The organism is Cytobacillus sp. ABV4_503, assembly GCF_056158445.1.
In genome coordinates, this window is the sequence record NZ_JBSWTH010000001.1 from 2,703,548 (window position 1) to 2,818,890 (window position 115,343).

The window sequence follows — 115,343 nt, forward strand, 5'->3', positions numbered from 1 at the left end:
AAGTTCATTAATTTTTTTAGTATCTAGAGACTCCGAAACAAGAGGTTCTCTTCTCATATGCGTTTTCTCCTCTTTTCATATAATATCGATTTAAGACTATTCCCAAACATCATCCCAATTTTCAAAAGCTTCGGCGACATCTTTAAAACCCGGGAGGTTTTTATCAATAATTGTCACAATTTCTGCCTCTTTATTTCCTCCGGCAAGATGCCCCCTAATTGCACGCCCGACCATTTGACTATATAAAACTAATGATGTCGTTGGTCGTCCGATTAAAGCAGCACTTGTTTTAGGAGCATCAAACCCTGTAGTTAAGACTCCATAATTGCATAGTATTCTTGCTTGGTCGTCATCAGACTTAAATTCCTCAATGAATTTTTTCCTGTGGAGTTCACTTGACTTTCCAGTTAATGAAACTGCTTGGTGCCCCCTTGATCGTAAAACAAATGAAATTAAGTTAGAACTTTCAACAGAAGGTGCAAACAATATAATTCTTTTATGCCTTGATAATAAGTCTTCAGCAGCATGAATAATTTTTATATTCCTTTGTTCATCCTGACCTAATTTATTTAAAACTTTTAAAGGAATATCAATACCCTCTGTAATATCTTCCAACTCTTCTTCTAACAAACTATTACTGTTATGGATCAGTTGAAAATATGTTGCTTTAGCAAGATATCCTTCATTTATCAAGTAGTCTACCGGATTGACATATCCCTCAACCTGTAAAGTTACTTTTCTTTTATTAAAAAACCTAGCTAGTTCCTTATCTGCTTCTATATCATTCCATGTTCTTCCTGGAGTAGCACTCAACCCTAATAATGCTTTTCCCCCTTGCTTTCCTATATAAAACAATGCATTTAATACTCTACTATAAGTTGGAGCAATAGCTTGATGTGCTTCATCCATAATTACTAATGAACATTTATTTGCTAGTTTACTAATAAAGTCGATACCCTCAATTTTTGATATAGCGCTGACCATCTTAGGCAACCCCGCTACAATGAATCCATCTTTAATACTATTTAAATTTAAAGTTTGGTTTCCCCAAAAACGGTGAATACTTAATTCTCGGTTTCCTAAGTGGCTCCATGCTTTAGCAAATTCATTTGTTGCTTGCTCACACAATTCTTCACTGGCAGCTAGCCAAACCACAACAGTTGGTTCATTAGACCTAAGATGGTCAGCAATAATGTTCATGGCTGTTCTTGTTTTGCCAGCACCTGTCGGCATATGTAAGAGAACTCGATACGGATCATTTTCAAGATGAAGCTTAGCTTTTCTTGCGGCTCTCCGTTGATGAGTAAATAGTTGGTATTTTCCTTCAGCTACAGATTGACTTGGTACTTCTTTTACAGTTTCAATTGGGGGAACATATAGATTGAAAAAACGGAATAGCTTTTCCTCAATTCTGGAGCCTCGTGTAAAAGTCTTTTTCTTTAGTTTTTCGTAAAGTTCACTGGTAGACTCGAATGAAATATTTAATAAGGTTGCTAATAATTCCGCCTCTTTAATTTTAAGCAAATCGAAAATAACAGCCCGATATTTTTTCTCTAATAAAAAGGTTTCTGGACTAAAAGACTCAGAAATTAACTCTCGTAATTCCCTAGTTGATATACTATTGTCATTTAATGTTCTTAGTATTCTCATAGTTTGGTTTCCTAATATCTCTTCGAAAGCCACTTCATCTAAACGGTATAAAATTAAATCAAGTCGAATTATATTATTACCTCCAAAAAAATAAAATTGTTAACAATATTAGCCAATATACATCTATTATAGTTACATTTTACCAGTGCAAATACACACCTTCAACCATTAATATACATTTCTGTAAAACCATCTTAATTAATTTTGTATATCATCTTTAGACCAAGCAAAAAAGCCCTTCAATTAAAGGGCTTTTTCCAACTTTTCAATTTCTTTTTATTCAATATTAGTTATATCCTTCTATTATTTTAACTTTATACGGTTATTAACCTTTTAACGAAAAAACTAACGATTTTTAAAGTATTTAGAATTCGTCAAAGACTAGTTTTTCTTATGTTTAGCAAATAAATAACCTAATTACATAAAACTATTGAAGCTAAGCTTATTAATATAAATACTTAATTTCATAGATTAGAATTTTACATAGGTTGATTAATGAAGAAATAGACTACTTCGATTAATTACTAGGAAGATTTTATTATACTCAGGATGCCCACTAACAATCTCAGCAAATGTACCAGTCCTTTTAATGTATTGTGCTTTAAAATTAAAGCATTCTATGTGCTGGATCTGATCAAACATTTTGTCTGTATGGACTAAATCTTCCTCCCAAAAAAGTTCCTTGCAACCTGCACAGCGTGGTTGTATTTTATTACCATAATTTTTCATATTACCCTCCCATATCTTTATAATAGATACGCTTAAATAGGAGTAAATACCTTCTAATTCACAAAATGTTCATTTTATTTAATTTAGAAAAAAATTACACTTTATAGTAATTCTAAATTCCCCATCCTTCTTTGATTGCGAATAAACCACCACATGACACAATTATATCCTGTCCCTATGGTCAAGAACAATAACAGCAGAGGAAATATTCATCGACTTGCTGAGCCCCAACCAAGTTATCCCTCAACAGTTAAAGTAAGCTTAATAATGCAGTTAAATTTCCTATTTTCTAAGTCTTTGGCCATTTGTAGCTGCAAGCATCTGTACCTATAAGTTTATTATACAATGGACAAATATTGCCTTGGAGCAGGGATTCAAAGACTACCATATTGTTGAAGTGTTTCACCTGATAGCTACGGCACTTTCCGCTAAATAAATGCAGGAAGCTCAAAGAGTCACCGATGAAGTTCCTTCTGTTCTTACGAAAGAGTGATTACATACAAAAAGCCTTTCATCGCATGATGGAAAGGCTTTTTTTCTCTATGTCCAAATATTATGAACCAACAAAACAGCAGATGAAGCTTCTACCTTGTGTGCCCTCTCCTTTTGTACAAAATTGTGCTGCCAAGGGTTAGGTTGATTAAAATTTAAAATAATTAAATTAGTATGAATAATAACACGGAGATCTGTTTAATAAATACGGGTATCCGTATTGTTTGAAAAGTAAATGAATCGATTAATTAGTGTGTGGGACATGTTTCCAGTATGTAAACAATTTATCAGACCTAGGGACAGGCCCCTATGTTATTTTCATCTTCCCGAGCAATGTTGGCCATATCTTTTTCTGCAAGATGCCCCAGGCGTAGCAAAGCATTTAGAGCCTGTCAAGGAGCTCGCAAATAGAAACCCCCTTTTTCATATACTATTTGAAAAAGTGTTAAAAAAATACAATGATATTTATAAACAAAAGCTGCATCCATTGGACACAGCTAAAAAATTTCACATATCTTTTATTTCAGCTCATTACTTTAATAGTATTTGTAGCTTTTTCTCCTTCAAATAAAATATCCTTCATTTTCCACTCAACTTTAATACCTAAAGACTCCAACAGCCCCTCAGCAACCGCCCTCCCAAGCAACGGAGGAACCGCGTTTCCAATTTGCTGATATTGTGAATCCTTAGGTCCAAAGAATCTGTAAGAATCCTGAAACGACTGCAGCCTGGCAGCCTCCCTTATGCTTATAGCTCGATCCTTAGCCGGATGAACCCACATCGATTTTCGTGCATTTAGCACAGTATCTGAAGGCTCATTATATGCAAGTCTTCTGTAGATAGTATTCTGTGTTCTGCTATGATCTGTATAGGTAGTTTTTAACGACTCGTCCAAATCATGAAAGTTTTGTCCTTCTTTTAGAGACTGAAATCTTTTTAAAGCTACCTCACGAGTTTCAGTTCTTACATGATTATAGACTTTATCACTGTTGTTAAGGTATGCATTTAATGGACTGCTAATTAATGGACGATTAGAATCCTTATACATTTCATCTTTTTTTACGTCAACTTCCGGCGAAATGTTCTCTAAGTCACCAATCGCATCATAGATTTTGTTGTACTCGTCTCTGCTTTGAAATAAAGGCTCTGGTGTAACTACCGCCTCGGTTTTCAAACAGTCTTTTCTGATGCCCATCAGAATTAATCTTCGTCTTTCCTGTGCAACACCGTATTGAGCAGCATTGAAAATATACTTGTCTTCATTAAAAACATAGCCTAAGTTAGCCAGCTTTCTTTTTATATAGTTAAACACATTGAACGATTTTATTGTGATTTCAATATCATGCTGTTTCAGCTGGATATCAAATAATTTAACTTTATTATCAATAACTTCTGAAATCTTATAAATGACCTTTTGTGCTTCAATGATATTCTCAAGTTTTTCTTTATATGAGCTATTCTCTTGAACATTTCCGTCCATTAGATTTTTCAATGTTTCGCCTAGATCTGCCCAGTCTAATTGATACAGGCTGTCCCAGTAATCGTGGTGCTGATCAAGCCAATGCTGGTTTACTATCTTTATAAAATATTTCTGGTTTGTTTCTTTCTGTATGAAGTTTAACAAATCTTTGCTTGACTGCTTTTTAGCATGTTTTAGAAGTGTAGTTAATTTGGACATTAAGTCCTTATTTATCATGAATGGTGTTAAGTCTAAACCCTCTGTGTAAGCATTCAGAAGGAAATCTCTTAATTTATCAGAGTAGGAATTGCTTTTTCCGATTTTAATATGTTCTTCTCCAGGTTCGATTCCCAGTTTAACGAGTTCAGCTTCGTCACTCTCATTTAGAAAGAACTTATGTTTCTCCGATTCCATCGTCCTTACATTCTCCATTACAAAAGCTTTCGGACGAATCTCTTCAATTGCACGCAGATATTCTTTTACAAGCTGATTATTCGATGAGATAAGGGTATTCTGCTGACGGTTAGCATTGGAAAATCCCTGGCATGGAGGGCCGCCAATTACCACATCAATATCTCGGAATTCATCAATCTTTTCTCCATCGTCATTTACATACTTAAGTTTCGTAATATCTTTATGTAAAATAACGTCTTCATGGTTCATTTCGTAGGTTTTTCTTGCGTTCTCATTGATTTCGACAGCGACTTTCACTTTGAATTTCCCGGTCTGTTCAAAGCCGCTGCTGAGGCCGCCTGCCCCTGCAAAAAGATCCATTACTTTAAGTTTCTCCATCTTAAAACCTCACTTCTATTAGAAGTAATCTTTCTATCTATATTTTAAACAAGAACATTCGTTCGCTCAATTGTTTTAGTCAACTTTTCAATTATAACATAATTATTTTTGTACGATTAATGTCAAATGGTGTAATGTTCGGCACTCCTGGGTAAGATTCCAATATAAACTCAAAACCGGACGTGATTCCATGCCTGAAAAAATAACAAAAGAACAGCGATCCAAAAACATGAAAGCCATTAAGTCTCAGTCCATGCTGGAAAATGCCATCACCAAGGCTCTCTGGAGGAAAGGCTTTCGGTTCCGTAAAAATGCGAAAATGTTCGGCAAACCGGATATCTCCATAAAGAAATATAAAATCGTCATCTTTATAGACTCCTGTTTTTGGCATTGCTGCCCAATTCACGGGAATATGCCAAAATCCAACCAAGAGTATTGGACAAAAAAACTGGACCGCAATGTCAGCCGGGATCAGGAAGTGAATCAATATTATCTGGAAAACGGTTGGAAAGTGTTGCGCATCTGGGAGCATGAGTTCAAAAAGGATTTTGATGCTGCAGTTGACTCCATCGCGGATTTTATTAAAACCAATGCAGTTTTAAAGGAAAAACACCCTGAATCTTTGTCAGAAGATTAGGGTGTTTTTCAGTTAAATTAAGTTTTTCAGCTCCTGTGAGCAAGTTTCTTTGTATTGAATCCAGCAAGCTTCCTGCTTCGCCCACTGTGTAACATTTCGCTCTCCGGCAGATTCTTTGAGATAGGACAAAGTCTTATCTGCAATGATACGGATAATATCATCCCATTTTTCTGATAGAGATTGTTCTTCCCATACACCAACCAAATCAATTGGCTCGCTGTACAGATAGTGAAGCATTGCCACTGTATAGTAAATGACATTTGCCTTGTAGCCTCTCAGCTTCATTTCATCTACGATTTCTTGTACCCGCTGATTAATGATGGCTCTGGCAATTAATTTCTGATACACGGATAGAGTAATCTTATCCTGGGTGCTGCCGCTCCAGAAGGACTTATTCAGATCCATGAACTTTTTGAACGCTTCCTCTCCACCCTTACTTGAAACATAAGGGTAGCCTTCCCATGACATGAAGTATTTTGCCAGATCTACTTTTGTAAGGACCTTATCTTTCGGATACTGCTTCTTGAAATCGGTCTGCTCTTTGCCTCGCTTGCGGCGGTTGATGTCCACCATATACTGGCCTCTGGCTCGCTCAAAGTACCATTTGCTTTCTGGTCTTCTTCCGTCTTTTGCCGGAATCCAGATATTGCGTGAGAATTTCTCCAGATCAGACATGAATCGTGTATTGGCTAATAGATCAGATTTATTGATCTTATTTTGCGTATTGGCATATTGTGAAATTCGGGAGATCATTTCATCTTCCAGCAGGTGCTGATCCTTTGAAACGAATTCATTAACCTGAAGGATTGTCAGTTTTGCCTGGACGTAGACATCCTTTAGACTGATTCCATCCTTATAAGCCTTGTGGATGGAAGCCGTTGTCTGGCCGCCATTGACAATTTGCCAGCCGCTGAGTCCTTTGATTTTATATTGATTAACCCCATCTTTTACAGGCTCAAAGTCACCTGTACGGGCTACAGTTGAAATGCCGTTGTTATAGGCGACAAACATTTTCCGCTGGAATGGATCTTTTAGCGTATCACGAATGCCTTTGTTGGTTCCGCCCCTTGCCTGAAGGAATGAACGAACATTTCGCTCAACAAGCTTTTGGCCCCATTCGTCATAGGCTTTAGCAAGAAGCTCAGCTGAAATATAGCCTACATAACAGTCAAATTCCTTTACACCGCTAGAAGGGTCAGGAACAAACATCATTTCAAATGATTCACCGTAATCTCTCTCAAAATCAATGTAATCTGTCTCAATAGCCTGCTCAGATGTGATCAGCTGCTGAACACGGTCAATATCCCATACTTGAACATTCACGGTTTCAATGCCAGGAATTGTTATTTCTACCGGCTTATTTGAAGCATAGTACATGTTTGTCACTACAAAAATATTAATCTCGTTTAAGCTATCTATCTCTTCATCAATGACTTTAGCAAGATCATAAGCTTCCAGAGAATGGTCAATTGTTTGAAGAAGGGACTTGGCATTTGTGACAAAACGCTTCGCCCGATTGGCGATTTCTGAAACAGCAGTCATGTTGATAGAAAGCAGATCTTCCTCATTCTGCTCAAAATTATAATCAGCCACAAACAAATCTAATACATGATTTTCGTCATCAAAAGAATAGGCATTTACGGCAATGTTTTTTCCCGTATCCTTATAAGGTGGGATCAGGATTTCCGGATCATCCGGCCTGTCCATAAAGGAAATCATTTTTTCCAGAAATGGAACCTGATAGCTACCTGTTTTTATCGCTTTTTCTTCCAGCTCCTCCATGAAATCGAGGAGAAATTCTTTTCTTTGTCTAGTTTCTATCATCTTTTACCCTTCCACCCTAAACATTTGGTATATGGTTTCTGGATCTTTCTCATATTCGGAACAATGAGTCAGATCAATATTATAACTTACATGGGAAATTCCCTTCGGCAGATGTTCCTTCAAAAGACGGGGGAAATCTTCCCCAGCTTCGTAAACCTCTGTTTTTTCTGTAAAAAACAAGGTATCGCCATATTCTTCTTCTCTAAAACCAAGATCCGTCATCAAATCACTATAAATAAGGGCGATTCGTTCAGATCGTTCAGCAAGCTTGGCCCGGACCTGTCCGGCCAGCTCCTGGAGGCTCATGCCATGTGTCCTGCTTTGTTCAAGAAAGCAGACATATAGATAAATTGAAGAAACGGCTTCACTTAACTTAAGCTGGTTCTCATTTGATATTTTAATGGTTTTGGATATTTTATCAATCACTGTCTTGATTTCAAGCCCGCACCTGGAACCTTTGAAGTCAATCCGCCCCTTGGTCGGCCCTTCCCATTGCTCAATAATGAGAGGGGGCTGGCCTGGGTGCTTGTCCAGCCATTCATTGATAAACCATAATTCCCCAAATAGCCCCCGCTGCTGTTCATCAGAAAGCCGTTTAAATCCGCCGCGCTGAAAGAAAGTCCTCCATCGATCAAGTACTTTATATACAGTCGAAAACAGAGATTCTTCCTTTTCAGCCACTAAATGTTCAGCAAGATTCTGGAGGACAACATCGAAAATTTCCGAGCTTTGTTCATCCTCTTGCCGGATCACAAGGAAGTAATGCTGTTTTAATAGGAAAAGCTTCTCAAAGTATTCCACTTTGACAGACATGCCCCGCCATTTCGGGAGTGCTTTTTCCTGATTATCGTCCCATGCCTCCGTGCCCAGGTCAATATATAGCTGGCGGTGATGATTCGCAGGATCGATTCCTGCAAACATGACAGGGCTCTCGTAAGTCAGGACATTCAGTTTATATACCTCACTATCGTCCTGGCTCTTAAGCTCTTTGATCATTTGTTCAAACTCTATTTTTAGGTTCAACACAGCTACTCTCCTTAAATAAAGTTATTTAGACTGTTTTATTAGTCTGGTAGACATTTGTATCGTCAATTTCAGTCCCGGGAAAAGAGAATGCAATTCCAATAGGAACCATTTTTGACGAAAATCCGGAATCCAGACTGTTAAAGATCGGCACTTCTGGATGAAGAGGATAAATTAGCATTAACCCTTTTTCCTTGTCACGCATTCTGCGTTTCTCTGTACGGTCATTGATTCCTTTAATTTCTTCATAATCAAGATCCATATATTCGTGGTTAGGAGACACAATGGCCCCAATGTCTCTGATTTGATCCTTGCTCTCAGGCGCTTTCACCTTCTTACCAAGTGCCGCTGCCGATTTCAAATGGATCTTCCCTAATTCAACAGGATAATCCGATAGTCCAGAAGCTGCTGAAGGATCCCCTTCTACTACTGCTACTGTCCAATCCGTCAGCTCTCCCTCTTTATTCACACGGTCAATATAATCGGCTATTAAAACAGAATTAACGATATTGCTGTCAGCAGTCTGATATTCTGACAGATATTCTTTAATCATGTCTGAATTCACGCCAGATGCTGCATAAAAGTTGGTTCTTCTGTAAGTTGTCTTTTCTAAAGGAAGCTTATTTACCAGCTTGACAGTGGCATCCATATTTCCTTTAATGACTTCTTCACTTGGATCAAAAAGCCTTGTCTGCTGAAGGGTACCTGCATAAATCACATTAGAAGATACTGCATTTCTCATTTTCAGCGGGCTTGTAAGTTTCATCGTTGGATGGCTCAGCATCTTAACGGCATATTCAGAAGGCGTTTTTTTCATTGCAGCAAGCCGGTCGAATTCCTGGCGCAGCTGAATCATCGCAATGGCCAGATGTTCAAAATTCGAAGCAATCTCATCTGATGTATAGATGCGGCAAAGATCCATATACCCCTTCCTATAACCAAACCAGCGCCCCATCTGCATGAGCGTGTCATACATAAGCGTGTTGCGGAAGTAATAGGTGATGCTTAAGCCTTCCAGTGTAAGGCCGCGGGATAATTTGTCTCCACCTACGGCTATTACATTCAGGCCATCTTCTTTATATTGGTGGTAATCCAAAGCATCCCGGCTGTTACCGTTAATTTCGAAAACCTGAATCGTCTCACAGCATTTTCTCATTTCTTCATATACTTCATCCCAGCTGAATTCCGGGTGGTTTTCATTTGGCCAATCCCTGCTAGTTGGAAGGATATCATTTTCATAAAGCTCCTGCAGCTCTGCAATCACACTGCTTTCAGGATTATACTGAAGCTGTTTTGAGATGGCATCAAAGGTACGCGACACTTCATCTTTCACGCTTGACTGAACGTCCTTGAAGCGTGATGTATGAATGAGCATCGAATTATGCTTCTTTCTTTGCCCTCTCAGATTGCGGATAGCAATCACAAGCAGGAATTCCAGCATCGCTTCACGCATTTGCGGAGGCACTTCTTCGAACTTATCTGCATCAGATTTCTTTTTAATTGTTGTAAATACCTCAAGGTCTTCCTGGCGCAAATGGCGGATCAGACTTGGGCGAGTATCTTCAGCATCCTCTTCCACATTGAAGTATTCTTCTGGTCCGCAATATTCCTTCGGCTTTGGCAGGCCGACAAGGAAATCTTTAGGATATAGGTCATCCCCTTCTTCCTCTGTTCTTCCTTCTTTGCTGATTAGAAGGTTAGCGAAAGGAGTTGCTGTATAGCCAACAAAAGCTTTTCGCTTAAATACCTCAAGGATTTGCCTGATCAGACGATTGATGGTTCTTGGGTCTTCACTTTTATCCGGATTGGAGGTGTCAACGGATGCCTGGTCAGCCTCATCATCAACAATTAAGACAGGGATATCCAGATTATATAAATCACGGTGATTGATTAACTGGTCCCTGAGGGATTCAAGAACCGTTTTGTTTTTCTTTACAACCATCAAGGTCGGCGAATTCAGGTTACTGGTTCCTCTTTGGCTGGACTTGATATCATTTACTTCTGTTGTCCAGGAGGAGATGATATGCTCAGCTGTATTTGCATAAATTTGTGCTACTCCGATTGGATTGCCATCCTTATCTGTCCGGTTCCCGATTACCTCTTCATTCAAGCGGATCTGCGTCTGGGCTCTTAGGTCATTATGTATTCCAGACAGAACTATGATTAGTTTATAGCCAACATCGTAAGCCTTATTGATCAAGCCAGTGAAATTGGCTGTTTTACCAGACTGAACATAACCCAATACAAGGCCGCGCTTATCGAATGGCTCCATGGACTTTGGATTTCCAATCGAAGCCATAATCTGATTGGTTGTTTCATCAATGGCGGTAACTGCCTCAAGCGGCCAATTTTTTGCTTCGGACAGATATCTGCGGTACCTGGTCCAGAAAAAACCGCTTGCTGCCATTTTAGGCTCAAACCAGCTTTTTTCTTTCGAGTTCCTCATGACATAATCCTTGGGAACCTCCAAGCCAATTTTATATTTCATGAACATTTCAAGAGACCATTTTTGGAATTGTGCATCATCAACTGGACCAAACCCAGATGCCAATACTCTCGCTAATTCAAGTGCTTTTTCTGCAGCTTCCTCAGAATTTGCAGAGTGGGCTTTTAACATATAATAGTTATTCGTAAAGGCCTGTTCGAACAGGCTCTTATTATCAATTGCTGACAATCAAATTCGCCTCCGTTGTGATTGCTTTTAAGGTTGCTCGGTTTAGGCCGTCAAAGGCCGGCTGGGTCAAAAGAATGTTAAACAGCTGTTCTTCATTGTCAGCCACATTCAGCTTCAGCATGGAAGAAGCAAATTGGATAACCAGCTCTTTCTGGCTTTCCGGCACCTCCTGCACTTCCTCTTCCGGTACCTTTGGAGAATCTATAATATTGCTTGGCGAGCCAAGCTGAATAAATTTAAGGTACAAGTTTAATAGCTTTGCATTTTCATCATCCAGATTTTTAAGCAGTTCAGAAAGGATCGGATGATTTCGGTTCAAAATAAACTGCGGGCCATCCTCGCTTCCTGACTGTTCCCATGTATTCAGGCTGCCTTTTATGGAAGGATTCCTTGCACCCGGCTGGGTGCGGAAATAGAAAATATCTCTTGAGACTTTACGTGCAATGGAGGAAATGGCCTCCAATCTTCTTTTTGCATCTTCCGGCAGGTTAATGCCTGACTTTTTGATATCCACTTGCCAGTCAGAGTCCGCAGCATTCGGAAGATCAATGCGCACCCTGGCAAGCTGTGAGGCTGCATCCTTCGGGAATAGACCCATCCAGTCTCCGAAGTATAGAAGGCGATTCTCCCGGTATATATATAATCCCTGGTGATCACGCCAGCCTTTATACCCGCCCGCCTTCTTGTATTCCGGCTCTGTTAAATGAGAAGCATGCGGCAAAATAAAGTACTGTACTTTAATTCGGTTTTCATTAATCCTAAGCATCTGCATTTCGCCTTCCATGGTATTTGGATGATACCGCATGAAAGGATCCCATGGCACAATATCCTTTCCGTTAATGAACATCTCCACTTCACTCTTTTCAAGAATAGAATGGAATACAAATTCGAGATGTCTATTAATCCGGGCCACTTTATTATAGAAGCTGGTTTCTTTCAGCTTGCGTTTTCCGCCATAACCCATAAAGCGGTCAAGCTTATCAATGCAGACAATCGTTCCGCTTTCAGATCCAATGTCACCCATTTTAGCTTTTACTTCTTCCGGTATCCTGGTGAAAAGCTGCCATTCATTGCATTCTGATACATGATCCAGGTCCCAGCATCTTTCGTTATAAACTCCATCCTTTTTGGACAGAACACTTAACCGTTTCCCCAGCGAAAAGGATGCTGTCTTTAAACCCATCCCAAATCGTCCGAGTTCATTCGCTCCCCTTTTTGCTCTCGGATCCTTGGACCCAATATTCATGGCTGTCTGAAGCATCTCTTCATCCATGCCCGTGCCATTATCAGAAATTGTAATCATCCCATCACTTTCACCATAGGCGAAATTAATATGTATTTTAACTGCCCTGGCATCCAGGCTATTGTCAACTAAATCAGCAATCGCTGTATTTGCATTATATCCAATCGAACGAAGCGCTTGAATAACAGGCGCCGCAGAAGGTCTCGTCAGTACTGTTTCCATTCGAATAACTCCGTTTCATTACTAGGTTTGTAACAATTATAACAAAAATTTAATATATAAATAGGTAGAGATGGGGATTTACTTATATTTACAGATTAAAAATCCAATCAAACTTTTTATGTTTTCATAATTTATTATAAGCATTTACCGATCAAAAAATCATTAGGGTTCGCAAGACTACTAGTCTTTTTGCCTATTATGTCTTTTAATAATCTGTAACTATCTGTAAAATAGAAATTATTCTAATAACATATAAAAGGATATTGTTCAAATTACATAGTTTTATCAGAAAGGAACTATCAAATGTTTATACCTACTTCATTGACGGATGCACCTGGTTTAAAGGCGGAGCTCGATGTATGGAAAGCTATTACACGTGCTTTTGAGGAGCAATCTGCTATTGCTATCCACCATTATCCAATGTTTTTTTCAAATGGTGCCGGACGGCGAGAGATTGATATATTAATTGTCCACCCACAGCTGGGAGTTTGTGTAATCGAAGTCAAAGGAATTAATATTAATCAGCTTAAGGGAATAGAGGGGCATCAATGGTCCTATAAAGATTTTTATGAAGATCAAAGCAGCCCTTTTGAGCAGGCTGAAAATCAGCTCAATATGCTTTGCAGCTTTTTAGAAGAAAACCCAATTCTTTATCGCCGTTTAAGCAAGCGGGTTTTTGTTGCTCTTCCATACGTATCAGAGAAAGAATGGCAGGAACGAGGTTTTCATAAACAAATCAATTCCCCTTTACCTTTATTTAAAGAAGATTTTACGGATTTAAATCATCTTCTGAAGAAAATGCAATCCTCTTATCTTAAAGAGGTAAAGGGAAATTTGTCTAATTTGGAATTCAAAAAAATTTCACAAGCACTAGGCATTTACAAGCAAGGGGCTAATCAACCTAAATTGAAGTCCCATCTGCCGTTTTCACATACTTATATTTTGCAGACAAGGGATGATTTTGAAACATATAAACAAGATATCACGCAGGCACTGCAGAATGGGACTAAGGTGTACTTACTTATTTTTACTGATATACAACTTTCAGCGATTAAAGATGCCGATCAATACATTGATTCTTTTCAGTTAAATATTTATAAGGGTGTGCTGACTGATAAAACTTCCTTAGACTCTGGATGCTTTATCGATGGAGAAAATATATCTGAATCACTACTAACAGAACTGGCTGCACAATTTCCTTCTTTTAATACCGGCCAGTTCAAAGTCATTCATCAGCCTATCGATTCTCATCAAATGATTACTGCAGGAGCTGGTACAGGTAAGACACATGTCATGATCGACCGTATTTTGTTTTTACTGTTAAACGGCGGTGTTCCCTTAGAGCAAATTATCATGATTACCTTTACAAATGCTTCAACAAACGAAATGAAAAAACGGTTAGAAGAAAAGTTTATTACCCTATTTCATTTAACAAGACAGTCACAATTTTTGATGTTTGCAGAAGAAGTTAAAGACATGCAAATTAGTACAATACATTCATTTGCCCGCGCAATCTTAAAGCAGCTGGCGCATGAAATAGGATATGGTCAAAATGTCCAGCTTCGAAGCTATAAATTTGCGAAGAAATCCATCATTCATGAATTATTGGATCAGTTTTTTTCCGGCCGTTCCGTTGAACCTTTCTTACAAACCAGAATAAAAGACTATGAATTTATCGATCTGGTGTATGCAATGTGGGAAGAGATGGAGAAAAAAGGCTTATCAACTGAGGAAATACAGAACATAGACTGGGGGGCTGTTACTGGAAAAGATGCCACTATTATACACGAAATCTTGCAATTTATTTTCAATCGTTGTGAGGCAATGCTTGATGAATTAAAGTACGCAGAAAATTCGATTACAATGGGAGATTTAATCCGCAAACTAAAACTGTTTACCGGCAGCAGGGATAAATTGAAACAGCTCTCAAAAGACCGTTACATCTTTGTTGATGAGTTCCAGGATAGTGATGCTGTGCAAATAGAACTGTTAGCCAGCCTGCAGAAATTTTTGCAATATAAGCTATTTGTTGTTGGCGATATAAAACAGGCTATTTACAGGTTTCGCGGAGCTGACTATAAGTCGTTCCAGGAACTGGAAGATACGACCAAAGGAATTAAATATGTGAAAACCGAATTACAGTTAAATTATCGGAGTTCCGGTCAGCTTTTAAATAAAATGCATCCTTTATTTAAAAGCTGGAATGATCGTGGATGGCTGAAGTATGAAAAATCAGACCGTTTGCTGAGCAATAAGGAGACAGAATTCCAAAATGATGACTGGAATGTTTCTTTAAATTATGAGGAGGATTTCGAAAAAGCATTAGCATCGCTCCCTTCTAAAAAAGACAAAATTGCCTTTATCGTCCGTACAAATCGTCAGGCTAAGCGAATTAAAGAATTCTGCGAATCTAAAAACATACTGACAACTGAAAATTTGGACGGTACGTTTTTTACCAGTAAACCTGTTCTTGATTTAAAAGCTTTATTGGATGGTCTTTTATACCCTAATGAACCAAAATTTTTAATAAATGCCCTGGAAACGCCATATTTTGGCTATAAAATTCCATATCATCTGCTTGTCCAGTTTAGCGGTAATAAAAAGCGTATCTCATCTTTTATTCATGCAAAAACAAGTGATCAGTTTAAGAAGTATGTGAACTTATTGCGCAATCTGGCACCCATGACAGTCATTCAAAAGATTATCTTTGAAAACCAGTTATTTGCAAGGCTCCCTGAAAATATAAAACAGACAATGCTAAACAGTAATGTTGACAATGGCCCTGCTCAAGAAAACATCAAGCTAAGTGTATTGCGGTATGGGAAAAACTTGCAGCACCTCATGATATTAATTGAGCGCAGCTTTTCTGCTCAGCATCTCACACTTCAAACATTGCGGGATTGGCTGCAGCTTCAAATCAGTACAAATCGCACTGAAAATGAACCTTTGCTTGACCAGGACACGGCTCAAGTTGAAATTACAACTGTCCATCGTTCAAAAGGACTTGAATATCATTCAGTTTTCTTGCCAATAACCAATAGTCCATTCAATGCTGTCGAACAGCAGTACTTTTTAGAAGAATCATCTGAGAACACAAGACAGGCAGGCAAAAGAAAATTCGGCTGGCAAATCAAAGTTAAGGACAAGCCAAAATATGCTGTATATAAGAATAATTACTTTGAAACTTTGAAAACTTATGAAGATCAAGAGCAATTTAAAGAAGAAACTCGACTATTATATGTTGCGCTTACTCGAGCTGAACAGCGTATTTATATCACTATGCCGAAATTACACAAAATCCCGAATGAATCTTGGGCATTTATCTTATCTCAAGGCGGATTGCCAGCAGGATTGGAGGAGTCTAAATGAGCGTAGAAGTCCATACGTATTCACAGCCTAAGGAATGGGCAGATCACCCGCTTTATGAATCCTTTCCGAATGCAATTCACATTTGTGCAGCTGATAATCAGAAAAACGGTATTATAGCCTGTTACGGGGAAGATCTAAAACATGTCTATTCCTTTCGCAAATTTATTAAAGCTTTGTACAGATCATGGTACAGTCCTGAGACAAAATTCCAGCAATATTTGAGCTTATCTAAAATAATTGCAGAATTAAAGGATACTGAGCCTGAACTAAAGCAAGCATTCCGAAAAAATACAATGGATGTTTTAGAGAGCATTCGGTTCTTGATTGAGGCAAATTCATGGCCGCATTTATTAAACGACAGCTGGCTCAAGACAGCAAAAGAACATGTGTTTAAAAGAATATGGGAAAAGTTTACTCAGATAGATGCTGCATCCCAAAAACATTATAAAGATTTACGAAAGCCTATCACAAAAGAAAGGCTTCAAAAAGTCATTAAATCATTAAATAAAGATGCTGAAATTAATATAACAGACGATCTGCACATTGTGCTGCATGGATTCTATTTTGTTACGCCAGAACAGCAGATTATATTTGAAATTATACGTAATCAGGATATTCGGATGACTTTTTTCCATTACTATGATTCGCGATATACGGAGACTTTTGATTTTATAAAGGCTTTTGTAACTGACCGATTTGGCTGGCCCTCTCCCGAAGAATGGATTTATGATAATTCTTTAAGCGCTGCGTCAACAACAGCAGCACATACATTTTTAGAAGCATATGAAAGCAACCAGATCCACCAGCTTAAAACAAAAGAAACAATTATCGGATATCCATCTTTCTTTGACTTTTTACAGGATGTTATTCTTCCCTATTACCCTATTAAAGAAAGCCGGGACCATCCTATTAGTGAAGTTACAGATGATGAAATAAAGATAATTTCGCCGAATGCACAGCAGTTAAATGAACTACTAATGTCATATTATCCTGAATTGAATAGTAAAAAGCGTAATTTTTTGTCTTATCCCATAGGACGTTTTTTAGTTAGCCTTCATCAGATTTATGATAAGGGACAGCTTCTTTTAACAAAGGATATCGTAATGGAGCTGTTTTCATCCGGCTGGCTGTATGATGAGTCAACAAAAGAAAATGCACAAAATTACACTTTTGACCTGGAGCAGCTTTTTCCTTACCTACAAGGTGCAGGTCCTGCATCTGCATGGATAGATAGATTAGAAAAGCTAATTGAACAAGGATTAACGATTGAAGAAGCTTTTCCAATTGCCCAAGAAAATAGAATTGTAAGGAGCATGCGGAGTCCTTTTGCAAAACTCAGCCATTTCGCATTACCTCTGGACCGCATTAAACAGATAAAAATATTTTTAGTAAATATTAAGCAAATGTCAGAGTTATTATTTGAACATTCTGCTTCAGCTAAAATTGACTTGCACTTCGAGCGCTTAAGGGACATTTTGAACAAACATGGAAAAGGAGCCTCTTTAATTGCTAATGAAAATGAAAAAATATTAATTAAAGAGCTTGAAAAGAAGCTGGATCAAATTCATGATAGGTCAGAGTTTTTATATGATGATTTGCAAACAGCCCTGCATTTTTATTTGAGCGGCAAGCTTGACGATAAGGATATAAATTATATCAATGATTTTGTTGAAATTGATGGGGAAATGTTTAAGCCTGATAATCTGCCAATATATATAACCGGACTTGATGAGAATTCCTTGCCGTTCGGTTCACCGAGTGTGCCTTGGCCGCTGCAGGCTGAAACATTTGAACAGATGAGTGAGCATCATATTGCTTTGGAGCTACATACTATCAGGAGCCGTGCCATTAAGTCCATTTCCCGTTATTTATTTTTCATCGCGCTTAATTTACGATCAGAAAATGTCAAACTGTCATGGATTAAAAATATTTTAGATCAGCACGAACTTCAGCCTGCACTTTATATTAAACAGCTAGGAATAATACCAAAAGAATATACACCATCTTCTGCAGAAAATGAAATTACTTATAAGCCATATGATTTTTCATTAGAGAAGGTCAAACAGGAAGAAATGGCTGAAGTCTGGAAAACATTAGGTTTTATAGACTTTCTTGCTGAATATGAATTATGTCCGAAACGATTTTATTACAGCTATATCGCAGATGAGTATCCGTCATTTGCCAGCGATTTTATACATCAGTTTCTTTTCTCTGAGATTATTCGTGCTGCAGGTCAAGGCACCAAGGCTGATTTTGAAACAGTGCTGCAGGAGGTAAGCCCTCTCTTTCCGCAGTGGCTAAATTTTAAAAAGCGTGTTTCAGCAGAGAAATCTTTTCAATATGTACCTAATAGTTTAGGCAAGAAAACGCATGTTATTGAAGATCATTCTTATACCGAAACAAGGAAGAACTTTCAATTCCCTGGATTCACTAAGAAATTTAGGAATGAGTTATTTGATAAAACTGAAGCAGCCTATCCAAAAATAATTGAAGAACTAGTGGATGAAAACCAGTCTTCCCTAACCGCAAAACCAGGCTATGAATGTCGGTTCTGCCCTCACATTGAGTATTGCCGTGAAGCTGTTTATTCTGTGGACTTGCGGAAGGAGGAAAAACAGCTATGAATCTATCTTTCTGGAAGCAAGTAAGTGTGAACTGGCAATCTGTTCAGCAGGATGCAACAGAGGCAAAAATTGATTTGGAGCATTTTAATAGATTAATTCTTAAAGATATTGCCGTTATTAAAGAAGCATCCGCTTCATATGAAACACCATTAGAACTTACGAATGAAGATGAATTTTGGGGTGATTTATAAAAATGAAAAAAAAGATAAACTTTTCTTCACAGCAGGAAGAAATCATAAAATATTCAGGATCTCAGCTATTAATAAGAGGAATTGCCGGGAGCGGAAAAACATTAATTTTGCTTTCGAAAGCACGTGATGTTGCAGAAAAGAACCCAAATGAGACCGTAGCTGTATTTTCCTACGGGAATCCATTGGCTGCTTCTGCCCAGAAGCAGCTAGAGGAATACGATTTGCCAAACTTAACTGTCATAACCTTTCATTCATGGGCGATGAAAAATTATTTTAAAACCTTTAGAAAGAAGTACTATTTGGAGAAATATCCGCAGCAATTAATCAGTAAAGCAATCGATGGCGTAAGGAAGGAATATCCAGACCATCGCTTAGTGAATAACAAAGACCTTACAAGTTTTATAGAAGAAGAAATCAGCTGGATAAAAGGTTCCGATATATGTGAATTTGATAAGTATGACAAGGCTCCGCGGAAAGGCCGAGGCGGTAAGGTCAGGCTTTCTTCTGATGACCGCAAAGTAATGTTTAAAATATTCGAAGCCTATGAAAAAGAACTGGATTACCGGGTTGACTTTGATGATTTTGGCCTTCAAATGTCACGCAACCTTAACAAAATTAAGGATGAATCAAAATTCGATCATGTTTTTATTGATGAAGCACAAGATTTAACTAAAGTTAATTTAATGGTGCTATCCCATATCGCACGCAAGTCATGTATTGTAGGTGCTGATAAGGGACAGAAAATCTATACCACTTCTTTTACATGGGAAAGTGTTGGATTAAATATCAAAGGCGGCCGTACAAAAGTCTTGCGTAATTCTTATCGTTCAACTAAGCAAATCATGGAGCTGGCATATAGCATACAAGAACGGGATGAAATTTCAAAGGATGAAGAATTTACTCGCCCAGACTTGCCAGCTTCACAAGGACCTACACCTAAAATATATTTCACCCAAGGCTCTGAGAGTCAGAATAAAGCATTAGCAGAAGGAATCAGGCTTTTTCAAAAAGAAGATCCTAACGCTGCTATTGGTATTTTAGTTCGCAATAAAGACCATATGAAAAAAATAGCAAAATTCCTGGATAAAGAGCGTATAAAATATCAATATATCAAATCTCCTTCAAAAAAAGATGATCCAGACAAAATTGGAACGCATCTTGAGCCGGGGGTTAAACTGACTACATTACATACTGCCAAAGGATTGGAATTTAAGTATGTTTTAATCACTGATTTAGTCGATCCTCCCACACAAGAACGTCTAGGTGATGACTTTGACTGGGATATGGAACGCCGTCTGCTGTATGTTGGCATGTCAAGGGCTATGCAGTTGCTGCACATATTTACATATGGTGATCGACATACTTTAGTGAACGAACTTAATGAAGATTATTATGATAAGGTTATAATTTAAGCCTTTTAAAACCCTGCGCCTTTTGCGCAGGGTTTTGTAAATTTCGAAATTTCTCATTTCCACACTTCTCCTGTTCCACTCTTTGTAGTATTTTTATACACTAAAATATTTTAACAGCACGAGAACTCCGCATTACAAAAAGGCAAGCAGTACATATCATGCCAATACCCAAATCAGAGAAATAGCTGCCAAATCCCATCCCATGATAAAATACTAAATATATTTTCTAGTAAAGGAATGAATGTCTATTAATCTCCCAGATAAGGTGAAAAACCTGCCCTTAACTCCAGGTGTATATCTGATGAAGGATTCGCAGGGTCAAATTCTGTATGTCGGGAAGGCGAAAAATCTAAAGAATCGGGTTCAGTCTTACTTCCGGAACTCTAAAAATCATTCTCCAAAGATTAAAAAGCTGGTCAAACACTTAAGGGATTTTGACTATATCCTGACAGATACCGAATTCGAGGCTTTTATGCTTGAATGCCAATTAATTCAAAACATTAAGCCGCTCTATAATCGAATGATGAAGAGTCCGCAGTCATTCATTTATATCTCGATCAGCCTTACCGGCAGGCACCGTAAGATTGATATTGCCTATAACCCCAATGAGAATGACGGCAAGATTTATTTTGGCCCTTTTACAAGCCGAAGCAATGTGGAAAGAGCTCTCCGGGGGTTAAAGGAATGCTTTAAGTTGAAGTGCAGCAATCCCATCGGAACGAACTCTGCTTGCCTGAATTATTCCTTAGGCTCATGCATTGGCCGGTGCCTTGGGGGACCTGCGGAACAGCAGTACAATGACATTCTGGACAGGTTTATCGGTTTTCTGAAAGGCACTGACATGAGTATTCTTGAGGACATGAATCAAATGATGTTGAACGCCTCTGAAGCATTTGATTTTGAAGCGGCCTCCGCCTATCGGGATCATATACAGGCAGTACGCTCCCTGTTAAGAAAAGAAAAAGTGATCGAATTCACCGAAGAAAATCATAATATCGTCGCTATCGAAAGATTAACAGATTCAACGATTAAACTTTTACTTATTAAAAGGACGGAGATTCTGTTCAGCCACAACTATGCAGTAGCAGGCAACATAGAGGAAAAAATAAAAACGAACATTTTAGCTTATTTTAAACAAAATGAAGCAAATGCAGCCGGAGACGTTAGCAGACATGAAATCGATGAAGCGCATATTATTTACCGTTATTTAAACAGCGGCAGCTGCTCTTATCTCATCATTCCAGAAAACTGGCTGGACCCTGAGAATCATTCCACCCTGGATCTGACACTAAAGAATTTACTAAGTAACCTTCAACACTTCCAGCCCCCTATTTATCATGAATAAGGGGCTGTTCTTATTTTTCACCTCTCCATCGGTGCCGTTTTGCCATAGAAATCACGCAGAAGTGATGGGCCTGTCCCCACCCACATTAAAGCAAAAAAACTTTAACACAAAAAACCGCACAGTTTTCTCACTGTGCGGATGCTACCCACTTTTTTCATGAAACCGTGTGTTTAAAAGTATGGGGATGACTGTTAAATCCATTGTAGCTACTTCATTTTTATAATTCATTGATCATTTAGAAACCGCCCCAGCCTCAACAAGCAAATCCACAAGATGTACAGCTCTTACACTCTTCTCCAGCCCTTCCCTTTGAATGCCTAATTTCATCTGCAGCAGGCAGCCTGGATTTGAAGTTACAATCATAGATGCATTTGTGTCTTTCGCATTTTTCATTTTACTGTCCAATATCTCCATGGAATCCTCATAGTTAACAATATTGTAGATGCCAGCAGAACCGCAGCACCGTTCTTTGTCATTCATTTCACGGTACCCTTTACTTTTTACTTGCATTAACAAAGATAGTGGCTCATCTTTTACCTTTTGGACATTGATCATATGACAGGATGGCTGAAAGGTTATTGTTCCATTCACTTCCTTTGTAAAGCTCAAACCGTCTAATTCAGATAGCACCTGTGAAATATCTCTTACCTTATTAGAAAAAGCTTGTGCACGGCTTTCCCACTCAATGTCTCCCTTAAATAGTTCACCATATTCCAAAAGAGTCGCACCGCATCCACCAGCATTGTTAACGATATAGTCTGCCTCTTCCTTTTCAAATGTCTCTATATTCCGTTTGGCCAGAACTTTAGCGTTCGTTATTTTTCCGGCATGTGCATGAAGCGCTCCACAGCACGTCTGATTTTCAGGAATAAGTACGTCGGCTCCTGCCTTGGTCAGCAGGTCGATTGTATTCCTGTTCGTCTCATAGAAGATGGCATCCATGACACAGCCGGTAATAAATCCAACAGTAACTCTCCTGGAACCAATGGCTTTGAAGAGGCGGGCCATGTTTTTCCGTTCTGAGGGAGATGGAAGATCCGGGAGAACGGACTCAAATTTCCCCAGGTGAAGCGGAGCAAGGTGAGTTATCCTTGTTCTTTGTGCCATTTTTTGAAGCCCGGACTTTTGATAAAACCATGAAAGATTTCCAATTGTATTCATCCATCTTTTTGATGGAAACATTTGATCAAAAATCAATGATTCACTTATTTTTTGCGCTTTCGATTTTTGCTCTGCAAATTCTAGAACTTCTTTTGCTCCTTCTAAAATCTTCCCATACTGAACACTGGTGGGACAGGCAGTTTCGCAGGCGCGGCATCCCAGGCATTTTTCGATTGGTTCCCTCAGTTCCTCTGCCTTGATCTTGTCTTCTGCCAGCATTTTGACAAGATTTATGCGCCCACGCGGCGAATGCACCTCGCTCTTCATCGTTTCGTATGTCGGGCAAACCGGCAGGCAATATCCGCATTGGACACAATTAAATGTCTCCTTATAATGTAATTTGTCTTTTAGGCCGGCTGCCGTACTCATTCCCTAAGCACCAGCTTTTGTCCTTCTTCAGGAAAGATTTTACCGGGATTTAAGATGTTATTGGGATCCCATATTTGTTTAATTCGTTTCATCATATCCAAGCCGGCTGCACCTAATTCCATTTCCATAAAAGGAGCTTTCAATGTTCCAATTCCGTGTTCACCGGAGAGTGTCCCTCCCAGTTCAACAGCAGCTCTAAAGATTTCCTCAACTGCCTTTTCAACCCGGATCATTTCCTCCGTATCCCTTTTATCACAGATAATATTTGGATGAAGGTTTCCGTCACCCGCATGCCCAAACACGACTAAATGAATATCATATTTCTCCCGGATCTCCTTTAGTTTTTGGAACATATCGGGAATCTTGCTGCGGGGTACTGTTGCATCTTCAGATACTTTCGTTGGTTTTATCTTTACAATAGCCGGGGAAACCAGCTTTCTTGCTCTCCAGTAGCTCTGTGCTTCGTCCTGATTTTCTGCTATTTTCACTTTCACAGATTCAAAGCCTTTAAAAATCACTTCTATTTTTTTCATTTCTTCTTCAATAGCCAGAGGATGGCCATCAAGTTCTATTAAGAGTATGGCTTCTGCATCAACAGGGAGCCCCAGCGGCTGATAGTTCTCCACAGCTATTATGGAAGACTGATCCATTATTTCCATTTTGGCCGGAAGGATTCCGGAAGTTAATATTTTCGAAATCGCTTGTCCTGACTGGACAAGATCATCAAAAACAGCCATCATGGTCTTTGATGCTGGTGGCTTTGGCACTAATTTCAGTGTTGCTTCCGTAATGATGCCAAGCGTGCCTTCCGATCCAACGATCAATTTTGTTAAGTCATACCCAGTTACATTTTTTATTGTCTTTCCGCCTGTTCTAATGATTTCTCCCTCAGGGGTCACCACTTCCAAACCAATAACATAATCCTTCGTTACCCCATATTTCAAGCCCCTTGGCCCGCCGGAGTTTTCCGCTAAATTCCCTCCAATTGTTGATACATGGGCACTGCTTGGATCAGGAGGGTACATGAGTCCAAACTTTTCTGCTTCCTGATTGATGTTCGCTGTCAGTACACCCGGTGATACGACTGCCACCAAATCATCAGGATAAATTTTTAAATCACCATTCCATTGGGACATGTCTAAAACCATTCCCCCCTTAACAGGGAGAGGACCTCCGCTTAAAGAAGTCCCCTGTCCCCTTGGGTATACCGGGATATTAAATGTATTGGCCAATTTCAAAAGTGAAGAAATCTCCTCCTTATTTTTCACTTGGATGACCACTTCAGGAAGATAGCTGCCGAATGAAGCATCATAACTATAACTATATCGATCAGCCAAACTTGTTAAAATTTGGTCTGAAGGTATCATGCTTCTTATTTCCTTCATTAATAATTCCATTCTGATGGCCCCTTTGGTTATCCAATATTGAGCGACACAAACTTCTCTTCCAGATACTCCATCAACCCATACTTGCCCCCTTCCCTTCCTACACCGCTTTCCTTCATTCCTCCAAACGGGGCTTGTGCTGTTGTCGGCATCGCATCATTAATGCCAATAATGCCATATTCGAGAGATTCCATTACCCGGAAGGCGCGATTTAAATCAGAAGTGAAGCAGTAAGATGCAAGTCCGTATTCTGGATGATTTGCCCGTTCGATTGCTTCCTCTTCCGTTTCGAAGGTGAAAATCGGTACCACTGGGCCAAACGTTTCTTCTCTTGCAATCTTCATCGACTCATTTGCATGCTGAATAACAGTAGGCTGATAGAATACACCTTTGGCATTCATATCTGCCTGGGACCCTCCGCAAATAACCACACCGCCTTTTTCTTTGGCATCCTCCACATGCTCAATGACCTTATCAAGGCTCTCTTCATTAATTAATGGCCCAATATCTGTATCATCATCCATGCCATTCCCGATCTGCAGACGATTTACCTTTTTTGCAAACAAGCGGGTAAATTCCTCTGCGGCTTCTTTCTGAACATAAATTCGGTTTGTGCATACACACGTTTGCCCTGCATTCCTGAACTTGCTGGCAACCGCTGCTTCTGCAGCTTTCTCTAAATCAGCATCCTCAAATACGATAAAAGGGGCATGACCGCCTAATTCCATTGAAACTTTTTTGACCGTATTGGACGCGTCCCTCATCAGCTTTTTCCCAACTTCCGTTGAACCTGTGAAAGTCAGTTTTCGCACCTGCTTGCTGTCTAATAACGTTTGGGCAATCTCATTAGAAGGTCCAATAATCAAATTGGCTACTCCTTTTGGGAGACCAGCCTGATGAATGGCTTCAAATATTTTGACTGCCGTTAAGGGTGTAGCTGAAGCTGGTTTTAGGATGACAGGACATCCGGCAGCTAACGCTGGGGCAATTTTGCGGGTAACCATGGCGGCAGGAAAATTCCATGGTGTAATCGCGCCCGTCACTCCAACCGGCTCCTGCAGTACCAGTATGCGCTTATCTCGGCTGGAAGCTGGAATTGTCTCACCATAAATACGCTTGGCCTCCTCTGCATACCAATCCATATAGGAGATCGCCAGTTTGACTTCACCAAGTGATTCTTTCAGGGGTTTACCCATCTCTTTCGTAATGGTTACTGCCAGTTCTTCTTCTCTATCTCTTAGACAATCGGCAATCTTTCTAAGATATTGCGATTTCTCAACTGCGCTTGTTTTCCTCCAGTCTTGAAAGGCAGCGGATGCGGCCTGGATGGCTTCCTCGGTTTCCTCCTTTCCTCCATAAGCGACAGTACCGAATTTTTCTAAAGTAGCAGGATTATACACCGTAATCGATTTATTTTTATATGAAGATTTCCATTCTCCATTAATATACAGCATGACCGTTCTCCTTTTTAGCAAGTTGCTGCAATCCTTCTTTCAGTACAGAAACTGCCTGATCAAGTTCCTTTTTTAATACCGTTACTGGCGGGATAAACCGCAAAACATTCTTCTCAGTACCGCAGGTTAAAAGAATGACTCCGTGTTCTAAAGCATAATTCTTCAGCCAATTTACAGTGGTGGCATCCGGGCGGCCTTTTTCATCCGTGAACTCTATGCCAATCATCAGGCCCAGACCTCTAACATCGCCAATACCGGCAAACTCTGACTGTAAATCATATAATTGCTGTTTCAGATATCCCCCTAAAGTTTGGGCATTATCTATTCCTTCCCTTTTTAAAATTTCTATGGAAGCCAAGGCTGCCGCGCAGGAAACAGGGTTTCCTCCATAAGTGCCTCCATGTGTTCCCGGCTCCCATTTTTCCATAATTTCCTTCTTGGCAATGATGGCACTTAAAGGGAAGCCTGAAGCAATTCCCTTTCCTAATGTAAGAATGTCCGGCTCTACTCCAAAGTGTTCATAGGCAAACATTTTCCCTGTTCTTCCGAAACCGGTCTGAACTTCATCAAAAATAAGCAATATCCCATGCTGATCACATATTTCTCTTATTTGTTTCAAAAATTCTTTCGGGGGTACAATATACCCTCCCTCTCCCTGTACAGGTTCAAGGATTATGGCCGCCACCTGGGATGGAGCAACTTGATACTGAAATACTTCATTAATGCTTTGAATACACCTTTTCGTCTCTTCTTCATAACTTAGCCCGGTTCTAAAAGAATATGGATATTCACAAGCATATACGCTTGGAAGAAGGCCTTCATAATCCTGACGATAAGCTGAGCTTGAGAAAGTAATCGATGTCGCTGCGAGTGTGCGTCCATGGAATCCCCGTTTGAATGATAGGATGGCTGGACGCTTTGTCGCTTTTTTCGCTAATTTGATTGCTCCCTCATTCGCTTCTGCTCCGCTATTTGAAAAGTACACCATTTTCTGTGTTCCGGTTAATTCGTTCAGTTCCTCCGCTAATTGAATATAGGATGGATAGTAGGCCACATTATGGCCAACATGAATCATGGCATCCAGCTGCTGCTTCACTGCTTCAATTACCTCGGGATGGCAGTGTCCAACATTATTTACTCCGACACCGCTGGCAAAATCGAGATATTTCTTTCCGTTCTCGTCTTCCAGGGTTGAGCCGAATGCTTTCGTTACACCTATCTTCGTTGCTCTGTTGGCAGCAGGGGGCAGAACACGGTCGCCTCTTTCTGCTAAACTTTTATTCTCTTCAATCATAATGACTCCTCACTCTCTTCACGATAATCGCGTTTCCATAGCTCGATGTATTCTTCTGCATTTTTTTTCAGGTCTTGTACTTCATTCTCTGTTAGTTCACGCACGATTTTGGCAGGAACTCCAACAGCTAAACTGCCTTTAGGAATCACTTTCCCTGGAGGAACTAACGCACCCGCTCCAACTTGTGCTCCCTTTTCAATGACAGCCCCATCTAAAATAATGGAACCAATGCCAATCAAAGCTCCATCCTCGATCGTACAGGCATGTAAAATGGCTCCATGCCCTACTGTAACCATTTTCCCTATCCTTAAAGGAGCCTCAGGTGTCACATGGCAGATGCAGCCGTCCTGAATATTGCTTCCTTCACCAATTTCGATAAAATTATCATCATCTGCTCTTAAGACTGATTGAGGCCATACACTGACATTTTTGGCTATTCTGACGTCGCCAATCACTTGTGCCGAGCCATGAATCATGGTTTCGGCATGAATGGAAGGAACCCGCCCTTTTAATTGTTCAATCATGCATATCCTACTCCTTAATGAAAATCAGATTAATCTATCACACCTTATTTAGCAGCGAGTCCTAATTCTTTTAAGATCTCTTCCTTATGCTCTCCCAGCACAGGAGCAGCTTTCGCAACCTTTCCAGGAGTCTTTGATAGTTTGACAGGAATCCCTAATGCTTTTATTTTCCCGGCAACAGGGTGCACAACCTCTTCTATCATTCTTCTGGATAGTGTGTGCTGGTCAGTTAAAGATTCGGGATAGGTATTTATGGGGCCAGCAGGAATTCCCGCTTTCTCGAATTTTTCCAGCCAGTAATGTCTCGGATGCAGACTCGTTTTCTCTTCAATTAATCTGACAAATTCAGTTAAGTGCTGAATCCGGGAGGCGTCATCAACAAATCGGTCATCAGATAAGAACTCAGGCCTTCCGATGATCTGGCAGAATACCGGCCAATGATGCGGAGTATCTGCACCAACTGTAAAATAACCATCGCTTGCCCGAAATGCCTGATAAGGAGCAGACAAGCGGTGTCCGCTTCCGGTAGGTGCAGGTGTTTCTCCCGTAAACCAATATTGGGTGCTTTCCCAAACCGATAATGCGAGACCAGTATCATATAAAGAAGTGTCAATATACTGCCCCTCATTGGAATGAACCCTGGAATACAATGCAGATAAGATGCCATAGACAGAAAACAGGCCTGAACCCAAATCTATAATCGGAAGGCCGCATTTAACCGGGTTGCCATTCCGTTCACCTGTCACACTCATAATTCCGGTCATTCCCTGTGCGATTAAGTCATAGCCGCCACGTGATGAATATGGACCATACTGGCCGAATCCAGAAATAGAGCAGTAGATCAGTTTCGGATTAATCTGATTAAGTGTTTCATAGTCAACACCCAGACGCTTCACAACACCAGGGCGGAAATTTTCGATCAATATATCCGCGGTTTCAATTAACTTATAAAACACTTTCTGATCTTCGCCATCTTTTAAATCAAGCGTTATGCTGCGCTTGTTCCGATTTATCGCCATAAACGCACCGCTTTCCCCTTCCTTATAAGGGGACCATCTTCTGGTGCTTTCACCTTTTGGCGGTTCAACCTTTATGACATCAGCTCCCATATCGGCCAGCAGCATTCCGCAATAAGGCCCAGCCATGACCTGGCTTAAGTCAATTACTCTAATGCCTTCCAATGCACTCATTCAAACCATCTCCTTCTATTAAATGGATTCCACTCTCAAAGTCTATTTAAGGCTTTATCTTCAAATAAATAGAGTTCCTGATTGTCCAGAATGAGTTTGCCGTCGATTTCGACCCGAGGGTCCTTTACGACCATATCGTAATGCCCTTTGGCCTTAACAGTACCCCCAATATATGCATTGGTACCTAGAGCAATGTGGATCGTTCCATAAACACCTTCATCACTTAGCATACTGTTTTCCAATTCACATTCAGGATTCATGCCAATGCCAAACTCACCGGCAAAATAAATATTTCCTTCTTCATCATTCTTCTCCATCAATATTTTCCTGAATTGCTCAGCTTCTCTGCCTCCTGTAATCGATACCGCCTTTCCTTCCTTAAACACTACTTCAACAGGAGTCTCAATTAGACCAACCCCTGGAATACTCCCATCTACCACTAAAATTCCTTCAGCGGTTCCTTCAACCGGAGCAATGCTGGATTCGATGCAGTGAGCTGCCGAAACATCCGTACTGTTTGCAAACCCTGTTAGAGCTCTACCTGACCTGCCTTTGATGGAAAATCTTAAATCTGTGCCAAGGGATGTCGTGATATGGACAGATTCACCAGCTGTCAATATGTCTGCCAGTTTCTCGACTTGAGGTTTTAGTGCAGCAAAGTCAGCTTTTAACCCCTTGCTTAATAAAATGTCTTCATGTGCTTCAGGTAAGATTAATACTCTGGCTCCAGCCCTTTGTGCATCATGCCGGGCTTTTGTATGGGCAATGTTATAGGTTGTCGGTGCGATGATCACATCTGCTTCCTTCATAGCCGCTGCGACTGCATCCGGCAATGCATCTCCATGCCCTTTCCTTGGCGGCATTGAGATCGTGATGGGCTCAGCGTCCAGTGAACAGACAACAGAAGCCAGAATTTTTGTGATTCCATCTGTTAAAAAATCTGTTAAGATTACTACTTTTTCCCCACTCTTAACACCTGCCAGAACTTTTACGAGTGCTGCTGCTGCCGGGTACATTAGTGCTTCTTTCATCTTTTAAAACAACTCCCTGATTCATCAATTTTTGTAAAGTTCAAACCTACATCCCTTTAAAAGCTGGCTGCTTCTTGTTAAAGAATGATTCAATCGCATGCTTGTGATCCCAGGTATCCTGGCATTCAATAAATGCATCCAATTCCTGTTTCATTGCTTCCTGCCACTCAAAATCCATGGTTTTCTGAATCGTGTTCTTCGCATGTCGTACTGCGATCGGAGCACGGGAAGCAATCAGCTTTGCCCATTCCATTGCTTCTGTTAATAAATTGTCAGGGGATACCACCCTGGTCGCCAAACCTCTTTGAAATGCCTCTTCAGCTGTTATCGTTCTGCCTGTCAATATCACTTCTTTGGCATAAGCTTCACCCAATAGCCTGACTAGCCGGGTTGGTCCGACAACCAGTCCAACCTTTACCCCTGCTGCACAAAGCTTGGCACGTTCCGACATGATGCGAATATCACAGGCTAAGGCAAGCTCGAACCCTCCGCCAAATGCATAGCCATTAACAGCAGCAATCACTGGCTGGGGCATTTCATTGACAATATCGTAAATCCTGCAATCTTCTTCTAAGAACTGCCGGACAGATTCATGAGTCAGCTCTCCTTCTTCATTTAAATCGGCTCCTGCGCAAAAGGCCCGATCCCCTTCCCCGGTAAGGACAATAACCCGGACATCCGAAGAGGTTTTCAGCTTCTCCATATAGGGAACGAACTCTTCCCGGAATTCTTTTGTCAAGATATTCATTGGCGGATTCTTAATGGTAATGGTGCAAACAAAATCAGATATCTCAGTATGGATTTTTTCCAAACTTTTCATCACCCTTCTATGATTCCTGTTCGAGCTCAGCAGAGATTTTTATTTTTTTGCTGGGTATATCCTCCAGACGGCCATCAATCCCTTTGCTTCTTTGATACTTATCCCATAAAATGACGGCTATTGGGCATAATATCGAGGTAGTAATAGTAGAAATGGAAATTTGTATTGTTGCTAAATTAGCAATTTCCTGAAAACTTTGAGCCTTCTCCACCGTCATCAGACCTGCACCCGCTGCCACTGATGCTGCCGCTGCGATTGCAGCAGGTGTTCCCACTGCGTTCCCTGCAGTTGATGCTTCTGCAACAGGGCCAATCGTACTTTTTTCTCCAAAAAGCCTATAGACCAGGATTCCGGTTAATGCGGTAAAAATGACTGTGGCAAACCCGAGAGCTAAACCTCCCCAAACAGCTTCAGGATTAAAGAAACTCATGAAATTCATCCCTGCGCCAAGGCAGAAAGCAAAGAATGGTACAAGCAGCGTTTCACCCGGCTTTAAAAACTCCCGAATGTCTTCATCCAGATTTCCTAACAGCATTCCTAAAGCAATTGGAAGCAGGACAGCTATGAATGCGATTAAAGGAAAATTAACACCAACCATCCCCAAAGCCAGCATGGTGAAAAAAGGACCGTCATTCAGAGTTAGAACTGAAATGGCACCAACATCTGACCGATTCCCGTATTGCCCTGTCAAAACCGCATACATTCCTTCATTTCCATTGGTCATGGCGGCAATAATAGCCAGGGTAGATAATCCAAGCAGACCGTTCATTGGGTCAAAAAACATTCCAAATAAAATACCGATCGCAATCCCGGTTAAACACTTGCTTCCTGTTAATAGAATTCCTTTCTTTAAGGCCTTTCCGCCTACACGCAAATTCATCTGGCTGCCTGCACAAAATAAGAACAAGCCAATGAGTGTTAACGTTCCTGTTTTAAAGAGTGCTTCTGAGAACCCTCCGATTTTCATAAACTCATAAATTCCTTCTTCAACCGGCGATACCCCTATGCTTTTAAGGAAATTCATTATAAATGGAATGTGAAGCTGATCAATCGTATTAAATAAAGCGCCAAGCAACAGCGGGATGACCATCAGACCTCCGGGCACTTTTTCAATTGTTTGCTTTATCCTCATTTAAATCACCGCCATATCTATTATTTGATATCCTTTTAAATCAAACTCTTTATATCCTGTCTCTTCATCTTTCATTGAATCATTGGATCATTTAGGAGTGTAAATAATAATTTCGTTTTTCAAGGTAATCGAATATACATGAGTTTTTCAAACACCACATATATGAATCCAATCATCCCTATGGATACTAATGTGGCCGTATACCAGCGAACTTCCTTATAATACAGCATGCCAATGAGTAAAAAGATTAAAGTAGAATACAGAAACCCTAGGAAAGGTATTAACAGAAAGATATAAACAACTGTTAAAAGCAGGTATAGTATCCCTCTTTTAACTTCCTGAATGGAGGCAGAAGCTGTTTCCTCTTCCTCCTCTTTTTTCTTTCTGAACGTTTGGGCAAACTGCCAGATTGATAGACCTATCAAACTATAGCCGAGCAGCATGGGAAATGAACGAGATGAATTTAAAAAATGTTCTCCTGGCGGGAAATTATAGCTGCCTATTACAAAAAAGAGTCCAATCGCGAAAACAATTCCCGCCAAAAGATAATCTTTATTTATCCGCATCTTTTCTCCTTTCCATCACTCTTTTGGCCGGCTAATTCCTACATCTTCCGGTGACCGTTTTCCCACACCAATATCCCAAAGCAGCCAGCTTGTTTTTTCCGTGATTTCTTTTGTATATTCTTGACTATCTTCAATATCTGTGAGGACAATTGCCCTTTTCTTTGCAAATTCCTTAAATTCATCGCTGCTAATTGCTTTGTTGTATGCATCCCTTAACTTATTAACAATTTCTTCTGGAGTTCCGCGCTTCACAGCTGGCCCCCACCAGGTTCCTTCCGGTACATATTTTTTCAAATCAGAAACAAAATCAGTGACGGGCGGGATTGATTCAAGGTCATCCACTTCAAACGGTTTATTATCCATAACAGCCAGTGAACGTAAATCCCCTGCCCGAAGCAGATCCACTACCTCGTTAACCCCGCTGATTGAAAAATCTACCTCACCTTTCATGGCAGCCATAGCAGCATTTGAACCAGAATCATACGTAATAATTTCGGCATCTCCACCCACGACACTATTCACTATCTCCAGAGTGAGGTGCCAGGGGTCCCCAATCGCAGCTACACCAACCTTCGCATTTCCATCTTTTAATAGCTGAACCACATCATCAAAGGTTTTCAGGTCAGATTTGTCTTTAACTGTAAAATTGGCAATCCCCATTGAGCCAATTCCAATTTGCTCGAAATCCTTGTATGTTAAATCAGTCATGCCCATTGTTGGAAATACACGGACCAGATCTGTTTGAAATAGGATGGTGTGTCCGTCAGACTCTTGTTGGTTAACATATTCAAGGGCCAATGCACTGGAGGCTCCAGGCATATTTCTCACTGCAATGGATTCCCCTAATTCCTCCTGAAGGATTGGCTGCAGGGTCCGGGCCATTGTGTCAGTACCGCCTCCCTCACCAAAACCAACAATGATTTCTATTGGCTCTGAAGGGTATGCACCTTCTGCTTCCTTGCTGCCAGAAGCCTTTTGATTTGATTGATTACCAGAACAGGCACCTAATATCAGAACCCCTGAAAATAAAGTCAGAAACATCATTTTTAGTTTCATAAGTTTGCCCCCTTAGGCTTTATTTTCCCCCACAAATGTTTTAAGCGTTTTGTCAGGAATGAATTTTGATTTAACAGCAGAAATACAATACAGAACAGCAAGAAAAGACTAATTGGGCGTGTGAAGAATGGCCCGAACGAATAATCCGCACTCACCATGGCTCTTCGGAAATTCTGTTCCGCCATTAAACCAAGGATCAACCCTAACACTAAAGGAGGGGCAGCCAGCCCGACTTTACGCATAAGAAAACCGATGATTCCAAAAAGAAACATAATTCCAATATCAAATGGCCTGTTGTTTACTGCAAATGTCCCTACCACACTAAATACCGTTACAATCAGCAAAACTATACTTCTGGGAACAGATAGGATTTTCTGAAACAAATAAGAAAAAAATAATCCAAACACAAGCATAAACGCAGCAGATATCGTTAAAATGATAAAAAACTGATTTAATATGTCCGGATTTTGTGTCAGTAAAAGCGGACCCGGCTGCAATCCGTGAAGCAAAAGCCCTCCTATAATAACTGCCGTGACTGCATCACCAGGAATACCAAGTATTAACATCGGTATATATGTACCTGGCACACAAGCGTTATTCGCCGTTTCTGCAGCAACGATTCCTTCTGGATTTCCCTTGCCAAAAGTCTCAGGCTTCTTGCTTCTCCGGCGGGCCACATCGTAGGAAACCCAGGCAGCTACATCAGCCCCAACCCCCGGTATCGCTCCTATCGCTGCTCCTATAACAGAAGATCTTCCGCCAGCGGGCAAAAACTTTACTAACATCTTCCACGGTGGAATTATTGATTGGAATTTCTCCGCTTTTAAAGGCTTCTTCAGCTGCATAATAGAGTCGATTACCTCAGCTATTCCGAATACTCCGATTAAAACTGCAATTAGACTAAAACCATCCATGAGTGCACTTTCTCCAAAAGTAAAACGCTGGGCGCCAGTGATCTTATCCATGCCTACAGTGGCAAGCGCTAATCCTAAGACCCCGGAAATAAGACCTTTCGACAATGATGCAGCCGTTAGATTTGCACTGAGAATAATTCCAAACATAGCAAGCAGAAAATACTCCCATGATCCGAAATTCATACTTAGATCCAGCAGGAGCGGCGCCCCTATCAGAAATAAAACAGCTGCCAGAATCGTACCTAAAAAGGATTGGAAGGTTGCAAGTCCTCTTGCCAGGCCTCCTTCCCCCCGCTGGGCCATTGGATAGCCATCCATAGCAGTTGCAGCTGAGGCAGGCGTACCCGGGATATTTAAGAAGATGGCTGGCGTGGACCCTCCATAGGTTCCTCCTATATGAACCGAAACAATTAAAACCATTGCTTCAATCCATTCCATCCCCCAGGTAAATGAAATTAGCAAGGATACTCCCATGGTAGTGGTGAGACCCGGAAGTGCCCCTACTGCCATTCCGGCAACTGTGCCAAAAAGAAACAAAAGCATGATTTTAACTGTAAAGAAACTGGCCAGTGATTCGCCGATTAGACTTAATTCTCCCAAATAAACCTCCTCCCCCTACTCTATATAGAGTTCTCCGTCTTTCATTAGGATTTTCCCATCCACTTTAATCGTCGGTTTTCGGATCACTAAGTCACAATGCCCCGGGGCTCTGATACTGCTTCCAAATGTAATTCCGTTTCCAATTCCAATATGCATTGTTCCGAACTCTGCCTCGTCTTCCAGCTGGCCTCCTCTGCCAATTTTCGCCTTTGGGTTCATGCCAATTCCCATTTCCACTGCGCAATATACATTGGGATGATTATAACTTTCCAGCGTTTGCTTAAGCATTTCAGCATCTTCTTTACCTTCAATGGAAATGATTTTTCCTTCTTTAAAGACGACTTTAACCGGCTCTTCACAGGCTCTGCCCGGCACAATGGCCCCATCAATGTACATGACTCCTTCTGTCGTTCCTTCTATTGGTGCCACTGCTGTTTCAATGCAAGGAGGGGGTGAGATACTTCCAGGTTCATGGCAAATTCCAGTTTGAGGAACGGCATGGCGTCCTGATATGGACATGGAAAGCTCTGTACCTAAATGGGTTGTGATGCTCAATCTTTCTCCTTCTGCGAGAATGGCGGATACTTTATCGATTATTTTCTTTTGTGCAAAATAATCGATATCCAGCGAACCATCTAAGAAAACCTCTTCATTTGCATCCGGCATAAATATTAATCTTGCTCCTGCATTACTTGCTTCTTTTCTGGCACTTGAATGATTAATAGAAAAAGTTGTCGGAGCAACGATCGCATCAGCTGCTTTCATTGCTTCTGCAATGATTCTTGGCGGTTCATCGCCATGCCTTGTGGTGGGATTCATGATTGTCATCACAACTTCTGCTCCCATCCCTTTACCAACAAGTGCGAATACCTCTCCAATTTCTGTCGTATTTGTATCCGTTAGAATCAATAGGTTTTCTCCAGGCTTTACATTTAAACATGTCTGCAATAAAGTCTGAACGGACTTTATCATGAACATTTTATTTATGATTTTCATTGCACTCCCCCTCGTTTTCTTACTACAACTAGTTAGAATGCAAGTACCGTGCCAAGTTGTGAATTTTCTATATTTTCCTTTAACCCCCCTGTATATAAGGGATTTACAGGACAACTTCTATATTATTGAAAACACCATCATGATCCATTGTTCGCAAATTGCAAAAAAAACATAGGAGATCTGTCCAAATTATAAAGAAAAGACAAATCTGCTATGTTTTTAACGTAATCGCAATTTGCGAACTATAATTGCAATTTGCGATTAAGCTCGTATTTATTAATTTTCCTGTATAGGGTTGCTACATTTATACCAAGTTCATCTGCTGCGTGTTTTTTTCCATTCAATGTATCACCATATCTCTTTAATGCATCCATTATCATTCTTTCTTCCATTTCTGCCAGAGTAATATTTTCTTTATCACCATTCAGGTGATTTTGTTCACGGATTCTTGGAGGCAGGTTTTCTACTCTAATCCAGTGGTCAGTTGCCATATTTATGGCATATTCCACAGCATTTTGAAGTTCACGTATATTACCGGGCCAGTTGTACGAACATAGCCTATTCTCCGCATCTGGAGTGAAACCTCTCACTTTCTTTCCAGTAATTTTGTCATAGTGCTGTACAAAATGCTGAAGCAGGAAGAGAATATCCCCATCTCTTTCCCTCAATGGGGGAATATGAAGCGGAATGACGCTTAGCCTAAAAAATAAATCCTGCCGAAATTCTCCGTCAGCTACCATTTTTTCTAAGTTTTTATGGGTTGCTGCAACGACTCTGATATCAATATCTATTGAATTATTCGAACCAATCCGTTCAATTTTTCTTTCTTCTAACACTCTTAACAGCTTCACTTGCAAATGCAATGGCATATCACCTATTTCATCCAGAAAAATAGTGCCTCCTTGTGCCATTTCAAATTTTCCCGGCTTTCCGCTTTTCCTTGCACCCGTAAACGCACCCTCGCTATATCCAAACAATTCACTTTCCAGTAAATGTTCTGGAATGGCTGCACAATTAATGGCCCGAAATGGTTTATTTACTCTTTTGCTCTCTTGGTGCAGTGCTCTGGCAAAAAGCTCCTTCCCCGTTCCGCTCTCCCCTAAAAAGATGACTGTAGAATCTGTTGCCGCAACTTTTTTGGCTGCAGCCTTTGTCTGCAATATAGCAGGGCTTTTTCCCACAATAATATCGAATGTGGAATCATCTACCTCTGATGTTATAGAATACGCAAACTTTTGAACTTCAGCTAAATCTTTTAGAGTTATCGCACATCCAATAATTTGGCTGTTATGGATCAGAGGGTTAGCACTGATAATGACTTGAATCATTTTTCCATTTACAACAAGAGAACATTCTTCATCAGAGTATCCTTGTCCAGTTGAAAAAACTTTTGTAATCGGAAGGTTTTGAATAACTTCTGAAATATTCAAAGTTAAAACATTGTGCTTTTTTATATTTAGTATTTTTTCTGCCGAACGATTCATCTCTAAAATGTACCCTTTCTGATCAACAGCGATGATTCCCTCGTACATGGATTGAATCGTCACTTGCAGCATTTGTGAGGTGGATAAATATTTCTTTAAAAGCGATGTTCCATTTATTTTGCTGCTGATCAAATCCGCCATTTTCCCGAGGTAATTTGATAAAATACGATGCTTCTCTTTAAATTCATTTTTTTGTTTTTCAGAGAATGCCGTTAAACTGATAACCCCGACAATTTCACCCTCATGTGTTAATGGATATGAAACATCTGATTTTTCAGGGCAATTTTGATGAAGGATACAGCTTTTACATACGTCATGAAAACCTGGCTCAAAGTTGTAAACAGGCTGATTTGTTTTTAAGACCTCTGCGATGATATGCCCTCGAACCGGCTCACCCACAACTGCATGCGTACCCCCGCCTGTGGCCGTAACAACAACTTTATTTTTATCATAAATAATCACTTCTAAAGACAAAACAGATTTAATGGCTTCTGCCACTAAGTTCACTTCTTCTTGAATTTCAAAAAGGATTGAATTACCCATTTATATCCTCCTCGCAGATTAGTTCCTCCTATTGAGCAGGAAAGTTTATAAAATTGCAGATACTATATATCATTCGATTCGAAATGTGAAAAACCTCTGGAAAATTCTGAATATTCATTAAGTCTTAGTGTTTTTTTAATATCTCTTTGGAAAGAAATATATCGATAAAATAGTTAAGAAATGGATAAGACACCCTACAAAATTGTATTAAGAAAAAGCACCTGATACATGCTTACAAGTCTTACACAATATACAAAAAAACAGCCCCCAATCAGGGCTGTTCTCCTATTAAAGAATAATAACCGTCGCTATAGAACGCTCCGGAAGAACCAGCATCATACTATCCCCACCAAGGGATAGAGACACTTCTTCTATGCTATCATTCTCATTCATCATAACCGCCACCGTTTCACCATTAATATTTTCAAAGGCGGTGGCCAATATGCGGTTATTCGATGCCTGGGTGCTAATTCGACTGGCTCCTGGCTAAATGAACTTGCTGAAATGCCCAAGATAATAGTAGGAGCTATTGTAGTGAACCTCATCCTTCTTCGTATCCACAATTACTGGCGCATCGCAATAATTCCCCACATGATTCGGTCCGCCTTCTTCATTCAGGACGAGATTCCAGTCGATCCATGCTTCAAGGTGATTGTTCAAGTCGCCGATGATGTTACGGCCATACCGCTCTCCCGTATGCCATTCGCCTACTTGAGAGCCGCCTTCGATGCACCCTTCTGTGAAAATTAAGTGCTTGTCAGGGAATGTATCTTGAACCCTGGAGAGATTCTCAAATTCCTCAGACACATACCAATGGACTCCCTTTCCCCACACATATTTAGCAGCCTCTGGATCGGACAGGACGGCTTGGGCGCTTTCGAAAATGACATCATGGTTATGATCCCAGATGATAATCTTCACATCCCCATGGTCATTTTTCTCGAGGTATGGACCAAGATGGTTTTTGATGAAATCCCGCTCTTCTTCACCTGTATAAAGACAGGAGTCCCAGACCTGCCTGGCTTCCGGTTCGTTCTGAATGGTGATTCCCCAAATGGGTACCCCTTTCTCTTCCATCGCCGCTATGTATTTCGAATAATACCGTCCCTCTGTGATTCAAGATTACTATTTATTAAACTCAAGCCCTCGTTAATAAGTACATTCTTCTACAAAGAGAACAATTATATGTCGTTCGAATACGCAGTATCGTTGTACTGCGTAGCAACCCACTTCATAATTTGGTCACTAACTTAATCCACTTATAACCATCCAGCATTTATAACAGAATTTTTAGTAAGTATAATTAGATATAAGAGTCTACTTTTTGGGCTGATCAAGTGCTTGGTAAGCTACCTGATACTTTCCTCCATCCGCAACTTCTGAATGGTACAAGGCCTTGAGGGCATTGTTTTTCTCAAGACCATGCTCAGCTTTCAGTTCTTTAAAGCGTGTATGGAGTTCTTTGTTTTCCTTAATTAGTTGTTGCATTTGCGATTTTAAATACTTCAAAATATTTAGCTCCTTTCTGAATCTCTGAGTTTAGCTTAAATTTTTACGTGAAATAACCTGTTTAAAAAGATCCCTAAATTGCTCCCGGTCTTCTGCTGTAAAAGGCTTTGGTCCCTTCGTTCGCTGTCCGCTTTTTCTAGCCATTGCACTTAAATAACGTGTTTGTAATAATTGGTCAATATTTTCATTTGTATATCTAAATCCTTTATGGTGGAGGACGATAATTCCTTTTGCTAAACCTAGTGACGCAAGACCATAATCTTGCGTCACGATAATATCTCCTTTTTCCACTAACTTCACAATCCGATAATCTGCAGCATCTGCTCCAGAATCAACATAAATGGTTTTCACTCCTGATGGCTGTTCTGCATTAGAAAAATGAGAAAAGCTTGTAACAAGGATAACCGGAATTTCAAAACCCCTTGCTTCTGCAATAATAATATCTTTCACCGGACAAGCATCTGCATCCACATAAATTTTCATCTTTCCCTCCTGTTAAGAAGTTCGACTTACTATTTAACTTAATCTTTTTCAATTAAAGAGACTGGTGACTTTTGTTTAAAAATAATCAAGAGTTCTTCCTTTTGCTGTATTTTTCTATCCTCATATTATACTTTATAGAATTTTGTTGGCAAATGGTCGTTCAATGGCCTACAAAATAGGTAGCTAAATCATCTGCTTATATTAAATCTCTAGGATACCTTAGAACTAAATACTTGATTAGAAAGTCACACATTTTATAGGTGTAAAAGAAAAAGGATAAATGAACAGGATGATCACCTGTATACATCTATCCTTTTTATACAACAAAAGACATCATTTACCACAATAACAATATTGTTTATTCAATTTGCAGATATGGGAGACCACCTAGTATTATGGGAAAAAACCAAATACCTGTATAATTAAACAAGTATAGGTGAACTGAAAACATAACACTTTAATTTTTGTTATATAAATATCTATGTTTTGTATAAGTCATTTTCCTAGCTGAAGGCACATTTTTTACCAAACTATCTTTTGCTTTTTTAGCTTACTCAACTTGTATTCACTAGCACCCCTACTTTACTAGCTGTTTAAAGTGTGAATTACCAGATCTACTAAAAAGGAATTTATTTTTTTACTATAAAGAAAAGAGGGGCCTGTCTGCTTTTAAACAGCCGGGATCAGGCCCTTACTCTTAGGAATAACCCATAATTAAAAACACCCTGCAAAAGGGTGTTTTTAACGTTTATTGTCTTAAGGGTCCCCGAAAAAATAGAAATCCAATCTGCAACTTATTTAAATAGCCGGGGTCATGCCCTTCCATTCAATCAATGAATAATAACCCTCGCAATAGAATGCTCCTGAAGAACCAGCATCATACTTTTACCCCTAAGGGATATAGATACTTCTTCTTCTCTGTCATTCCCATTCATCAAAACCGCCACCGTTTCACCATTGATATTCCCAAAGGCGGTGGCCAATAGGCGGTTATTCGTTGCCTGGCTGCCAATTCGCCTGGCTCCAGGCTTAATGAACTTGCTGAAATGCCCAATATAATAGTAGGAGCTGTTATAGTGAACCTCATCCTTCTTCGTATCCACAATCACTGGCGCATCACAATAATTCCACACATGGTTCGGTCCGCCTTCTTCATTCAGCACGAGATTCCAGTCAATCCATGCTTCAAGGTGATTGTTCACCGCTTTCCCGGTATGCCATTCTCCTGCCTGACGGCCGCCGGTTGCAATTGACTAACTAAGTTTTCAAATTCATGCCTTCACAAGCAGTACATATTCATGCCAAAACCTAAGTCAGAGAAATAGCTGCCAAATCCCATCCCATGATAAAATACTAAATATATACTCTAGTAAAGGAATGAATGTCCATTAATCTCCCAGACAAGGTGAAAAACCTGCCCTTAACTCCAGGCTTATATCTGATGAAGGATTCGCAGGGTCAAATTCTGTATGTGGGGAAGGCGAAGAATCTTAAGAATCGGGTTCAGTCTTATTTCCGGAACTCTACACAGCATTCTCCCAAGATTAAAAAGCTGGTCAAACACTTAAGGGATTTTGACTATATCCTGACAGATACCGAATTCGAGGCTTTTATGCTTGAATGCCAATTAATTAAAAGCATTAAGCCGCTATATAATCGAATGATGAAGAGTCCGCAGTCATTCATTTATATCTCGATCAGCCTCATCGGCAAACACCGTAAGATTGATATTGCCTATAATCCCATTGAGAATGACGGCAAGGTTTATTTTGGCCCTTTTACAAGCCGAAGCAATGTGGAAAGAGCTCTCCGGGGCTTAAAAGAATGCTTTAAATTAAACTGCAGCAATCCCAATGGAAAGAACTCTGCCTGCCTGAATTATTCCTTAGGCTCATGCCTTGGCCGGTGTCTTGGGGGGCCTGCGGAACAGCAGTACAATTACATTCTGGACAGGTTTATCGGTTTTCTGAAATGCACGGACATGAGTATTCTGGAGGACATGAATCAAATGATGTTGAACGCCTCTGAAACATTTGATTTTGAAGCGGCCTCCGCTTATCGGGATCATATACAAGCAGTAAGCTCCCTGTTAAGAAAAGAAAGAGTGATCGAATTCACCGAAGAAAATCATAATATCGTCGCGATCGAAAGATTAACAGATTCTACGATTAAACTTTTCCTTATTAAAAGGACGGATATTCTGTTCAGTCACAACTATGCTGCATCAGGCAACATTGAGGAAAAAATAAAAACGAACATTTTAGCTTATTTTAAAAATGATGAATCAAATGCGGCCGGAGACGTTAGCAGAAATGAAATCGATGCAGCGCATATTATTTACCGCTATTTACATAGCGGCAGCTGCTCTTATATCATCATTCCAGAAAACTGGCTGGAACATGAGAATCATTCCACCCTGGATCTGCCAATAAAGAATTTACTAAATAACCCTCAACACTTACAGCCCCCTATTTATAATGAATAAGGGGCTGTTCTTATTGCGCTTCTATTCATGTAAGATAAAGCTGTGACAGGCATTCCGTGCAAAGGAGCCTAATCAGCAGCTAAAAAACCGCTGATTAGGCTCCTCATTCGTACTTTTTCAGTTCACATACTCATTAGCAAATGCCTCATCCACCCTAAACAATACAGTAAAAGGGACCGACTCATTAAAATAATAAGCAGTCTCCCCCCTGTTTTGAGTTACATCAATAATCTCAGGTATATCTATTGAACTTAAAGCTCCTTGCAGTCTTTCAATAGATTTGATAAAGGTGTTCTTTTTCACCTCTCCATCGGTGCCTGTTCTGCCATAGAAATCACGCATGCTGATTCTCGTGCATGGATTATCCTTGCTGGAGGACAGCAGGAAGTGTCTGATCATGTTTGCCTGGGTTGGAGTGATAATGACTTCCTCTCCATTAAATAAGAGAATATTTTCACGGTCATTAAAGTACAGGACCAGTTCATTTTGTTCACTATTTTCATAGTGATCTTCACATGCTTCCTTTGAACATGTTTCGGTATTATTTTTTGTGATTTTGTAGAACGCTTGGTTCTGTAAGTATTTTTCATTCGATGACAATGTTTCAAATAATGGTGACAGCTCTGGACTCGGCAGCTGCTCCACCGGCAAATATGGGAGATTTCCCATCGTTTCATAGGTCTGGCTGGCAACGTATAAAGCGCTGTTGGCGAGATACATATGGGCGTGGAATTCCTGCTGCTGATTAAGGGCGTAGCTTGGATCACCCACCAGATATTTATCCAGTGACTGCTGAAAATAGCGGACAGCCGAACCGTACTTTCCATGCTTATAAGCCAAGAAGCCCAAACGATAGTATGCAATTGGGAGCTTTTTCTCCAGATTGATGGCCTTGATCAGTGACTCTACAGCATCACCGTCATCCTTGAAGTGATTCATTTTTATGTAGGGACCGAATTTAATAAGATGGGATATTAAAACATTTTTAGTATGCTGAAGGGAATGGTCATAATGTGGTCCATTATTTCTCGCTAAACTTTTAAGCTTTTTATACATTGTTTCATAGACGATCACCAGCTGCATGTAAAAGCCATAATCGCTTTTTTCTCCGTTTTCGTGAAGATCCTGTTCAAGCAGCTCCAGCTCGTCCAGGGTTAAGTCTTTTATCTTTAAAGTCCTCATCCCTACACCTCATTTCTTTTAAAAGGTATCAATATTGACTCCAACTTCTATTATGTATGAAGAACACTTACAACTATATAGGATTCACCTCTCCGTTTCGCGCGAATATTGTCGAATGAAATATGAATTTTTTGTAGCAAATCTTATCCCTTAAATGCTCGCTAAACTATTTTTAAATCACCAAAATTTACTTGAACTTGAAAAAAGCGAACAAATGTTTTATACTTTACCTAAAATATCCAAAGAACGGAGGAAACGATTGATGTACGTAACCATTTCAGACTTTATTAATGAATGGAATCGAGAGGCAATGCTGACGCAAAAGGTTTTGGACGGATTAACAGATGACTCTTTACAGCAGCAGGTTTACCCGGAAGGACGCACCTTAGGGAGAATTGCCTGGCATTTAACAGCAAGTATTCCAGATTATTTAGCTCATTTCGGGTTAAAAATAGAAAAGGCTGTAAATGAAGAAAATGTCCCCGCTTCGGCAAAAGTAATTGCGGATACATTTAAAAAGCTGAGTGAGGAAGCAGCTCTGGCCATTAATCAGCAATGGACAGATGACTCATTGAGCCAAACACAGATTGCTTTTGGAAGAGAAGAAACCAATGCTCAAATTTTGATGGGATTAATCAAACACATTGTGCATCATCGTGGGCAATTAACCATTCTCATCCGCCAGGCAGGATTAAAGCCTTTTGGGGTGTATGGTCCGCCAAAAGAAGATTGGGTTAATTTAGGTGTCACGAATCCGCCGCTATAAAGAGGAAAACGCTCGGAGATTGCCGGGCGTTTTTCTTAGTTTCTAGATAAAAGGCTACCCTAACCAGCCCTCTCTATTTCCCTTTTCTCCTTCTCCTTCCTCCCCTTTTTTCAAATGACCTTATTAATAAATTCTGTTAAACCAGAAGAAAATCTAAGCAGCGCCAATATATATAAGAACCCGAGGGTAATTGTCCATCTTTCAAAATGGTATAAGATCTTTAGGGCAGCGCCATCAATAGGACAAAAAAAAGAGCCTAGCCTCTACAGTACGCTAATACTTTAACGAACCGAAGGACAGGCCCACATGTTTATAAAAAGATTAAACTTAAAGCTATTTCCTTCAAATGCGGCTGGTCTGCCCATAAGATGAAGTAATTGTAAGTTTCACCTTGGATTGTAATGGGAGTTGGATACCTTACAATTAAAGCTGATTGATTCAGCATTTCTGCTGGCTGGTCGGCAGAGGGGAAAATGCAGCAGGCTTCCTGGTTTTGAATTCGAGCCTTCAAGATGCTTGGCATGGATCCATAGGGCCTTAATGGATGGAAAGCTTCTCCATGGCACACCTCATCTAAGTTTTCACCTGCTGAAATCGCTGATATTTGAAAAAAGCCGTCAGCACCTTCGTATCTTTCCTCGTTCACTTTCCGCCAGTTTGACGGATATTGGAAACGAACCTTGTAGGCAGTGTTCGTATATGTGTTCTTTTGGGTGCCATCCAATATGGCAGTTGGAGACCATTGAAGTGACTGAATGTTAACTCCTGCAATTAGCCGTATCGGGACGGGGTGATGGAGGTCGATAGCCCACATTTCACTTGCAAATTCCTGTTCCTTGCATCCACTAAGATAGGCTATTTTTGTTCCGTCTGTTGACCACGTGACAGGCGATGCAAAACAATTGGAAATAGCCCAAATTCGATCCTCTTCTCCTCGCCTCCCCACCGTTCGAACTTGTGAAAAATACCCGCGATCTTCAAAGGCGGTAGCGCTATAGGCAATTTTCAAAGAATCAGGTGACCATGTCGGATAATAATTTTTTGCAAGAGGCCCGCCTTTTACTTCAACCACATTGCCTGTTGAAAGCTCGATGGTGTGAATGATGGAGATGCTGACACCTGGTGTTGTATAAAGAACAAAGCTTCCGTCGGGTGATAGCTGGGCATTATTAAGCCGCCCTCCTGTGTTACGTGTAATTTGCTGTTTCCCAGTTCCGTCGGTTTGAATTCGGTAAAGCTGACTAATTCCTGATGCATCCGGTGCCTGGAATAACAGTTCCCTGCCATTCGGAAACCATTGAACATCTGTTGAGTCAGGTTGTTGAATGCTTTGCGCTTGATGAGACAGAACGTTGTACATGATAATGCGACCTTGCTTCGTATAAGCAATTTGGCTGCTGTCAGGCGACCAATCCAATTTGAATTCAGCACCTTCTTCCATCTGGTCGATTTGAGCGATCGAACCAGATGCCACATCCACAACATATATAATTCTGTTCTTTCCAATAAACGCAATTCTCCTGCTATTAGGTGACCATTCTGGACTTGAAAAAGAGTCACCCAATCCACTGGTGAGCTGCGCGTTCTCTCCTGTCCGGGGATTATATAACCAAATATCATATTGCCCTCCCCGATCAGCAGTATAGGCAATCAGGCCTTGGCCACCAGGAGGGGCGTATGGAATCCTTAACTTCATTCCGGGAAATAGCTGCGAGGATGGAAGCTGGTTTACAATCCGAATAAGCTCAAAATTTGGCTCCCCATTCGTAATGACATTAAAACGCATTGCAAGCCGATAAAGTGTATCCCCTGGCTGGACGATATAATATGGAACACCTGGAGGAACCTTTAATAATTGACCGGCCTGAATGACATAGGGTGGCTGAAGCTGATTCGCCTCTATGATAACTGAAGGCGGAACTTTGTAAAATTGTGAAATTCGATACACTGAATCTCCTTGCCTAACACGCACAGCATCAACCCCAGGTGGAACGGACAGCTGCTGTCCTATATAAATCGTGTAAGGGGACTTCAAATTATTTGCCGCAATAAGGGAATCGGCCGGGATTTCCCATCTCCTGGAAATCCCGTACAGCGTATCACCTGAACGTACTGTATAAAAAATTTGCATGATCTTCACTTCCCAAAGAATAAATTTCCATTGAGGAATTAAATGCGCACACACTATCTGCCCATATTCTATTCAATCGAAAGTGCGAGGTTCAGTACAAATGAAGAAGAATTAGATAAAAAAGAAATTTAATTCCTATATACATAGCTCTATTACAAATCTGTATAGCATGATTCGATTCAAGAAAAGCTTGAAGGAATCATTATTAGCGAAAAAAATTGTGGTAAAAAGATAAAAAACCTTCAAATGGGAAGGCCTCTTACTAAGAAGCCCTCTCCTCTTCGTCATCGCAAGCTCTGAAAGATAATGTCTCAAGAATTCGATGGATTCGATGAACCCCGATCATGTAAAGGCTCCATCCTGGATTTCGAACCCTCCGATCATCATTAAGAGGGCATCCCCTGTAACTTCATTTGAGAAAACAATATGCATTCCATATTTCGATGTAAATCGAATTATTTAGCTCTTATAATAGAAATGAAGCAAAAAGAAACTTAATCCAAATGAAGAATAGGAGCTTAATTTTATGAATAGCAAAGAACAATCATTTAAGGCAGAAACCTTTCACCGCTTACACCAGCAAGCATCAACCTTTGTTTTGCCAAACGCATGGGATGTAATCAGTGCAAAAATGTTTGAAGAATGCGGCTTTAAAGCAATTGGAACAACAAGTGCAGGCATTGCTGCTTCTTTGGGGTATTTGGATGGGCAAAGTATACCGCTTAGCAAAATGGTTGAAACGATTGAAAACATCGCCAAATCAGTAAATGTTCCTGTGAGTGCAGACATTGAGGCAGGTTATGGACGGACAGTTGAAGAGGTTTTAGAGACAGTAAAAGCAGTAACTGCTGCTGGAGCTATCGGGATAAATCTGGAGGACGGTACAGGTGACCCTAACCGGCCTATTTTTGAAATTTCATCACAAGTGGAAAAAATAGCAGCGATCAAAGAATTTTCGGAATCCAGAAATATGACCTTATTTATCAATGCACGAACAGATCTATATTGGTTAAATATTGGAGATTCCTCAATTCGTTTACAGGAAGCTGTAAAGCGGGCAAAATCGTATCAGGATGCAGGGGCAGATTGCATTTTCATTCCTGGCTTAACTAATAGGAAGATTATTAAGAAGATTAGAGAGGAAATTTCTTGTCCGATCAACTTATTGGTTGACCCAGAGATGCCTTCTTTATCGGAGTTATCTGAGATCGGAATTGAAAGGCTTAGCTGTGGATCCGGCCCATTTAGAGCGACCTTAACCTATTTACGGTCTATCGGTGAAGAGATTGTAAACAACCAGACCTTTCATCAAATGACAAATGGCGATGTTCTTTCTTATAGGAGGTTAACTGAATTCATACAATAAATTAATGATGAATCGTTAGAAAACATCGATTAAATTTTTGAGTAAAGTTGCCCAGTTAGAATCTTCTTTATTATGGATGGAAGGGAAATTCTAGTTAAGAGTTCCCCTTTCATCAAAAATGCACAACTTTGCAGTAATTAATGATACATAATTACCCTACAGTCGCGCCGCTTAATAATGAATACTGGAATAACAATAATGAAAAAGTAAAGAAAGGTTTATTAATGAAAAGTCATGTATCATAACTAAATAGAATGTCTTCACAACCTGGCATTCCTAAATTTATTTTGATTTTCCTGTATTAATCAGATCTACTTTCACTTTAACCTTAACATCTAAATTTGAGTAAATTTCATCCCATTTCATCTTGTTCCATCTTTCATACGACATACTATTACGTACAAGCGTTCCTATTCCAATAGGATCTGTCTGATATTCCTGTAATTTGATTAACAACTTTTTTGAATTGGTTACTAAATATTGTTCAACCTGTTTTTCCAATTGTCTTTGATGCTTTTCTTCGCTTAAATCCATTGTACCTGTGTATTCAAGGACGCTTCCTTTTAAATCCAGGATAATTTCGACTGACATATTTCCTGTATTCACTTTATTATCAATTTCAGAATTGATACTGCTTAAAAAAAGCTGAAAATTTTCACCTGACTCTTCTTTATTAATACTTATCATTAATTTGCCATCTTTGATGTCTTCACTTAATAAATTTAGGATCTGTGTTTCACTTAAATTTAGGAATGTAACATATTGATCTCCTTTAAAAGTACCCAATCCTTTAAATTCAATGTTCTCGCCTTCAGATGAAAAAACCGGTAAAACCGGATCGATACCGTCGTCGTAATAATCTCTTAAAAAACGATATTTATTCGTATTTAACACTTTATTTTGATTGCCTAATTTCTCGATGAACGTATAAAGATATTCAGCATTATCTTTAATAGAGGGTATCTTTTTTTTAAGAAGATCTTCTCCTTTTCCCTCCACGATAGCAAATTTTACTCTAGCTCCGAATTCTGGATCCCTTTCAAACGTCTCAACAACATTCATAAGTCCTTTTTTGGAGAGTTCCTCCCCAAAAAGAATCGTATTCTGCCCTCTAACTAACTTTAAATTTGTTAAATTTTGAAGTTTGATGAAGGTGTCATGTGTTGATTTTCCATTAGCAGTTAGAGTCTGAATATCAAACGTTCCTTCTTTAGTAACAGTGGGAAATAGGACAGTTGTTTTTATTGGATTTTCTTTACTTTCAGACATATCGAAAGCAACAGATTGAATAATTCCTAAATCTTCAATAATATTACTTGTTCCACAACCTGTTAAGAACAAAATACATATCGCGATCAATACAGTAATTTTATTTTGCATGATCTGTCTCCCTATTAAAACGGTTTATAAGGATTTGAATAAAAAGGATGCATAGCACAAAGCTGGGTAATGCCCAAGCTATACCAATCGCAAAATTACTCAGCCACATTAACCACTTTTCGACATCCACCACGGAATCTGGGGCCAATGCAAGGATAAACCCACTTGCTAGTATTATGAATATCCAAAAATCAGGCTTAATACTTTTAATAATATTTCCAAAAATTTGCTGAGCTCCCCAGTAATAGATTACAATTGTTGATAATACCTTGAAAGCAAAAACGCAAAAGCAGAGATTTTCGGCTCGTGTAAGGAAAGGAACTTCTGTATATTCAAACAAAGTCATAACTGGGTATTTATCATTTAAAATTTGATCAAAGCTAAAAAAGCCATAGCTTAAAAAGAGAATAATTAAATAGATTGCCGTGGATATAAAATTTCCAATAAAAAGAGCTTTTGTCCATTTTTTTTCAACCATCGGGAAAAAAAGAATGGAAACTTCAATACCCAAAAAAGCTGAATAAAGATGAAGGGCACCCTTGAAATAATCCGTTTCTCCTTTAAAAAAGAAAGTAGTAAAACGTGCAAATTCAAATTCTGGAAAAAGATAAAAAACTAAAAAAATCATCAGCTCCACGAAGAAGAATAAAACTACAGTTGCTTTAGCTATCTTGTAGATTCCACCTCTTAATAATTGAAAACTAATAATAGTAAATAAAATGATTAAAAGTGAGTCAGGAAAAGCTGGAAGAAACATCAATTTGAATATGAAGATATATTCACTCATAATCATGCTTGCTATTCCAATCCAAACACAAATGATAAACAAATAAACGGGCACCATTACCCATTTGGGAACCGAAGCCTCAATGATTTCAAAAATTGATCTGCCTTTACCAAGTTTATAAATGAGTGCAATCATCATAAGATTAATATTAACGAGGACGAAAATGAAAATAATACTTAACCAGCCATTTGTTCCGAAGTATTCGGCAGTTATTTGAGGTAAACTATACAAGACGAGACCATTTTGAATCATCATGATTAGTATAGATAGTTGAAATGGATGGAGTCGTTCCTTCATATTATCACCTTTAATTCCTCTCTTTTTCACTATCGTTTTGAGTCAAAGATTGTGCAAGTTGCCCCTTCTTTATTTTGTAAAAAGGCCCTCTCACAATACTATCCATCCAATCTTTGAAAAAGGTAGGAGAAATCGGCATAAAATAAGGTGAAGATAAATTTGTTAACCCGGTTAAGTGGACGATTAATATTCCGAAGGCGAAAAAAATCCCAATATTACCCAAAAGACCTGCCACTAAAATAAATAGGAACCGAACGATTCTAATGGAAGCACTCATAATATAACTCGGGACTATGAATGAAGCAATGGCGGATACAGCTACAACTATTATTAAGATATTACTTGTAATTCCAGCTTCAACAGCTGCTTGTCCAATTACAATACCTCCTACAATTCCAATTGTTTGACCAATTTTGGTAGGCAGTCTCGCACCCGCCTCCCTTAGCAGTTCAATGACAATTTCTAAAAATATAGCTTCAACGATAGGCGGAAAAGGTACTCTACTTCTAGACTGCATAATGCTTTGAAGCAGGGATTGTGGAATCATTTCGTAATGATATGTACTTATAGAAACATAAAAAGCTGTGAGTATTAATGTTATAAATAAAGCCAGGTATCGAAGAATCCTAACCCCTGTTCCGATAATCCAACGCTGATTATAGTCATCTGGTGACTCAAAAAAATCAAAGAAACTGGAAGGAGTACAAAAAATGTTTGGACTATCATTGACAAGTCCGATTATCTTTCCAGCGTATAGTTTTGTCACAGCTATATCTGGCCTTTCAGTTGTATAAAATTGTGGAAATGGTGAAAGTTGATGATCATCAATTATTTGAATCAAAATATTGGAGTCCGTTAGGGAATCAACCTTAACTGATTGAATCCTTTCTTTTAGATGATTCACAAATTCCATTTTTGCAATACCCTCAATATAGACCAAAAGAACTTTTGTTTTTGAAATTTTCCCAACAGATAACTCAATCATTTTTAATCGAGAACTTCTAACTCTTCTTCTAATCAACGAAACGTTCGTATTTAATGCCTCATTAAATGAATCATGAGGCCCATTTATTACTGTTTCAGTTTCAGATTGTGAAATGGAACGTTTCTCGACTCCAGATACATTTATTAAATAAGTATTCTCTCCAGCGAACATAGCCACATTGCCATCTAATATTCCATTTATCACATCTTCTAGATTACTTTCTCGTTTAAACAGTGATTGTTGAAAAGATTTTTCTAAATTATTGAATGACATTTCTCTTAAGGGTGAAAGGATTTCCCACTCTAATGTGTTGGAATCTACTAATGAGTTTAAATAAATAATGTGAATTTCATCCTGATGAAATGAACGATGAACAAGGTCAAAACAATTCCCTAATTCTTTAAGTGTTTTTTCATATGTTGCTTCTGAAATTGTTTTTTCATTTTTGACAATTGATCGAAAACGCCTCATTCATGTTCCCTCCTTTTACCCCATATTTCTTCTATTGTTTACCATTAATTTTTTTAATATGTATGGAGACATTTTTACAAACTTTATTGACTAATTCATTTTTCAAGAATTTGAATCATCTAAAACTGGGACCTACACCACATAAAGTTCGGCCGAATCCTGATTCCACTAGATTTTCGTTTCTGCTTTGTCCTTCTTTGATGATGGAAACCTATAAATGATTCGTTCACCACCTGAACGATAACATTAAATTCTTCCTATTCGAACAACGAGACTTTTTTATAAAAAAATGCAGCCCTTACTATTACAGGGCTGCATTTTTTTACTTGTTTAATTGGGATAGCCCTTCACAGGGAGACTTTATATGCAAATAAGAAGAAATACTGTTATGTGAATAATCAAGAATTTTAAATGACAAACTAAAAAAAAGAAATGGGATCTTTAGGGGGTATAACATGAACGTAAATGAATTAGGTTTCCTATGGTATTTACAATCAAGTTCAAACATGATCAATTTATTATTAAAATATCTAAGTAAAACTGCTGAAGATACTGATGTAAGAAATATTTTAAATGAAATATACGAAATCTCTACATATCAAGAACAAGAATCTGGTCAATTATTGTCTAAGGAGGGATATAAAGATACACCTTTCTTCAAGGACGATGATCTATACAGTTCAACAACAAAGCTATTTTCTGACCAATTAATTCTAGAAATTTTAAAACATATAGCGAGTAACGGATTGCGAGCGCTTACTGTTCAATATGTTGAGTTAACAGATTATAAAGTAAAAGAATTTTATCAAAAACTGCTCAATAATGTCATTCAAATAGATTTTTCTTTATTAAAGTTACTTAAAGATAAAGATCTTTTACAAAATAATTCCTTCTCTTACAAAAAGGCAGATGAAAGAGATGGGAAACTATTCAAAGTTGCATCAACTCAGCAACGTCCTCTTAATGCAGTAGAACTGGCAAATATGTTCAGTTCAGTTCAATGTAACAATGTTGGAGTTGCTCTTTGCACCGGTTTTTCTGAAGTTGCAGAGGATATGGACACAAAGAAATTTATACTAGAAGGAAAGAAGTTAGCATTTCATCAATCAGCCTCATTATCCGATATCTATAGAGAAAATGGAATTCCAACTACAACTGGCCTAGAGGCTCACGTTAATAAAGTAAAGGAATCCCCTTTTTCGGATAAATTAATGGCAAATTTAATAATGTTCTTAAATCCAGTCAGTATAATCAACCTGCAAACTGCAATTGTATCCAGTTATAAAAAAGATCATATAGATTCTTTAAAGGAACTAATCAGGATGATTGAAAACTACTCAGAGAAAGGGCTGAAGTTATTAATAAGGAAAAATTGGTTTAATGAACCACCTGTTTCTAATTGGTCACATAAATAGAGATCGCGCCAGGTGTTAAACAAGAAATGATTACTTCTCGGCACATACTTTAGAGATGGTAACAATCAAAAAATGGTATCAATTATATGTTCTTTTAGCAGAGCAAAAAATATCTAAATACCACGAGTCCATGTTTTCTAAAAAGGATCTTGTATTAAAAAAAGGTGCCTGCCCCTTTACACAGCTGGGGTCAGCACCTCTTTTTAAAATTGATAATCTTTTCCTTATATTGTATTACCTATAAATATATGACATGTCATCATTACAGAGCTTAACAATAAGTGCTTCCTTCTTTAAAAGTATTCAATGTTTTTTTTCCTTATTATCTTCATTAAAATAACACCCACACTGACACCTGGTATTACACACAATATTGGAAGCCAAATTGGCCCTAATAATACCCCAAAAAGCTTAAAGGTAGAGGAATATATACACCCCACCGTAACAAAGTAAGCTGAAGACACAAACGGAAGAAAAGAATAACTGTTTTTCCCTCCTCCTGCATCTTTAAAAGAATCCCACATCGCAAAGAAATACAAACAAGGATAAAACATCAGCCACAAATAATCGGTTTCTGCTATTGCCTTCTCAATATCTCCATGAAAACTTGAAATAATGACCCCATTGAAATTCGCTTGTACATTGATAAGGAACTCTAAAAATACAATAACCAATCCCTTTATCAGTTTTCCATTTAAAAATTGCCCAAAACCGGGAAGTGCAATACTCCATAATAGCCTTTCTATAGATGTCGCCATTCTATTCAAGCCCCTTACCATGTTTCTTATAGGTGTTCTCTTCCTGTAATCCCCTTTTAAAGAGCAGCAAACTAATTGCCATCTCCTGAAGATATCAATTAATATTACTCAGCATCACACTTATTATTATGTAAGCACTCTTCTCAAACTAAACTCCTTTTAATAGCAGAAAAAAAGCTGCCGAATCGGCAGCTGGGATTTTAATGCACTCTTGATTAGGTTGGAAGAGCTTAGGGTTTTATCATGTCCGAATATGTGCGATTATATCTGACGGAATACAGCAGCACATATATAACAATAAATGCAGCAAACAGGTTCAGAACGATCAGCGAATGGTTCAAACTGTAAAATTGGGTAAGCGCTCCGACTCCAATTACTGGAACAATAAATCCAGAATATGCGCACAAGTAAAATGCAGAAATGACTCGTGCCCGCTCTTTGGGCTCCGGTAACTGTCCGGCAAGTCGCAAGGCAATTTGAAAAGTCCATCCGCCCCCGATAGACTGGATGAAAATGCCTGCCCAGAGCAGCGGCAAACTTGATGTTAAACCAGAAGAAACAATAACCCATGACCCAATCGCAAGAAGCAGGATGCCGAATCTCATACGTGTAATGGGGTGACTTGGCCAAGGAATGAACTGAGCCAAAGCTGCACCACTGAGAAGCACGAAAATGATTAATCCTGAAACAGCAAGGTTGGACGTATGAATGACATTCTTTACGAAATTAGGAATAAGAGCAAACGCGATTCCTTGAATTGTAAAAACTGTGAAGATAGGCAATCCGGCCATTGAGATAAATGGAGAACGAATATTGTCTGGCACTCCAAGCGATATCTTTGTTTTTTCACGTTTTTGTTCACTGGAAACAGCATCTTTAGGAATAGATTCCAGCACAATTAGTGAGATGATAAGCAGGACGAGCAAAATCCAAAATGGCAAATGGAGTGGCTGGAAATGTATATATTGCAGGATCAAACCCGCGATAGCTGGTCCCAGCCCGAAACCAATGAGAATCGTAACACCTGATAATTTGAGAGCTGCACCTATTTGGCTGGGAAGAGTTTGCTTCATTAGAAAAGCAGCAGCTGTACCTGTAAAGGCTCCGTATGCGATTCCTTCCAATGATCTGGCAACATAGAGCATCCAGGAATGATTGCCAGCCATGAAGAATAAGGTAGATGCGATGGATATCCATATACTGAAGCGAACAACCCTTTTTAATCCCCACGTGCTGCCTTTTTCTCCCGCAATAAACAAAACAGGCAATAGGAATGCAGCATATATGGCAAACAAGATCGTGATTTGCAGACTGTTCAGCCGGTAAGCCTCACTATATAAAGGGAATAACGGGGTAATAAAGGTAGCACCGCATGACATCAAAAGAGATACCAATAGCATTCTTTTCACTGCTGAAATCCCCACTTTCTATAATAAATTTTTCAAAATAAAATTAAAAATTACTTACTGGAAGGTAAGTTGTATTTTTTTAAATCCAGTAAAAGCTTATACCTTATATTTTCTTAACGATATTGAAGTATTCTTCCAATGTGCATTTCTTTTCATAAATTGCTTTGGCAGCCTCAGAACCTACATAGCGGAAATGCCAGGGTTCATATTGGTATCCAGTGATGGTTTCCTTTCCTTTGGGAAATCGGAGAATAAAGCCGTAGCGGTGTGCATTTTCAGCCAGCCACTTTCCTTCGTTTGTTTCTCCAAATTTCTCTGATAGTTCCAAATTGGCGCTTCTGCTTGAGATATCCATCGATAGACCTGTCTGATGTTCACTGCTTCCTGGAATCGCAACAGCTTGGACAGCTTTTTCTTTCCCAACTCTGTTAACCTCTGCTTCAAAAACATGAGATTGCCGCGCATAAGAGCGATAGCCAGAAACCGCAAACAACTCTACTTCTTCATTTAATGCTCCTGCAAAAAGATTTTCCAGAGCTTTGGCAGCATCCTGGCGCATATAGCTTCTTTCCAAATCTAATTTTCCAAATGAAAAGGCAACCTCAGGAATCACCAATTGCTCCGGTTCATAGCCATATGGCAGGCTGAATTGTTTATTCACAAGGACCAGTACATTCCCGGGATTCTGAATGACATTACGGCCATTGACCACTTTTACTTCATTGAAATAGGAAGCTTCCAATGAAAGGGGATCCATTTCGGCAGACATTTCGTTTTTGCTTTCGGTGCCTTCGTTCTGTGAAGCATCTTCTTTACCATCTTCATTTCCGTGAGGAGCAGCTTCTTTCTCCGAATGGCCCTCCAAACTTTTCTCCTCATTCAGAAAAGGAATTTTGTCCTTTAGCGGCTTAACTTTATCCATATATGGATCGAGCTGGCTGCAGCCAGAGAGAAGGAAGCATAGTGTTCCCGCAAAAAATAGGATCTTTATCAATTACTGTCACCCCCTCTATCAACGATTAAACGAACCTAAGAAACGAAGTATATTATTTACTTACTAGAAGGTAAGTATTTCTCTTTAAAAAAACCGTTTCTACGGTTTTTTTAAGAATCGATTTAACTGAGTTAGTACTTCGGCTAATACATCATCACCCAGAACCCGTCTGTATAATAAAGCTCCTTTAACACTTGATAATATCGTTACCGCTACTTGATGGACATCTTCAGAGCTATTTATGATATTTGCCGTTTGTGCCTCCGCTACTAATTCTTTCATTACATTGAGTTCCAGTCTGCTGACTTCCTCAATCTTTTCTTGTACAGCAGATGGCAAAGATTCATAATCCGTCTGCAGCGAAGAAATAGGACAGATTTCAGTACACTCGAATCTTTGAGCTTGCTGCTGAATGAGCCGCTTCATTTTCTCTTCAGCAGAAGCCGGCGAATTTTTAATTAACATTAAAGATTCCTGCAGTTTCAATAAAATACGTTCTGTAACTGCGACTCCTAAATCCTCCTTCTTCTCAAAGTGATAGTGAATACTTGCTTTGGTCACTCCAAGCTGTTTAGAAATGTCATCATAGCTGAAGGCTACATACCCTTTTTGCTGTATCAATTTAATGGCTAAGTCTACAATTTGTTTTTTTCTGTTTTCCATATCCCGATAGTAACTTACTAATAGGTAAGTGTCAAGATGAGGGATCCGAAGTCAAGAACCCCGTAAAACGTAATTACTTTGATAGGTTTAATATACTTCCATTAACACTGGCGGGGTGTCCCTCATTTTTTCACTTATCATTCGAAGACGGTCACAAATACTCCATCCATATTGTTGCCTGAAATCTCATAATAGCTATCGTCCGGTACGTTAATCGTCCTGGTTTGAGGTATCGGGTAATAAGTAATCGTGTATGTTTCCCCATTCATATTCACAGAGATTTGTTTTTCTTCCTTTAGATAATCTAAGTATTCCTCTAAAGCAAAATTTTTTTCCTTCATAATCGCACTATGCGGCAGGCCAACATAGCGGATATGCCAGGGTTCATATTGAATTCCTGTTACGTCTGTCTTGTCCTTTGGATAGCGCAGGATGAACCCGTGTTTCCAGGCATTTTCTTCGATCCACTTTCCTTCAGGTGCATCGGCCATTTTCATTTGAGTAGATCCTACATCAAGCGATAAACCCAAATTATGCTCGCTATAGCCAGCCGGCAAGGCATAATCAGAACCCATCTCCTGATAAAGCACACTTTGTTCTTCTAAGCCTCGAAAGCCGCTGGTTATAGAGAAATTTCGAACTCCTTCCATTTCTGCTGCAGCTATCATCTCTGAAAATTCACGTGCAACGTCCTCAGACAGATATATTTCGCTGTTTAACAAGCCATATCCCCTTGTATGTTCACTTTGCTCAGATAGATTGATGACATCTGATTTAATACTCTCCGGGTGAACCGGATATTTATTATTAACCAAAAGCAAATTTCCCTGATAGATTTGTTCTTCTGTTATCTCTTTTTGGCTATGTTCAGAGGTCCTTCTATCCTCTATGTCACTTTCATATTGATCATCATTTTGTATTTTTACTTTTGGTTCAAAGAAAGAGTCCACATTTACGAATGTTAACCCCAGGCAAACTAATAGTAAAAAACCCCACTTCTTCATTTTTCAGCTTCCTCCTTATTCTTCCTTGCTTAAAGAATAGGAAAAACTATTTAAAAAAAGAGCAGGGTAAATTTTAAATTTTTCTTAAAACCTGTACTAACAGCTAATCTTCAGTCATTCGTTCACTTTCCTTTGGCAGACGAACTTCAAAAATGGTCCTGATGACATTGCTCTCAACCGTAATGGTTCCATTATGCTGCTCCACAATATTCTTCGCTATGAACAGGCCAAGACCGGTGCTGTCTTCCTGATGCGTTCGTGCTTTGTCACCGGTATAGAACATATCAAAGAGATGCGGGAGTTCCTCCGGAGGAACGCTGTCTCCATAATTCACAACCTGAACGACCGCTTCATCCCCATCAATCTTGCCGTTAATATCGACATACTGGCCTTCATTTCCATAACGGATGGCATTCGTTAGTAGATTTTCAAACACACGTGCTATCAATTCACCATCACCCAAAATGGGCAAATGGGGTGTGCTATCCATACGGGCAGCCAAATGATTCTTTTTGAATGCAGGATACAGTTCTTCCTTTAATTGATTAAGCAGGTCCGTTAAATTTAGGCTCTTTCTTTCAACTGGAAGCATGCCATAATTCATTCTGGTTATTTCGAATAATTCATCAATCAGCCTTTCTAAACGCTGAGATTTCGTAAAGGCAATGGTCAAAAAATGCCGGACTTGTTCTTCAGTCAAGCTCTCATCCTTAAGGATCAAATCCAAATATCCTAAAACAGAGGTAAGCGGGGTCCGCAAATCATGAGCCAGATTTACGACCAATTGATCCTTGCTGCTTTCCGAAAAATCTCCTCTTTCTACAGCTTGTTTCAATTTTTCACTTGCCAGATTAATATCATGGGCAATATCCCGAAATTCATCATTTGACTCTATCTGAACTTGATGTGAAAAGTCTCCCCGGGAGAGATGATGGATTCCGGTTGAAATCTCGTTAAAATAGCTGGAATATCGCTTCGTGAGTAAATAAAAGAACATGAACGAAAGCGGGATAAACAGCAGTAAAAAGACGTTAATGTCGCCAAATTGCTTCATAATTTTCCGATAATATTCCAGCCGGTCACCAAACTGGGCATTCGCATGATAATAGAATTGGAGTGATTTAAAGACTATAAACGTTATAAGTCCAGAAAAAATCATACTCAAACCAAATAAAAGCACCATTTTTGAACGAAAGCTGCGCACCATTTTACCCATTGAAGGAATACCCGACTCCCCACACGGTCTTTATCCATTTGTGGTTCTGCCTGCCTTCTTCCAGTTTTTTCCGCAGTGTCCGAATATGTACCATGACTGTATTGCCGCTTTCAAAGTAGGCTTCTCCCCACACCTGCTGAAAAATGTTTTCCACACTATACACCTTTTTTGGATGACTCGCGAGTAAATACAAAATATCAAACTCTTTCGGCGTAAGCTCAATGCTTTCACCATATAGGGTCACTGTGCGCTGATCAGGAGTAATCACTAACCCGCCATATTCCAGCCAGGTTTTATGACCTGCTTTCGGCTGATTCAGCTGTATAAAACGCCGGAGCTGAGCATTTACACGGGCAACCAATTCGATCGGAGTGAATGGTTTTGTCATATAATCATCTGCTCCAATGACCAGTCCCTGTACTTTATCAAAATCAGAGGTTTTAGCACTCAAAAAGATGATGGGCATGTTATGCTGCTCGCGAATGCGGCGGGTTACTTCATATCCATCCATTTTCGGCATCATAATATCCAAAATCAGCAAATCAATCGGTTGAGTCCCGACAACACGGACAGCCTCTTGTCCATCTGAAACTTTAATAACATGATACCCTTCTTTTTCTAAATGGATGGCAATCAGATCAGCAATGTCCTCCTCATCATCCGCAATTAAGATCGAAATATCTCTCATCTTCCCACTCCTAAATAAAAATGATCATACAGTTATATATCAAGTCCTTTTCATTTTCTATTATTTCCGTTTCTTTTTCAAAGATATGGCCACATTGTGCAAATAAACATACAGCCATAATAAAAATGTTAAAGTGCATACAATTTTTGATAGTAATAATAATAAGTAGTAACACATGTTAGGAGTACATTTGTTTATGAAAATGGAAAACAGCAATCTGAATCCTGCAGAAAATCAAACACCTGCCGAAATAGTGAATAGAGCCAAAAAATCATCTGATTTTAAAGAAATTCAAAAAAGTCTTTCCGGAGTCCAGATAGTCATTTTATACTTCTCTTCACTGATCGATCACAAGACGATGGAGCATGTATTTCTTCCATATATTAATGAGTGCGAAAAAAAGACTGACCAGGCTTTTGATATGAATCAATTTAAAAACAGCCTGCCGCTTGAAGAGGTTATCAGAACAAAGGAAGCAAAAGAAATCGAAGAGAAAATTCACCAGGGATATGTACTAATTAAATTTGAGAATACCTCTGAAGATTGTCTATTAGTGAATGTAAGCAATTTATCTAAAGGGATAAGAGAGTCTAACGAAACTGAGAATGAATTTAATGTTATCGGTCCAAAATTAGGGTTTGTTGAGAGCCTTGATACGAATATTCTTTTACTTCGAACTAAGGTAAAATCTCCTTTATTAACTACTGAAGAGATTGTGCTGGGCACACTGTCAAAAACAAGAGTAATGATTGTTTATTTAGATGGCATTACAAATGAACAGCATATAAAATTTGTAAAGAAAAGGCTCTCTGAGATCGATTTTGATATTATTTGGGATACATCTGCGTTAATCCAGCTAATTAAGGAAAATTCTTATACTCCTTTTCCGCTTTACTTTTCTTCTGAGAGGCTGGATCGAATTTCTTATTCACTCACTTCCGGCCAGGTCGTTATCTTTAGTGATGGTTCACCATACGCAGTATCCGGACCTACTACCATTTTCGATTTTTTTCTCTCATCTGAAGATTATTATTATAACTGGATTATCGGGTCTTTCTTCCGTTTTACTCGAATACTTGCGATCATCTTTTCAATCTTTTCTTCCGCCATTTATGTTGCGGTTGTGACGTTTCATTATGAGGTGGTTCCCGCGGATTTACTGGGTCCGCTAATAGAGTCCAGAGCTAACGTTCCATTTCCGCCGCTGCTGGAAGTTCTTTTTTTAGAATTGACCATTGAATTATTAAGAGAGGCAGGAGCCCGATTGCCTACTAAAGTAGGACAGACATTGGGCATTGTTGGCGGTATTGTCATTGGACAGGCAGCTGTAATGGCAGCACTGACAAGTAATATTTTATTAATCATTGTCGCTCTATCAGCCTTAGCTTCATTCACAACACCAACTATCGTGATGTCCAACACCATTAGATTATTAAGATTTCCCTTTATCATCATGTCATCATTCCTGGGCGGGCTGGGTATCATGGTAGGCTTTGTTGTGCTGCTTTGTCATTTGTTTAAATTAAAATCATTTGATACTCCTTATATGGTTCCTTTGCACCCGTTTCGCATCAATAGTCTTGCGGATAGTATCATAAGGCCCCCTTATACCAAATTAAACAAAAGGCCGGATTATTTGAGACCTAAAGATAAAATTAAATATTCACCAAAAGAGCGTAACAAAAAGAAGGAAGATATTAATGATGAATAACACATTAGTTAAAATGGGTATTGTTGTTCTAACTCTTATTCTGGCTGGATGTGTACCTCACAATATTATTAATGAAGTCTCTCTGATGCATAATGTAGGATATGACAAAGAAGAGGAGATGCTAAAGGCAAGTGTTGTTTATCCAAATTATGCCGAGAGTGATAATCCTGCTTTAATCACAGCTGCTGCTAAAAATCCATCCAGCCTGCAGGAAGAACTTAGCCATAAATCTCAATTTCCATTTGAAATAGGTCAAGTAAGGGTAATGATATTTGGGGATCAACTAAGCAGAGACGGTTTAGCTTCCATATTAGACCCCATCTGTAAGGATCCAAAAATTGGCATAGTAAGAATTGCCATTACAGATGGAACTCCAGATTTAATACTAAATAAAACACTTAATGAGAGTCCGCTATTCTTAATGAATTTGATTGATAAAAGTATTGAAAATGAAGGAATTCCTGAATCTAACTCCCATGTAATGTATGACCAGTTTTTTGGCAGTGGAATTGATATGTCCTTTCCAAATCTTACAGTTGATTCTAAAGGGCAAATTCAAGTCGATGGTATGGGGATTTTTAGAGGTGAAAAATTGGCACTTAGGATTTCCGAAAAAGAAACCTTCTTATTAAAATTAATGACGGATAAAAACAAAATGGGAGTATACAGTTTTGACCTCAACATGCATGGACACAAAGCAAATATTGGGGTCAGAATAAACTATGGAAAACACAAGGTGAAATTCATAAAGGAGAACCTCAGGGAACAAGTTAGAGTTAGCCTAAATTTAGATGTAGAACTTGATGCTTTGCCTGAATGGATCAATTTAGAAGATGAAAAGGATCTTAAATTATTTAAAACCGCCTTACAGAAATCAATTTCAAACGATGCTGAATTACTTCTAAAGGATTTTCAAACAAATGGTGTAGATCCTTTAGGTATAGGAAGAGTGTATAAAGCAAATCACAGAAATTATTCTGAAAAGAGTTTTTACGATCGGATATATCCTAATATGACATATGAGGTAAATACCAAAATTGCAGTTAGGCAAACTGGGGTGGGAAATTAGTGAACGTAAAAGTAGAAAAACAATTTCAAGTTTCGGCTTTTTTCACATTTTTTCTCATTCACTCTTCACAAACCGGAGTTGGCATCCTAAATTTTCAAAGCCAGGTTATTAAACATGCTGAGCAGGACGCCTGGATTTCTTTAATTATAACCTGGGCTGCAACCCATATCATACTCTATATTATTTTTAAGCTATTAGGCGGGGGAACTAATGATTTAGTAGCTGTTCATCAGTATTGCTTTGGAAAAGCGATTGGCAGCATAATGTCTGTCATGGCATTGGTTTATTTCTGGCTGGCTTCTTTGACAGTCCTCCGTGCTTATATTGAGGTCATCCAAATATGGGTGTATCCTTCAATAAAAACATGGCAGCTATGTTTCGTTTTCGGACTCACATTTTATTATATTATCTCAAGCGGCTTCCGCAGTCTAACCGGCTTTAGCTTCTGGGGAGTTATTTTGCCTTCTTTTCTGTTCTTTTTAATCTATTTTCCATTGAAGCACACGAATTATATTTATCTGCTCCCCGCCTTCAGTCATTCCCTCAGTGAGCTATTTTTATCTTCTAAAGGGTATGCCCTGCTTTTTCTTGGTTTCGAGTGGATCCTGATGTATTATCCCTTCCTTAGGAGTTCAAATAACAGAGATATTTCAAAATGGGCGTATCTTGGCAATATATATACTCTCATTGTGTACCTAATTATAACGTTAATATCTTTCTTATACTTTAATCAAGAGGTATTACAGCATTTACCTTGGCCCACTCTTATGATGGTTAAGATCGTTAAATTCTCTTTCCTGGAAAGATTTGAATATGTATTCATCTTTATTTGGCTGTTAGTGATCATATCCCCTATATGTATTTCTTTGTGGGCATGTACAAGAATCGCAAAAAGAACTTTCTCAATTCCTCCTAAAACGACTTTGCTATTCTTACTTATTGCAGAGATGATTGTTTCTGTATACCTTCAGGAATTTAAGAGCATTGATTATCTTGTCAATTTTACTTCTAATGCGGGAATTGGTTTTGTATATGTGTATCTGCCGCTCCTTCTTATTATAAAATGGATTAAGAATTATTTTATGAAAAATAGGTTAAACAAAATCTAATTCCTAATGCAAAAAAGAGTGCCTATCTTGTTAAAAGATAGGCACTCTTTGGGTGATCCCGGAAGCTGATTAACCAACAACGTTGGAGATTACTTCGATATTACCTTGAGTTGCTTTGGCATAAGGACAAACCTTATGAGCTTCCGCAACGACTTCTTCTGCCACGCTTCTTTCAACGCCATTTACAGTGATATCCATTGTAATGGCCAGCACATATCCTTCGTTCGCATCCTTGCCAAGCGTAACTTGTGAAGCAATATTTATACCGTCTGTTTTAATGTTCCTTTTCCTCAGGACAGTGCCCATCGCTCCCTGGAAGCATGCGGCAAACCCTGCAGCGAACAGCTGCTCCGGATTGGTTCCAGCTCCGTCCCCGCCTAATTCCTTTGGATATCTCAAGTCTACATTCAGATTGTTATCGTCAGATACCGCTTTCCCATCTCTTCCGCCTTGAACATTTACAGTAGCCGTGTATAATTTCTTTTCTATTTTCATCATTCTTAAAACTCCCCTTTTTATAATGGATTAGTTTTTTTTTGCTTCAATATTTCCACAAGTAGCTTTTGCATTAAGGGCGAACTTTATGAGCCCTGCAATGACTTTTTCTGCAACGCTAGTCTTTGCCCTTCTCTTTCGTCTTGAAGGATCACTGTTCCTTTACTTACTAGAAGGTAAGTTACCCTTAAAAAAGACAATCATTAAAGACAAGGAACTGTGAAGATATTATTTTTCAGTTGCAACATTCCCCATTGCAATTGAAATTCTATTCCAGCTGTTGATTTGATTGATGAGTAAAACAAGGTCAATATATTGTTTCTCATCATAATGTTCACGTACTCGCTGATAAAGCTCATCTGGCACTCGTTTCTCCGGGATTAAAGTTATGTGCTCAGTTAATTCAAGAGCTGCTTTTTCTGCTTCGGTGTAAAATGTGCACTCTCTCCATGCACTGATGCAATATAAACGCTGTTCCGTTTCTCCCATTTTTCTCGCATCAGCTGTATGCATGTTAATGCAATAGGCACAGCCATTTATTTGTGAAGCCCGAATTTTTATAAGTTCACGAAGTTTACGGTCTAAACCTGTTGTTTTCGTATACTTCTCCATTTCCATCATTATTTTCATTGCCTCTGGTGCTAAATTGTAATAATCAATTCGTTGTTCCAATATCAATTCCTCCTTATAAGCTGATTCAACAAATAATTGAACCGCATTTTGAAATTTCAATTGTGGATAGCATCAATCAGCGATTGATATTATCTATAATAAATTGTACACTTTATTATGTCAAACAACTTTTCATGTTAATTGATTCCAACTGACCCTGTTTGACAAAGAACTTAAAAATTCTTAAGATAAATGAATCTCATTTATGAAGAGGTGTTCGTAATGCAATATAGTATTGGGGTTGAATATGCACTTCACTGCCTTGTATATTTAATTGATAATGAAGAGGATTCTTCCATTGGCATAAAGGAACTCTCCACTTTCCAAGGGATTTCCGAAACATATCTTTCAAAGATTTTCAGTAAATTATCAAAAAAAGGTATAGTCAGTTCAGTTCCTGGAGTTAAGGGCGGTTATAAACTCGCTAAATCTCCAGAAGAAATATCTTTTTGGGATGTAATTGAAGCAGTTGAAGGTCCCAAGCCGATTTTTCAATGCAAAAACATTAAAGATAATGGTTACTTGTATAGAGAAAATATCTGCTCTTCGGCTCCCTCCTCTTGCACCATCAATTTAGTTATGCTCTCAGCCGAAGAAAAAATGCGTGATTTTTTGCGCAGTAAAACAATTTCATGGCTAAATGAAGAGCTTGATCGTGTCTTGCCAAATCAAGTACGTGAAAATACCCGGAAATATTTTTCCAAGAACAGCCTATAATACCAACCTCTCCTGAAATTCCTTGATTTTGAAGCTTGTGAGGTGCAAAACGCTAGTTCTCAAGTGAATTCACAACTAATATCACAATAAATTATCATACAAAAACGCAAGCCAAATACCGGGCTTGCGTTTTTTACATTTAATTTCAGTTTTTGTTCGTATTATGAAACAACCTCAAATTTCAAGGTGTTCCGCTTTACTATGATATATTCACCTGTTGATTTATTCATTACCTGGGACACTTCTTTTGTATGTGTTATCTCAAACCAATCATTTTGTATATCCACCAATAATTTTATTTCAACATCACTTTCTCCATATTTTAAACCACTATAATATAATTTTGTCATCGTTATGATTCCTTTCTTAATGATTAATATATGTCTTTGTTTTCTATATTTTATACTATGTTTACTTCTTTTTGGAAAATTATCTTGTTTTTGCTTTTTTGAATCACAATGCGCTAATTACAACCAATTCACACCCTCAATTAATCGATTCTAGTGATTTTCCCAATCCTGTCACACTCCAGTGCAAACCAGATGGTCTTCCCATCGCTGCTTGAAATCCCATGCGGTTCAGCATTTGGAGTTTCAATCGGATACTCCTCAATCATCCCGTTGTCTGTAATTCTTCCAATCTTATTTGCTCCCCACTCCGTGAACCATAAATCGTTTCCTGCCCCTGCTGTGATGGCATGCGGGCGGGCGTTCGCAGTTGGAATTTCAAATTCTGTGATATCTCCAGAAGGGCTGATTCGGCCTATTTTATTGCCGATAATCTCCACAAACCAAAGTGCACCATCGTTTCCTTTCGTAATTCCAACCGGCCCAGAAGCAGGTGTTGGAACTTTAAACTCTGTCACTTCTCCATTTTCCGTAATTCTTCCGATGGCATTATTTTGGTTTTCTGTGAACCATAGGGCATCATCAGATCCCAGCGTTATAAATGATGGATACGAACCTTGAACAGGAAGATTGTATTCGTGGATAGAATCATCATCCTTAATCCGTCCAATACGGTTTCCATTCATTTCGGTAAACCAGATATCTCCATTCCGCCCTTCAGTAATCCCATAGGGTGCTGAATCAGGATTGGGCAAGGGATATTCTTGAATAGTACCTTCCTTCGTCATTCTCCCAATGCTGTTGGCTGCATTCTCGGTAAACCAGACTTCACCTTTTGATGACACCATTACACACATGACTTTTGCGTTCGCTGTCGGCAGCGGGTACTCGGTCATTTCCCCATCCAATCCGATGCAGCTTATTTTATTGGCTTTATGCTGCGTAAACCAGACCTCTCCCTTGTCTGAAACAGCGATTCCATATGGGCCTGTATCTTTACTGGCAAGATTTATTTCCTGTAATTTAAATTCCATACTGTTCCCTCCGAACACCAAAATTTCACCCAAACAAAAAGCCTCCTATCTCGACTTTCCGAGACAGGAGGCATGCAGCACATAAATAGACTTAAATAGGCTTTTCGATTAATTCAGCCTTTTTTCAAGTCAAAAAGCACACCACATTAATCCTATCTCAGAAAACAATCGATAAATAAGCCCATTCCAACACATTTCAGAACTGAACCTGAGGCTATAATATCGATTTTCTCTAAAGCCAGGATTATAGGATCATGTGCTTTTCTTCACCCTTTCGACTATTGGATGTATTAACTGTAAGATATTTAAAGACTGAAGTCAATTGATGCTTGGTCAATAATGGAATTTCTTTGCCATAGAAAGTCGAATAGGACAGAATATTAGGAAATATCCCAGCTGCCTTCTTTTGAGGCACAATTTAATTATATAATAGGTTTCGTACTATATAGAAAGGTTGAGACATCATGAAAAAGGTTCTTTCAAATTACAAATTAACCATCTTCCTGCTTCTCTCCATCCTGATCGGCGGAATAGCCGGAGTGGTTTTTGGCCCGAAGACAGCGGTTGTGAAGCCGTTTGGGGATTTATTCTTAAATTTATTGTTTATGATCATTGTGCCGCTCGTCTTTTTTAGCATCGCTTCGAGCCTTGCGAATATGGGCGGAATGAAAAGGCTTGGGAAAATCATGGCCGGAATTTTCACCGTCTTTTTCATTACGGCTGTTATTTCCGCTATCCTGGGCTTCATAGGGATTTCCATGGTGGATCCGCTGAAAAACACGGATATCTCTGCCATTAAAAGCATTATGACGGAGTCGGCCATCGATCCTGAGGCAGAAGAAGTCACTTTCCTGGGGCAGCTGGTCCAGGCGTTCACAGTGCCTGATTTCCAGATGCTGTTCTCGAAAAATAACATGCTTCAGCTGATTGTGTTCTCGATTTTATTCGGACTGGCAACTGCGATGTCAGGGGAAAAAGGCAAGCCGATTGCGAATCTTCTTTCTTCTGGTTCCGCTGTCATGATGAAGATTGTTGGATTTGTGATGTACTATGCGCCAATTGGCCTTGGCTGTTATTTTGCGACCATCATAGGTGAACTTGGCCCGCAGATTCTTGGCGGATATGCACGTGTGTTTGTCCTTTATCTTGTCTTAACGCTTATTTACTTCTTTGGTTTCTTTACGCTGTATGCCTTTGCGGCTGGCGGTAAGGATGGCGTCAGGGTGTTCTGGAAAAATGCCATCACACCTTCTGTCAGTGCGATTGCCACATGCTCGAGTGCAGCATGTATTCCAATTAACCTTGCGGCTGTCAGAAAAATGGGTGTTCCGCAGGATATTGCCGAGACGATGATCCCTCTTGGGGCGAACACGCATAAAGATGGCTCTGTTCTTGGCGGAGTGTTTAAGATTGTTTTCCTGTTCAGCTTGTTTGGAAAAGACATGTCGAGCATGACAAGTATTCTGACCATACTGTCTGTTTCCTTCCTGGTTAGAGCTGTTATGGGGGCAATTCCAGGCGGCGGGATGATTGGGGAGATGCTGATTCTAAGCGTGTTTGGCTTCCCGCCTGAAGTGCTGCCGATTATCGCGGTTATCTCAACAATCATTGATGCACCGGCAACCCTTTTGAATTCAGCAGGCAACACGGTTTCGGCCATGATGGTCAGCCGGATTGTTGAAGGCAAGAATTGGCTGAAGGAATCCTTACTGGCGAAACAGGCCTAAAGAAATGACGTGTGGAATATCCACACGTCATTTTTTCTTGTTATATCCCTTATCTCCATAAGGCTCCAGCTCTTCCAGCCACTTTTCCTCCAGCTTTTCCAGAGCTTCCTTCTCGTTGAAATACGGATCATTTTTCTTTTTCAGCTTCTCCACAATGTTTATTTCAAATGCCTCTTTCCCGTACTGATTCCACTCGTCCTGCAGCTCCCGATTTGGCATGTAGCCGTTTGTTTCGAGTGAAAATCTTACTCCATTTAAGCTTTTTAAATTATTTGTGCTGCCAATGAAGAGTTTATTGTTCACGTTATTCTTTATTTGATAAACCCCTGCTTCAATAGGCGTTTCTTTAAACTGCTGCTTTAATTCTCTTTTGCGTTCCATGGTAATCCCCCGTTATTCTAATTTTTAAGCCAATACTCGCTTCCATCCAGCTTTCGGTCTAAAAAGCCATAGTCAATTAAATATCTCCTGATCAGAGCATAATCCTCATAAAAGTCCTTCAATGCCTGATTTAACTCTTTCTCTCCATATGTGTGCTCAGGCTGAAGCTGGCTGGCAATCTCCCTCAGCACGATCAGCCTTTGCTTCTCCTTTGTCGGAAACTTGACGAGAGGTTTATCAGTGCCTTCAGGGAAGTATTTTTTGAGAATCTTATCCTGTTCTTCTTCTGTAATGTTGTAGCGGTCATCCACCATTGTCGCTGTTTTATGAACAGGCAGGAACGCTGGTGCATACTCATCCTTTTCCTTCAGCAATTCCATGATTGCCAGGAAGGTCTTCGCCTGCCGTTCCTTTTCCTTTAAAGCAAAACGGTGATGGCGAATGGTCGAGGTACTCCCCATGTCCAGTTCTTTCTGAATGTCCTTATCGCTCTTTCCCTGATAAAAAAGCTGCAGAAGGCCTTTTTGATGATCGGTAAGCCCTGTAAGCTTCTTATCCATGGACAGCAAATAATCAAACACCGAGCTATGCGCAGTTTCGATATGGATGCGCATATACCGTTCTGCTTCGTAAAACCGATCTTTATATGGATAAACAATGCCTTTTTCAATCTTTTCCCCGCATAAGAGGCATGTAAATGAATCCTTTTCTACGATATAGCCCTGCTTTAGCTCCTCAAGAGAAGCGTCCCAGAATAGATTTGATAATTCCATTAGCCAAAACACATCCTAATCCTTTAAAAAATAAACAAATTATCACTTTGTTTGATTTATATTAAACATAATAAAATAAAGTTTGAATTTAGTCAAACACAAAACAAACATACCTTTAATATGTTTGTTTATTTTCAAACGATTTAAAAAAAAGGTTTGTGCATACAGTGATAACAAACTCAGACAAATAAAAAAAGACCTCCGGTTAAGAAGGTCTGGAATTTTACGAATCTGCTCATTTGCTCCAGGGATTTTAACTTCATCTTTTTTCAAAGTCCCTGTAATGTATGATCTCAGAAAGAATCTTACATCCATTTGCTTTCTCAAACTCCGTTCTGGCTTCATCCTTATTGTCATACTCAAACATTTTGACTTTGTCATGTAAAAAAAGTGTTAGAATCCACAAATCTTATACCTCCCTGGTTATAAAGATGCTTGAAGATTGAGCACAATCCGCAGAACCCTCTATAGTTTATGGGAATGAAGTTTTATGGGAGTGAGAGGATTGTGTTCATTTTAAAAACAGATTAAAAGCAACCGTAATCAGCCAGCCTAACGCAAAAGTAAGGGAAATATATGTACCGACATAAAGTAAAACCTCCGTCATGATTCCTCCCCCAATGATTTTGACTTGATTTTCTTTTTAGACGGGTGTATTCTCGCTGCTAAGGATTGTCAAATCGTATTAAACCTGAACGTGCTTAGCCGTTTTCATCTCCCTCCTTCTTAAAATAATGTCATTATATCAAGTGATTTTTAAAAATATGTCGAACAATTGGTTCTTCACCGATTTGTAAATAGAGTGTTAACTTCCTTTAATAAATCTCATTTTTGTATTCTAACTGACAAATAGTTGTCTATTTTTTCCGATGACAATAAGAACGGATTAATTGATTAACGAAACAGAAAAAAGCCTATTTCCACATAGGCTTTTTGATCATTGTTTCTTGCCATTCATCCATCCGTGAAAAGCAGAGATCAATCCAATAAATAAACTGTATCCCACAAAGGTATAAAGATGATGCCAGTTTTCTGCATGGACAAACAGTCCTATATCCTCTGCCATTCTTTCCAGGGCTGCCATTGCTAAACTGATGGACAAAACAACCATCCCTTTTAGCCAGCCATTCAGGTTTTTCATGATTTTTAATAAAGGAATCATGAAGATCGGAAGGACTGCCAGGGTGAACAGAATATTGATTGAAAAGATGGCTGCGAATGGCCGGATCGGGAAGTAGTACATTCCCTTCCCGATAAAATAAAGATCTAAGTATGTGCCTAATAACGAAGCCAATAGCATGGCCGGCATATAGCTTCTAATTCCAGACGGCTTTTTTGGCAAGGGCTGCGAGCTCGAGCCTTTCAAGTGTTTTACAGTATGCATGCTGGATCTCCCCATTGATCATATCGTCTAACTCCAGAAAATACTCTAATACGTGAGAATCTCTAAACCAATCCCCTGATTCGGCTTCAGGCTGGATCACATTTTTCCAGGCCGTTTCAAGGCCTGGGCTATAAATCCTTCTTCCCCCCGGCCGCAGCTGGCATGATTTTAATTGAAACTGATATTGCTCGCCTGGCAGTCCTTCGTGGATATCATTGAAAATATGCGGCCAATAATCCTTCCTTGAACCGGTATGGGGGTGAGCATAAGCCCATTGTTCTGTTAGGGCAAGCTCTTCTTTGTCCTTAAACAGGACATCATACAGCTTTTTTCCTAATAGGATCCGTTCATGAAGCGATTCAAAATGATTCAATGTCTGGCCCTTCATATGGGTAATGCCATTCTTTTCATAAGGAAAAAGGATGTGATTCAAGGACAGCAGCTCCTGCAGCTTAAATTCAAGCTTTTGAAAAACCTCTTGTTTATATAGCGGATTTTGAATCACCCTTTTTTCTAAGTAGCTTTGTTCATTTATGACAAGGGCAATGGTGATAAGGTAAGGGTCGGGCTTCTTCCAAAAACAGCTCCAGACCGTTTCCATGAAGACGGAAATATTAAGGAACGGAAACAGGAAAAATAATGGCTTATTTCTTTTCAGGCTCTCCCGGTAAATCAAAAATTGCGGATAAGCATCCTGAAAAATGAGCCAATTCCCTCTTTCCAGAAAGGAAAAGAAGGAATGTTTTTCACTCTCCGGCATTAATAGGGACAGAATCTCTCCTTTTAAATCAGTCATATTCCAGCCGCCATTACGGGAAACCATATGTCCTAAAAACGCCCAGTGGATTTCCGGATGCTGCCGGTAGAAATCAAGATAGGCTTTTGTCCTGGTGACATTATTTAGATTCCAGCCCATTGTCTCCCGTTTAATATAACCGAGGATCCCCTTCTCCTCATCTGAAAGATGGATCGATTTTTGAGTTCCTGTCCTTTTCTTTAATTCTTCCTTTAACCAGCCCATCGGGGACTTCCTTTGTTTCTTTTGAAAAAAGATGAGCATCCCCTCCTCCATGAATTCTCTTTCAGCCATATGAATATGTATCTAAAGGATCCAATTTACTTGAGAGGAATGTGCATGAAATGACTGATACGATTTCCGGCATTAACGATCTCATCACCCTATTAAGAAAAGGCCAGTCTCCTGATGGTTCCTGGAATTATCCATTTGAAACCGGCATTTCAACAGATGCTTATATGATCATTTTATTAAGGACACTGGAGATACATGATGAAAAATTAATACAGGGGCTGGCAGCGAGGATCATAGGCAAGCAAGAGGAAAATGGCGCCTGGAAGATTTTCGAGGATGAAAAGGATGGAAATGCCACCTCCACTCTGGAGGCTTATTACGGGCTTCTTTATTCCGGCTATGTTCAGAAGGAAGATCCCAGGATGAAAGCTGCCAGGAAATTTATACGGGAGCATGGCGGAATGGAAAGCGTAAATGTTTTTACAAAAATTATGCTTTCCACTACGGGACAATATCCATGGCCAGAATCCTTTCCGGTTCCCGTTGAGATTATGCTGCTCCCATTATCCTTTCCTTTAAACTTTTATCAATTTTCCGTGTACGGGCGTGTGAATTTAGCTCCGATTTTGATTCTGGCAGAAACAAAGTTCAGCATCAAAACGAAAAGCAGCCCTGACCTTTCAGATCTGCTATTAACAAGGTCAGGAGCAGTTTCATGGGAAATCCAGCCAGAATACCGGTCATTATTATCATTCATCAAAGAAGGAGTTGAAGATCTTTTAGGACTGTCTGAACAGTTTCACTCATTGGCTATGGACCGGGCCAAAAAATATATGCTCGAGCGGATTGAACCGGATGGAACATTCTATAGTTATTTCAGCTCAACTTTTTTAATGATTTTTGCGCTCCTGTCTCTTGGCTATGCCAAGGATCATCCAATTATAAAGAAGGCGGTCGCAGGACTAAAATCGCTCAGGACTGATATCGACGGTCTTCCCCATATGCAATATGCTAACGCCAGCGTCTGGAATACTTCGCTTATAAATACCACTCTCCAATTAGCCGGCCTTTCGCCAAAGGATCCTGCTGTAAAGAGAGCAAACACCTATCTGCTGAAGCGGCAGCATGATCAGTTTGGGGATTGGGTCATTCATAATCCGATTGCTTTGCCGGGCGGATGGGGCTTTTCCGACGTAAACACCCGCAATCCCGATATTGACGATACAACTGCTTCGTTAAGAGCGATCGCCAGAAGTGTGGAGGATGATTCAGTCAATCAGGAAGCCTGGGATCGGGGCATTCAGTGGCTATTATCCATGCAGAATGAGGATGGCGGCTGGCCATCTTTTGAGAGGAACACCGAGAATCCATGGCTCGGCTTCCTGACAATTGAAAAGGGTGAATATATGTTTGGAGACCCTTCCTCTGCTGACCTGACAGGGAGGACTTTGGAGTTTTTGGGGAACTATACAAATCTGCCAGCTGCTGACCCCATATATAAAAACGCGGTTAACTGGCTGTTGGACCATCAGGAAGAAGATGGCTCCTGGTATGGCAGATGGGGCATTTGCTATATTTATGGCACGTGGTCAGCCGTAACCGGGCTTTGCGCGGCAGGGCTTTCAAAAGACCATCCTGCTATCCGAAAGGCCGCTGATTGGCTGAAGGAAATTCAAAACCAGGATGGCGGCTGGGGGGAATCCTGTTTGAGCGACAGCGAAAAATCATATGTTCCTTTGAATGCGAGTACCTTAACAGACACGGCATGGGCACTGGATGCCTTAATTGCAGCCGAGGACCAGCCGACAGAAGCAATTCAAAAAGGAATTCATTACCTGATCCATTCAATCAATAAAGAGGATTGGACGACAGCCTATCCAAAAGGGCAGGCTATGGCAGGAAGCTTTTACATCCATTATCATAGCTATCGGTACATTTTCCCCCTTATGGCTTTGGCTCATTATCATAGGAAGTATGGTCAATGATAAGAGGTTGCAATTCCTGTGAAATCTGAATAACTTCATTTAAAACCTTCCTACAAATAAAAAACACTATCCTTTCCATGGTATTACAGAAAGAATAGCGTTTTTTGGTTAATGGGGTAATGATTTGTACACCGCTTGAAGGGCATGTTATAGGACACTCTTTAGAAATTGAATTTTTCCACCAGTTATTACTGGGCTTTCTGCAGGGGAACCGACTTGGCTTGTCCTTTTGCTTCTTTTCTCTCCCTGGACAATGATTTATAGAGCGATATGCTAATAATGCCCAATATGATCGTAAAAGGAAGAGCGGAGACCAAGGAAGCAGTTTGCAGCCCTTTTAATCCGCTGCTGGCAATTAACACGGCAGTAATCCCGGCCATTAATACTCCCCAGATCACTTTTACCATGTTGGATGGATTCAAATCCCCATCTGATGTCATCATGCCCAGAACGAAGACCGCTGAATCCGCCGAAGTTACAAGGAAAATGACGATTAGGACCAGCATGATCACTGATAACAATGTGTATAATGGAAACTCCTTTAACAGAACGAAAATGGCAGTTGTCACATCTTGCGAAACAGCTTCGGATATGGCGGTACCCTGGAATAAATCCATGTATAATCCCGTTCCTCCGAAAATGGCCATCCATACAAACCCAATAGCTGGAGGGACAACCATTACACCTATTACAAATTCCCTTATCGTTCTCCCCTTTGAAATCCGGGCAACAAAAGAACCGACGAAAGGAGACCAGGCAATCACCCATGCCCAATAAAAAACTGTCCAATCCTGAACCCACGTTTCACCTGTGTATGGGGTCAAATAGAAGCTCATTTCCATAAAATGCTGGATATAATCGCCGATGGCAAGGACGAAGCTTTCAAATATGAATACGGTGGGGCCCCTGAACAGGAAAAACACCATTAAAGCAAGGACCAGGATCATGTTGGTATTACTCAAAATCTTAATCCCTTTATCAATACCGGTTGTAGCTGAAACAAGATAAAGGGCAAGCATGATGCCAACAATGCCGATTTGCACCCAAGGGTTGTTTGGAACTGAGAAGACATAGTTCAAGCCGCCATTAATTTGCAGGACACCCATTCCCATCGAGGTGGCAATTCCCGTTACCGTTGCAATGACAGCCAGTATATTAACTGCTGACTTCAGCCTTTTTCTTTTTTCGGGGTGATTTGCGCTTAATACTTCGCCTACAAGAACCCTCCTTTTATGACGGTATTGATAATAAGCAAGAGCCAGTCCGACAATGGCAAAGACTGACCATTGATGAATGCCCCAGTTAAAAAAGGAATATCGCATGGCTACCCGTGCAGCTTCTGCTGAATGCGGCTCTACTCCAGGAAGCGGTGGAGAAGAAAAGTGAGACAGCGGTTCTGCTACACCCCAGAAGACAATTCCTACCCCGAAACCTGCGCTGAACAGCATACTGATCCAGGCAAATAAGGAATATTCGGCTTTTTCTCCATCCCGGCCGAGTTTTATGTTTCCATATTTACTAAAAGCAAGGTATAAACAGAAGAAAACAAAAAGAGCTACACTGAGTAAATAAAGCCATCCAAATGATTTACTTGTAAAGTTAAAAACAATAGAGGCATTTTTAGCAAGACTATCAGGTGAAAAGGCTCCCCAAATGGTAAATAGTCCAACGATTATGGCTGAGATTTTAAAGACTGGATTGTTATATGAAGCGCGGTCCCGGTTTTTCTTCAAAATAAAATCCTCCTTATTAAATCTTTCTTTTATATGGCTCTATCAAAGCATTGATTTAGCACCTGTGTGCCTGATGGAAGTTTGATAGGTTTTTTTAATATAAAGCCTGTCTGCATTTCATAGGTATATGAATGTTGTTGAATGACATAAATTATGACTTCAGCTATCTAAAAGGAAAGGAAGACCCTCCGGAGCAGCCGGATTGTTCTTCCTCATACGATATTCAGGCAGCTTGATGGCTGTCTGGCAGTATTAAATTAAAAATTTCTAATAGTTCGATAATTTAAAGCAGACTACTTTCGGTTCTGTCATCTCCTGAATGGAGAATTTGATTCCTTCCCTGCCTAACCCTGAATTTTTCACACCGCCAAATGGCATCGCATCAATGCGGTAGTCACTGCTGTCATTGATCATTATTCCGCCTACATCCATTTTGGCAATGGCCTTATGTGCTTTTTCGATATCCCTGGTAAATATTCCGGCCTGCAAGCCATAATTTATGTCATTCGATTTACTGATTGCTTCATCAAGACAAGATACTTGGTGCAAAAGTACAACCGGACCAAAAATTTCTTCTTTCGCAATGGTGCAATCTTCCGGAACATTTTCGAGAACAGTAGGAGAGTAAAAAGACCCATTCCTTTTCCCGCCTGTTAATACGGCTGCTCCTTTTTGTTTCGCTTCATTAACCATGTTTTCAACCCGGACAGCCTCTTTTTCCGTAATAAGCGGCCCCATATCCGTCAGTTCTGATTGCTTATCCCCTACGCAGTATTGATTTGTCCTGGCAACGAATGCCTGTTGAAATGCCTCATAAACGGAATTCTGGATGTACACTCTTTGGACACCGAGGCAATTTTGCCCTGCTGCCCAAAATGCCCCGGAAACTGTTGATTCAACAGCCTCTTCTAAATCAGCATCCTCCAGCACAATGACAGGAGAATTGGACCCCAGCTCCATACTTATCTTTTTCAATCCCGCTTTCCGGGTAATTTGTTCCCCGGCGTCCAGGCCTCCAGTAAAAGTAATCATTCGCACAGCAGGATGGGTAACAAGAACATCCCCAATTTCGCTTCCATAACCAGTGATGACCGATAACACTTTAGGCGGCAATCCGGCCTTTTCAAAGGCTTCAGCGATTAAAAGGGCGCTGAGTGGTGTCACAGTAGCGGGCTTTACGATAATGGCATTCCCGGAAGCAATGGCAGGACCCACTTTATGCGCTACCAGATTTAATGGATCGTTAAAAGGTGTAATGGCTCCTATAATACCAATCGGGAAACGGCGGTAGTATCCCAGGCGGTTTTCACTCCCGGGCATTTGGTCAAACGGAATGGTTTCTCCATGAATTCTTCTTGCTTCTTCTGCACTGATCCGGAAGGTCTGAATGGCTCTTTCCACTTCCTTTGAAGCTTCCCGAATGGTTTTGCTTCCTTCCCTTGCAATCGTTCTGGCGTATTTTTCTTTTCTGGCTTCAATGTAGTCTGCAGCCCGATTAATAATCGCCATTCGCTGATGAACAGGCAGGGAAGCGGCAATCTTCGCTCCCTTTTTCGCTTCTTCAATACAATTCAGCATATCTTCCTTCGAAGCTGCCGGTACAGTATCAATGATGCTGTTATCCTGCGGATCACGAACTTCAATTAATCTTTCGCCTGTCGTCCATTCGCCTGCGAGAAACATATTTTGTCCGGTTAATTGAGTGGTCATGCTTATTACCGCCTTTCCGTTTTAGATTGAAACAAGCTGCCTTTGTCGATGAATGGAGATTAAGTCAATCAGGAGGGAGAATCCGGTTTCTATTTTCCCAGCTCCTGCTCCGCTTAAAGTGACTGTGCCCAATAAATCGCATTGATACGTAATGGCATTGACAGCTCCTCCAATGGAAGCTAAAGGATCTGTATCATCCAGCTTCTCAGGAGCGATCGAGGCAATCACCTTACCGTTTTCTTTTTTGGCTTTTGCAATGAGCTTCCAGGTCTTCCCTTCTGCCTTCGCCTTTTCAATATCGTTCAGCGTGATGCCTGTAATGCCCTGGCATTCCACTTCCTCGACTGATAAAGGAGCATTCATGACATGGTTGGAAAGAATGACAATCTTATATCTGGCATCATAGCCCTCTACATCACTTACAGGATCTGCCTCCGCATAGCCGAGCTCCTGGGCCTCTTTTAATGCCGCTTCATACGAAACGCCCTCCTCCTCCATTTTGGTCAGGATGTAGTTGGTTGTTCCGTTCAATATGCCGCGTATTTCCGTAATCTCATTCCCGGCCAGAGTAGCTGCCGGCATTCGTAATGCTGGTGTGCCACTCATAACTGTGCCCTCAAATCCCCATTGGACATTATGTTTTTGTGCCAGCCGGGACAGCTCCTGGTACGCAAGAGCAACAGGACCTTTATTGGTCATCACCACATTTTTTCCTTTTTCAAAAGCAGCTTTGCAATGATCTATGGCAGGCTGCCCGGTTTTGACATCTGTATAGGAAACCTCTACAACCGTATCTGCATTGGTTTCCCGGATTGTTCGGATGCTGTCCCATTCCCTGATCAGCCCCGGTGTTTCCGGATAATTTTCCAAACTCCCGGTTTCCTGCACTACTTGCAAAACGGTATCGATATCCAGGCCGCCCGGATGGTAGATCGACCCTTTCATCAAATCGGAAATAGCCACAATTTCAGCTTCAAATCCTTCGTTCTGTTTCAGGGACTGCTTTTTATCACGGAGAATCTCCGCCAAGCCCTGGCCAACAACCCCAAATCCTATAAACGCCAACTTATGTGCCAAGCATCTCCACCTCCAAATTCTTGTCTCTTTGTACCTGCGGTCTCTTTTTTAAATACGTGCCCGCTGTTTGTGCCAAAATGGCTGTTCCGATCGGCAAACAGGCTTCATCCAAATCAAAAATTGGGGTATGAAGATCGCGCTGCTCTCCCTCTCTTGGTGCACAACCTAGGAAAAACATCGATCCCGGTATTTTTTCAGTCACATAGCCAAAATCTTCCCCGCCAAGTCCAAATGGGCGCCTTGTAATTCCCATGCCTGGATATGTCTGTTTAATGGCGTCCGTTATCCATTCATTGACGGCAGGATGATTTTTCAAAGCCGGCTCCCCTCTTTGGATGCTCAGAGAAAAAGTTCCCCCCAGATGCCCCACAATAGAAAGCGCTTTCTTTATTTCAGATGCCAATAACTCACGGATTTCCGGTGTATAGCTCCGAATAGTGCCCTGAATAACTGCCTCAGTCGGAATGATGTTGCTTGCTGTACCTGCATGGATTTTGCCTATGCTGATTACAGCAGCATCCAGCGCTGAGACTCTCCTTGCCGTAATTCCATACAGTGCCTGCATAACCGGCCCAAGCATCCATATAGGGTCTGTGCCAAGCTCCGGGTAAGCTCCATGGCCGCCGGAGCCATGAATTTTCACTTCAAATACATCTACATTAGCCATGCTGTAGCCATCGCTGATTTGAACTTCCCCGACGGGTAGCCACGGGCAGACATGAAGGGCAAGGGCCGCGTCAGCCTGGTCATAAGCCCCTGCTCCGATCATGTAAGGCGACCCGGAAAGTCCATTTTCGTCAGTACTCTCCTCTGCCGGCTGGAAAATGAACTTAACCGTTCCTTTCAATTCGCCCTTTTTAAATTGGTCAGAAAGAATGGAAGCTGCTCCGAGTAGAATGGAGGTGTGTGCATCATGGCCGCACGCATGCATCACACCCTCCGTATTGGACGAATAGCCTGTTCTATTTTCCTCCATAATCGGCAAGGCATCCATATCAGCCCTCAGGGCAATGACTGGTCCATCACCCGAGGTCAAAGTGCCGACCACTCCTGTTTCAAGACCAACTCCTGTTTCTACTTCGATTCCGCCTATTTCCTTTAGCACCTCCGCAACAAAGCGGGAGGTCCCGAACTCTTGAAAGCTGAGTTCGGGATGCTGATGAAGATGACGGCGCCATTCTACGAGACGTCCAGCCAGATTATTCGCTTGCTTAACGATAGGATGATGTTCTGACATCCTCTCTCACCTCGATCGGAACTAGTAATCTACTTTACTTGCAAAACACTTTCTGCATGGCTGAATGCCTGCTCAAAGTCTGCAATGATATCCTCAATTTCTTCAATACCGCAGGAGACGCGGATTAATCCTTCCGGAATGCCGACAGCAGCCCGCTCCTCAGGAGTACATTCCACATGGCTGGTTGTTCGGGCCGGCCCTACTGTTGTTTCAACAGCGCCTAAGTTGGCAGCGCGGTTGGCGAATTGCAATTTTGGCAGCAGGTCACGGACAGTATCGACTCCGCCTTTAACAGCAAAGCTGAGCATCCCGCCAAAATCCTTCATTTGCTTTTTGGCAATATGATGGTTTGGATGTGTTTCCAACCCTGGATAATAAACCGATTCCACCATATCTTTTGTCTGCAGGTATTTGGCAAGCGCCATCGCATTTTTACATTGCTGGCGGACACGAAGGTGAAGCGTTTTCATTCCGCGGATCATCAGGTAAGCTGCCATCGGATCCATTGTGGCACCGTTGATTTCACGATAATGATAGATTTTTTCTACTAAATCATGCGGACCGCATACGACTCCGCCAAGTGCATCGGCATGACCGCCGAGGAATTTTGTAGCACTGTGGATAACCAGATCCACACCAAGTTTAATAGGGTTCTGATTCATTGGCGTTGCAAACGTATTATCTACAATCACGATTGCACCGGCTTCGTGTCCTGCTTTTGCCATGCGTTCGATATCAGTGATCTTAACGGTTGGATTCGTCGGTGTTTCAAGGTAAAGAATTTTACACCCTTTGGCCACTTCCGCCTCGATCTGCTCATGATTACCCGTTTCACAAAGAACTACATCGATTTGCTGGCGCGGCAGGAATTCCGTGAAAATCTTATTTGTTCCGCCATAAGTGTCCTTCATGGATACAATGCGGTCTCCCGGCACCAGGAACGTCGATAATGTATTGCTGATGGCAGCCATGCCTGTCGAGAAGCTTGTTGCTGACTCGGCGCCTTCGAGGATTTTTACTTTATCCTCAAATGACTGTACCGTTGGATTTGTATTTCTTCCGTAAATATGGCCTTTTTTCTTTCCAATCGCTACATCATACCATTCATCCATATCATCATAGCCATATGCCACACTGAGTACGACCGGCACCTGGGTAGCTCCATGAACCAAATATTCCTTTTCCCCAGCCCACACTGCTTTTGTACCTGCCTGAACATTTTCTTTTACCATACGATCACTCCTTCTCAGTTTTTTAATGCCATTTTTTTGTTCTCAACAATCAATCCGATTTCCCGCTTGACCAATTCAGTGTATGCAAACAGGGCGATGACAGTATCCTGGACTCCTGTACCAGTTAAATCACAAACCGTAATCTCTTCGTCATTTACCCGCCCGCTCAGCTTTCCGGATGTTAATTGACCCAGTTCAATAACATGCGATTCATTCGTTAATATTCCTTTGTCAAGTGCGTGATGCAATTCTCCAAGCCTGGCACACTGTGCTTTTGTATCGCAGATAAGCTTATCCGCCCGGCCAAGGACTTCTGCTTCAAGCTCCTGCTTATGCTCAGCATCTGATCCCATTGCCGTGATATGAAGTCCGGGATGAAGCCATTCCGCTTTGATCACCGGTTCTTTTGCCGGAGTCGTCGTAATGACCGTATCACTATTACGGACTAAGGCTTCGGCATTCTCAGCCACTTGGACCTCAATCCCCAATTCGGCGGACATATCCACGGCATACTTTCTCGAACGATCCTCTGACCTGGAATAGACCAGGATTCTTTTAAAATCCCGTACGAGTTTTAGTGCCCTTACCTGGTACCTCGCTTGGCTTCCTGCTCCTATTACGCCTACTGTTTCAATGTTTTTACGGGAGAGATAGTTTGCAGCAATCGCTCCCGCCGCGGCTGTCCGTACCTCGGTCAAATAGCCGTTATCCAGCAGTATTGCCTGCGGGATGCCTGTTTGAGTGCTGATCAAGAGCATAAGTCCATTTCCGCTTGGAAGTCCCAGCTTATAATTATTGAAAAATCCGGAAGATACTTTGATTGCAAACATGTCTTCCCCTTTTACATAAGCGGTTTTGACATCCACTTCCCCATTTTGGTCGTGCAGGTCCACACGCATAATCGGCGGCATGACGGCTTCATCTACTGCAAGTTTCGTAAATCCTGCTTCCACAATAGCAATCGCTTCATTATTCAGCTGCACATACTGTTTAAGTTCCTGTTCTGTAAAAATTAGCATCCTTCCGCTTCACCTCCTAAATTTTTGAAAGTGATGCTTCTTTTATATATAAGTGCCTTGGGAGTTCTGCAAATGTTTCGCATCCATTTTCGGTTACCCTGAATGATTCACTTGCTTCGAAACCGTATTGATCAAGCCAGATACCCGGGATCAAATGGAATGTCATATTGGGCTGAAGGATGGTTTTATCTCCATTGCGGATGCTCGCTGTATGCTCACCCCAATCTGGAGGATAGTTCAGACCCATGGAATATCCAAGACGCGATTCCTTTATAATTCCGCTTTTTTCAATCGATTTTTTCCATGCTTCCTCAATTTCTTCGCAAGCAATCCCTGGCTTAATCATATCCAGACAAGCGTTCAAGCCTTCGACAACCACTTCCGAAAGTGCTTTGATTTCTTCGGAGGGCTGGCCGATATGAACGGTTCTGGCAAGTGGGGAATGGTAGCGCTTATAGCATCCGGCCAACTCCAGGATCACAAGCTCGCCTGAATTATAACGCCGGTCCGTCCAGGTTAAGTGCGGTGTGGAAGTTCTTTCTCCAGATGGGAGAAGAGGCATGATTGCCGGGTAATCCCCTCCGAATTCATCCGTGCCTGTTATTTGTGTATGAAAGATTTTCGCTGCCACATCACATTCCCGTACACCTTCATTCACCAGCTCAATTCCTGCTGCCATTGTTTTCTCCACAATTTTGGCTGCTCTCTTCATATACTCGATCTCTGTATCGGACTTTATAATGCGGACCCAGTTGACCAGCAGGGATGCATCCCGGAAACTAGCATTTGGAAGACCTTTTTTCAGCTGCTCATAGCATTTTGCAGTGAAATAATAGTTATCCATCTCAACACCAATGAAACGATTTTGCTGTCCGATTTGCTTTAAGATTTCTGCCACAAAATCCATTGGATGTTTGGTTTCAGATTGTACATAATCGTCAGGATAGGGAATGATATTTTCATGATAAAGCCATGTCGTTACCTTGGCTCCATTTGCATCCTGCCCCCTGCCAATCCAGATCGGCTGTTCCTCATCAATAATGATGACAAGCATTTGATGCACGTAGAAGGACCATCCGTCGTAACCGGATAAATAATTCATATTAGCGGGATCGGTAATAAGCAATACTTCAATCCCTTCTGCTGCCATTTTTTCTTTTGTTTTCAAGATTCTCTTTTTATACTCTGCTGTTCCAAATGACATGGTGGCGCTCCCTCCTACCAAACCGGTATATAATTTTCGGGTATTTAGTTTGTAGGTTCATTATAGTGTCAGGGTAAGAAATCTATCATCTGCAAAATTGTATGAAAATTCAAATTTTATTTTAGTCAAATTAGCGAAAAATTGAGAATTATATAGCTTTAAAGTCTTAATAAGAAATTTTCCTTAAATAGATTGATGGTCAAAAATGGATGCTGATTTAGCATTGTATTTGATTGGAGCGGATGGTTCGTGACTCTCCTGTCCAAGGGGTCCAACAGCTGCAGAGAGCCTGTGAAGGGCAGGGCCGAGGTTTGTGAAGTTTAAATGAAAAAAAACTGCGGAAAAATCCATAAAGGATTTTTGCCACAGTTCTCTTTTTTTCAATAAAATTAATCTTGACCTGCCATAACGGCATGTTCTCCTATTTTCCAAATCTTTATGCTCAGATCCAAAAGAAATAAATCATCCGGATCAATAAGGGATAAACCAGTCAAAGCTTCAATCTTCCTTAGCCGGTACAGCAGGGACTGCCGGTGAAGATTTAGCGATCTCGCTGTCTGACTTACATTTCCATGAAATTGATTATAGGCGATGAAAGTGCCGATCAAATCCATGTGCCGCTGCTCGTCATATTGTACAAGAGGCTCAATAGTTGACATAATGATTTCTTCCATCTCTTTATTGCCGGCCAAATTTAACAGCACTCTGTCCACTCTGGTTTGCTCATACATCATCCGCTGCCCGGGACCCTTTTTCCGCCGCCCGATGCTTAAAGCAGTGCCTGCATGACGGAAGCTTTCCCCAAATCCTAAAATTCCTTCAAACGCATTGCCGATGCCCCAGGATATGACAACTTCAGGAAGCAGATTTCCCAGGCGCCGTTCTACAAGATCAAGGAAATTTGTAGCGTTTTCATTTCCCTTTACCCCAGGAGTTTCCAGGAAGATGACAAGCTGTTCACCCTGATAGGTCATCAGCATGTCCTTTTTAAGAGACTGGGCGGCATAGTAGATTTCTTCTTCGATATATTGAATCATGCTTTCAAGCCAATGTTCATAGGAATCATAGTCCTGCTTGCGCTTTTGGAATAATAATTTCATATTTTCCGGATACCCGACAATACACACATATGGGAGTTTAAGATTATATCCCAGCAATTTTGCCCTTGTATCGGCTTGTTCAAGTGATAGGAATTCGCCCTTAGAAAGCTCATGGACAAAATCGCTGCGAAGGCGCATTTTTGTCTCTTCAATGGCATTTCTCCTTGAAAGCCAAAGAGCAATCGTAGTTGCAGCATGCTCTAACACGTTAACCCGAAAAAGTGTGAGAAAGGATTCGATTGATTCGGAACTAGGAACCAATACAAAAATATAGCCTTGTGGATTGTCGGCTACCTGGAGCACCGGAATTTGAAAAACGATCCGGTTTTCTATCTTTATCATTTGGAACTTTTGAAACATAGGGTCTCCTTTTAATAGAGTGTTTTCTGCCCTTGATGGAAGAATTCCTTGCAGGACATATGTTTTCCACTCCTTTATAAAGGATTGTGTGTGGATGCTTTTTTCCTGATGAGTGCCGGATCGGTCTGTAATGACGATCGGGTACCCAATATGCTTTTCAACGAATTTTGAGATTTCCTTCAGATCGGTGTCTTTTAGAATGAGCTTAAGAAGTTCCTGCTGAACCTTTTCTGATTTTTTACGCTCTTTATATTCGATGTCATTAATTTCTTTCATGACCGATTCGATAATACTGGAAAAACGGATTTCCCATGGAATCTCAATAATAATAAAATTATTCTTTTTGGCCAGTTCAATGACCTCAGTGGGAATATCAAAAATGTATCTTCCCAAAGCGACCATCAGAGCGGAAGCGTCGGAATCGATCACATCCTGAACAAACCTTTTGAAAGTTTCAGCATCCTCCCCGCAGCCAATCCCCGTCGTCAATACCGCTTCATTTTTTCGGACAAAGTTCTCCACTGGCATTTCGATGGCTGAAATCCATTGGATTTTCCTTTTTTCAGCATATTCCTTTCCGGTAACAATCTTGGCACTATTGAGAATCTTGTATTCCAGTACATCTTTAACTGTTAATCTCATGTTGGCTCCCCTCTGAACACCTTAAGATTAATAATATAGAAGACTTTTATTATAGGAAACCATATTCAGATAGCAACGTCCACTATTAATTTTACGCTTTTCCAGTTTATATTTTAGCAATATAACAATTTCAGTATATTTCCATATTAAAGGGAACGGATGGTGTACTATAGACAAAGCTTTAATCAAGCTTTCTTAAATGCGGAAGCCCTAACTAAGGAGAACTTCAGTGGCACTTATATTTATAGTCATCTTTCGATCACTCCTTCACCTGAATAAATCTAATACAATCAATTTCGGCAGTTATATCATTCATTCTCTTCATTACTGATAGCATAATCTTGAAGTATCCGATGAATGACAGAAAGATCCACATTTTGTCCGCTGATGATTACAGCAACGTCCCCCTCCTGCCGGGGAATTTTCCCGCCTAAAACCGCTGCAACTCCAGTAGCTGCTGCTCCCTCCATAATCATTCTGTGCTTATCTATCATAAAAGCCATGGTGTATGCAATCTCTTCTTCAGGAATCAGATAAGCGTTATCCATGTATCCTTGAACCATACGGAAGGTGTAGCTGTTATCCAGACCGATTCCGCCAAGCAAGCTGTCTGCAAGAGTCTCACTCTCTTCAAGCAATACCGGTTTCCCTTCTTTTAAACTCTCATACATTACAGCGGATTTTTCCATACAAACACCTGAAACCCTTATCCCTCTGTCATTTGATTTTAATGCGAGCCCAATCCCTGAAAGAAGCCCGCCGCCTGAAAGGGGGACAATCACATCTGTTACATTAGGAAGTTCCTCCAAAATTTCCAAACCAATCGTTCCCTGTCCGGCAATCACATGGGGATCATCGAACGGCTGGATCACAGTCAGCCCTTCCATCCTCTCCAACTCATAGCATCGTTCCCCGGCGGCATCCTGGCTGTCACCGCAGATTTCTATTTTGGCTCCCAGCCTTTTTAATGAATCGACCTTAGCTTTTGGGACACGGTTTGATAAGCATACAACTGCCTCAATTCCAAGCTTTTTTGCCACATACGCAACAGCCATACCATGGTTCCCTGTTGAATATGTAGCGATTCCCCGTTCTCTCGCTTCGGGACTTAAACTCAAAATTTTATTCGCTGCCCCTCTGACTTTAAAGGCGCCAATTTCATGAACATTCTCCAGTTTCAAAAAAACCCTCCGGCCCATTTTTTCAGACAGGATAGCCGATTGAATCAATGGTGTCTTATATACCAGGGAAGAAATTCGTTTCTTTGCTTCCCAAATATCGCGGATGGAAATATCTATTCTTTCCTTTACAGTTCTTGAATGCATCATGTTCCCCTCCTTAAAAGAGTTTCCTTGATCTAATAGTAGTTCGATATTTCAGAAAATTCAATTGTCCAAAGTGCCAATAAAAAGTGGGATTTTTTCATACAAAGTTTATAATACGATTGGAAATTATTTTATGGCCCTAAAGAAAACGATAACCCTCTTTTTTGCTCCTCATTGCTTCTCCTATACTCCCAAAGCCTGGTTTATCTCTGTAAGGTCCATCCTGGCCATATCCTGAGATTCTTATTAATATCAATCCTGGATTTATTTGGCATAAATCTTCATATCCCAGGCCCCATTTTTCTAATGTCCCTGGCCTGAAATTCTCTACGACGATGTCACATGACCTCACTAATTCCTTATAATTCCCTGGCCCTCTTCAGATTTTAAATTGATTGTGATGGACTTTTTATTGCGTGACTGAACCTTCCACCAAAGTGAGCTTCCTTTATAGATGTGTCTCCATTCTCTAATGGGATCTCCCCTTCCCGGCGGTTCAACTTTTATGACCTCTGCACCGAACTCAGCAAGCATTCTCGTTGTGAATGGTCCGGCTATTAACTGACCCATCTCTAACACCTTCAAACCTGATAACGGCTTTTCAAATTTCATTCTTTAACCTCCTTGTACCTGTTACACTTATTGCTTGCAAAAATTGTGCCAATTTAAAATAGCCAGGATAAATGACGATTTTTAAACTTGATCGCCTGATGGTATTTCAAATTTGAAATATTTTAGTTTCGATTTTGAACTGCCATGAATTTGAAGATGATTGCCAACTGGACTTGGAAAGGTCCAGAAATTGCCTAAATGATAACCTCGTAGAGGTCTGCAATTCTCTCTGTTATTGCATAATTTCCCACAAAAAATCAAAAAAGGATTCGGAATGAGACTTTTCCGAACCCTTTTGGTCTTTTTAAACTGAAGCGACAAATATGGTCGCTTCTTTTTTTACTACACATGCTTCAAATAGCTTTCTTTCATTTGAATTAAAGTATCATCGGCAGGCTGGCTCCAGATTTGATCATTGAAAATTTCCACCTCAATGGGCCCTGAGTAGCCTACTCTCTCTACAGCTTTACGGATGCGGCTGATTTCAATGACACCGTCGCCCATCATGCCCCGTCCCTTTAGCATATCAGGTGTAGGAACCAGCCAATCGGAAACATGGAAGCCCAGAATTCGCCCTTTGGCCCGGCTGATCTGGTTATATAAGTCCGGATCCCACCATACATGAAAGACATCGACAACGACCCCTACCTGTTCAGGCCGGTATGCTTCCGCAAGAGTGTTAGCCAGGTCCATTGAAACGACCACCGACCGTTCTGCCGCGTACATAGGGTGCAGCGGCTCGATTCCTAATTTCACCCCATGCGATTCCGCGAAAGGAACCAGCTGGGCGATTCCTTCCTCGACCATTTGCCGGGCAGATACAATGTCACGGTCAGGAGACGGCCCGCAGACCAGAACGAGAACATCCGTCCCCAGCTCAGCCGCTTCTTCCACCGCTCTTTTATTATCGTCTATTCTTTTTTGCCGTTCAGCTGCAGACCCAGCCGGGAACATGCCGCCTCGGCATAAACTGGAAACCTTTAATCCGGCATCCTTTATGAGCCGCTTGCTTGAGCTTAAGCCTAATTCCGCTACCTTATGTCTCCAGGGGGCGATCCAGGGAACTTCCGCCCGGGCACATCCCTCGATCGCTTCTTTTAAATTCCATTGCTCTGTTGTAATTTGATTCAGACTAAGACGCTCATAGTTTTCCACTTGAATATTCCTCCTGACGAATCCCGGCTAAATTCAATACCAGCTTCATTCTTTCAGCAGCAAGCTCAGGGTCCGACAGCAGTCCGGCCTGGTCTGCCAATACAAACAGTTCAGACAGATGCACGATGGACCTGGCACTCTCAGCCCCGCCAATCATGCGGAAATGGGATTGGTGCCCGTTCAGATAGGCCATGAAGACGATACCGGTTTTATAGGAATAAGTTGGCGCCTGGAAAATATGGCGTGACAGCGGAACTGTTTTTTCCAATAATGCATGATAGGATTCATAGTCATGTTCATCCAGAGCATGCAGGGCTGCAGCTGCCGCTGGTGCGATGGCGTCAAAAATCCCCAGCAGTGCATGGCTGTATCCGTGTTCATCCCCTTTAATCAATTCAGGATAATTGAAATCATCGCCGGTATACATTTTTACACCTGGAGGAAGAAGCCTGCGCATTTCAATTTCACGGGAAGCATCAAGAAGAGAGATTTTAATTCCGTCAACCTTGTCTTTGTTATCCCAAATGACATTCAGACAGACTTCCATTGCATCATCCAGATTCTTGTAGCCCCAGTACCCTTTTAAGGATGGATCGAACATATCGCCAAGCCAGTGCAGGATAACCGGCTTTGAGACCTGTCTTAAAATATTGGCATAAATCCTCTCATAATCCTCAGGGCCTTGAGCACAATCTGCCAGGGCCCTGCTTGCCATCAGGATGATTTGCGAGTTGTGCTGTTCCACAAATTCGCATTGCTCCTCATAGGCAGCCTGAACATCCGCTAAGGTGACGGATGGGCCGGGGAGCAGCTGATCTGTCCCGGCTCCGCATGCTATCCTGCCGCCTTCCGCTTTTGCCTCCGCCGCCGACCGGCGAATGAGCTCCTTTGCGTGCTCCCAATTAAGACCCATTCCGCGCTGGGCCGTATCCATTGCCTCTGCCACCGAGAGACCCATAGACCATAGATGTCTTCGATAAGCTAAAGTGTTTTCCCAGTCGATCTTTGCCTTTAAAACGGGATCGGAATCTGCAAGAGGATCACAAACCACATGTGCAGCTGAAAAGGCGATCCTGCTTTTGAAAGGGCCTTCCGGCAGGATGAAAGCTTTATGATTTCCAGCATGGTATTCATATGTCTTGCCGGTTTTATCTGGCAGAGTTAACCGTTTCACCATTCTTTCTCACCTCCAGGCTTAATTCAGGTACATCAATCCAGCGCCGCTCCTCCCACGATTTAAGCCCTAATTCAGCCAGCTGAGTCCCTTTGGCACCCTCGAGCAAATCCCATGGAAACGATTCGTCGGCTGCAATATGCTTCAAAAATAGCTCCCACTGGACCTTGAAGCCATTATCAAATACCTGGTTATCCGGGACTGTTTGCCATTGTTCTGTAAATGTAAAAGGATTCTCAATGTCAGGATTCCAAACAGGCTTCGGTGTATTGATGCGATGCTGAATCTTGCAATCTCTTAAACCAGCTACAGCGCTTCCGTGTGTACCATCTACTTGAATCGTTAATAAATCTTCCCGGTTAACCCGGACAGTCCAGGATGAATTTACCTGTGCAACAATGCCGCCTTCGAGTTCAAATGTTGCATATGCAGCATCATCGGCCGTGCACATGTACGTTTTTCCATTTTCATCGACCCGTTTTGGAATATGGGTTTTACCCAGGCAGGAAACAGACTCTACATTGCCAAATAGGTTGTCGAGGACATATCGCCAATGGGCGAACATATCAACAATAATCCCGCCGCCATCTTCCTTGCGGTAATTCCAGGATGGCCTCTGTCCAGCCTGCCAGTCCCCTTCAAATACCCAATAGCCAAATTCCATCTGAACGGATAGGATTTTGCCGAAGAACCCTGAATCTATCAGTCTCTTTAATTTTAATAGTCCCGGCAGGAATAATTTATCCTGCACAACCCCATTTTTCACGCCAGCTCCGTACGCCAGCTTTGCCAGTTCAATAGATTCTTCCAAGCTTGTGGCAGTAGGTTTTTCGCAGTAAATGTGCTTGCCGGCTTTTATGGCTTTCCGAATCGCATCTGCCCTGCGGACGGTTGTTTGAGAATCAAAATAGATCACATTTTGCGGATCAGCCAGGCACTCATCAAGGTCTGTGCTCCATCGGCTTATATTGTGCTTTTCAGCAAGCGTTTGCAGTTTATCCTGGTTTCGTCCTACTAAAATCGGATCCGGCATAATGACATCACCATTGGCAAGCTCCACCCCGCCTTGCTCTCGGATTGCCACGATAGATCTCACTAGATGCTGATTTGTTCCCATCCTTCCGGTCACACCGTTCATGATAATCCCAATATTTTTAACTGCCATAATTCTCTTCCTCCTTTTTGACTTTAGAGCCAAATAATTTGTTGTTTAGCTTACTTTTATTCTAAAAATTTCTGAAAGGATTATCTCATCCATATCGGAAGGCTTTTTGCAATATCGGAGATAAGAGGGGAAATCTATTAGACTTAGCTCTGTTAAATTTGCCTGTTGATTTCCGTTGCAGGTAGTCGCTTTCCGCGGGCGGTCCGGGAGCCTCCGCGGAGCTTTCGCACCTTCCACTCCAATCAACAGGGTGCTAAAAACTTTTTTAGATCTTTCAAAAAAAATACCGTCACTTCTCAGTTGAAGGACGGTAATTAATGAGATCATTGGTAAACAAAATCTGCTAAATAAAGAGACAGCTGTGGCACATACGTAATAACCATTAACGCTGCTATCAGCACAAATATAAACGGCATGGTACCCCGAGTTACTCCAGCCAGCGACATTTTGCTGATGCCTGATGCCACAAAAAGATTCAATCCGAAAGGAGGAGTCAGCATTCCGATTGCCAGATTGATAATCATGATCACGCCGAAATGAATCGGATCAATTCCCATTTCAAGCACTACCGGCAAAAACAGCGGGACGAGGATCAGCACTGCTGCGCTCGAATCCATGAACATCCCCACGATCAGCAGGATGATGTTAACCAGAATTAAGAAAACAACGGGATTTGATGCATACTCTATTAATGTTCCTGCGACGGTAGACGGGATCTGTTCATATGTTAAATACCAGCTGAACACCTTCGAAGCAGAAATGACAAGCATAATCATGGCAGATGTCACAATCGATCTTTTAGTTACGGCAAATAATTCCTTAATAGTCAGTTCCTTATAGATGAAAAAGCCAACGATCATACTGTATACAATCGCAACCGCCGCGGCTTCGGTAGGCGTAAATACACCAAAGTAAATGCCGCCAAGGACGATCACTGGCATCAAAATTCCCCAGATGGCAGAAACCGTTGATTTCCATAATTCTTTTCCGGTCGGTCTTGGATCTGGCTTATGTCCCTGTTTCTTGGCAATAACATAGCCAACAGTCATAAGAATCAGTCCGATGAAGATTCCCGGAATGATTCCGGCAATAAACAATTTGCCGATTGAAACTTCAGCAACAGAGCCATAGACTAAAAACGTTATACTGGGAGGAATAATGATGCCGAGCGAGCCGGATGCACACATTAATCCAACCGAGAATCTTTCCGAAAAGCGTGCTTCCTTTAATGATGGAATCATAATGCCCCCAATCGCAGCAACCGTTGCAGGGCTTGAACCCGAAAGGGCAGCAAAAAACATGGATGATAGCACCCCTGCAATTGGCAGGCCCCCGGTTGTCCAGCCGACCCATTTCTTCGTAAAATCAATCAATCTCTTGGACGTTCCCCCTGCCAGCATTAAATCCCCTGCAAAGACAAAGAAAGGAATGGCCATCAGTGAAAAGGAATCTACTCCTGAAAACATTGTTCTCGCTAATGTATCCATCGGAACATTGCTTTGAAAAATAACAATAATCGTACTTAACGCAATGGATATAGCAATTGGAACCCCCAATAATAAAAGAAGCACAAAGATAATTAATAGCATCATAGTTTTGAAGCCTCCTCTTTTGGAGGAATAATAGTTTGATTTACTGAACGTAAACTTTTCACATCCTGAACTAAAAGCTGCAGAAAGCGAATCATCATCAGGCTTGCCCCAACAGGGAGAGCGAGATATGGGATATACATCGGCATTCCGGTGGACGGAGTCACACTGCCGAATTCAATAACACTTGAAACAATCCCGCTGCCTGACCAAATTAAAAAGATACAAAAAACGATGGAAATCAGATTGGATATCATTGAAAAGATTTTTTTCCACTTATCAGGCAAATACGTAACAAGGGCGTCCATAGTGGCATGCGCTTTTTCTCTGACGGCAATACTGCTCCCTATAAACACAAACCACACTATTAAGTATCTTGCCACCTCCTCTGACCAGGACAGCGAATAATTGAAAACATATCTGAGCACTACTTGAACGAACACAAGCAAGGAAGTAAAGATTAGGGAAATCACTCCCACATATTCTTCAAAATAGTTCAAGATATGATTGATTTTCTGCATATAATTCCCTCCTTCTTATGAAAAGCGCAAGCGCCTTGCCCACCCCCGACACCTCGAGGGGGTAGGCGCTGGAGCTAGACAGTAATCGACGTTCAAAGTTTTATACTTTCTTATTTTGTTAAAAAGAGACGGCTATAAGCCGTCCTTGATTGTATTTTTAAACATGCTATTGCGCTTCTTTTATGGCATCCAGTAATTCCTGTCCGCCTTCCACTTTCTTAAAGTCTTCATATACTTCACTTGTAGCCTCAATAAATAACTCTTTTTCTGATTCTGTCAGTTCGGTAATTTCAATCCCTGATTCCTTTAATTTTTTCATATAGGCTTCTTCATCCGCAGCAGATTGTTCCCATTGCCAATCCGTTACCTCAGCCGACACTTCATCTACAGCTTTCTGAAGATCTGCCGGAAGCTTCTGATAGAATTGCTCGCTAATTAATAATGGATAAGCCATATATCCATGACTGCTTAACGTTAAATAATCCTGGACTTCATAAAATTTCTTGCTGACAATATTGCTTAAAGGATTTTCCTGCCCATCAACCGTTTTGGTTTGGAGAGCTGTATATAATTCTGCAAAATCAATGGAAACCCCGCCGGCACCCATCGCCTGGAACTGCGAAATTAACAGCGGGCTCTGGGAAACACGCATCTTCAGGCCGTCTAGATCCTCCGGCTGTTGAATGGCTTGTTTGGAGTTCGTTAGATGCTTGAATCCGCCGTCCCAATATCCTAATGCACGAAGCCCCTGTTTCTCCAGGTGCTGGTTGAAAATTTCACCCACTTTCCCATTTACAGCACTTTTAACATGGTCACGATCTTTAAATAAATAAGGCAGGTCAAACACTTCAAATTGTTTAACAAAGGCAGGCAGAACGCCGGTAAAAGGAGCGTTCATCTGAATGGTTCCAGACTGCATTTGTTCCGTGATTTCCCGATCCGCTCCCAATTGGGAATCAGGAAACACCTCCACTTTGATTTGACCATCGGTACGTTCCTCCAATAGCTCTTTGAACTTTTCCGCAGCCTTCCCCTTAGCTGTTGAAGCGCTTACAACATGTGCAAATTTTATAACATAGTCCCCATTTTCCTCAGCCTTTCCGGTTCCCTCTGTTGCTGCACTATTCCCGCAGCCAGCTGTAACCATAGCAATCATCAAAATGCAAATCGAAAATAATCCCCATTTTCTTTTCATGTCCCTTTGGCCCTCCTATATAAAATATTTTTCTCTCTTGTTTACTATTTTGAATTTTCTTTCAACTATTGTCTTATGAGATTGAGAGAAAAATTCTTAATTTTGGAGATAGGCAATTAGGAAACGGTATCTGAAACATCTGAAGGTGGCTGAGAGGACAAGCGGAATTTATTCGGTGAAATCCCCACCAAATTTCTGAAAGTACGATAAAAGGTTGATAATGTTTCATATCCAACCTCAAAACAAATGGACACGATATCCTGATCAGATTGAAGCAGCAATTCCTTTGCATGTTTAATCCTTACTTTCTGAAGATATTGCAAGGGGGTGTCATTAAATTTCCTTTTAAAAATATCATTCATGTATCTTGTTGAGATTCCGAATACAGCAGACAGACTTTCTGCCGTGATATTATTGAAATAATGCCTTTCTATGTATTCCTTCATTTGTATGGAGCGAATATCATTCGCATCCTGAACAGAAGAATAATTCTGCTGGCGCAGCAAATGAATGATAATTTCAATAAGATATACAGGCATGGACAATTTTCCAAAAAGGTCTCCATTTTTTTGTTCATATAGCATTTTTCTAATTAATGGCCGAATTTCACTTGCTGTATATAAATCGAGTTCGAAATGCCGGGAGTTTTTCTCCATTAAGGCAAGCAGCTCTTTTTGCAGGTTTATTTCCATCGAAGGTAATGAAAATGCCAGAACCAATACCGTCATTTTTGTGGTCGCTTTTATGGAGTGAACACAATTGGGAGTAATCAGCACTACTTTGTCTTTGGAAAAGTTATAGGCCTTGCCGTCAAGGGTAATATCACCTTCCCCTTCAAGAGCATAGAGAATTTGAAAATGATCATGATAATGCTCAGAAACAAACTTGCCTCTGAGGTGCTTGCTTTCATACAAATTAATTCCTGTTTCCGGAAAATCGAATTTTCTGTAAAGCTTTTTGTCCATGAGGTCCTCCTTATAAAACGAGATATTTGTGATGATATTTAATATTCTCTATATTCAAAGGTTACCCTTTAATAAATTTCGGCGAAGGAAAATGATATAAACCAGAATTTTTTTTGTATTATTAATTATTTTTCATTTATTCGAAACACAATGAAGGCTCAAACCAGAAAAATGAACTTCATAATAGCAATGCTTAAACCTTGACCGGGATTAATTTAGACCAAATTCCTACTTCTAGTCCTTTGTAATTAAAACGACCTCCATTTATATATGAGAAGGTCGTTTTTTGATAAAATTTAATTTCCTGTTTGGGATATTTGGCTGACAATTTGGTTCAAAGCTTCGTTTATTGGTGTAGCAGGGCGACCTAATAATTTTTCTAAATCGTTACTGTCTATCTCTAATCCTCCATCTCGAATACCTTTTTGCATGTTTACGAGCATAGGAAGATAGGCTTCTGGTACCCCTGCACCTTTCATAATGTCGGCATAAGCAGCATCATCGACTTGTTGTACAGGTACTTCTTTCCCTAAAACCTCGCCTAGAGCAGAAGAAAATTCCTCTTGAGTCATTAGCTTACCGGAAAGTTCGTAAACCGTATTCACGTGCCCTTCTCCGATTAATACATTCGCTGCTGCCTCCGCTAAATCTTGTCGAAGTACCCAGCCTACTTTACCTTCACCAGCAGATGTAATCCAAGCTGCTCCTGCCATCGCGCCTTTTATGCTGTTAATTTCATTTTCAAAATACCAATTGTTCCGTAAAAATGAGTATGGGATGCCTGTTTTCAAAATAGCTTCTTCTCTAGCTCGATGAGGTGGGGCGAGGAAAAATTGGCTTTCACTAGCATTTGTTACACTTGTATAAGCAATAAACTTCACTTGAGCACGCTGAGCTGCAGATACAGCATTCTTATGCTGTATCATGATAGTTTCATGATCCCCGAACGTAGATATAATTAATAGCCGATCAATTCCTGAAAAAGCAGAATCTAATGTTTCTGGCTTATCAAAGTCACCGTATCGAACATCTACTCCACGGGCTCGCAACCCTCCTGCTTTTTCTGGATTTCGAACACTTACAGCCAACTTACTCGCTGGTATAGTTTTTAATAATGCTTCTACAACCTTTAATCCTAATTGTCCTGTCGCACCTGTAACTAATATTTTCATTTCTTTCCCTCCATTTAAAATTTTCATATTTAATCATTAAGCTTAAGAATATACTATAGGTACAGTCACAATAATAAAAGTAGGCATTTTTTTATAACATAGTCACAAAAATAGTACTATTACGAGAAAGAGGGAAAACAATAAATGGCTCGATTTAATTTCCAAGGAGAAAAGCCTCCTGAAGAACTAGAGGTAGTGTGTCCTTTGACACTTACGCAAAATGTAATTGCTGGAAGATGGAAAATCATCATTTTATGGCATCTAAGCCAGCGAACAATTAGATTTAACGAACTTCAAAGGTTGTTACCTGGCATTTCAAAAGGAATTTTGACAAGACAACTGAGAGAATTAGAAGAGGATGGAATAGTTCACAGAGAAGTGTATAAAGAAGTTCCTCCTAAAGTGGAATACTCGCTAACAGACCAAGGGAAAAGATTTATCACAGTACTGGATGCGATGAAAGAATGGGGTAAAGAATTTATGAAGAAAAAAATAGAGGAACACAACTACTCCACGCAAATAGAAAAATAATAGGGCATTTAAAAAGCCTCAATAACAAAATGCCAACGAAAAAAGCAGGTTCTAATCGCAGGAATTTTTTATTTTTCATTTATTTATATCAAATACCTAGTTCGTAACTCCATCCAGCATTTGACTTAAACTTAAACTAAACTGCACCGTTAATTGAATTCAACAAAAAAGCATTAATCCTTCATGGATCAACGCTCATAATAATGTCATATCTTAGCTTTATCTGTTCTGTGAAACTTGATAATTATTCTTTCCGTTCAGTTTTGCTTGATACATAGCTCCATCAGCATATTTCAGCAAATTCCTGACATCCATATTGAAATCATCGCAAAAGGCAATTCCGATACTGGGAGTAATTGAGATAACAATATTCTGCACCGACATTTTATTAGATAGAGTATCGATGATCTGTTGGGCAACATGTTTTGCATCGTCGATTGTAGTTTCCGGAAGTAGAATTGTGAATTCATCACCTGCAAGCCTCGCCACAGTATCCTTATTTTCTGTACAAGCCGTAAGCCTACTGGCGACTTCTTTTAACAATATGTCTCCTAAGTCATGACCAAAGTTATCATTTATTTGCTTAAACCCATCTAAATCAAGATACATTACTGCGACTAGCCCTTTATTGTAATCAGCTGATTCAATTGCATGATTAAGCCGTTCTTCAAACAATCTCCGATTTGGCAATTGGGTAAGAAAGTCATAATGAGCCATTTGTTTCAATAATCTCTCTGAGGTTTTACGATCGGTTATATCTTGTATTTGAGAAATAAGGAATAATGGCTTGTTTCCTTCCCGCACAATGGATACAGATAATAACACCCAGACGATCTTCCCACTTTTGTGGACATACCTTTTTTCCATCTCAAAAGAGTCTCTTTTTCCTTCAACTAATTCTTGTGTGTAAGATAAATCTGTATATAAGTCCTTGGGATAAGTTAAGGTTTGAAAGTTCGTGGTAAGAAGCTCACCCTCTGTATAACCAGTAATGTTAGTTAAAGCATGATTCACCTTAATCCATTTTCCCTCTAATGAGACTAAGGCCATCCCAATCGGAGCAAAAAAAAAGGCCTGATTAAATAAATCTATATTTTTAAACATATTTATATCCTTTTTATGTAAAGTTGAAATACATTCTCAATTTTTTCATTTTATCTCATACTAAACTTGCAAGCAATAAAATTCAACTAGCTTAACAGTCTGAAAAGGAGTAAAAGAGAAGAGAGCTGCAAAAACAGCACAGAGAATTACACACCATTTTATACAAAACTGCCCATTCAGCACAATAAGAAAAGCCGCCTAAGCTGGCAGCAGGATAAAAAATCAGTTATGAGAGTCTTTGTTTAATAGTGAATTAATTAATATCTAGATGCAGTATATCTCTAAAACTTAATCAAATAAAGATTGTCTTGGTTCAGCCATTCCAAATTGTGCCCATTCTTCCTTTGAAGGACCGTAGATCCCTGGAACTCTAAGTCCTGCCTGTCTCATTAGAATAGTCATTTGTCCCCGGTGATGAGTTTGGTGTTGGTTTAGAAATAATAAAAGACTTCCCTTTGTCATTTTAATACCAAAGAAATCAATTTGTTCCAACAGGATCTGATCAGTCCATTGAGTTTTCAAAGCCTCAACAAACACATGTGAAGATTTAATATAGCTTTCAGCAATGAAATTAGCAGAAGATGGAACAGACCAGTCTTCACTAGGAGCGTCAAATCTTAAACCTGCCTGTGAACTAATCACTTTGATAGATGTGACAGTATGCCACGCAATACGTCCTAAAGGCCATTGATTTGGAGTGACTTCTTGCTTTAATGATTCATCCGTAAGATTTTTAAGAATCCTGCTTGTAGCTCCAGCCTCAAATTCCCAGGATGTATAAAAATCGCTTAAGCTATGATACATCTTCAAACACCTCTCAAATATATTCTTATTTTAAAATTCTCCCTTTTAATAAGATTACCTCCTCCTTTTTTCTCTAAGGATTAATCCCAGAAATTTGGAATTCCAACAAAAATCATTAATTGTAAAACTCCATATGTGTTTTTTCCTTTTTATAATAATCTAGTCTGTCTTGTAAAGTACCTGTATGAAATTCAAACTTATGCCCATCTGGATCAGTAAAATAAATAGACTTTTTATCTCTTTCGTCTCTTGGACGACCTGACAGGATGTTTACCTTCAATTCTTTTAGCTTACGGTACATATTATCAAAATCCGCTTCTTCTATTGAGAAAGCTATATGTGTATATGATTGGCAAATTTCAGTACGGGGAATATCCTTTTCTTCATTTAGGGCAAGCCATATACCATTTATATCAAAATAGGCAGTACTTCTTCCCTTAACTAACAACTTTGCTCCAAACACATTTTTATAAAACTCAATAGAAGCTTCTAAATTGGAAACTGAAAATAAAAAATGATTAATGCCTTTTATTGTCACCAAATCACCCCAAACTAAGTTTGTTTATATAGTCATAATACAAAAGTCATATTGAAGTATTCTGCCCCGTTTAATCAATAGTGACTTTAACAAAAAAGCAGTCCTGTGTTACTCAACTTATATGAATGTCTGTTCCATAATGGGCTAATTGTAGTTTCTTTGCCACAGATTGAGATGCTAAGTTGTCCTTAGAAGTACTATATAGCGCAATTCTTCCTAGTATTTGTACTTCTGCAGCCCAGGCCTTTGCAACATCTGCACCGTATGCTCTTCCACGGTAGTCTTCATGTGTAAATACACTTGCTTCGTCGGCTTTTGAAGTCTGCCTTGCACTACAGCAAATTGAAACTGGTATATTGTCTTCAATTATTACAAAACAGGGTTGCTTGTAATCAAAATCTTCATATGTATATGGAAAATGAGGCTTTAAAATTTCTTTGTTTTCATGTGTTACTTTAATTGCTCTTGAATAAGTTCTGTCCCTTACATCAGGGAATACATACGCCGGCCCAATCCATACAGTATTTAAAAGATGGTCAATGCTTAATGCCTTTATAATTTTTTCTAGATGATCATCAGAGTTAGCTCGTATAACTTGCTCTAACTTCTCTGCAATACTCTTATCCAGAGAGTTTGAATACCTTACAATACTCCCCATTCTAGTGGCACCAACGAAAATTTTTGGCGCTGCACTGTAAGGTAGTTCATTCACAACTGTCACTCGATTTTCACTATCATGTCTAAATAACACATTCACATGATGCTCCATCAATTCTAAATCAGTTATCATACTATTCCTCCGCCATCATCTTTCTGTCTTATATTCAAGATAACAGAGTCATTTCCTGCCGGTTAATTTAATCCTGCCTCTATAGCACAAAAAATCCTTCTCAGCTCGAATCTGTTCTTGAACATAAACACCAGTTAGCTCAATAAGATGTCTTGCTTTATTTCTTTAAGCATGAATTCAATGAATTCATAAAAAATTTGGGAAACAAGCTCACTACTAACTGCTCTTCCGTTATATTCATTTAGACAATGTTCAACCAACTGCAGATATTTATGAGGCAGATTAGTTAATCCCCATTCCCCGCCTTCTCGCTTTGAAGATATCTTACCTTCTTTAATAAAAAAAGAACTCGGCAGAGATTTAAGGTTAGGTACATAGGAGTCAGGTACGCAGGTGGATTGCTTATAATCTCCTCTGCAGCTCCCTCCACGTCATGCAGAATTGAGGCAAGGTAATATTGACTATCGATCGGTTCATAAAGTTCACTTAATGGTTTTCCATACAGTGTTATTCCTCTCTCATAGGCAACAACGATTTGTGAAGCTAAATCTTCATCTTCAAATCCCCCGCAAAGATAATTCTCATTTGTGCGATATTTCTCCCTGTGATAATCGGAGTAATGAAACTCAAAAGGAGTTGGATAAACAAACTTTTTTAGGAAAGTTTCTAAGATAATAGTAAACTCTATTCCGCGCTCATTAGACATTTCATCATGTAAGGATAAAGCTAATTTTGCGATCCTGGAATTATTTACTGGTTTTAGCTTTTCTTTTACGACGACTAAGAAATCGATATCACTTTTATCGGGGTTAAAACAACCCATTGCCAGAGATCCATGTAAATAAATCCCTAACAAATTATCCCTAAGTTCTTCTTTAAAAAGATTAGTTATTTTGTCTAAGAAAAGCTTAGTATCCAAATCGACCCACTCCCCATATTCTTCCATCAGCACTCTAAGTATAGATCAACTGAAAACTTGGTCAAGGTAAAACTTAAATAAAATTAAATCAACTTATGCTCTTTAGCTGAATAAGAAAAAAAGCTGGATCCTAATGGATCTTCAACTTTTGCACCCTATAGTTAAGTACAATGTTTCACAAGCTTAATTAGGTATAAAAAAAGGCTGTCGGAACAGCCTTCCCTTGTCAAATCTTTATTAACGATTTTTAAAAATAGATTTTACAATATTTTTTTACAGTTTGATTGAATTTTCCAATCCTCATTATGGATGGCCGCTACTCAAGGCAATTCTTTTACTGCGGGCAGAATCATCTTCTAATCTAGCTAATCAAATTTCCCCTCAGCCACGGTCGGGCCCGGTAGAAGCCAATCGGGATTTGGATCAGACTGGTTTTTCCCTGTGTATCCATTCTGTATATATCATCACACAATTTCACATCAAACCCGAGAAGCGGATGTCCGCCCATCCCAAGAGCTGTCGCTGCTAAAAGCAGCCGCTGCACGAGCATGCCCGCTTCCATTTGCTGGATGCGATAGCCTCTGTACCCAAGTGTAGTTCTATAGAAATCTTTATCCCCTGCCACATGAAAGCAGAGCGGGACTTGGTACAGATTCACATTGCCAGCAGGCATTCCGTATTGAAGCGCAAGCCGATGGTCTCCGGGATTAAGCTCCCTTAGTGAATGAGCATCGCGGTCGTAATAGTAAGCCCCATCCGGAATCCCTTCGACATTATTCAAACACACATATAGAGTTACACGTGACGCGCGCTTTTCTAGTGCCCTATCTAAATCGTTTCTATACAAATAGGATTCTGTCGCCTCCTGAAGCAGTGCAGCAAGCAGCTCCTGGCTTACCTTACCTGAAACGAAATCCATGTCCGGTGAAAAGCGCTCCCGGCAGACTGCCGCCAAATCATACGATATCCTTTTTACAGGGGGAAGAGTCAAATGCCTGCCTTCACAATTGCTTTCTTGGGTGTTGATTTGACGAAACGATTTAGCTGATTCCTGCATGGATGCTTTATTGATGCTGGTTAACATCGGAAATTCTTTCACTTTGATGGATCTGAGGCAGTAATTATTCTCAATCGATGTTACTTCCTGGCACAAATCAGAGGCAGTGGCCATTCCGTCCCTGCTGCTTCTGTTCGCAAACCAGCTGGTCGGTTCAACTGACAGCGGGATAACGGCATATACGCTCTCCACCTGATCAGACAGTCCAAGGAGATGGTTAAGAGCACGATCAAGAAATTGAAAGTAAACTCCCGCTGCAAAACCAAACCTCTTTGTAACCTCCAATAACTGTCCAATCACTACACCTGCATCCAAGCCCTGCAGACGATATGCAAAGTTATTGTATTTAAAGTAATTTTTCCAGAACATGGTCGTCACAAACACAGTCCCAAAACAAGATGACAAATCACAGCGATTGCCAAGAGCATGGGCAATATAGGAATCGAAATTACCCTTGCGCAGCAGCACCAGGCGGTGGTGCAGCACATCATAGTGGTAGATCCCCTCCGGCAAATCATCCAATTTCAGAAACATGTATAATTCGTTAGGATACAGCGCTCCGCCAGAAGGTACAGACCGCCGAAGCGACTGCATTAACCCATCCGCCTCTTCATTGGAACCCATTGGAAAGACAGATTGGCTAAACTGATTAAGGCCGAATGTATACCAAAGAAAATGACCGATTCTCCTAAGGTCAGGATTTGCCGGTGCCGCGCATTCTTCAAGAGAAAGGGGAACCTCCAGCGACAGGGGAACAACTGGCAAGCCCCGGTATAGCTTATAGGCAAGCGGTGCATCGTCCCAATCCACTTCCCAATCCGGCGGGCTTATCTGGTCAATATCAAAATGTAAATTGTGCAGAAATGTATCTGGATTCATCTTATTTACCTCCCGGTCAGGCTTATGGAAATGGGTGGGGATGTGGATTAAGCTGATCAAGAGTAAGCGGCTCTTTTACATATCCGAGATTCATTGGAACCTTTAACACCCTTTCCAGCCCTGTTACACGTGTCAGGTGGTGTCCAAATGTCATGGGCAGCATACCGGGTATCAGAACCTTGACACAATGCAATCCACTCCGTTTTATTTCCGGTGTCGTCTGATCCACCACTATTGCATCCAGATTTTGCCGGTGCAATGCCTGAAGAAGGTCCTGCAGATCATCTGTAAGATCTGCATGTCTCCTATCCCGCTTGAACTCCTCTGAAAACGTTCGGAGCGGACGATTTTCATCCAGCAAAAACTTTAGGCGCTCCTCTGCTTCCGGTAAACCGTAAAGCATCCCATGGTCATCCATTTTGCCGACGAGGGAAGAATTTTGCAGCATTTGCTGTAAATCCGTCTTGTTCTCTTCAAACTTATCGTCCAGTGTCCCCATCATTCCAGCTAACTCATGAACCGCGCTTTTTACCGCCCGTACCGGGTCGGGATGGGCTCCGGCCGCGCAAATGATATTCAAGCCTTTTTTCTTCCTGTTTTTCGCCATCGCCCAAATACTCGGAATTCCATGCTCCATTGTTGCGTTATACAGATGCAGATCATATCCCGCCACTGTTCTCACCCGATCAATCATCAGATGCAATTCCTGGTCATTGGAGGAATAAGGATCAAGACGCGGAAGGGCCAGCTGTCCGTACCAGGCCATCAGGAATGAATCACGCTCCACCACTTCTAAAATACCGTAGAAGATCGCTTCTTCCAGGCTGCCGCCCAGTGCGCATCCGTTGGATGTTTCATAGACAAATCCATTCCCGCACCCTAGGCTGTAATAAGCAAGCAGCTCAGGAACCAAAATCGGGCGCTCCTGCAAAAACGAATAACCCCATACCCAATTCATCGGAATATCAGGATCAAATTTTTTAAATGGAAAGTGCGGCCGTGCATACTGTTCATCTGCATGCACACCTACTTTTAAAGGATTAAGAGCCTGATCTTCCAGGTTACGGAAACTGTCATAGACTGCTGTCCTCTTTCCACGGGGCGATATGCCGCAGGAACGTTCAAGCCCCTCCAAAATGGCTGTCAGCTCGCTCACTTTATAGGAATGAGTGCGGCCAGCCACACCTTCGTCCCCTCTAAACATCGGAAGGTTTACGACTACATCCGCAAAAGGCGGTGTGAAATCATACATTTTGCCATTTAATAAACCTGTCTTCGGATCCAGGTAATTTCTGACGAGCGTTTGATCTAAATCTTCCAATGAGCGGCAGCGGTAACTGTCTGCGCTTATTTTCGGACTTGGCTTGATGGTAATTCTTGCAGCTGCCTGTGAATCTTCAGGCAGGGAGCTGCACACTTGGCACAATGAATCCGGCAGAATGAGGTGGCAAGAGGTTTTAAATGTTTTCAGGCTGACCAAATAAATCCGCCTTTCCAGGTCCGCCAAGCTGTCCTCCAGGACCCTTTGCACCTCTGCCGCAAGCAGGTAGGACATCTGTAAAAGTCCCGAGCGCGATGACCATGCGTCACGATTTAATCCGCTGCTCTCTTCGAATCTTTGCTGCAGTTCCCACATCTCTTCCCGGTCACGCCCGGCCAGAAGTTTTCGAGTGTCCGCACACTGTGAGCATCCCGGCGCGGACGGGTGAACGAATGGGCCAATCACACCCTCTCCAAATGATACAAAACCTCTCAGCCAGGGAATACCTGATGATCGTGACACTTCTTCCGCCTTTTTATGAGCTGAAGGCATCCAGGTATCGTTCACCACCAGAATCAAATCAGTCCCATCCGGCAGTTCAGGCTCGAAATTCACATGATGAACTACCTTATATTCGGCGGGCAGTTCTTTGCATATGCTGTCCGCCAGCAGTCCTTCTCCCACAACTACCACGATAGCGCTCACTGAGATTCCTCCTCTCGTATGAACACCCCATAAACCCCTGCCAGACTCTCTTTCAAGAATGGTTCGAACGAAAATTCACAGACTAAGAGCCGCTTGCTGTTCTCTTCCAGCACCTGTCTGGCAGACAGCAAGATCTGGGATTGTTCCTTCTCATCACAAGGAGGAATGACTAGACATTGAGGCTCATTTTCTTCCAGAAGCACAGATGATGCCTCCACTGCAGTTCCCTTATGTCTGCCCATTTGGTTTTGCACCTGTATAATCGCATGCTGCAGCGCTTTCCTCAAAGCTAATGTCATATTAAAGCCAACACTGCCAAACCAGCGATCGTTCGTACCTACCCAGACCACAGGGAAGCCGGACACTTCCTCACCCAGGCAGATTTTCGGTGTTCCCTGCAGCGTTGTCAATGCATCCAAATAGAACCTGCAGCGTTCATCATCTACTGCACTCAATCGCAGCGGAGCAACTGTTTTCTGAATCGCTTGACGCATAGCCAGTTCCTTTTCCAAACACCTATCCAGCCCGCGTAAAACACCCTCTGCAAATGTTTCCCCTGCTCCAATTCCAGCTGGATCAGAAAAATCTACAATATTTTCCTTTATTTCAATATTTGGAGGCAGCTCAAGCCGGCCGGCCATCCGCGACACATACGCTTCAATCCCGGTCAAACCCGCTTCCCGGCGTGCCTCCGTATGGCTCAATTCGGTGCAGACAATGTTCGGCAGCAGATCCGCCGGTCCCTTGGACAACGGATCGACTGCCTGAACCTCGCATTGCGCTAATGGAAGCTGCTTTAAATCCCCTTCCTCCCATGTATGAAAAATCCCAGATTCTTTGGAAGTCAATTGGCTGAAAAAAAGAAACAAGCTGTCAGGATTATTTCTTCCGGAACTCTGACCGATCCTCTGATCAACATCTTGAATCCATTCCACAGCTGCATTTCCGGTCAGGATCGGATGAGGCAGGCAGGAATGCCAATTTCCTTCAAGCGTCTCCAGATTCAGCAGGAAAAACTGATTTCTCTGTTCAGCACTGATTAATCCAGTAACCTCTTTAAACAGTTCAAACACGATCAAATTAGCCAGCATAGCTCCTGCCGTGGAGGAGCTGGTGTGCAATTGCTTGTCTTCGCAAAACGCGGATTGATGTACGCGATGCCAGGCAGACTCCCAGCACCCATCTGATTCCGGATGCACGATGGGACCTGCCATACCTGCCTGTTTGTGGATAATAGCAGGAATAAATATCTTCTTCTCTTTCCTGCAAGCGGCATGTATAACCTGCAGCTCCTCAACATTCCCTGCTTCTGACACATATAAAATGGAATCATACGGCTGAATCAATTCTGCCCAGGTATGATCTTCCTCACTCTCGCGGGCTGCCTCCTCTGCAGTAACTTCGGGGTCTGTTTGCCGGGCATGTGCGACTATCTCCTTCAGCCGCTGTGTATTAGTCGATTCAGGGTCCGTTATGAACATATGAACCTTAGGCAATCCCGACTCAATCAGCGAAGAAACCAGCGAAACGAAAAAAGGCCCGGATCCTGCTGCCAGCACTTTAGCCTGCCGGTAGGCCTGGAAGCGATATGCACCCGAATCACCAAAGCTTTCCAGCAATTCAATCTGGGAAGAATACTTTTTAAGAACATGCTCTTCCAACTGATGAGGATGGTCCCCGCTTACGTCCCGTACAAAGCCGTTACGGTACAGCACTTCTGCAATTTCAAACACCCGATTCCTATGCGGGCCCGGCAAGCCGGCTGTCAATTCCCCCAGCGAATACTCGCCATTAAACATTGGCATCAGCTTTTGAACCCACTGATCGATCATGCTGCCTTCCATGCGGAAGGAGCTTGCATTATTCCGAAAATACACACCTTTGGCTGGATCAGGGATAAAAAACGTGTCCCTTTTTACCTTCAGCCGCACAGAAGGGGTCAAATTTTTCATTTCGCTCCTCCTTACCCGTAAACTATGCCTATTTATGAAACATACCTTCTCCATCATTCTATGTATTGGGATTTGTCTCATATGTCTGAGACTCAGATGAAAAGCCCCTCCATACTGAGGGGCTTCCCTTTTCTTATAAAACTGAAAATACCAAACAGGCTAGCGTCCGCCGCAACGGCCACCGCAGCGCCCGCCACAGCGGCCTCCGCATCTAAAACAGTTAGAGCACCGGAAACAATTAAAGCAGTTAAAGCAGCTGAAGCAGAAAAAGAAAAAACAGCTAAAGCAGCCGCCAAACCCGCCGCATTGCCGAGCCTGATCCATATAGTATTGGTTCTGATCCCACGGAACGGCCTCGTTCGCATGGAAATCACCAACATTCAGCATTTGAAGTTCGTTTTGGAAATCATTCATGATCATACCTCCGAATTTTTTAATATAATGTGCCAGCAACATGAAGGGGCATAATGAAGAACATCAGAAATCAATCATGATCCTGTCTGTTCTTCGGATACTCTCTTCATCAAAATATGTGTCAGGATGGGGGATTGTTACTGAATCAAACACCCATATTCAGCGGGTTTCATTTATTAAAGCAAAAAAGGATGTACCTGCTAATAGCTGGCAGTACCCTTCACCACAGGAGTAGACGTATCATGAATAGCGGTCAAATTTCAGGAATTTACCCCTCTTCCCTGGCAATACTAATTTAGTAACGGCATTTTCATTGGAGGGCATAAACTTGAATAACACCTGGCTATCGCTCATACCATTTCTAATCGTAATCGGAATGTCCATCTGGCTGAAGAACATCCTGCCGGGTTTGGTAGTGGGCATACTTGTTGGCTCCATTATAGTAACGGCAGACTTGCTGTCGGGGACTGAACAGTCGGTGGCTTATATTGTAACGACCCTATCCGATGAAACGAATATCAAGATAGTCGGATTTTTATATCTGTTCGGCGGGCTTGTCGGGATGATGAATATTGCGGGTGGCATTAAGGGGTTTTCCGAATGGGCCGGGAGGCGGATCCGGTCAGAACGCGGTCTTCTTTTGTTCATCTGGATCACCCTCCCCTTCACCTTCATGATGCCGATGTTTCGAATTATGATGATTGGGCCTATAATAAAATCCTTAATCAAAAAGATGAACCTGTCCAAGCAAAAAGTGGGCATGACTTTGGATATTTCAACCGAATCAGTCATCGTGCTGCTTCCGGTTGCAACGGCATTTGTAGGCTTCATGGTGTCCCTGGTTGAAGGCGGCATCAGCGGGCTGAACCTGGATATGTCGGCATATGAAATTTTTTTATTAAGTATTTTGTTTAACTTTTACGCGATCATTATGCTGCTGATTGGTATTTTTCAGACATTCTGGCCGCGAAGAAAAAAGCAAGGGCAGGAACAAGCCCATACAGATCTGGAAGAAGAAGAGCATGAATTCCACCGGATGGGAATTAAGAAGGAATTATCGCTTGTCAAAGCCCAGCCATGGCATTTGATTTTCCCGGTCTTTTTATTGCTTGCCTTTTCTTTGTTCCTGTTATGGCAGGATGGCATGGCACAGGGCGCAAATACAATATTTGAGGCTTTTTCCATGGCAGATGCTACATTTGTGATGCTGCTGGCTGTTTTTATTACCCTCGTTTTAACCTTTGTTTTCTACATAATTAGACGGGAGAAGATGAACGAAATTCTTTATCATTTTTATGACGGAGGCAATCAGATGATGGAGGCGATCAGCCTGCTCATTCTGATTTGGGCGCTGACACTGGCGGCGGAGGATCTTGGGTTCTCCGACTTTATCGGGCATTCACTTGGAAGCTTTCTGCCAGCCTTCCTGACTCCAGCAGCCATCTTCGTGCTCGGATCAGTGGTCGGCTACTTTATTGGAAGCTCGTGGGGAACCTGGGGATTATTCATGCCGCTTGGAATTACCCTGGCGGTATCGACTGGTGCCTCCATTCCGCTTACTGTTGGAGCCGTATTTGCAAGCGGGGCATTCGGAGCGTTAACCTCACCGCTTGGAGATACGACCATTACCACTGCTTCGATTCTCGATATGGATTTAGTTGATTATGCCCGGTACAAATTGAAGGTTTCAGCGATTGGCGGTGTGATTGCAGCCGGGCTATTCATTGCTGGCGGGTTGTTCGTCCAATAGTATATCTAATATATCAAAAGGCTCCTGCTGTTATAGCAGGAGCCTTTCTAGCCATGGGAAAGCAACTGTATTTAGTCCATCTATTATTCATTAAATGCAAATTAGTTTTTTCATAAATTCCCATTTATAAATTCTTTATTAAAAATCTTCCCTAGCTTATCCTCCACACATTGAATCATTTCACCCGAATGTATCAAATCTCTAATTCCTTCGAGAAAAGGATATAAATATTGGTCTTCTTCCATTTTAGGGATAAAGCAAGCAAGCTTGTCCAAAACAGCTTGGCTTGCAGATCCTGGTGAAGGATAATTGTCAGTTAACTGGTGAGCAGTGTAAATAGATAACAACTCGATTGCTAACACATATTCCAGTTTTGAGGCAACCTCTCGTGCCTTTTTTGCTGCATTGTAGCCCATCGCAACATAATCTTCTTGATCAGCGCATGTAGGAATGCTGTCTGCTGTTGCAGGATGGGAAAGTATTTTCATATCATTTAAAAGACCAGCTTGGCTATATTGCGGAATCATTAGACCAGAATTTAACCCTGCATTTTTAATTAGAAAATTGGGTAACTCGGAATGCTTTTCATTAATGAGTCTGCTATTACGCCTTTCTGACATCTTGGCAAGGGCAGCTGCCGCGATACAGGCAGAATCCAGTTCAATGCCAACATAGGAAGAATCACAATTGCAGCCTGAGATTGTACCCCCTTCTTCACTATCTGGCCATAAAATTGGATTGTCACTGCATCCATTCATCTCTATTTCAATTGTTGTATGTGCATCATTAAGGGTTTTTTTTGCCGCTCCGTGCAGCTGTGGAATAGCCCTTAGGGATAAGGGGTCCTGTAAACGGTAATTTTCAAAAGCTTTAGCCATATGTGAGTCTGAAAGTATCTTACGTATGTTGGAAGCTGTTTCTTGCTGTTCTTTGTGCGGTCGTACAGAAATCAGCCGTTCATCAAAAGCTCGGACTGTTCCTTTTAAAACTTCAAGAGACATGCCTCCAATTATATCAGCGGTCTCCGCTGCCTTTAACATATCGTACAATGCCAGTGCTCCCATGCCAGTTGGACTGGTTGTACCGCTCGTAAGTGCCAGCCCTTCTTTTGCTGAAAGGGTTATTGGTTCAATCCCAGCCAGGTGCAGCGCTTTTTTCGCCGACATCAGCTCCCCGCCAAAATAAGCCTGTCCTTCCCCTATTAAAACAAGGGCGATATGAGCCTCTGGACTTAAATATCCCACCGATCCTTCTTTTGGAGAAAATGGAGTCAAGTTTAAATTTAAGAATTGTCGGTACATCTCCAAAGTTTCAAGACGAACACCAGAATAACCCTGGCCAAGATTTTGCAGAACCATTAGCATTATCGCTCTTACGACTTCTTTTGGAAGTGGTTCACCAACAGAGGCTGCGTGAGATAATAAAATGTTTCTCTGCAGCTGTGCAGTTTCTTCAGGAGAGATTATTTGAGTATAGAGTGCTCCAAAACCGGTATTAACACCATACATGATTTCCCCCTGCTCGATCTGCTTTTCTAACAGACGCCGAGATTTATCCACCTTCACCTGATAAACTGCAGAAAATTCAACATCAGCCTTAAACCGGGCGACCGCTACAACCTCTCCCAGTGTCAGTCTATTGCCTAAGACAACCTTTCTTATATCTTTAGCATGCATTCTCCATCCCCCCATTTCTATGCGATCTATCTTTCAACTTTATCAATAAAAAACATCTTTATCGCGGACGCGACTTGAAGTACAAATATAAAGAGGACTGTTGAACCTCCAAGGGCTGCTAAATATTTTACTCCGTCAACCCCTTGTGCTCCACCAGCATATGCCACCATGATAAATGCTATCGCAGCAATCGAAAGTGCCCAAAGAAGCTTTTTCCACTTAGCAGGTTCCTCGTCATGACGTATATTCTCGGTACATAACGATGCAATGGTCCGAACCATGGAATCGGCAGCAGTTGCAAAAGAAAGAATTAGGGTTATCATGATAACAGGAATTAATATACTGCCTAGAGGCAAATTAGCTAAGAAAGCCCATAGTCCAGCAACTGCTCCGCTTTCTGTTATTGTCCCAACCAGATCCACCACGTCATTTTGCTGCCAGAATAATGCCGTTCCTCCCCAGATTCCAAACCAGATGATGCTAAATACAGAGGGTAAAATCCAATTGATCAGCATGAACTCTCGAATGGTTCTTCCATGCGAGATAATAGCCAGAAAAATTCCCATTAATGGTGCATATGCTATCCAGATGGCCCAGTCATACAAAGTCCACCACATGACAAGCGCTTCCCCGCCCATGTCTATAGGATCCAGTCCCCAAGACCAGAAATTCTGAAGCCAATATCCCATCCCTGCAGTAGAAGTGCGCAGTATATATAGAGTGGGACCAACAATTATGATAGTAATTAAGATAACATAAAAGATTTTTGCATTTACATCAGATAAGATACGAATCCCTTTATCTAAACCTTTCAAAGCAGAAAGTGTAAATGTACCAGTTATTAGGAAGGTTAATACCAGCCAAACAACAGGTCCCTGCTGAATTCCATAAGTTGTCTCAATTCCTGAGCCAACAAGAGCCAACCCTGCACCAAGTGAAGATGCTAGACCTAATGCAATGGCTAGTACCGACAAAGTATCAATGATGCTCGTCCAAATACCCTTTGTCACCTTGTCTCCGAATAAGGGAATTAACGTGGCTGTAACCGAGAGAGATTTTTTACGATTAAAGTACATGTACGCTACAACGAGGCCACTTAAGGAATACATGGCATAAGGTATAAAGCTCCAATTATAGAAGCTTCGCCCCATTGCAAAAATTGCTGCTTCTGTGGTTCCTGGGGTGATTCCGGTTTGCTCCATTTCTCCATAAATATTCCCAAAATAGATAATGGGTTCATTGACCCCATATGTGATAACACCTGTTGCAATCCCCCCTGTTAATGCCATCGCAAACCAAACAGGGAATGAAAACTTTGGCTTTGCATCATCTCCCCCCAGCCGCACTTTCCCAAGCTTTGTGAACGTGACCAGTGCAACAATGACCAAAGCTACTATAGAAATAATTTGATAAAGCCAGCCTAATCCTCGTAATGAACCTAAAAAACCATTCATTGAAATGTCAGTCAGCATTTTGTTGTTTACGATCCCCAGAATAGCCCCTCCGCCTACAATCAGGAACGCTGGCCAGAAAACACCTTTACGTGTTTTCCTTTCTGTCTCAACCATTATCTCTGGACTGCTTGGCTTACCCGTTTCTAAAGACATGACAATTCCCCCTTTTACAAATTAAATACAAATAAAAATACATTAAAGGGTTCGGCCCCTTTTTACAATCCTGAAGTAAGTAAGATTTGATTTTCTCTTAACAGCCCTGCCGAATTTACTTAATTTACCGTGCTCCCTGCGCAACTGTTCTTTTAAAAAAGCTTCATACCTAGTAAGATAATTACACTTTGTTACTAAAACGGTGTACTCACCAACTTCCTGCTAATTTACTGAAAATTATAAATTATACAACGTTTGATAAAAATGCACCTTCGTTTTGAACATCAATACATTTATTTGATATTTAATTGTGTCTATCATGGAAATCTATAATTATTTTAGTTTTCTATATTTTTTTTAGATGAACCAGAGAAATTATATGTACTATTTAATTAATCGATATTCTCTCGGTGTAAAGTAAGTAGTTTCTTTAAACAGGCGTGCAAAATAATTGGGGTTATGGAAACCAACTTTATACGATATTTCTTTAATTGAAAATTCCGTAGAAGTTAAAAGTCGTTTTGCCTCTTGAATTCTTACATTAGTTAAGATCTGCCGGAAAGGCGTGCCGTGCTTTTTCATTAATAAGTGGCTATAATATGAAGGGTTCCTGCCGACTTCTTCAGCAACTATCTCCAATGATAAATCTGGGTTACTATAATTTAATTCAATAAACCTGATTCCTTTTTCTATTACATCATTTTTAGAAACTGCTTCTGCCTGAAGAGCACAATCAATTATTTGATAGATAAATAAAAGCATTTCCTGTACGATTCGAAATAAAACGCTATTGTTTAATATTTCAGAGTATATTTTCATATAATCACTTTCCAATTGTTGTTTGTCGAGCTTATAGGTCTTCATAAAACGCCTAATCTGGGCTAAAATACTAGTCAATCTTGTACGAAGGTTTTCTGGATTTGGAAAAGGTGTATGAATATGTGAAAATTCATCATGCATCCATTCTTTTATTTTTGGCTTATCAAAACTGTTCATCATATTTATCCACTCACGTTGTTCATTTGGAGTCAAAAAGGGATCAACTTCACACCAGGTTTCATATCCATTTTTCGGAAAGATGACCTGTCTATAACCAATAAAAAAAGTCACTTTCAACAAGCTTCTTGCCCTTAAATATTTTTCATGAACGGAACCGCTTTCAATACCTCCAGGGATGATGACTGCTGCTAACGGCTCAAAATTCAACTCTTCCCAATCTCTTAAAATTTTCCAAGCCTCTTCTTTCAGTCCCCCGTTAGTGCCTCTGAAAACACAGACAACAGCGTCCATTAAAGGCATAATCACCGGGGGCTCCATAAATGAGTAAAAGCTTATGAATGCATTTAATTCTAATACACCTTGATTCTCTGTTTGCAGAAGCATAAGGGATGCATCAGATTCCGAGAGTTCATCCTGTAAGAATAAAGTACGATAAGAATACTGATTATTTTTTAAGACTGATGATGCAATATCGGCTGGCTCACGATGTACATCGTGAGAAATGGCCATTTGAAGGCAGCGTTTAATTTTAATCGGGTCAAGTGGCTTTACAAGCAGATCAACGCTTTGCCATTCAAGAGCTTGTTTAGCTCTTTCAAAAGTTGCTTCTGCCGAAACTGAAATCACCTTATTGCAGAATCTTTTGACAATTCTTGTCATAGAGGCCCAATTTTCATTCGGAATCATATCAATCTCAATATATAAAATATCAGGCGCTTCTTTTTCTAACAATGTCATCGTTTCCTTCATCGTGCTAGCTGTAACTACTTGATGTATTGGGAGTGAGTATGCTGAAATAAGCCATTCAATTGCTATTCTTTCATGCTGGTCCCTTTCAGAAATTAATAACTTCATAATCGCTGCACCTGCCAATCCTAATTTGAAAAATGTTAAACTACTAAGTTGTAAAACTTTTTTATTTAGTATAAAGGAAATTTTAATAAATAAACTATTTTTCGATAATTACAACCAAACGAATCCTATGACAATATTTCTTACTATAATTCTCTTATTGACTTGGCAATATATGATCTAATGGTTTTGGTTAGGCTAACTAGCTGCAGGATTTAATTTTTTCAGCTTGTACGCCACATAAGGAGTATTAAGACAAGATTCTAATTTTAGCCCTTTTACTAATAATGACACATGGTGATTCCTTAATCTGAATATACTGCAATGAATCCTATTGCAAAGGGGCGGAGAGATGACTTGGAAGAAAAAGCCGGAATTAACGAATGATCAAATGCTGAATGTGGTTCATCACGGCCTACAAAAGACACGGACGCCAAAGCATATCGTCATAGTTGGTTCAGGTATGGCTGGTCTGGTGGCAGGTTCTTTATTAAAGGAATCCGGGCATAAGATTACCATTCTGGAAGCAAATGACAGAATTGGCGGACGTGTTTATACCATGCGCTCCCCTTTCAGCAAAGGATTATACTTTAACGCAGGCCCAATGAGGATACCTCATATCCATTCTCTGACCTTATCCTATATAGAAAAATTCAAACTCCCTATAAATGTATTTATTAACCGCACTCC

The 115,343-nt window shown here is 40.6% G+C and carries 95 protein-coding genes and 2 pseudogenes (2 of these 97 running past the window's edge); 20 read left to right on the top strand and 77 right to left on the bottom strand.

The annotated features are described in order from the left end of the window. From ACXAD1_RS13550 to ACXAD1_RS13560, 3 genes are all read right to left on the bottom strand, one after another. On the bottom strand, positions 1–57 hold the 5' portion of the coding sequence (locus ACXAD1_RS13550; protein WP_474910309.1) for an ATP-binding protein. Its footprint begins 1,830 nt before the window's first position; only the first 57 of its 1,887 coding nucleotides appear in the window; it begins with the start codon at positions 55–57; its stop codon lies beyond the left edge, outside the window. A gap of 39 nt (positions 58–96) precedes the next feature. Then, on the bottom strand, positions 97–1,650 hold the full coding sequence (locus tag ACXAD1_RS13555) for a DEAD/DEAH box helicase (RefSeq protein WP_474910310.1): 1,554 nt from the start codon (positions 1,648–1,650) through the stop codon (positions 97–99). A gap of 1,744 nt (positions 1,651–3,394) precedes the next feature. After that, the gene (locus tag ACXAD1_RS13560) at positions 3,395–5,122 is read right to left on the bottom strand and encodes a DNA cytosine methyltransferase (protein ID WP_474910311.1); all 1,728 of its coding nucleotides are present in this window, start codon (positions 5,120–5,122) and stop codon (positions 3,395–3,397) included. Positions 5,123–5,312: 190 nt separating this feature from the next. On the opposite strand from ACXAD1_RS13560, the gene ACXAD1_RS13565 reads away from it, so the two are divergent. Further along, positions 5,313–5,759: a very short patch repair endonuclease gene (locus ACXAD1_RS13565; protein ID WP_474910312.1), complete on the top strand. Its 447-nt coding sequence runs from the start codon at positions 5,313–5,315 to the stop codon at positions 5,757–5,759. Positions 5,760–5,771: 12 nt separating this feature from the next. Here ACXAD1_RS13565 and ACXAD1_RS13570 read toward each other — a convergent pair whose 3' ends face one another. From ACXAD1_RS13570 to ACXAD1_RS13585, 4 genes are read right to left on the bottom strand one after another with little or no spacing between them, the layout of a single operon-like run. Next, positions 5,772–7,583, bottom strand: a complete 1,812-nt coding sequence (locus ACXAD1_RS13570; protein ID WP_474910313.1) for an AIPR family protein — start codon at positions 7,581–7,583, stop codon at positions 5,772–5,774. 3 nt (positions 7,584–7,586) lie between these two features. Continuing rightward, complete coding sequence (locus ACXAD1_RS13575; RefSeq protein WP_474910314.1) at positions 7,587–8,609, bottom strand: PD-(D/E)XK motif protein; 1,023 nt, start codon at positions 8,607–8,609, stop codon at positions 7,587–7,589. Positions 8,610–8,634: 25 nt separating this feature from the next. Next, the gene (locus tag ACXAD1_RS13580; protein ID WP_474910315.1) at positions 8,635–11,280 is read right to left on the bottom strand and encodes a Z1 domain-containing protein; all 2,646 of its coding nucleotides are present in this window, start codon (positions 11,278–11,280) and stop codon (positions 8,635–8,637) included. Beyond that, on the bottom strand, positions 11,267–12,745 hold the full coding sequence (locus tag ACXAD1_RS13585) for an ATP-binding protein (RefSeq protein WP_474910316.1): 1,479 nt from the start codon (positions 12,743–12,745) through the stop codon (positions 11,267–11,269). The genes ACXAD1_RS13580 and ACXAD1_RS13585 overlap by 14 nt, the downstream gene beginning before the upstream one ends. 303 nt (positions 12,746–13,048) lie before the next feature. Here ACXAD1_RS13585 and ACXAD1_RS13590 point away from each other — a divergent pair, with 303 nt between their 5' ends. The 5 genes from ACXAD1_RS13590 (at position 13,049) to ACXAD1_RS13610 (ending at position 21,686) form a co-directional block, all read left to right on the top strand. Next, positions 13,049–16,114 (top strand): UvrD-helicase domain-containing protein, encoded by a 3,066-nt coding sequence (locus ACXAD1_RS13590; protein WP_474910317.1) that lies wholly within the window; start codon positions 13,049–13,051, stop codon positions 16,112–16,114. Further along, positions 16,111–18,738 carry a PD-(D/E)XK nuclease family protein gene (locus ACXAD1_RS13595; RefSeq protein WP_474910318.1) on the top strand — a complete coding sequence of 876 codons (2,628 nt, stop codon included), beginning with the start codon at positions 16,111–16,113 and terminating at the stop codon, positions 18,736–18,738. The genes ACXAD1_RS13590 and ACXAD1_RS13595 overlap by 4 nt, the downstream gene beginning before the upstream one ends. Further along, positions 18,735–18,929, top strand: a complete 195-nt coding sequence (locus ACXAD1_RS13600) for a hypothetical protein (RefSeq protein WP_474910319.1) — start codon at positions 18,735–18,737, stop codon at positions 18,927–18,929. The genes ACXAD1_RS13595 and ACXAD1_RS13600 overlap by 4 nt, the downstream gene beginning before the upstream one ends. Before the next feature lie 2 nt (positions 18,930–18,931). Beyond that, positions 18,932–20,341, top strand: a complete 1,410-nt coding sequence (locus ACXAD1_RS13605; RefSeq protein ID WP_474910320.1) for a 3'-5' exonuclease — start codon at positions 18,932–18,934, stop codon at positions 20,339–20,341. A 301-nt stretch (positions 20,342–20,642) separates the two neighbouring features. Continuing rightward, entirely contained in the window at positions 20,643–21,686 is a 1,044-nt protein-coding gene (locus tag ACXAD1_RS13610; protein WP_474910321.1) for a GIY-YIG nuclease family protein, read from the top strand. Positions 21,687–21,917: 231 nt separating this feature from the next. On the opposite strand, the gene ACXAD1_RS13615 is transcribed toward ACXAD1_RS13610, so the two are convergent. From ACXAD1_RS13615 to ACXAD1_RS13705, 19 genes are all read right to left on the bottom strand, one after another. Then, positions 21,918–23,216: a (Fe-S)-binding protein gene (locus tag ACXAD1_RS13615; RefSeq protein WP_474910322.1), complete on the bottom strand. Its 1,299-nt coding sequence runs from the start codon at positions 23,214–23,216 to the stop codon at positions 21,918–21,920. After that, positions 23,213–24,613, bottom strand: a complete 1,401-nt coding sequence (locus tag ACXAD1_RS13620; protein WP_474910323.1) for an FAD-binding oxidoreductase — start codon at positions 24,611–24,613, stop codon at positions 23,213–23,215. The genes ACXAD1_RS13615 and ACXAD1_RS13620 overlap by 4 nt, the downstream gene beginning before the upstream one ends. 17 nt (positions 24,614–24,630) lie before the next feature. Further along, entirely contained in the window at positions 24,631–26,052 is a 1,422-nt protein-coding gene (locus ACXAD1_RS13625) for an NAD-dependent succinate-semialdehyde dehydrogenase (protein ID WP_474911312.1), read from the bottom strand. Further along, on the bottom strand, positions 26,042–27,349 hold the full coding sequence (locus ACXAD1_RS13630; protein WP_474910324.1) for an aspartate aminotransferase family protein: 1,308 nt from the start codon (positions 27,347–27,349) through the stop codon (positions 26,042–26,044). The genes ACXAD1_RS13625 and ACXAD1_RS13630 overlap by 11 nt, the downstream gene beginning before the upstream one ends. After that, positions 27,346–27,873, bottom strand: a complete 528-nt coding sequence (locus ACXAD1_RS13635; protein WP_474910325.1) for a gamma carbonic anhydrase family protein — start codon at positions 27,871–27,873, stop codon at positions 27,346–27,348. Before ACXAD1_RS13635 ends, ACXAD1_RS13630 begins: the two co-directional genes overlap by 4 nt. Positions 27,874–27,917: 44 nt before the next feature. Beyond that, on the bottom strand, positions 27,918–29,063 hold the full coding sequence (locus ACXAD1_RS13640; RefSeq protein ID WP_474910326.1) for a CaiB/BaiF CoA transferase family protein: 1,146 nt from the start codon (positions 29,061–29,063) through the stop codon (positions 27,918–27,920). 35 nt (positions 29,064–29,098) lie between these two features. Further along, positions 29,099–30,094: an aminopeptidase gene (locus tag ACXAD1_RS13645; protein ID WP_474910327.1), complete on the bottom strand. Its 996-nt coding sequence runs from the start codon at positions 30,092–30,094 to the stop codon at positions 29,099–29,101. 46 nt (positions 30,095–30,140) lie between these two features. Continuing rightward, positions 30,141–30,905, bottom strand: a complete 765-nt coding sequence (locus ACXAD1_RS13650) for an enoyl-CoA hydratase/isomerase family protein (protein ID WP_474910328.1) — start codon at positions 30,903–30,905, stop codon at positions 30,141–30,143. Positions 30,906–30,921: 16 nt separating this feature from the next. Then, on the bottom strand, positions 30,922–32,046 hold the full coding sequence (locus ACXAD1_RS13655) for a 2-keto-3-deoxygluconate permease (protein WP_474910329.1): 1,125 nt from the start codon (positions 32,044–32,046) through the stop codon (positions 30,922–30,924). 119 nt (positions 32,047–32,165) lie between these two features. Beyond that, a complete protein-coding gene (locus ACXAD1_RS13660; protein ID WP_474910330.1) occupies positions 32,166–32,612 on the bottom strand; it encodes a tripartite tricarboxylate transporter TctB family protein in 447 nt (148 codons plus the stop codon). 15 nt (positions 32,613–32,627) lie between these two features. After that, entirely contained in the window at positions 32,628–33,668 is a 1,041-nt protein-coding gene (locus tag ACXAD1_RS13665; protein ID WP_474910331.1) for a tripartite tricarboxylate transporter substrate binding protein, read from the bottom strand. Beyond that, positions 33,665–35,182, bottom strand: a complete 1,518-nt coding sequence (locus ACXAD1_RS13670) for a tripartite tricarboxylate transporter permease (RefSeq protein ID WP_474910332.1) — start codon at positions 35,180–35,182, stop codon at positions 33,665–33,667. Before ACXAD1_RS13670 ends, ACXAD1_RS13665 begins: the two co-directional genes overlap by 4 nt. Before the next feature lie 15 nt (positions 35,183–35,197). Continuing rightward, the gene (locus ACXAD1_RS13675; RefSeq protein ID WP_474910333.1) at positions 35,198–36,178 is read right to left on the bottom strand and encodes an aminopeptidase; all 981 of its coding nucleotides are present in this window, start codon (positions 36,176–36,178) and stop codon (positions 35,198–35,200) included. Positions 36,179–36,420: 242 nt separating this feature from the next. After that, positions 36,421–38,205, bottom strand: coding sequence for a sigma-54 interaction domain-containing protein (locus tag ACXAD1_RS13680; protein ID WP_474910334.1), 1,785 nt, complete (start codon positions 38,203–38,205; stop codon positions 36,421–36,423). Positions 38,206–38,493: 288 nt separating this feature from the next. Then, a complete protein-coding gene (locus ACXAD1_RS13685; protein WP_474910335.1) occupies positions 38,494–38,646 on the bottom strand; it encodes a glycoside hydrolase family 30 beta sandwich domain-containing protein in 153 nt (50 codons plus the stop codon). 45 nt (positions 38,647–38,691) lie between these two features. Then, positions 38,692–39,282, bottom strand: a complete 591-nt coding sequence (locus ACXAD1_RS13690; protein WP_474910336.1) for a glycoside hydrolase family 30 protein — start codon at positions 39,280–39,282, stop codon at positions 38,692–38,694. Between the two features lie 240 nt (positions 39,283–39,522). Further along, complete coding sequence (locus tag ACXAD1_RS13695) at positions 39,523–39,714, bottom strand: hypothetical protein (protein ID WP_048008527.1); 192 nt, start codon at positions 39,712–39,714, stop codon at positions 39,523–39,525. A gap of 30 nt (positions 39,715–39,744) precedes the next feature. Then, positions 39,745–40,197 carry a YaiI/YqxD family protein gene (locus tag ACXAD1_RS13700; RefSeq protein ID WP_474910337.1) on the bottom strand — a complete coding sequence of 151 codons (453 nt, stop codon included), beginning with the start codon at positions 40,195–40,197 and terminating at the stop codon, positions 39,745–39,747. A gap of 830 nt (positions 40,198–41,027) precedes the next feature. Continuing rightward, positions 41,028–41,399 carry a glycoside hydrolase family 30 beta sandwich domain-containing protein gene (locus ACXAD1_RS13705; protein WP_474910338.1) on the bottom strand — a complete coding sequence of 124 codons (372 nt, stop codon included), beginning with the start codon at positions 41,397–41,399 and terminating at the stop codon, positions 41,028–41,030. Between the two features lie 239 nt (positions 41,400–41,638). Here ACXAD1_RS13705 and ACXAD1_RS13710 point away from each other — a divergent pair, with 239 nt between their 5' ends. Beyond that, positions 41,639–42,682, top strand: a complete 1,044-nt coding sequence (locus ACXAD1_RS13710) for a GIY-YIG nuclease family protein (protein WP_474910339.1) — start codon at positions 41,639–41,641, stop codon at positions 42,680–42,682. Positions 42,683–42,799: 117 nt separating this feature from the next. Here the strand turns inward: ACXAD1_RS13710 and ACXAD1_RS13715 are convergent, their stop codons facing one another. Then, positions 42,800–43,864, bottom strand: coding sequence for a tetratricopeptide repeat protein (locus ACXAD1_RS13715; RefSeq protein WP_474910340.1), 1,065 nt, complete (start codon positions 43,862–43,864; stop codon positions 42,800–42,802). A 262-nt stretch (positions 43,865–44,126) separates the two neighbouring features. Between ACXAD1_RS13715 and ACXAD1_RS13720 the strand changes: the two genes are divergently transcribed. Further along, on the top strand, positions 44,127–44,630 hold the full coding sequence (locus tag ACXAD1_RS13720; RefSeq protein WP_474910341.1) for a DinB family protein: 504 nt from the start codon (positions 44,127–44,129) through the stop codon (positions 44,628–44,630). A 310-nt stretch (positions 44,631–44,940) separates the two neighbouring features. Here the strand turns inward: ACXAD1_RS13720 and ACXAD1_RS13725 are convergent, their stop codons facing one another. Continuing rightward, on the bottom strand, positions 44,941–46,761 hold the full coding sequence (locus tag ACXAD1_RS13725; protein WP_474910342.1) for a LysM peptidoglycan-binding domain-containing protein: 1,821 nt from the start codon (positions 46,759–46,761) through the stop codon (positions 44,941–44,943). Positions 46,762–47,287: 526 nt separating this feature from the next. Between ACXAD1_RS13725 and ACXAD1_RS13730 the strand changes: the two genes are divergently transcribed. Beyond that, positions 47,288–48,127, top strand: coding sequence for an isocitrate lyase/PEP mutase family protein (locus ACXAD1_RS13730; RefSeq protein WP_474910343.1), 840 nt, complete (start codon positions 47,288–47,290; stop codon positions 48,125–48,127). A gap of 282 nt (positions 48,128–48,409) precedes the next feature. On the opposite strand, the gene ACXAD1_RS13735 is transcribed toward ACXAD1_RS13730, so the two are convergent. The 3 genes from ACXAD1_RS13735 to ACXAD1_RS13745 are packed head-to-tail and all read right to left on the bottom strand — an operon-like array spanning position 48,410 to position 52,047. Further along, a complete protein-coding gene (locus ACXAD1_RS13735; protein ID WP_474910344.1) occupies positions 48,410–49,507 on the bottom strand; it encodes a Ger(x)C family spore germination protein in 1,098 nt (365 codons plus the stop codon). Beyond that, entirely contained in the window at positions 49,497–50,591 is a 1,095-nt protein-coding gene (locus ACXAD1_RS13740) for a GerAB/ArcD/ProY family transporter (protein WP_474910345.1), read from the bottom strand. The genes ACXAD1_RS13735 and ACXAD1_RS13740 overlap by 11 nt, the downstream gene beginning before the upstream one ends. A 10-nt stretch (positions 50,592–50,601) precedes the next feature. Then, complete coding sequence (locus ACXAD1_RS13745) at positions 50,602–52,047, bottom strand: spore germination protein (RefSeq protein ID WP_474910346.1); 1,446 nt, start codon at positions 52,045–52,047, stop codon at positions 50,602–50,604. A 455-nt stretch (positions 52,048–52,502) separates the two neighbouring features. On the opposite strand from ACXAD1_RS13745, the gene ACXAD1_RS13750 reads away from it, so the two are divergent. Beyond that, positions 52,503–53,462, top strand: a complete 960-nt coding sequence (locus tag ACXAD1_RS13750) for a DUF3231 family protein (RefSeq protein WP_474910347.1) — start codon at positions 52,503–52,505, stop codon at positions 53,460–53,462. Between the two features lie 293 nt (positions 53,463–53,755). Here the strand turns inward: ACXAD1_RS13750 and ACXAD1_RS13755 are convergent, their stop codons facing one another. The 7 genes from ACXAD1_RS13755 to vanR all read right to left on the bottom strand — a co-directional run bounded on the left by ACXAD1_RS13755 (position 53,756) and on the right by vanR (position 60,194). After that, positions 53,756–54,220: a hypothetical protein gene (locus tag ACXAD1_RS13755; protein WP_206844818.1), complete on the bottom strand. Its 465-nt coding sequence runs from the start codon at positions 54,218–54,220 to the stop codon at positions 53,756–53,758. A gap of 230 nt (positions 54,221–54,450) precedes the next feature. Next, the gene (locus ACXAD1_RS13760; RefSeq protein ID WP_206844903.1) at positions 54,451–55,620 is read right to left on the bottom strand and encodes an MFS transporter; all 1,170 of its coding nucleotides are present in this window, start codon (positions 55,618–55,620) and stop codon (positions 54,451–54,453) included. A gap of 112 nt (positions 55,621–55,732) precedes the next feature. Continuing rightward, positions 55,733–56,620 carry a M15 family metallopeptidase gene (locus ACXAD1_RS13765; protein ID WP_474911313.1) on the bottom strand — a complete coding sequence of 296 codons (888 nt, stop codon included), beginning with the start codon at positions 56,618–56,620 and terminating at the stop codon, positions 55,733–55,735. A 102-nt stretch (positions 56,621–56,722) separates the two neighbouring features. Further along, entirely contained in the window at positions 56,723–57,286 is a 564-nt protein-coding gene (locus ACXAD1_RS13770) for a TetR/AcrR family transcriptional regulator (protein ID WP_370224634.1), read from the bottom strand. Positions 57,287–57,423: 137 nt separating this feature from the next. Next, on the bottom strand, positions 57,424–58,290 hold the full coding sequence (vanY, locus tag ACXAD1_RS13775) for a VanY-A/VanY-F/VanY-M family D-Ala-D-Ala carboxypeptidase (RefSeq protein ID WP_474910348.1): 867 nt from the start codon (positions 58,288–58,290) through the stop codon (positions 57,424–57,426). A 103-nt stretch (positions 58,291–58,393) separates the two neighbouring features. Then, a complete protein-coding gene (locus ACXAD1_RS13780; RefSeq protein WP_474910349.1) occupies positions 58,394–59,506 on the bottom strand; it encodes a sensor histidine kinase in 1,113 nt (370 codons plus the stop codon). Further along, positions 59,499–60,194 (bottom strand): vancomycin resistance response regulator transcription factor, VanR-F/VanR-M family, encoded by a 696-nt coding sequence (gene vanR, locus ACXAD1_RS13785; protein WP_474910350.1) that lies wholly within the window; start codon positions 60,192–60,194, stop codon positions 59,499–59,501. Before vanR ends, ACXAD1_RS13780 begins: the two co-directional genes overlap by 8 nt. Before the next feature lie 196 nt (positions 60,195–60,390). On the opposite strand from vanR, the gene ACXAD1_RS13790 reads away from it, so the two are divergent. The 3 genes from ACXAD1_RS13790 to ACXAD1_RS13800 are packed head-to-tail and all read left to right on the top strand — an operon-like array spanning position 60,391 to position 64,083. Next, positions 60,391–61,905: a spore germination protein gene (locus ACXAD1_RS13790; RefSeq protein ID WP_474910351.1), complete on the top strand. Its 1,515-nt coding sequence runs from the start codon at positions 60,391–60,393 to the stop codon at positions 61,903–61,905. Beyond that, complete coding sequence (locus ACXAD1_RS13795) at positions 61,895–62,974, top strand: Ger(x)C family spore germination protein (protein WP_474910352.1); 1,080 nt, start codon at positions 61,895–61,897, stop codon at positions 62,972–62,974. Before ACXAD1_RS13790 ends, ACXAD1_RS13795 begins: the two co-directional genes overlap by 11 nt. After that, positions 62,974–64,083 carry a GerAB/ArcD/ProY family transporter gene (locus ACXAD1_RS13800; protein ID WP_474910353.1) on the top strand — a complete coding sequence of 370 codons (1,110 nt, stop codon included), beginning with the start codon at positions 62,974–62,976 and terminating at the stop codon, positions 64,081–64,083. The genes ACXAD1_RS13795 and ACXAD1_RS13800 overlap by 1 nt, the downstream gene beginning before the upstream one ends. Before the next feature lie 69 nt (positions 64,084–64,152). On the opposite strand, the gene ACXAD1_RS13805 is transcribed toward ACXAD1_RS13800, so the two are convergent. Together ACXAD1_RS13805 and ACXAD1_RS13810 are read right to left on the bottom strand one after the other, a co-directional pair. After that, entirely contained in the window at positions 64,153–64,581 is a 429-nt protein-coding gene (locus tag ACXAD1_RS13805; protein WP_474910354.1) for an organic hydroperoxide resistance protein, read from the bottom strand. 225 nt (positions 64,582–64,806) lie between these two features. Then, entirely contained in the window at positions 64,807–65,250 is a 444-nt protein-coding gene (locus ACXAD1_RS13810; RefSeq protein ID WP_206844797.1) for a carboxymuconolactone decarboxylase family protein, read from the bottom strand. Between the two features lie 222 nt (positions 65,251–65,472). Between ACXAD1_RS13810 and ACXAD1_RS13815 the strand changes: the two genes are divergently transcribed. Next, on the top strand, positions 65,473–65,967 hold the full coding sequence (locus ACXAD1_RS13815) for an RrF2 family transcriptional regulator (RefSeq protein ID WP_474910355.1): 495 nt from the start codon (positions 65,473–65,475) through the stop codon (positions 65,965–65,967). Positions 65,968–66,128: 161 nt separating this feature from the next. On the opposite strand, the gene ACXAD1_RS13820 is transcribed toward ACXAD1_RS13815, so the two are convergent. Then, positions 66,129–66,317 carry a hypothetical protein gene (locus ACXAD1_RS13820; protein WP_251267063.1) on the bottom strand — a complete coding sequence of 63 codons (189 nt, stop codon included), beginning with the start codon at positions 66,315–66,317 and terminating at the stop codon, positions 66,129–66,131. A 140-nt stretch (positions 66,318–66,457) separates the two neighbouring features. Further along, positions 66,458–67,348 carry a Vgb family protein gene (locus ACXAD1_RS13825; protein WP_474910356.1) on the bottom strand — a complete coding sequence of 297 codons (891 nt, stop codon included), beginning with the start codon at positions 67,346–67,348 and terminating at the stop codon, positions 66,458–66,460. 464 nt (positions 67,349–67,812) lie between these two features. Here ACXAD1_RS13825 and ACXAD1_RS13830 point away from each other — a divergent pair, with 464 nt between their 5' ends. Then, positions 67,813–69,075: a dicarboxylate/amino acid:cation symporter gene (locus ACXAD1_RS13830; RefSeq protein ID WP_474910357.1), complete on the top strand. Its 1,263-nt coding sequence runs from the start codon at positions 67,813–67,815 to the stop codon at positions 69,073–69,075. A 27-nt stretch (positions 69,076–69,102) separates the two neighbouring features. Here the strand turns inward: ACXAD1_RS13830 and ACXAD1_RS13835 are convergent, their stop codons facing one another. The 5 genes from ACXAD1_RS13835 to ACXAD1_RS13855 all read right to left on the bottom strand — a co-directional run bounded on the left by ACXAD1_RS13835 (position 69,103) and on the right by ACXAD1_RS13855 (position 72,634). Continuing rightward, positions 69,103–69,456 (bottom strand): GIY-YIG nuclease family protein, encoded by a 354-nt coding sequence (locus tag ACXAD1_RS13835; RefSeq protein WP_474910358.1) that lies wholly within the window; start codon positions 69,454–69,456, stop codon positions 69,103–69,105. A gap of 17 nt (positions 69,457–69,473) precedes the next feature. After that, positions 69,474–70,229, bottom strand: a complete 756-nt coding sequence (locus ACXAD1_RS13840) for a DUF2087 domain-containing protein (protein WP_474910359.1) — start codon at positions 70,227–70,229, stop codon at positions 69,474–69,476. Between the two features lie 259 nt (positions 70,230–70,488). Then, positions 70,489–70,635: a hypothetical protein gene (locus ACXAD1_RS13845; protein ID WP_474910360.1), complete on the bottom strand. Its 147-nt coding sequence runs from the start codon at positions 70,633–70,635 to the stop codon at positions 70,489–70,491. Between the two features lie 531 nt (positions 70,636–71,166). Then, a complete protein-coding gene (locus ACXAD1_RS13850; protein WP_474910361.1) occupies positions 71,167–71,613 on the bottom strand; it encodes a CBO0543 family protein in 447 nt (148 codons plus the stop codon). Next, positions 71,546–72,634: a DUF2515 family protein gene (locus tag ACXAD1_RS13855; RefSeq protein WP_474910362.1), complete on the bottom strand. Its 1,089-nt coding sequence runs from the start codon at positions 72,632–72,634 to the stop codon at positions 71,546–71,548. Before ACXAD1_RS13855 ends, ACXAD1_RS13850 begins: the two co-directional genes overlap by 68 nt. Before the next feature lie 119 nt (positions 72,635–72,753). On the opposite strand from ACXAD1_RS13855, the gene ACXAD1_RS13860 reads away from it, so the two are divergent. Continuing rightward, complete coding sequence (locus ACXAD1_RS13860) at positions 72,754–74,628, top strand: terpene cyclase/mutase family protein (protein ID WP_474910363.1); 1,875 nt, start codon at positions 72,754–72,756, stop codon at positions 74,626–74,628. Positions 74,629–74,816: 188 nt separating this feature from the next. Here ACXAD1_RS13860 and ACXAD1_RS13865 read toward each other — a convergent pair whose 3' ends face one another. The 18 genes and pseudogenes from ACXAD1_RS13865 to ACXAD1_RS13950 form a co-directional block, all read right to left on the bottom strand. Beyond that, positions 74,817–76,361: a BCCT family transporter gene (locus tag ACXAD1_RS13865; RefSeq protein WP_474910364.1), complete on the bottom strand. Its 1,545-nt coding sequence runs from the start codon at positions 76,359–76,361 to the stop codon at positions 74,817–74,819. A gap of 267 nt (positions 76,362–76,628) precedes the next feature. After that, positions 76,629–78,071, bottom strand: a complete 1,443-nt coding sequence (locus ACXAD1_RS13870; protein ID WP_474910365.1) for an aldehyde dehydrogenase family protein — start codon at positions 78,069–78,071, stop codon at positions 76,629–76,631. A 21-nt stretch (positions 78,072–78,092) separates the two neighbouring features. After that, entirely contained in the window at positions 78,093–79,148 is a 1,056-nt protein-coding gene (locus ACXAD1_RS13875; protein ID WP_474910366.1) for a homoserine dehydrogenase, read from the bottom strand. Then, positions 79,138–80,385, bottom strand: a complete 1,248-nt coding sequence (locus ACXAD1_RS13880; protein ID WP_474910367.1) for a M20 metallopeptidase family protein — start codon at positions 80,383–80,385, stop codon at positions 79,138–79,140. Before ACXAD1_RS13880 ends, ACXAD1_RS13875 begins: the two co-directional genes overlap by 11 nt. 29 nt (positions 80,386–80,414) lie before the next feature. After that, positions 80,415–81,617 (bottom strand): cystathionine gamma-synthase family protein, encoded by a 1,203-nt coding sequence (locus tag ACXAD1_RS13885; RefSeq protein WP_159863011.1) that lies wholly within the window; start codon positions 81,615–81,617, stop codon positions 80,415–80,417. A 14-nt stretch (positions 81,618–81,631) separates the two neighbouring features. After that, positions 81,632–82,636, bottom strand: a complete 1,005-nt coding sequence (locus ACXAD1_RS13890; RefSeq protein ID WP_474910368.1) for a cyclodeaminase — start codon at positions 82,634–82,636, stop codon at positions 81,632–81,634. A 16-nt stretch (positions 82,637–82,652) separates the two neighbouring features. Continuing rightward, positions 82,653–83,840, bottom strand: coding sequence for a M24 family metallopeptidase (locus tag ACXAD1_RS13895; protein WP_206844773.1), 1,188 nt, complete (start codon positions 83,838–83,840; stop codon positions 82,653–82,655). A 389-nt stretch (positions 83,841–84,229) separates the two neighbouring features. After that, positions 84,230–85,942 (bottom strand): PucR family transcriptional regulator, encoded by a 1,713-nt coding sequence (locus ACXAD1_RS13900; RefSeq protein WP_370223954.1) that lies wholly within the window; start codon positions 85,940–85,942, stop codon positions 84,230–84,232. Positions 85,943–86,250: 308 nt separating this feature from the next. Next, positions 86,251–87,270 (bottom strand): hydroxyectoine utilization dehydratase EutB, encoded by a 1,020-nt coding sequence (gene eutB / locus ACXAD1_RS13905; RefSeq protein WP_370223956.1) that lies wholly within the window; start codon positions 87,268–87,270, stop codon positions 86,251–86,253. Positions 87,271–87,439: 169 nt separating this feature from the next. Then, positions 87,440–87,879: pseudogene (locus ACXAD1_RS13910) on the bottom strand (CaiB/BaiF CoA transferase family protein); the annotation flags it as partial. A gap of 342 nt (positions 87,880–88,221) precedes the next feature. After that, entirely contained in the window at positions 88,222–89,034 is an 813-nt protein-coding gene (locus tag ACXAD1_RS13915; RefSeq protein ID WP_474910369.1) for a sugar phosphate isomerase/epimerase family protein, read from the bottom strand. Beyond that, a complete protein-coding gene (locus ACXAD1_RS13920) occupies positions 89,021–90,211 on the bottom strand; it encodes a dihydrodipicolinate synthase family protein (RefSeq protein ID WP_206844765.1) in 1,191 nt (396 codons plus the stop codon). The genes ACXAD1_RS13915 and ACXAD1_RS13920 overlap by 14 nt, the downstream gene beginning before the upstream one ends. After that, positions 90,183–91,373, bottom strand: coding sequence for a Gfo/Idh/MocA family protein (locus tag ACXAD1_RS13925; RefSeq protein ID WP_474910370.1), 1,191 nt, complete (start codon positions 91,371–91,373; stop codon positions 90,183–90,185). The genes ACXAD1_RS13920 and ACXAD1_RS13925 overlap by 29 nt, the downstream gene beginning before the upstream one ends. 323 nt (positions 91,374–91,696) lie before the next feature. Next, the gene (locus ACXAD1_RS13930; protein WP_206844763.1) at positions 91,697–92,965 is read right to left on the bottom strand and encodes a TRAP transporter large permease; all 1,269 of its coding nucleotides are present in this window, start codon (positions 92,963–92,965) and stop codon (positions 91,697–91,699) included. Continuing rightward, positions 92,962–93,483 carry a TRAP transporter small permease gene (locus tag ACXAD1_RS13935; RefSeq protein WP_474910371.1) on the bottom strand — a complete coding sequence of 174 codons (522 nt, stop codon included), beginning with the start codon at positions 93,481–93,483 and terminating at the stop codon, positions 92,962–92,964. The genes ACXAD1_RS13930 and ACXAD1_RS13935 overlap by 4 nt, the downstream gene beginning before the upstream one ends. A 166-nt stretch (positions 93,484–93,649) precedes the next feature. Beyond that, positions 93,650–94,678 (bottom strand): TRAP transporter substrate-binding protein, encoded by a 1,029-nt coding sequence (locus ACXAD1_RS13940; RefSeq protein ID WP_474910372.1) that lies wholly within the window; start codon positions 94,676–94,678, stop codon positions 93,650–93,652. A gap of 116 nt (positions 94,679–94,794) precedes the next feature. Further along, the gene (locus ACXAD1_RS13945) at positions 94,795–95,643 is read right to left on the bottom strand and encodes a helix-turn-helix domain-containing protein (RefSeq protein WP_206844760.1); all 849 of its coding nucleotides are present in this window, start codon (positions 95,641–95,643) and stop codon (positions 94,795–94,797) included. A 296-nt stretch (positions 95,644–95,939) separates the two neighbouring features. Continuing rightward, a complete protein-coding gene (locus ACXAD1_RS13950) occupies positions 95,940–96,815 on the bottom strand; it encodes an SDR family oxidoreductase (protein WP_474910373.1) in 876 nt (291 codons plus the stop codon). Positions 96,816–96,959: 144 nt separating this feature from the next. On the opposite strand from ACXAD1_RS13950, the gene ACXAD1_RS13955 reads away from it, so the two are divergent. Then, positions 96,960–97,346: a winged helix-turn-helix transcriptional regulator gene (locus ACXAD1_RS13955; RefSeq protein ID WP_474910374.1), complete on the top strand. Its 387-nt coding sequence runs from the start codon at positions 96,960–96,962 to the stop codon at positions 97,344–97,346. A gap of 219 nt (positions 97,347–97,565) precedes the next feature. Here the strand turns inward: ACXAD1_RS13955 and ACXAD1_RS13960 are convergent, their stop codons facing one another. The 9 genes and pseudogenes from ACXAD1_RS13960 to ACXAD1_RS14000 form a co-directional block, all read right to left on the bottom strand. Next, positions 97,566–98,450: a PAS domain-containing protein gene (locus ACXAD1_RS13960; RefSeq protein ID WP_474910375.1), complete on the bottom strand. Its 885-nt coding sequence runs from the start codon at positions 98,448–98,450 to the stop codon at positions 97,566–97,568. A 288-nt stretch (positions 98,451–98,738) separates the two neighbouring features. Continuing rightward, positions 98,739–99,254 carry a DinB family protein gene (locus ACXAD1_RS13965; protein ID WP_206844751.1) on the bottom strand — a complete coding sequence of 172 codons (516 nt, stop codon included), beginning with the start codon at positions 99,252–99,254 and terminating at the stop codon, positions 98,739–98,741. 115 nt (positions 99,255–99,369) lie between these two features. After that, entirely contained in the window at positions 99,370–99,792 is a 423-nt protein-coding gene (fosM, locus tag ACXAD1_RS13970; protein ID WP_206844750.1) for a FosM family fosfomycin resistance protein, read from the bottom strand. Positions 99,793–99,904: 112 nt separating this feature from the next. Further along, positions 99,905–100,582 (bottom strand): GNAT family N-acetyltransferase, encoded by a 678-nt coding sequence (locus ACXAD1_RS13975; RefSeq protein WP_474910376.1) that lies wholly within the window; start codon positions 100,580–100,582, stop codon positions 99,905–99,907. 134 nt (positions 100,583–100,716) lie between these two features. Further along, positions 100,717–101,528, bottom strand: a pseudogene (locus ACXAD1_RS13980) (aminoglycoside adenylyltransferase domain-containing protein). A gap of 334 nt (positions 101,529–101,862) precedes the next feature. Next, on the bottom strand, positions 101,863–103,437 hold the full coding sequence (locus tag ACXAD1_RS13985) for a SagB/ThcOx family dehydrogenase (RefSeq protein WP_474910377.1): 1,575 nt from the start codon (positions 103,435–103,437) through the stop codon (positions 101,863–101,865). Between the two features lie 22 nt (positions 103,438–103,459). Then, on the bottom strand, positions 103,460–105,403 hold the full coding sequence (locus tag ACXAD1_RS13990) for a TOMM precursor leader peptide-binding protein (RefSeq protein ID WP_474910378.1): 1,944 nt from the start codon (positions 105,401–105,403) through the stop codon (positions 103,460–103,462). Next, a complete protein-coding gene (locus ACXAD1_RS13995; protein WP_474910379.1) occupies positions 105,400–107,355 on the bottom strand; it encodes a putative thiazole-containing bacteriocin maturation protein in 1,956 nt (651 codons plus the stop codon). Before ACXAD1_RS13995 ends, ACXAD1_RS13990 begins: the two co-directional genes overlap by 4 nt. A 159-nt stretch (positions 107,356–107,514) precedes the next feature. Continuing rightward, entirely contained in the window at positions 107,515–107,811 is a 297-nt protein-coding gene (locus tag ACXAD1_RS14000; RefSeq protein WP_370222955.1) for a heterocycloanthracin/sonorensin family bacteriocin, read from the bottom strand. Here ACXAD1_RS14000 and ACXAD1_RS14005 point away from each other — a divergent pair. Next, positions 107,810–108,004, top strand: coding sequence for a hypothetical protein (locus tag ACXAD1_RS14005; RefSeq protein WP_206844743.1), 195 nt, complete (start codon positions 107,810–107,812; stop codon positions 108,002–108,004). The two genes, ACXAD1_RS14000 and ACXAD1_RS14005, sit on opposite strands and share 2 nt — an antisense overlap. A gap of 93 nt (positions 108,005–108,097) precedes the next feature. After that, positions 108,098–109,519: a Na+/H+ antiporter NhaC family protein gene (locus ACXAD1_RS14010; protein WP_474910380.1), complete on the top strand. Its 1,422-nt coding sequence runs from the start codon at positions 108,098–108,100 to the stop codon at positions 109,517–109,519. 110 nt (positions 109,520–109,629) lie between these two features. Here ACXAD1_RS14010 and ACXAD1_RS14015 read toward each other — a convergent pair whose 3' ends face one another. From ACXAD1_RS14015 to ACXAD1_RS14025, 3 genes are all read right to left on the bottom strand, one after another. Beyond that, positions 109,630–111,195 (bottom strand): HAL/PAL/TAL family ammonia-lyase, encoded by a 1,566-nt coding sequence (locus ACXAD1_RS14015; protein WP_474910381.1) that lies wholly within the window; start codon positions 111,193–111,195, stop codon positions 109,630–109,632. 26 nt (positions 111,196–111,221) lie between these two features. Then, positions 111,222–112,802, bottom strand: a complete 1,581-nt coding sequence (locus tag ACXAD1_RS14020) for a BCCT family transporter (protein WP_206844737.1) — start codon at positions 112,800–112,802, stop codon at positions 111,222–111,224. Positions 112,803–113,186: 384 nt separating this feature from the next. Beyond that, the gene (locus ACXAD1_RS14025) at positions 113,187–114,656 is read right to left on the bottom strand and encodes a helix-turn-helix domain-containing protein (protein WP_206844735.1); all 1,470 of its coding nucleotides are present in this window, start codon (positions 114,654–114,656) and stop codon (positions 113,187–113,189) included. A 388-nt stretch (positions 114,657–115,044) separates the two neighbouring features. On the opposite strand from ACXAD1_RS14025, the gene ACXAD1_RS14030 reads away from it, so the two are divergent. Next, positions 115,045–115,343, top strand: the start of a protein-coding gene (locus ACXAD1_RS14030; protein ID WP_474911314.1) for a flavin monoamine oxidase family protein. The gene runs 1,117 nt beyond the window's last position; only the first 299 of its 1,416 coding nucleotides appear in the window; it begins with the start codon at positions 115,045–115,047; its stop codon lies beyond the right edge, outside the window.

What these genes read in the sequence shown, in the direction of transcription:
- ACXAD1_RS13770 (WP_370224634.1), bottom strand. Translation starts at nt 57,286, where the DNA reads ATGGAAAACAGAAAAAAACAAATTGTAGACTTAGCCATTAAATTGATA.
- ACXAD1_RS13895 (WP_206844773.1), bottom strand. Translation starts at nt 83,840, where the DNA reads ATGTCATTTGGAACAGCAGAGTATAAAAAGAGAATCTTGAAAACAAAA.
- ACXAD1_RS13665 (WP_474910331.1), bottom strand. Translation starts at nt 33,668, where the DNA reads ATGAAACTAAAAATGATGTTTCTGACTTTATTTTCAGGGGTTCTGATA.
- ACXAD1_RS14015 (WP_474910381.1), bottom strand. Translation starts at nt 111,195, where the DNA reads ATGCATGCTAAAGATATAAGAAAGGTTGTCTTAGGCAATAGACTGACA.
- ACXAD1_RS13655 (WP_474910329.1), bottom strand. Translation starts at nt 32,046, where the DNA reads ATGAGGATAAAGCAAACAATTGAAAAAGTGCCCGGAGGTCTGATGGTC.
- ACXAD1_RS13750 (WP_474910347.1), top strand. Translation starts at nt 52,503, where the DNA reads ATGAACGTAAATGAATTAGGTTTCCTATGGTATTTACAATCAAGTTCA.
- ACXAD1_RS13805 (WP_474910354.1), bottom strand. Translation starts at nt 64,581, where the DNA reads ATGATGAAAATAGAAAAGAAATTATACACGGCTACTGTAAATGTTCAA.
- ACXAD1_RS13595 (WP_474910318.1), top strand. Translation starts at nt 16,111, where the DNA reads ATGAGCGTAGAAGTCCATACGTATTCACAGCCTAAGGAATGGGCAGAT.
- ACXAD1_RS13890 (WP_474910368.1), bottom strand. Translation starts at nt 82,636, where the DNA reads ATGCTAATTTTTACAGAACAGGAACTTAAACAGTATGTGCAGCTGAAT.
- ACXAD1_RS13745 (WP_474910346.1), bottom strand. Translation starts at nt 52,047, where the DNA reads ATGAGGCGTTTTCGATCAATTGTCAAAAATGAAAAAACAATTTCAGAA.
- ACXAD1_RS13610 (WP_474910321.1), top strand. Translation starts at nt 20,643, where the DNA reads ATGAAGGATTCGCAGGGTCAAATTCTGTATGTCGGGAAGGCGAAAAAT.
- ACXAD1_RS13830 (WP_474910357.1), top strand. Translation starts at nt 67,813, where the DNA reads ATGAAAAAGGTTCTTTCAAATTACAAATTAACCATCTTCCTGCTTCTC.
- ACXAD1_RS13855 (WP_474910362.1), bottom strand. Translation starts at nt 72,634, where the DNA reads ATGGGCTGGTTAAAGGAAGAATTAAAGAAAAGGACAGGAACTCAAAAA.
- ACXAD1_RS13930 (WP_206844763.1), bottom strand. Translation starts at nt 92,965, where the DNA reads ATGATGCTATTAATTATCTTTGTGCTTCTTTTATTATTGGGGGTTCCA.
- ACXAD1_RS13680 (WP_474910334.1), bottom strand. Translation starts at nt 38,205, where the DNA reads ATGGGTAATTCAATCCTTTTTGAAATTCAAGAAGAAGTGAACTTAGTG.
- ACXAD1_RS13925 (WP_474910370.1), bottom strand. Translation starts at nt 91,373, where the DNA reads ATGGCAGTTAAAAATATTGGGATTATCATGAACGGTGTGACCGGAAGG.
- ACXAD1_RS13885 (WP_159863011.1), bottom strand. Translation starts at nt 81,617, where the DNA reads ATGGTAAAAGAAAATGTTCAGGCAGGTACAAAAGCAGTGTGGGCTGGG.
- ACXAD1_RS13735 (WP_474910344.1), bottom strand. Translation starts at nt 49,507, where the DNA reads ATGCAAAATAAAATTACTGTATTGATCGCGATATGTATTTTGTTCTTA.
- ACXAD1_RS13870 (WP_474910365.1), bottom strand. Translation starts at nt 78,071, where the DNA reads ATGACCACTCAATTAACCGGACAAAATATGTTTCTCGCAGGCGAATGG.
- ACXAD1_RS13600 (WP_474910319.1), top strand. Translation starts at nt 18,735, where the DNA reads ATGAATCTATCTTTCTGGAAGCAAGTAAGTGTGAACTGGCAATCTGTT.
- ACXAD1_RS13590 (WP_474910317.1), top strand. Translation starts at nt 13,049, where the DNA reads ATGTTTATACCTACTTCATTGACGGATGCACCTGGTTTAAAGGCGGAG.
- ACXAD1_RS13645 (WP_474910327.1), bottom strand. Translation starts at nt 30,094, where the DNA reads ATGAAAGAAGCACTAATGTACCCGGCAGCAGCAGCACTCGTAAAAGTT.
- ACXAD1_RS13710 (WP_474910339.1), top strand. Translation starts at nt 41,639, where the DNA reads ATGAAGGATTCGCAGGGTCAAATTCTGTATGTGGGGAAGGCGAAGAAT.
- ACXAD1_RS13985 (WP_474910377.1), bottom strand. Translation starts at nt 103,437, where the DNA reads ATGAATCCAGATACATTTCTGCACAATTTACATTTTGATATTGACCAG.
- ACXAD1_RS13605 (WP_474910320.1), top strand. Translation starts at nt 18,932, where the DNA reads ATGAAAAAAAAGATAAACTTTTCTTCACAGCAGGAAGAAATCATAAAA.
- ACXAD1_RS13720 (WP_474910341.1), top strand. Translation starts at nt 44,127, where the DNA reads ATGTACGTAACCATTTCAGACTTTATTAATGAATGGAATCGAGAGGCA.
- ACXAD1_RS13795 (WP_474910352.1), top strand. Translation starts at nt 61,895, where the DNA reads ATGATGAATAACACATTAGTTAAAATGGGTATTGTTGTTCTAACTCTT.
- vanR (WP_474910350.1), bottom strand. Translation starts at nt 60,194, where the DNA reads ATGAGAGATATTTCGATCTTAATTGCGGATGATGAGGAGGACATTGCT.
- ACXAD1_RS13940 (WP_474910372.1), bottom strand. Translation starts at nt 94,678, where the DNA reads ATGAAAAGAAAATGGGGATTATTTTCGATTTGCATTTTGATGATTGCT.
- ACXAD1_RS13880 (WP_474910367.1), bottom strand. Translation starts at nt 80,385, where the DNA reads ATGTCAGAACATCATCCTATCGTTAAGCAAGCGAATAATCTGGCTGGA.
- ACXAD1_RS13965 (WP_206844751.1), bottom strand. Translation starts at nt 99,254, where the DNA reads ATGTATCATAGCTTAAGCGATTTTTATACATCCTGGGAATTTGAGGCT.
- ACXAD1_RS13730 (WP_474910343.1), top strand. Translation starts at nt 47,288, where the DNA reads ATGAATAGCAAAGAACAATCATTTAAGGCAGAAACCTTTCACCGCTTA.
- ACXAD1_RS13565 (WP_474910312.1), top strand. Translation starts at nt 5,313, where the DNA reads ATGCCTGAAAAAATAACAAAAGAACAGCGATCCAAAAACATGAAAGCC.
- ACXAD1_RS13920 (WP_206844765.1), bottom strand. Translation starts at nt 90,211, where the DNA reads ATGGTGAAACGGTTAACTCTGCCAGATAAAACCGGCAAGACATATGAA.
- ACXAD1_RS13935 (WP_474910371.1), bottom strand. Translation starts at nt 93,483, where the DNA reads ATGCAGAAAATCAATCATATCTTGAACTATTTTGAAGAATATGTGGGA.
- ACXAD1_RS13725 (WP_474910342.1), bottom strand. Translation starts at nt 46,761, where the DNA reads ATGCAAATTTTTTATACAGTACGTTCAGGTGATACGCTGTACGGGATT.
- ACXAD1_RS13635 (WP_474910325.1), bottom strand. Translation starts at nt 27,873, where the DNA reads ATGATTGAACAATTAAAAGGGCGGGTTCCTTCCATTCATGCCGAAACC.
- ACXAD1_RS13585 (WP_474910316.1), bottom strand. Translation starts at nt 12,745, where the DNA reads ATGGAAACAGTACTGACGAGACCTTCTGCGGCGCCTGTTATTCAAGCG.
- ACXAD1_RS13690 (WP_474910336.1), bottom strand. Translation starts at nt 39,282, where the DNA reads ATGGAAGAGAAAGGGGTACCCATTTGGGGAATCACCATTCAGAACGAA.
- ACXAD1_RS13760 (WP_206844903.1), bottom strand. Translation starts at nt 55,620, where the DNA reads ATGCTATTGGTATCTCTTTTGATGTCATGCGGTGCTACCTTTATTACC.
- ACXAD1_RS13615 (WP_474910322.1), bottom strand. Translation starts at nt 23,216, where the DNA reads ATGAGTACGGCAGCCGGCCTAAAAGACAAATTACATTATAAGGAGACA.
- ACXAD1_RS13960 (WP_474910375.1), bottom strand. Translation starts at nt 98,450, where the DNA reads ATGTTTAAAAATATAGATTTATTTAATCAGGCCTTTTTTTTTGCTCCG.
- ACXAD1_RS13860 (WP_474910363.1), top strand. Translation starts at nt 72,754, where the DNA reads ATGACTGATACGATTTCCGGCATTAACGATCTCATCACCCTATTAAGA.
- ACXAD1_RS14020 (WP_206844737.1), bottom strand. Translation starts at nt 112,802, where the DNA reads ATGTCTTTAGAAACGGGTAAGCCAAGCAGTCCAGAGATAATGGTTGAG.
- ACXAD1_RS13780 (WP_474910349.1), bottom strand. Translation starts at nt 59,506, where the DNA reads ATGGGTAAAATGGTGCGCAGCTTTCGTTCAAAAATGGTGCTTTTATTT.
- ACXAD1_RS13950 (WP_474910373.1), bottom strand. Translation starts at nt 96,815, where the DNA reads ATGAAAATATTAGTTACAGGTGCGACAGGACAATTAGGATTAAAGGTT.
- ACXAD1_RS13945 (WP_206844760.1), bottom strand. Translation starts at nt 95,643, where the DNA reads ATGGACAAAAAGCTTTACAGAAAATTCGATTTTCCGGAAACAGGAATT.
- ACXAD1_RS13560 (WP_474910311.1), bottom strand. Translation starts at nt 5,122, where the DNA reads ATGGAGAAACTTAAAGTAATGGATCTTTTTGCAGGGGCAGGCGGCCTC.
- ACXAD1_RS13755 (WP_206844818.1), bottom strand. Translation starts at nt 54,220, where the DNA reads ATGGCGACATCTATAGAAAGGCTATTATGGAGTATTGCACTTCCCGGT.
- ACXAD1_RS13715 (WP_474910340.1), bottom strand. Translation starts at nt 43,864, where the DNA reads ATGAGGACTTTAAAGATAAAAGACTTAACCCTGGACGAGCTGGAGCTG.
- vanY (WP_474910348.1), bottom strand. Translation starts at nt 58,290, where the DNA reads ATGAAGAAGTGGGGTTTTTTACTATTAGTTTGCCTGGGGTTAACATTC.
- ACXAD1_RS13570 (WP_474910313.1), bottom strand. Translation starts at nt 7,583, where the DNA reads ATGATAGAAACTAGACAAAGAAAAGAATTTCTCCTCGATTTCATGGAG.
- ACXAD1_RS13555 (WP_474910310.1), bottom strand. Translation starts at nt 1,650, where the DNA reads ATGAGAATACTAAGAACATTAAATGACAATAGTATATCAACTAGGGAA.
- ACXAD1_RS13640 (WP_474910326.1), bottom strand. Translation starts at nt 29,063, where the DNA reads ATGAGTGCATTGGAAGGCATTAGAGTAATTGACTTAAGCCAGGTCATG.
- ACXAD1_RS13825 (WP_474910356.1), bottom strand. Translation starts at nt 67,348, where the DNA reads ATGGAATTTAAATTACAGGAAATAAATCTTGCCAGTAAAGATACAGGC.
- ACXAD1_RS13790 (WP_474910351.1), top strand. Translation starts at nt 60,391, where the DNA reads ATGAAAATGGAAAACAGCAATCTGAATCCTGCAGAAAATCAAACACCT.
- ACXAD1_RS13740 (WP_474910345.1), bottom strand. Translation starts at nt 50,591, where the DNA reads ATGAAGGAACGACTCCATCCATTTCAACTATCTATACTAATCATGATG.
- ACXAD1_RS13660 (WP_474910330.1), bottom strand. Translation starts at nt 32,612, where the DNA reads ATGCGGATAAATAAAGATTATCTTTTGGCGGGAATTGTTTTCGCGATT.
- ACXAD1_RS13995 (WP_474910379.1), bottom strand. Translation starts at nt 107,355, where the DNA reads ATGAAAAATTTGACCCCTTCTGTGCGGCTGAAGGTAAAAAGGGACACG.
- ACXAD1_RS14005 (WP_206844743.1), top strand. Translation starts at nt 107,810, where the DNA reads ATGAAGGGGCATAATGAAGAACATCAGAAATCAATCATGATCCTGTCT.
- ACXAD1_RS13900 (WP_370223954.1), bottom strand. Translation starts at nt 85,942, where the DNA reads ATGAGATTAACAGTTAAAGATGTACTGGAATACAAGATTCTCAATAGT.
- ACXAD1_RS13840 (WP_474910359.1), bottom strand. Translation starts at nt 70,229, where the DNA reads ATGGAATTATCAAATCTATTCTGGGACGCTTCTCTTGAGGAGCTAAAG.
- ACXAD1_RS14025 (WP_206844735.1), bottom strand. Translation starts at nt 114,656, where the DNA reads ATGAAGTTATTAATTTCTGAAAGGGACCAGCATGAAAGAATAGCAATT.
- ACXAD1_RS13675 (WP_474910333.1), bottom strand. Translation starts at nt 36,178, where the DNA reads ATGAAAATCATAAATAAAATGTTCATGATAAAGTCCGTTCAGACTTTA.
- ACXAD1_RS13630 (WP_474910324.1), bottom strand. Translation starts at nt 27,349, where the DNA reads ATGATTGAAGAGAATAAAAGTTTAGCAGAAAGAGGCGACCGTGTTCTG.
- ACXAD1_RS13975 (WP_474910376.1), bottom strand. Translation starts at nt 100,582, where the DNA reads ATGATAACTGATTTAGAATTGATGGAGCATCATGTGAATGTGTTATTT.
- ACXAD1_RS13700 (WP_474910337.1), bottom strand. Translation starts at nt 40,197, where the DNA reads ATGAAAATTTATGTGGATGCAGATGCTTGTCCGGTGAAAGATATTATT.
- ACXAD1_RS13620 (WP_474910323.1), bottom strand. Translation starts at nt 24,613, where the DNA reads ATGGAATTATTAATGAAGGAAATAAGAAGCATGATACCTTCAGACCAA.
- ACXAD1_RS14000 (WP_370222955.1), bottom strand. Translation starts at nt 107,811, where the DNA reads ATGTTGCTGGCACATTATATTAAAAAATTCGGAGGTATGATCATGAAT.
- ACXAD1_RS13815 (WP_474910355.1), top strand. Translation starts at nt 65,473, where the DNA reads ATGCAATATAGTATTGGGGTTGAATATGCACTTCACTGCCTTGTATAT.
- eutB (WP_370223956.1), bottom strand. Translation starts at nt 87,270, where the DNA reads ATGATGCATTCAAGAACTGTAAAGGAAAGAATAGATATTTCCATCCGC.
- ACXAD1_RS13820 (WP_251267063.1), bottom strand. Translation starts at nt 66,317, where the DNA reads ATGACAAAATTATATTATAGTGGTTTAAAATATGGAGAAAGTGATGTT.
- ACXAD1_RS13850 (WP_474910361.1), bottom strand. Translation starts at nt 71,613, where the DNA reads ATGCATACTGTAAAACACTTGAAAGGCTCGAGCTCGCAGCCCTTGCCA.
- ACXAD1_RS13955 (WP_474910374.1), top strand. Translation starts at nt 96,960, where the DNA reads ATGGCTCGATTTAATTTCCAAGGAGAAAAGCCTCCTGAAGAACTAGAG.
- ACXAD1_RS13835 (WP_474910358.1), bottom strand. Translation starts at nt 69,456, where the DNA reads ATGGAACGCAAAAGAGAATTAAAGCAGCAGTTTAAAGAAACGCCTATT.